A 115343-nucleotide genomic window follows, 5' to 3' on the forward strand; every position below is an offset into this window, starting at 1 on the left:
TTTTTTACGTCCGGAGACGCTGATATCAATCCTGCGAGTGCCCACACAGATTGTCTGATAAATTGTTAAAGAGCAGTGCGAACAGTGCGTTAGCGTCCTGTCGCGAGGTGGCGTATATTACGCTTTCCTCCTGCAGAGTCAACCTCTATTTCAGAAGTTTTTCTCCGGCGGCGCAGCCTCCTGTGCCTCTCAACCCGCTTTCCGTTGCCGGTGTTCCGTGTCGATGGAGGCGCATTATAGGGAACGGCTCAGATAGCGCAAGTGCAAATTGAGACTTTTTTTCTGACCGTTCACTTTGCACTCAAAGGGAGTAATAAATAAGCAAAAACCCCTCAAAAGGGCAAAAAAAACGGGCCAGAGGCCCGTTTTTGATTCAACACCCTTACTGATGTGCAGTGATGATGTTGTTCTCCACATCCATTTCGATGGTTTTGCCTGGCACCAGCGAACCGGCAAGGATCTGCTGAGCCAGCGGGTTCTCGATCTGCTGCTGTATCGCACGTTTCAGCGGACGAGCACCGTAGACCGGATCATACCCGTTCTCCGCCAGCAGTTTGATCGCATCATCAGAGATGTGCAGCTGATAACCCCGTTCATCCAGACGTTTGTACAGCCGCTGCAGCTGAACCTGCGCAATGGACGCAATATGTTTCTCAGCCAGCGGATGGAACACCACCACCTCATCAATACGGTTGACGAACTCAGGACGGAAATGCTGTCCGACCACACCCATTACGATATCTTTCATTTCCGGGTAACTGAGATTGCCGAACCGCTCCTGGATTAAATCTGATCCCAGGTTAGAGGTCATAATCACCACGCTGTTACGGAAATCGACCGTCCGGCCCTGCCCATCCGTCAGACGCCCATCATCCAGCACCTGCAGCAGAATGTTGAAGACATCAGGATGCGCTTTCTCTACTTCATCCAGCAGGATGACCGAATAAGGCCGACGGCGCACAGCTTCGGTCAGATAACCGCCCTCTTCATAGCCGACATAACCCGGAGGTGCACCCACCAGCCGTGATACTGAGTGTTTTTCCATAAATTCAGACATGTCGATACGAACCATCGCATCGTCACTGTCGAACAGGAAGTTAGCCAGCGCTTTACACAACTCCGTCTTACCGACCCCGGTTGGCCCCAGGAACAGGAAGGAACCGATAGGCCGGTTTGGATCAGAGAGGCCTGCGCGACTACGGCGAATAGCATTTGATACCGCCTCAACCGCTTCATCCTGTCCGATGACCCGGCCATGTAAGTCCTGCTCCATGCGCAGTAACTTATCGCGTTCACCTTCCATCATTCGTGCGACCGGGATACCGGTCCAGCGTGCCAGCACATCGGCAATCTCCACATCGGTTACCCGGTTACGCAGTAACTTCATGGTCTTGCCTTCCGCCTGAGTCGCTGCGGCTAACTGTTTTTCCAGTGCCGGAATTTTACCGTACTGCAGCTCTGACATCTGAGCAAGGTCACCCTGGCGACGGGCCTGCTCTAAATTCAGTCGCGCCTGCTCAAGTTCAGCTTTAATATTCTGAGTACCGGAGAGAGAGGCTTTTTCTGTCTTCCACTCATCTTCCAGCTCGGCATATTCGCGCTCTTTCTGATTCAGCTCGGTTTCCAGCATCTCCAGACGCTTAATACTGGCATCGTCCGCCTCTTTCTTCAGCGCCTGCTGCTCCAGCTTCAGCTGAATGATACGGCGCTCCAGGCGATCCAGTGACTCCGGCTTTGAGTCCATCTGCATACGAATGCTGGAAGCTGCCTCATCGATCAGGTCAATCGCTTTATCCGGCAGCTGCCGGTCAGCAATATAACGATGAGACAGGGTTGCCGCCGCGACAATCGCCGGGTCAGTGATCTGCACATGGTGATGCAGTTCATAACGCTCTTTCAGACCACGCAGAATGGCGATGGTATCTTCCACACTTGGCTCAGCCACAAAGACTTTCTGGAAACGACGCTCCAGCGCGGCATCTTTTTCAATGTACTGACGATACTCATCAAGCGTAGTGGCACCCACACAGTGCAGTTCACCCCGCGCCAGCGCAGGCTTAAGCATATTGCCGGCGTCCATCGCACCGTCCGCTTTACCGGCGCCCACCATAGTGTGCAGTTCGTCGATAAACAGAATAACGTTGCCTTCCTGTTTCGACAGGTCACTCAGCACCCCTTTCAGGCGCTCTTCGAATTCACCGCGATATTTCGCCCCGGCCACCAGCGCGCCCATATCCAGCGCCAGCACCCGACGACCTTTCAGCCCCTCAGGCACTTCACCGTTGATGATGCGCTGCGCCAGCCCTTCAGCAATCGCAGTTTTACCCACACCTGGCTCACCAATCAGCACCGGGTTGTTTTTAGTACGGCGCTGCAGAACCTGGATGGTGCGGCGAATCTCTTCGTCACGACCGATAACCGGATCGAGTTTGCCCTTCTCAGCCCGCTCGGTCAGATCGATAGTGTATTTTTTTAAAGCCTGGCGCTGATCTTCAGCCCCCTGATCGTTCACGTTGTCTCCTCCCCGCATCTGTTCAATCGCACTGGTGATTTTTTCACGCGTTGCGCCCGCTGCCTTGAGCAGATCGGCCAGTGAACCGCGAGATTCCAGCGCGGCCAGAACAAATAATTCGGATGAAATAAAGTTATCGTTGCGCTTCTGCGCCAGCTTGTCACACAGGTTTAATACCCGCACAAGGTCAGATGAGGGTTGTACATCCCCTTCACTGCCCTCAATTTGTGGCAGGCGATCAATGGCCTGCTCAACCTGAGTGCGAAATGGCGTAACGTCGACACCGGCTGAAGTCAGTAAAGGTGAAACCGATCCGCCTTCCTGTTTGAGCAAAGCGCTCATCAGGTGCAGAGGTTCAATGAATTGGTTGTCGTGTCCCAGAGCCAGGGACTGCGCGTCGGCGAGAGCCAGCTGAAATTTGTTAGTAAGACGATCCAGACGCATAATTCCTCCCATTACAGGTCAAAATGCTACTGGAGATTAAATGAGGTCATCCCTCAAAATTTCAAGGTTAATGACCTGAGATTTGAGTAAAAAATACGCTAACTGGACCGTCTTATGGCGTAAGGTTATAACAGCCAGATCAAAGTTGCCATACGCCCGGTGATCCCATCGCGGCGGAAGGAGAAGAAATCGTCGCGCTGCGTAAAGGTACAACGGCTGCTGGCGCTGACTGAATTTACGCCCGCTGCCTGCAGTCGCATCCGCGCCAGCAGCCAGATGTCGGCGTAAAAGCGGTCGCCTGATGGACGGAAAGCCTGCACAGCGCGGGCATCCTGAGCCATAAAGGCCTGACGCACTTCGGCACCGACCTCAAACGCATCAGGTCCGATTGCCGGTCCAAGCCAGACATGAATCTGATCAGGCGGCGAACGAAACTGCGCCAGCGTATTTTCCAGTACACCCGCACAAAGTCCGCGCCAGCCTGCATGTGCCGCCGCCACTTCCGTGCCATCCTGCGAACAGAAAAGGACCGGAAGACAGTCAGCGGTCATGATGGCGCAGACGACGCCGGGCTGATCGGTAATAGAGGCATCAGCACGTAATGGCGTACTTCCCCCTGCAGCCAGACGCACAACCTCAGTGCCATGAACCTGATCCAGCCACTGCGGCATGGCAGGCAAACCTGCCTCTTCCAGCAGCAACTGCCGGTTACGCGCCACCGCATCCGGATTATCCCCCACATGCCCGCCAAGATTCAGTGCATCCCAGGGCGATGTGCTGATGCCGCCCTGTCGCTGCGTCGAGCAGGCCCGAACGCGTGACGGAGCGGGCCATTGAGGAGTAATCAGATTCATCACCAATTCAACTGGTCTTTAAATTCTTCAGTGTCTGCTTTTAACGCCGCGATTAGATCAACCATGTCCTGCGGAAGCGCAGCATGGAATTCCATTTCAATCCCGCTGATGGGGTGATAGAGGCGCAACATCGTGGCGTGCAGTGCCTGACGATCGAAACCGCGCAGCGTAGTAATAAATGCCTCTGACGCGCCTTTTGGCGGACGCGGACGGCCACCGTAAAGCGGATCGCCCACCAGCGGATGGCTGATGTGAGACATATGTACACGGATCTGGTGAGTACGGCCGGTTTCCAGACGCAGGCGCAGACGGGTATGGGCCCGGAAGTGCTCCATGATGCGGTAATGAGTAACCGCCGGTTTACCCATTGGGTGTACCGCCATGTGGGTGCGTTTAGTTGAGTGACGGCTGATAGGCTGCTCAACGGTGCCGCCCGCAGTCATATTGCCAATCGCAACCGCTTCATATTCACGGGTGATTTCGCGACGCTGCAGCGAGTCCACCAGATGCGTCTGAGCCGGAACGGTTTTCGCGACCACCATTAAACCGGTGGTGTCTTTATCCAGGCGGTGTACGATGCCCGCGCGCGGCACATCCATAATCGCCGGATAGTGATGGAGTAAGGCGTTTAACACCGTGCCATCCGGATTACCGGCGCCAGGGTGAACCACGAAGTCGCGTGGTTTGTTGATGACAATAATGTCTTCATCTTCATAAACGATGTCGAGTGGCAGATTCTGCGGTTCCCAGCGCTGCGCCTCCTCGATCTCAGCGTCAATCGCGACCAGCTCGCCGCCCAGCACTTTTTCTTTAGGTGTATCGACCATGACGCCGTTTACAGTAACGCGACGATCGAGGATCCACTCTTTTATGCGAGAACGTGAATAATCAGGGAACAATTCCGCCAAAGTCTGATCTAAGCGTTGTCCGAGTTGTGATTCGGATACCGTTGCGGTGAGTTGAACTTGTTGTGCCATATACAGCTTCTTCGTTAACGTTGGGTTTTCACGGCGATGCCGTTTAATATAATGTGCTATCGTACCTGGTCATTACCGGGAGCTATACGGACAGCTTCCGCCATAACATTTGAGGATAATCACTTCGTCATGACGCGTATGAAACATCTGGTGGCTGCTGCCACACTGAGCCTGGCACTTGTTGGTTGTTCCGGCTCAAATGACGCGGTACCGGACAGCCCGCCTTCTGAAATCTATGCTACAGCGCAGCAAAAGCTGCAGGACGGTAACTTTAAAGCTGCGATTAAGCAACTGGAAGCGCTGGATAATCGTTATCCGTTCGGTCCTTATTCGCAGCAGGTGCAGCTGGATTTAATCTACGCGTACTATAAAAATGCCGATCTGCCCCTGGCGCAGGCTGCCATTGCTCGCTTTATGCGTCTGAACCCCACGCATCCGAACATTGACTATGTCATCTATATGAAAGGTCTGACGGACATGGCGCTGGATGACTCCGCGCTGCAGGGCTTCTTTGGTATTGATCGTTCTGACCGCGATCCGACGCACGCTCGTGATGCTTTCCGCGACTTCTCTCAGCTGCTGCGGAGTTACCCGAACAGCCAGTATGCGGCTGATGCTCAGAAACGCCTGGTCTATCTGAAAGACCGTCTGGCTAAATATGAGCTGTCAGTGGCGCAATTCTATACTAAGCGTGAGGCTTATGTCGCGGTTGTTAACCGTGTCGAAGGTATGATGCGCGATTATCCGGATACGCAGGCAACACACGATGCCCTGCCGCTGATGGAAAATGCTTACCGCAATCTGCAGCTGAACGCTGAAGCCGATAAAGTGGCGAAAATCATTGCAGCTAACAAAAGCTGATAGCCAGACAGATTTTCAGCCATAAAAAAAGCAGCCTCTCAGGGCTGCTTTTTTTTGTTCACAGAACAGTCAGATTTGGATCTGATCTCAGCGAGCTAACTCATCAAGCATGCCGTGTTAATCGTTTCGCTTCAAGCCATTTCGGCCAGTTTCTCTGCCTTTCTCACAGAATGTTGTGGCTGACAAAAAGTGACATTTTTTCGTGATCGAAATCCCACATTGAACGCTTTTTCGCGCTATGCTGAGAAGACCAAGACGGAAATGACAGAGAGGTAAGAACGATGATTCTGAACATTACCAGTAAACAAATGGACATCACTCCGGCAATCCGAAGCCATGTCGAAGACCGTCTCGCCAAGCTCGAAAAATGGCAAACCGACCTGATTAATCCGCATATTGTCCTTTCCAAAGAGCCCAAAGAATTCGTGGCTGACGCCACTATTAACACACCTAACGGGACTCTGGTGGCCAGCGCCAAGCACGATGATATGTATACCGCTATCAACGATTTGATTGCCAAGCTCGAGCGTCAGCTGAATAAAGTTCAGCACAAGTCTGAAGCACGCCGCGCCAGTGCCAGCGTGAAAGACATCATTCCCGCCGACGAAGAGTCCTGATTTTCTTAACGCTGTTTCTTAACGCGCCTCCGGGCGCGTTTTTTATTGACAGCTTTTAAGCAGTACGGTTACTCTCAGGTCACTCTCTTTTCGGACATGACAATGAAACCTGATCTGTTTTTCTTCGCTTTCTTTTTTACCTTCCCCTGAACGGGAGGCCATTCGTCGTGTGAAAATGAAAGCGAAGACGAACACCGAAGCCTCCCAACCGGGAGGCTTTTTTTTTGGATAGCATACAGGTGAGCCCTATGAATCCCGATAATCCATTGCTGGCGCTACGCGATAAAATCAGCGCCGTGGATAAAAAACTTCTTACGCTGCTGGCCGAGCGTCGTTTGCTGGCAGTGGAAGTTGCACAAGCGAAACTGGCGACGCATCGCCCGATTCGGGATGTGGAGCGCGAACGCGCGCTACTGGAGAATCTCATCGTGCTGGGTAAGGCACACAACCTGGATGCGCACTACATCACCCGTCTGTTCCAGCTGGTAATTGAAGATTCCGTGCTGACTCAGCAAGCGCTGCTGCAAAAAAACCTCAACCATCCCCATGCGCATGCCGCCCGTATCGCCTTCCTGGGCCCGAAAGGCTCTTACTCACATCTTGCAGCACGTAACTACGCGTCGCGCCATTTCGATAGCATGGTGGAGTGTGGCTGCCTGAAGTTTCACGACATCATCAAACAGGTCGAAAATGGCGTGGCTGATTACGCCGTGATGCCGATTGAGAATACCAGTTCAGGCTCGATCAACGATGTCTACGATCTGCTGCAACAGACCAGCCTCTCAATCGTGGGCGAGCTGACATTGCCTATCGACCACTGCGTGCTGGTGAATGGTTCCACCGATCTTCAGCAGATTGAGACGGTTTACAGCCACCCTCAACCGTTCCAGCAGTGCAGCCAGTTCATTAATCGTTTCCCGCACTGGAAAATCGAATATACCGAGAGTACCGCGGCAGCGATGGAGAAAGTGGCTGCGCTCAACTCACCCAAGGTGGCGGCGCTGGGCAGTGAAGCCGGTGGCGAACTCTATCAGCTGCAGGTGCTGGAACGTAATCTGGCGAATCAGCAGCAGAATCACACCCGCTTTATTGTGCTGGCCCGCAAAGCAATCGAGGTTTCTGACCAGGTACCAGCGAAAACCACGCTGATTATGGCAACCGGCCAGCAGGCGGGTGCGCTGGTCGACGCGCTGCTGGTGCTGCGTCAGCACAACCTGATTATGAGCAAGCTGGAGTCCCGCCCGATTAATGGCAATCCGTGGGAAGAGATGTTTTACATTGATGTGCAGGGCAACCTGCAATCGGAGCGGATGCAGCAGGCGCTGCAGGAATTACAGACCATGACCCGCTCTCTGAAGGTCCTGGGCTGTTACCCCAGTGAAAATGTGGTGCCCGCTGAACCTGGCGAATAAAAAGAAGAAAAAAGGCATCCACAAGGATGCCTTTTTCATTGATGAATGGCTGTTATTTATGGGCGGCTGTCATTGGCCGATCGCAGCAGGCTTCGGCTTTCGATCAGGAAGCGTTTTGCGTGATCGCCAAACCACTGTTCAACCCGGTTAAAGCTGGCGATAAACGCCTGCTTGTCGCCCTGCTCCAGCAGCGCAATCGCTTCACCAAACCGCTGATAATAGCGTTTGATCAGCGCCAGATTACTCTCTGAAGACATGATGATATCCGCATAGAGCTGCGGATCCTGAGCGAACAACCGCCCCACCATCGCCAGTTCCAGCCGGTAAATTGGTGACGAGAGCGCCAGCAGCTGATCCAGATTGACGTTCTCTTCGGCTAAATGCAGACCATAAGCGAAGGTAGCAAAGTGACGCAGCGCCTGAATGAATGCCATGTTCTGGTCATGCTCAACAGCGCTGATACGATGCAGACGCGCACCCCAGACCTGAATCTGCTCCAGGAACCACTGATACGCTTCCGGTTGTCTTCCATCACACCAGACCACCACCTGTTTTGCCAGGCTGCCGCTGTCCGGGCCAAACATCGGATGCAGACCCAGCACAGGCCCGTTATGGGCAGCCAGCATAGCCTGCAGAGGCCGGTTTTTGACCGACGCCAGATCGACCAGAATACAATCTTCCGGCAGTGGTGGCAGTTGGGCAATCACCTGCTCGGTCAGGTGAATCGGCACGCTAATGATCACCATTCCGGCATCGCTGAGCAGAGTCTCCGCCTGAGGCCAGTCCTCTTTATCCAGCGTTTTAACCGTATAGCCTGATAGCCCGAGCATTTTTTCAAACAGCCGGCCCATCTGGCCTTTGCCCCCGACAATCACCACCGGGCGCAGTTCAGGGCAGAGGGTTTTAAAGCCTTTGTCATTCTCGCTGGTATAGGATTCGCGCATCACGCGACGCAGCACATCCTCAATCAGATCCGGTGGTACGCCGAGCGCTTCAGCCTCTTTGCGACGGGAAGCCAGCATCGACGCTTCACGCTCAGGCACATAGATAGGCAGGCCGTAACGGCTCTTAACCTCACCTACCTCGGCCACCAGTTCCAGTCGTTTAGCCAGCAGGTCAAGCAGCGCTTTATCAACACAGTCAATTTGATCGCGTAACGCGGTCAGTTCAGCCACCATTGCTCTTACACCTCTTGTGACAGACGCGCCGACAGCACTCCCTGCAGATCCTGATGCATTTCACGCAGCAACGTTTCGGTCACTTCCCAGTTGATGCATGCATCGGTTACGGAAACGCCATACTTCATTTCGCTGCGTGGCTGCTCAGAAGACTGATTACCTTCATTGATATGGCTTTCCAGCATCAAACCAATGATTGAACGGTTCCCGTCTTTGATCTGCGCAATAGCGGATTCCGCTACGCCAGGCTGACGGCTGTAGTCTTTGTTCGAATTACCATGGCTGCAATCTATCATTAAGGCTGGACGCAGTCCCGCCTTGAGCATCTCTTTTTCACACTGCGCGACATCTTCAGGGCCGTAGTTCGGCGCTTTGCCGCCACGCAGGATCACGTGACCATCCGGATTGCCCTGAGTCTGCAGCAGACAGACCTGACCGGCCTGATTGATCCCGACAAAGCGGTGTGGCATTGCGGCAGCACGCATCGCATTGATTGCCGTTCCCAGACTGCCATCGGTGCCATTTTTAAAACCTACCGGCATCGACAGGCCTGAGGCCATTTCACGGTGCGTCTGAGACTCGGTGGTACGTGCACCAATGGCAGACCAGCTGAACAAGTCACCCAGATATTGCGGGCTATTAGGATCCAGCGCTTCAGTCGCCAGAGGCAAACCCATTTCAACGAGGTTTACCAGCAGCTGGCGCGCAATGTGCAGACCTGCTTCCATATCAAACGAGTTATCCATGAAAGGATCGTTGATCAGCCCTTTCCAGCCGACGGTAGTACGAGGTTTTTCAAAATAGACGCGCATCACGATAAAGAGCTGATCTTTCAGCTGTTCGGAAAGGGTTTGCAGACGACGAGCATATTCCAGTGCCACTTCGGTGTCGTGAATTGAGCAGGGTCCGCACACTACCAACAGACGCGGATCGCGGCCCGCAATAATGTCTGAGATAGTCTGGCGTGATGCCGCGACCTGATCCTGCTGTTCAGTGGTCAGTGGAAACTTCGCTTTCAGCTCTTCAGGCGTGATTAGTACCTGTTCACCGGCGATATGCACATTGTTCAGCGCGTCTTTTTGCATGATGGCGATCCTTTGGCTCGTATTGGCAGTCATGGACTCCTCACTGAGGAATGCAAATACTGTATCACAGGCAATACATAGCGCAATATTTTATGTACACTTTTATTACCACGAATCAAAGTACGCGCGAAATTTAATTAAAATACATATTAAATCATGCAGTTATAAATAATACTCAACCACAAAAACCAGACTAAATCGTACAATTAAGTTTACAGTTAGGCTTGTTGCGTTTCTGCTATCCACAGGCAAAATGAAAGAATCATTCTGTTCGCGCTGAGAGAGTTATGCACCCATCACCACAAAATATTTATCTGCGACCTTTTGAGCTCAGCGACGTACCCGCGTTTACCATTGCGGTTAATGCCTCACTGGATAGCCTCATCCCGTGGATGGTCTGGGCTCATCACGATTATCAGCCTCATGAAGCGGAAAGCTGGATCCGCTTTACTCACTGGCAACGGATGAGGGAGGAAGCGGAAGAATTTGCGATCGTTGATCAGCATGACCAGTTGCTGGGAGGCGCAGGAATACGTTTTGCCCGTCATCCGGGTGACACCAGCGCAATTGGCTACTGGGTTCGCAGTGATGCACAGCGTCAGGGGATCGCCACCCGAGCCGTAACCGCATTACTGACGCTGGGGTTTTCACGCCCGGAGCCCCGGATGATTGAGATTCTGGCGGCAGAGGATAACCTGGCCAGTCGGGGCGTGGCTGAGAAGTGCGGTGGTCAGTTCATTGGCTGTCGCTATGGCCTGATCGTATTAGAGGAGGGGCCGGTTAATACCGCGATTTATCATTTTCAGCGGCCAGATGCCGGTTAACTGTAGGCAGCAGGCAGGCAGTAACATAAAAAAAGGGGCTGGCATCACGCCAACCCCTTGTTTGCTATTAACTTTTAGATGTCGCGTTAGCGATACCTTAGTTAAGACGCTCTTTAATACGAGCAGACTTACCAGTACGCTCACGCAGGTAGTACAGTTTGGCTTTACGCACAGCGCCACGACGTTTAACAGCGATGCTGTCAATTACAGGTGAATGAGTCTGGAATACACGCTCAACGCCTTCGCCGTTAGAAATTTTGCGAACAGTGAATGCAGAGTGCAGACCGCGGTTACGGATAGCGATAACCACGCCCTCGAATGCCTGCAGACGTTTTTTAGAACCTTCAACGACCCATACTTTCACTTCCACGGAATCACCCGGGCGGAAGGAAGGTACGTCCTGTTTCATCTGCTCTTGTTCAATTTGCTTGATAATGTTGCTCATAATTAAATCTCATATCCTGGGTAAACTGATAGTCGGGGAAGAACTTACTCTTCCACATCATCGTTTTGTTGCTGCTGAGATTCCCGCTGGAACTCATTCAGCAACCTTGCTTGCTCTTCAGTCAGAGCCAGGTTTTCCAGAAGTTCAGGTCTTCTCAGCCAGGTACGGCCTAGCGACTGCTTCAGACGCCAGCGGCGAATATCAGCATGGTTGCCTGACAGTAACACTGTCGGGACCTCCACGCCGTCTAACACTTCAGGTCGGGTATAATGCGGACAATCCAGCAACCCTTCAGAGAACGAATCCTCATCGGCTGACGCCTGCTTGCCGAGAACGCCAGGAATAAACCGGGCGACTGCGTCAATCATCGTCATCGCTGGCAGTTCCCCGCCGCTGAGAACGTAATCACCGATTGACCATTCTTCATCAATTTCGGTCTGGATTACGCGCTCATCAATCCCTTCATAACGGCCACAGACCAGAATTAGCTTGTCCCGTGCCGCCAGTTCGCAAACGCCCTGTTGGTCCAGTTTACGACCCTGAGGTGAAAGATATATCACCCTGGCCCCATCACCTGCCGCTGCTTTCGCTGCGGAGATGGCATCCCGTAAGGGTTGTACCATCATCAGCATTCCCGGTCCGCCGCCGTAAGGACGATCATCCACGGTACGGTGCCGGTCGTGCGTGAAGTCACGAGGACTCCAGCTCTGAATGCTGAGCAGACCGTTTTTTACAGCCCGGCCAGTTACCCCGTAATCGGTAATAGCGCGAAACATTTCTGGAAACAGGCTAATAACACCAATCCACATTGTATTCGCCGTTACGTTACCGTTCGATTCGGAGATCAAAAACCAGGATCCCAATCTACCTCAATGACGCCAGTAGAGAGATCGACTTTCCTGATAACCTGTTCATCAAGAAACGGAATTAACCGCTCCTGAGCACCGAATGCATCCTTCAGGTTTGCCTTAACGACGAGAACGTCGTTCGAGCCGGTTTCCATCATATCGATGACTTTACCCATCTCGTAGCCTTCGAGGTTGATTACCTGGCAGCCCATAAGGTCTTTCCAGTAGTAGTCGCCCTCTTCCAGCGATGGCAACTGCGTCGAGTCAACCTGAATTTCGCAATTGGTTAACTGAGCCGCCGCATCCCGATCTTCAATGCCTTTGACTTTGATGATCAGGTCCTGATTGTGGTGCTTCCAACCGTCCAGTTCGACCTGCTGCCATTTACCGGCGCGCTGGATGAACCAGGGTTGGTAGTTGAAGATGCTTTCAGCGTCTTCAGTGGAGGAAAACACTTTGAGCCAGCCGCGAATACCGTAGGCGGCTCCCATCTTACCCAATACAATCGGGTTAACAGGAGGCTGTGCGGCAAGTTGTCTGCTCATGCTCACCACCGTGACAGATTAAGCTGCTTTCTTAGCTTCTTTGACCAGCGCGTTAACGCGATCAGAAAGCGTTGCGCCCTGGCCAACCCAGTGCTCGATACGATCCAGATCAAGACGCAGACCTTCAGCCTGACCAGATGCGATCGGGTTGAAGAAACCAACGCGCTCGATAAAACGACCGTTGCGTGCATTGCGGCTGTCAGTGACGACGACCTGATAGAACGGACGCTTTTTAGCGCCGTGACGTGCCAAACGAATTGTTACCATAACATCCTCTTCAGTTAATAAAACACCCGGCCCCCATCGAGGAACGGGGTCCGGGTGCTGTATAAAAAGCCCGAAAATTTTACTCATTTTGGCGAAAAAAGCAACCTAAACCGTGCCATTTCGGGCTTTTTTGTGGAACGCTTTAGCGGCCAGGAAAACCTGGCGGCATCATACCCTTCATGCCGCGCATCATTTTCGCCATACCGCCCTTCTTCATTTTCTTCATCATACGCTGCATGTCGTCAAACTGCTTCAATAAGCGGTTAACGTCCTGCACCTGCATACCGGAGCCGGTCGCAATGCGGCGCTTGCGTGAGCCTTTGATGATTTCTGGCTTCTCACGCTCTTTGCGTGTCATCGAGTTGATTATCGCTTCCATGCGCACCAGCACTTTATCGTCCATCTGCGACTTCACGTTGTCAGGCAGCTGTCCCATACCGGGCAGTTTGCCCATCAGACTGGCCATGCCGCCCATGTTGCGCATCTGCTTCAACTGCTCAAGGAAGTCGTTGAGATCAAAACCGTCGCCGGTTTTGAGCTTTTTAGCCAGTTTCTCCGCCTGATCGCGGTCAACCTTGCTTTCAATATCTTCGATCAGGGACAGTACGTCACCCATGCCGAGGATACGCGAAGCAATACGCTCCGGATAGAACGGCTCAAGGGCTTCAGTTTTTTCACCGACACCCATGAATTTAATCGGCTTACCGGTGATATGACGAATCGACAGCGCCGCACCACCGCGTGCATCACCGTCAACCTTGGTCAGAATAACACCCGTCAGCGGCAGCGCTTCATTAAACGCTTTAGCCGTATTTGCCGCATCCTGACCGGTCATGGCATCGACCACAAACAACGTTTCTACCGGCTTGATTGCGGCATGAACCTGTTTGATTTCGTCCATCATCGCTTCGTCAACGTGCAGTCGACCTGCGGTATCCACCAGCAGCACATCGTAGAACTTCAGACGTGCTTCACGCAGCGCATTATTGACGATATCAACCGGTTTCTGGCTGAGATCGGAGGGACAGAAATCCACACCCACCTGCTGTGCCAGCGTTTCCAGCTGTTTGATTGCCGCCGGACGATAGACGTCGGCAGAAACCACTAAGACTTTCTTTTTGTGCTTCTCGCGCAGGAATTTACCCAGCTTAGCGACGCTGGTCGTTTTACCGGCACCCTGCAGGCCCGCCATCAGGACTACGGCTGGCGGCTGCGCTGCCAGATCGAGTGCATTGTTCTCAGCACCCATCGCCGTAACCAGTTCGTTACGAACGATTTTGATAAATTCCTGACCCGGTGTCAGGCTTTTATTCACATCATGACCGACCGCGCTCTCTTTCACACGGTTGATGAAGTCACGCACCACGGGCAGCGCAACGTCAGCTTCAAGCAGTGCCATGCGCACTTCACGCAGGGTCTCTTTGATGTTCTCTTCAGTCAGCCTTCCGCGGCCGCTGATATTTCGCAGGGTTTGCGACAAACGATCGGTTAAATTATCAAACATGGTCTCTCACTAAAAAAAAGATCGCGAGGCGCCTGATCGGCAGAATGCGGCGGATTATAACACGAAGCCTCAGCGATCTCTGCAATTGCCCCTCAGATCGTTTGGAGCCTGCTTCGGCTGGCGCTATACTGCCTTTTTCCTTATCTGACTGAACCTGAAAGGATCTATGTTCGTTTTCGCGATAGTGGCGCTATTCGCCTACTCCTTAAGTCTTGCCCTGATCATTCCCAGCCTGTTGAAACGTAACGGTGGCTGGCGGCGAATGGCGATGCTCTCTGCCTGTGTGGCGCTGGTGACACACGCGGTGGCCTTGCAGCAACGCATATTTGCTGTTGATAGCGGACAGAATTTAAGCCTGCTCAACATAGGCTCGCTGGTCAGCCTGTTGATTTGCGCCATCATGACTATTGTAGCGTCACGCAACCGTGGCTGGCTGCTGCTGCCGATTGTCTACAGCTTCGCGCTGATCAATCTGGCCTTCGCCACCTTTGTGCCTAATGCCTTCATCACCCATCTGGAAACCACGCCAGGCATGATGATCCACATCGGCCTGTCGCTGTTCGCCTATGCGACGCTGATTATTGCCGCACTCTATGCACTGCAACTGGCGTGGATCGATTATCAGTTAAAAAACAAGCGTCTGGCATTCACACAGGATATGCCGCCGCTGCTGACCATCGAACGCAAGATGTTTCACATCACCCAGGTCGGCGTTGTGCTGCTAACGCTGGTGCTCTGCACCGGGCTGTTTTATATGCAGGATCTCTTCAGCGAAGAAAACGTCGATAAGGCCGTGCTTTCTATCATCGCGTGGTTTGTTTATATCGTTTTGCTGTGGGGGCACTATCATGAAGGCTGGCGTGGTCGCCGCGTCGTCTGGTTTAACTGCAGCGGTGCGGTGCTGTTAACCATGGCTTACTTTGGCAGTCGCATCCTGCAGCATCTGCTTGTCCCCACCTCTCGTTAAAAAGGAAGTTCTGCGTTGGAGAATGTTTCAACCACCACGCTGATTATTACGCTGATCATTATGGTGCTGGTTTCGGCTTATTTTTCTGGCTCCGAAACCGGCATGATGACCCTCAATCGCTACAAACTGCGCCATCAGGCTAAAAATGGCCATCGCGCTGCCCGTCGCGTCGAAAAATTGCTGCGTCGCCCAGACCGGTTGATCAGTCTGGTGCTGATCGGCAATAATCTGGTCAACATTCTTGCCTCTGCCCTCAGCACCATCGTCGGGATGCGCCTCTACGGCGATGCCGGCGTCGCGATAGCCACAGGCGTACTGACCTTCGTAGTGCTGGTGTTTGCCGAAGTATTACCGAAAACCATAGCAGCGCTCTATCCGGAAAAGGTCGCCTATCCCAGTAGTTTTCTGCTGGGTCCGTTGCAGTACGTCATGCTGCCGCTGGTCTGGTTGCTGAACACCATTACCCGGCTGCTGATGCGGCTTGTAGGCATTCGCACAGATGGCTCGGTTAACTCCGCGCTAAGTAAAGAAGAGCTGCGCACCATCGTTTATGAATCGCGTAATCTGATATCACGACGTAATCAGGACATGCTTTTATCGGTGCTCGATCTGGAGAAGGTCAGTGTCGACGACATCATGGTTCCGCGTAATGAGATCGTCGGTATTAATATCAACGATGACTGGAAGTCGATAGTGCGCCAGCTGAGCCACTCACCACACGGCCGCATTGTACTGTTCCGGGACTCACTCGATGACTGCGTCGGCATGCTGCGGGTACGCGAAGCCTGGCGCATGATGACAGAGAAAAAAGAGTTCACCAAAGAGACGCTGCTGCGCGCCGCCGATGAGATCTACTACATTCCTGAAGGAACGCCGCTGAACACCCAACTGGTGAAGTTTCAGCGCAACAAAGAGAAAGCGGGCGTGGTGGTAGATGAATATGGCGACATCAAAGGGCTGGTAACGATTGAGGACATTCTGGAGGAGATTGTCGGTGACTTCACCACCTCCATGTCACCGTCGCTGGCAGAAGAAGTGATGCCGCAGAATGATGGATCTGTACTGATTGAAGGCAGCGCCAGTGTGCGTGAAATTAATAAGGCGTTTAACTGGCATCTGCCAGAGCAGGAAGCCCGGACCATCAACGGCATGTTGCTGGAAGCGCTGGAAGAGATCCCTGTCATCGCCACCCGTGTTCAGATTGGCCACTACAACATTGATATTCTGGATGTGCAGGACAACATGATTAAACAGGTACGCATTACGCCAAAGACGCCACTGAAAAAATCGGTAGGTTCCTGAAGCGATAAAAAAACGCCGCAATCAACATGATGCGGCGTTTTTTTTAGCAGCGAAGCGCTGACTAGATGTGCAGTTCTTTCAGCTTTTCAGCAGGCAGTTTCAGATCATCGTTACGGTTAACGCCGATCTCATGCGCCAGCACATTGCGTGCAATCTGCTGCGCTTCATCCAGTGAGTGCAGTTTGTAGCTGCCACACTGGTATTCATTCAGCTCAGGAATCTGGTTCTGATCTTTCACTTTCAGAACGTCTTCCATCGCCCCTTTCCACGCTTTGGCAACGCGCTGCTCGTCTGGTGTACCAATCAGACTCATGTAGAAGCCGGTGCGGCAACCCATTGGCGAGATATCGACGATTTCCACACCGTCACCATTCAGGTGGTCACGCATGAATCCGGCAAAGAGATGCTCCAGCGTATGAATGCCACGTTCAGTGAGGATATCAATGTTCGGGCGGCAAAAACGCAGGTCAAAAACGGTAATCGTATCGCCATGCGGAGTCTTCATGGTTTTCGCAACGCGTACTGCCGGTGCGCCCATGATGGTGTGATCAACGGTAAAACTGTCCAGTAGTGGCATACGTCACCTCCTGTTCTGAGAATTTTTTTTAAAACGATGAAACTTTTATGTTCGCCCAACGTCTGAATATATGAAAGACGCGCATTTGTTATCATCATCCCTGACAACAGAGATGTTAATTTGGCCACATTGATGTGGCCTTTTTCTTTTCTACCCTTCCCGGCTCGCCAGATACGCTTCAAAATCCAGCTTATCACTTGCTTCCAGCTGCTGTTGCGCAGCAACAGATTCCTGCGCCTGACGCGTGAAATCTTCTTCTGTCAGCACTTCCAGCGGCTCTTCACAGAGCAGATGTCGATACTGTTCAGCCAGCGCCACGCCGGTTCCGGTTACACCATTGTCCTTCATTGCCTGAAGGATGCGCGCCGAGTAGGTTAGCTCAGGATCGTCGAACGATGCTACCAGTTGATCACAAACCTGCTGATATTCGGTGCTGTCCTGATTATGACTGTCTAACACTTCAGCAACCCGACGCAGATCGGCAAACAGGGTTTTGCCCACTTCAACCAGCGAATGTTCCGCTTCTCCACAGCCCACAGCAATTTTCTGATCCGGTTTACGCCCTTCCAGCACCACCCGATTCCAGTTTTTGCGGGTGCATTGCAATTCATCGGCACTCATTTCCGGCGCATCAGCCAGGGTACACCAGATCAGGAACAGATCGAGGAAGCGAACCTGATTCTCATCCACGCCGATGGCAGAAAACGGGTTGATATCCAGCGAACGCACTTCAATGTATTCAATGCCACCACGCAGCAACGCGTCAGAGGGTGCTTCACCCGAGCGCGTCACACGCTTAGGCCGGATTGGCGCATAGAGCTCGTTTTCAATCTGCAGTACGTTGGTGTTGAGCTGCAGCCAGTTACCGTCGGCATCTTTAGTGCCCATCGCGGCATACTCTTCTGACGGCGTCTTGATCGCTTTCTTCAGCGCAGTGACATAGCCTTCCAGCGAGTTAAACGTGATGCCCAGAGAGCTCTGCGATTTATTGGTGTAGCCTAAATCGCTCAGACGCAGCGAGGTAGCGTACGGCAGCCACATCGTGTCTTTGTCGTTGGTTTCGAACGGCAGCGCGCTCTCACGGCCCTGCAGGAAGCTGGAGCTTATAGCCGGCGATGCGCCAAACAGATAAGGGATTACCCAGCCGAAGCGATAATAGTTGCGGATCAATCGCAGATAGCCCGCCGAAATCGTCTCTTTTCCGCTTTCCTTATCTTTCACGTCAGCCCACTCCTGCCAGAATGAGAGTGGCAGCGAGAAGTTATAGTGAATTCCGGAGATGGTCTGCATCAACGCGCCGTAGCGGTTTTTCAGCCCTTCGCGGTAGAGCGTCTTCATCTTACCGATATTGGATGTGCCATATTGCGCCAGCTCAATATTGTCCGCATCGTCAATTACGCACGGCATACTAAAGGGCCACATGCGCTCATCACCCAGTTCACGGGCAACGTGACGATGAATATCGCGCAGGAATGCCAGCATATGATCAATGCTGTGATCCACTGGCGTAATAAATTCCAGCAACGTTTCGGCAAAGTCAGTGGTGATCCAGTCATGTTTCAGCGCCGATCCCAGAGATTCCGGGTGACCGCTTTTTGCCAGCTCGCCATTTGCCTGTACACGCAGCGTTTCACGCTCGATGCCACGGCCAATACCTTTAAGGGCATTGGGATGCGCTTCCAGCCAGGAGAGCGCTTTAGATACGTCCGGGATCACATTACCCCCCCGCTGTGATAATAATTTATTTTTGTTCAGCATAATGTTAACCGTAGCCTCGAATCTGTGCGAATCAATGCCACCATTGCATACCCTGTAATGTGGCAGTCGCGATAACGACATAACGCAGTGTTTTGCCGACAGCGAGAAACAGCATCGCGGGTAGCCAGGCGAAACGTAACCAGCCTGCCAGAACGCAGAGCAGATCACCTATCACCGGCAGCCAGCTGAATATCAGTGCTGCAGGTCCCAGTCGGTGCAACCACGTCATTGCTGTGTCATGCCATCGCCCCTGACGTTTTAACGGCAGCAAGCGACCAATAAGAATGTTGGTTAAGCCGCCCAAGGTGTTTCCCAGTGATGCGGCCAAAAGCAACCCGTAAACTGATGTCTTTTTTGCTATCAATAGTGCTATCAGCAGTGCTTCAGAACTTCCCGGCAGGAGCGTTGCACTTAAAAAGCTGCTGCCGAACATCGAGGCATAGGTAAGAACGTCACTCACAGTAAGCGGACATCCACCACAGCCATACCTGCCGCCTTCGCGGCCTGAATACCAAAGTCCGCATCCTCAAACACCACACAACGTGCCGGCGTCACACCCATCAGCTCAGCGCAGCGTAAGAAGGTTTCAGGCTCAGGTTTATGACGCTGTACGTCGTCAGCACCGACGACGGCCGAAAAGAGCTCACGTACGCCCAGCTGGGTCAGTAACGCCTCTGCCATGCTGTGTTCGCTTCCGGTACCGACCGCCATCGGACGACGCCCGTGGTACGCTTTCACCACCTCCATTAAAGGCAGTGGCTTCACGTTTTCCAGCAGCATCGCTTTCACGGCAGCGGTTTTTTCTGCGGCAAGAAGATGAGGGTCGAGTGACGACTGATTGGATTCGATGATGAACTGCGACAGTCGCCAGGTAGGTGCACCATTGAAGTCGATAATACGTGCTTCATCCAGCGTTAATCCATAACGTGCCAGTACCTGGCGCCACGCTTTTCGATGTGTCGGCTCAGTTTCAAGAATCGTGCCGTCCATATCGAAAATCAGGGCGTCATATTGATCGTACATTGTCACTCCGGACATTCACTAAATGAGACATTACTTTAGCCTAATGTGGACAGGTTGTCGCCAGGGGGGATGAACAGCAAATGCTTTGAAAGCATTAACAATTTTTGTTTTCAGATAAAGGTGATCGCATGCAACCAGCGATAAACGTACGAAATTTCAGCGTTTTTTAACATTCTTCTGGCGTATAAGTGCCAGCGGACGGGCATCGTCAGCACCGGAGTGCGTGTTAACGCGGGAAACAGGCATTTCGGATCGCATAAGTCAGGATGATGAATCAATGGGACAGATTAAACAGGAAAAGTGTGCGTGTGAAGCCAGAGGGAAGCTACAGAAGGTTTTTCAGGATACTCACTCAGCGTTTGCTGTACGGGCGGTTACGGAAGTAACGCTATCGTGTTTAGTGAGGTCTTAGCGATCATCGCGCCATGATACTTTGAGGGATTTTGAGACTGGATTTGAAACTAAAGAAGAAGATGGTGCATCCAGGAGGGATGACTCAGCTTGCGCTTCGCACTGCGGGCCGTTGCTGATGCAACGTTATCCCCCCTTCATGCGGCCAGAACGCTTATTGCGTCATGTCACACTGAGGAACTGCCAACATTCGAGAAGATGGTGCATCCAGGAGGATTCGAACCTCCGACCGCTCGGTTCGTAGCCGAGTACTCTATCCAGCTGAGCTATGGATGCATTGGGGTCTATCTTTTGAGGTCTATCTTTTGAGGTACAACTTTTTATGGACTTACAGAAACCAACCTGAGGATGTTACGAAGAATGGTGCATCCAGGAGGATTACTCAGCTTGCGCTTCGCCCTGCGGGCCGTTGCTGATGCAACGTTATCCTCCTTAGTGCGGCCTGAACGATAATTACGTCATGACACACTGAGGCACTGTCCATATTCGGGAAGAATATGGTGCATCCAGGAGGATTCGAACCTCCGACCGCTCGGTTCGTAGCCGAGTACTCTATCCAGCTGAGCTATGGATGCATAAATCTAATTCTTGTACAACGCAGGGTGCTAACTACTCACCATGAAAGGAGTTGCTAATTCGCTTTGTTTCTTTTTTTCGATGGTGCATCCAGGAGGATTACTCAGCTTGCGCTTCGCCCTGCGGGCCGTTGCTAATGCAACGTTATCCTCCTTAGTGCGGCCTGAACGCTAATGCGTCATGTCACACCGAGGCACTTCTCCATATTCGAAAATATGGTGCATCCAGGAGGATTCGAACCTCCGACCGCTCGGTTCGTAGCCGAGTACTCTATCCAGCTGAGCTATGGATGCATCGAAAATGGCGGTGAGGGAGGGATTCGAACCCTCGATACAGCTTTTGACCGTATACTCCCTTAGCAGGGGAGCGCCTTCAGCCTCTCGGCCACCTCACCTTACGCTTTCTTTCGAACTGTGCGTCTGAACGTTGTTTCTGCTCATCGGCACTGCGTGGCGCACATATTACTTTCCCGGACTTTTAAGTCAAACAATTTTTCCGAAACTTTGTTTGATTGAGCAAATCACACACAATTGGGACAAAATGACGACAAAAAGAGTGAATTATCAACAATGAAAGCTGATGGCGTTAACAAAACAGGAGAGGAACAGGTAGAAAGAAAAGGCAGGGTTTTTGCAGAAAGCGGTAGCGCCTCGCACGGGTGCGAGACGCTGAATCCGTTAAACGCTGGTTTGTTGCGTTTTTTCAGCCTGGATGCGTTGATAGATCTCTTCGCGATGCACAGACACTTCTTTCGGCGCGTTAACACCGATACGAACCTGGTTACCCTTAACACCCAGCACCGTTACAGTTACCTCATCACCGATCATGAGGGTTTCACCAACTCGACGAGTTAGAATAAGCATTCTTTGCTCCTTGAAAGATTAAAAGAGTCGGGCTTGTACAGGCTCCCGGCATTATCCATCATTTAACGCTGCACAATGTGTATGAGAAATACACCAATGCACATCGATGCGCCAATACATTCTGCTGATAGTTAGTTTAGCCGAAATACACTACATCAACCTGACTTTGTCATTTGCTGCTTTAGCATCGTATTAAAAAGCGCCGGAACAACCGTTCTGACGCTTTTTACGATACCTGGTTTTAATTCACTTACAGACGGCTGCTGACCCAGTCCTCAACCCCTGCTAATGCGCCTTTCAGGGCACCCGCATCTGTACCGCCCGCCTGCGCCATATCAGGACGGCCACCGCCCTTCCCGCCAACCTGCTGAGCCAGACCAGCAATCAACTCACCCGCTTTAACACGGTCAGTCAGATCTTTGGTCACTCCCGCAATCAGCGACACCTTACCTTCAGCAACCGTCGCCAGCACAATAATCGCCGACCCCAGTTGATTCTTAAGATCATCAACCATGGTACGCAACATTTTAGGTTCAACATTGTTGAGCTCACTGACCAGTAGCTTCACTCCCTTAATGTCGATAGCATTACTGCTCAGTGAAGCGCTCTCCTGCGCCGCTTGCTGATCGCGCAGTTGCTGCAACTCTTTCTCCAGAGCTCGTACATGATCGACCAGACCACGCACTTTCTCATTCAGGTTGCTGCTGTTCGCTTTTACCAGCTGCGCAAGATCCTGCAGCTGGCTGCTCTGCGCATTCACCTGCGCCAGCGCGCCTTCACCCGTAATCGCTTCGATACGACGAATACCGGCTGCGGTACCTGACTCCGCCTGAATACGGAACAGTCCGATGTCACCCGTGCGCGCAGCGTGGGTACCACCGCACAGCTCAACTGAGAAATCACCCATGGTCAGCACGCGCACGCGCTGATCGTACTTCTCGCCAAACAGTGCCATTGCACCTTTAGACTTCGCCGCCTCAAGATCCATCACTTCGGTTTCTACCGGCAGGTTACGACGAATCTGTGCATTGACAATATCTTCGACCTGACGAATCTCCTGAGGTTTCATCGCTTCGAAATGCGAGAAATCGAAACGCAGGTACTTGTCGTTAACCAGCGAGCCTTTCTGCGCCACATGCTCACCTAAAACCTGACGCAAGGCGGCATGCAGTAAGTGGGTAGCAGAGTGGTTAAGACGGATGCGCGCACGGCGTGCCGCATCAACCTGCGCCTCAAGGCGATCACCGACACGCAACTGCCCTGCGGTCAGCTTACCGACATGACCGATTGCCTGACCATATTTTTGTGTATCCTGGACGCTAAATTCAGCATTCTTCCCTTTCAGCAGACCGGTATCGCCTACCTGGCCACCCGATTCGCCATAGAATGGCGTTTCATCCAGCACGACCACGGCATCCTGACCCGCGGTCACTTCATCAACCGCCTCGCCTGCAACATAGAGCGCTTTCACCGTGGCAGCTAAATCGAGCTGGTCGTAGCCTTTGAAGGATGAGGCGGCATCAATACGAATAACGTTGCTGTAGTCAGCGCCGAAACCGCTGGCTTCACGAGCACGTTGACGCTGCTGCTCCATCGCCTGCTCAAAGCCCGCTTCGTCGATTTTCAGATTGCGTTCACGACAGACGTCAGCCGTTAAATCAGCCGGGAAACCAAAGGTATCGTAGAGACGGAAGACGATTTCGCCATCCAGCGTGTCGCCCTGCAGTTTTTCCAGCTCTTCGTCCAGCAGCGCCAGTCCGCGCTCCAGTGTTCTGGCAAACTGATCTTCTTCGCTTTTCAGCACCTGCTCAACCTGAGCCTGCTGGCGCTGTAACTCTTCGCCTGCGGCACCCATGACCTCAATCAGTGGCGCAACCAGCTTATAGAAGAAGGCCTCTTTGGCACCCAGCATGTTGCCATGACGCACGGCACGACGAATGATACGACGCAGCACGTAGCCACGGTTCTCATTAGACGGGATGACGCCATCGGCAATCAGGAATGCACAGGAGCGAATGTGGTCGGCAATGACACGCAGCGATTTGTTACTGAGGTCAGTAGCACCGGTAACCTGTGCCACGGCCTCAATCAGTTTCTGGAACAGGTCGATTTCATAGTTGGAGTTGACGTGTTGCAGAACGGCAGAAATACGCTCAAGGCCCATTCCGGTATCAACCGACGGTTTTGGCAACGGCAGCATGGTGCCATCAGCCTGACGGTTGAACTGCATAAAGACGATGTTCCAGATCTCAATGTAACGGTCACCATCTTCCTCCGGGCTGCCCGGCGGGCCCCCCCAGATGTGATCGCCGTGATCGTAGAAAATCTCGCTGCACGGACCACAAGGACCGGTATCGCCCATCTGCCAGAAGTTATCTGACGCATACGCGCTACCCTTGTTGTCGCCGATGCGAATAATGCGTTCACGTGGCACACCGATTTCATTCGCCCAGATATCAAAGGCCTCATCGTCGGTTTCATAGATCGTCACCCACAGACGCTCTTTTGGCAGGCTGAACCACTGCTCGCTCGTCAGCAGTTCCCATGCAAAACCAATCGCCTCTCTCTTGAAGTAGTCACCAAAGCTGAAGTTACCCAGCATTTCAAAGAAGGTGTGGTGACGCGCGGTGTAACCGACGTTTTCAAGATCGTTGTGTTTGCCGCCAGCGCGTACGCAGCGCTGTGATGTGGTCGCTCGTGTGTAATCACGTTTGTCCTGACCGAGGAACACATCTTTAAACTGGTTCATCCCGGCGTTAGTAAACAACAACGTTGGATCGTTATTCGGTACGAGGGAGCTGCTGGTTACAACCTCATGTCCCTTGCTATGAAAAAAGTCGAGAAACGCTTGACGGATCTCAGCAGTGCTCTTGCTCATATATATCCTGGAATCACGCTAACGAACGTTCCCTCTGATCGGCGCGACCACATTCTGGTGGTGCCTGATTAGCGGAACAAAAAGTGGGAATAAGATAAATTTTCTTCAGTGGGAAGTAAAATTACATCGGCTTTTAGTCATCAAAATTTCTGAAAATGGACTGGATATCTTCGCTCATAAAACCCTTTGACTGCAGATAGCGTAGTACTTTCGCTTTCTCTTTCCACTCTGTGGGCAGCGGGTGTCCGAATTTTCGTTCAGCCAGCTGAGCCGCGCACGCCGCCCAGTCTACCTCTGTCTCTTCCATTGCAAGATCAATGGCTTCACGGTCAATGCCTTTCTGGCCCAGTTCAAGGCGCACGCGCTGCGATCCAAAGCCCTTACGACTCCGGCTCTGAATAAATCGTTCGGTGAAACGCTCGTCGTTTAACCAGCCGCTTTCCTGACACCAGTTAAGAACCTGTTCCAGCAACGCTTCGGTAACAATTTCGGGCTCTTTTTTTTGCGCCCACGCAGCACGCTGCGCTGATTGTTGCAGTTTACGTGCTAACTCTGCACGGCTGTGGTCGCGCTGACCCAGAATACGCATCGCACGGTCAAGCAGACGAGAGTAAGAGACGACATTAGGTTGGGGCTGAGAAGGTTCAGTCATACTGCGCACCTTATACAAACAGAGGGAGATTATGGCGACAGAACAGGACAGAGGGAAGGCAAGAAAGGCACTAGAGGGGGATAAAAAACTACGGGAGAGGCTTTCGCCCCTCCCGCATCAGAGATTAGAAGTCTTCGTTCGCTTCGGCCGCGTTTTCGTTCTCAGCAGCTTTGTCGGCTGCTGCGAGTTTTTCATCCGCGCCGTTGAGCAACATCTCACGTAACTTCAGATCAATCTCGTTTGCCACAGCAGCATTCTCTTTCAGGAAGTTGCCGGCATTCGATTTACCCTGACCAATCTTGTCGCCATTGTAGCTGTACCATGCACCCGCTTTTTCAATCAGCTTGTGCTTCACGCCCAGGTCGACCAGTTCACCAAAGGTATTGATACCTTCGCCGTACATGATCTGGAACTCAGCCTGTTTGAATGGCGCGGCGATTTTGTTTTTCACCACTTTAACGCGGGTCTCACTACCGACCACGTTATCGCCCTCTTTGATGGCACCGATACGGCGGATATCAAGACGGACAGAGGCGTAGAACTTCAGCGCGTTACCACCGGTGGTGGTTTCCGGGTTACCAAACATCACACCAATTTTCATACGGATCTGGTTGATGAAAATCAGCAGGGTATTGGACTGCTTCAGGTTACCAGCCAGTTTACGCATTGCCTGGCTCATCATACGTGCCGCGAGGCCCATGTGTGAGTCACCGATTTCACCTTCGATTTCCGCTTTAGGCGTCAGCGCCGCGACGGAGTCGACAATGATCACGTCAACAGCACCAGAGCGCGCCAGCGCATCACAGATTTCCAGCGCCTGCTCACCGGTATCGGGCTGAGAGCAGAGCAGGTTATCAATGTCTACGCCCAGTTTCTTGGCGTAAACCGGATCAAGCGCATGCTCGGCATCGATAAAGGCACAGGTTTTACCTTTACGCTGTGCAGATGCGATAACCTGCAGAGTCAGCGTGGTTTTACCTGAAGACTCAGGTCCGTAGATCTCAACGATACGGCCCATTGGCAGACCGCCTGCGCCTAATGCGATATCCAGCGACAGCGAACCGGTAGAGATGGTTTCCACATCCATTGAGCGGTCTTCACCCAAGCGCATGATGGAGCCTTTACCAAATTGTTTCTCAATCTGGCCAAGCGCGGCAGCTAAAGCCTTCTGTTTGTTTTCATCAATCGCCATTTCAACTCCTAATCAAGCCGGGTAAACACGCACTCAGGGTGCCTGTACTCTTTCTGTTGCCGACAATTATACTGTATAGTCATACAGTATCAAGTTTAATTTGTCAGAAATTCGCCATACAGTTTCTGCAGGGCCCATGCCACCGACTGGCGGCGTACGGCATCACGATCGCCGCTAAAATGCTGCTGAAAAGTCAATACGTTATCCTGCGGCCCGGCAAAGCCAAACCATACCGTGCCCACCGGTTTTTCTTCACTGCCGCCATCCGGACCGGCAATACCACTGACCGATATCGCGTAGTCAGCATGTGCCGCCCTGCGGGCACCCAGCGCCATCTCACGCACCACGGCGTCACTTACCGCGCCATACTGCAACAATGAGGCAGCCTGAACATTGACCATCTGCTGTTTGGCCTGGTTACTGTAGGTCACAAAACCCCGCTCGAACCAGGCGGAACTGCCACTGATATCGGTAAAGACTTTGGCAATCCATCCCCCCGTGCACGATTCCGCACAGGTAATGGTGGCATTGCGCTGCTTAAGCTTCTCACCTATCTGCGCACTGAGCGCCTGCAATTGCTGATCATCCATTGCAATTCTCCCTTTGGCTGTAGATTGAAGGTGGTGCAGAAAAACGGCTTTTTCAAGGTTTATCCCCTCTGTTGCGCTGTTTTTACGGCCTGCTTTCCACTGCGCTTACCTTTTTTTCACCGCAACCATAAAAAGACGCGGGAAGGCGAGCAACACCTGGCCATAGGCCTGAGCCGGATAAGCCGCGAGTAAACGCTGATGATAATCACTCAGAAACGCCGTCTGTTCGGTTTCATCCAGTGTTGCCAGGAAAGGCCGTAAACCGGTCGCCTGCAGCCAGCTGATAATCGCCTGTGCATCGGCCATCACGTGATAATAGGTGGTACGCCAGATATCCACCTCACAGCCTGCCTGCGTCAGCAGATCGTAATACTCGCCCGTGGAAAGCAGCTGTGTACGTTCAGCAGCATCGGCATTTATGCGTGAACGCCAGCGCTCCGTAGCCGCTACCTCACGCATCAGCCGGTGCGACGGCTCATTAAGGTTATCAGGCATCTGGATCGCCAGCGCGCCACCGGATGCCAGCTGGCTGACCAGGTGGGGAAACAGCGTAGCGTGGTTATTCAGCCATTGCAGAGACGCGTTAGCGTAGACCACCTGCTGCGGCGCATCCGCCTGCCAGTTGCGGATGTCCGCCTGGACAAAACGGCAATGCGGCAGGCGCTCAGCGGCCTGAGTTAACATCGTCGCTGAACTGTCCAGCCCGGTGATCTGCGCCAGTGGCCAGGCATCGGCGAGCAGCTCGGTGCTGTTGCCTGGCCCGCATCCCAGATCGGTTACCTGCTCCACCTGTTCCAGGCTAAGACGCGCCAGAAGTTCGCGGGCTGGACGGGTTCGCTCCGCTTCAAACTTACGGTACAGCACGGGATCCCACTCTTTCATCATGACCTCTCGCTCATTTAGCAGATGCATTTGCTTACTGAGACGGATGAAACAGGAAAAAGTGCGACCCGTTGCTCATTTTTGAATCATGCGCTGGCAGAGACCGGCTGGAATAATTAAGTTAAAACACTGTTTCATTTTTTAACACCCGTTTCAGGAGTCATTCATGAGTGAAAAATCGCCCTTTGCCGGTGTCTGGTGCCCTTCAGTCACCCCGTTCAATGCGCAGGGTGCGGTCGATATTGATGCGCTTGGGCGACATTTCTCCCGCCTCAATGACTCCGGTATTGATACCTTACTGGTGATGGGCAGCATTGGTGAGTTCGCCTCACTGACCCAGCAGGAACGTTTACAACTGATTCAGGAAGCCAGACCCTTGTCACCGCTGAAGATGGTGGCGAACGTCTCAGCGACCTGCATCCCTGACATGCTGAAGCTGGCTGAAGCCGCCTGGAAAAATGACTTTGACGCGGTGATGGTGCTGCCGCCCTACTATTACGGCCAGACGCAAAACCAGCTGATGGACTACTTCGAAGCACTCGACGCCCAACTGGGTGGTAAATGGTTTGCCTACAACTTTCCGGCACGCACCGGCTGTGATCTGACGCCCGCGCTGATTGCCGCCCTGGCGGCAAAGCTACCCAACTTCGCCGGCATTAAAGATACGGTCGACTGCCTGTCGCATAACCGGGCGATGATTGAAGAGACCCGCAAGGTGCGCAGCGATTTCGCCGTCCTGTCGGGGTATGACGAGTACCTGCTCCCGAACCTGCTGGCGGGCGGTGCCGGTGTCATTTCAGGACTGAATAATATTGTACCGGAGTACTTTGCGCAGATGATGACGGCATGGCGAAGTAGCAATCTGCCGGAGCTGACGCGCCTGCAGCAGCAGATCGGTCGTCTGATGGCGATTTACAGTATTGGCGATGATTTCGTAACGACGATTAAAACGGCCGTGGCACGGCGCTATGACTCGATGAGCAGCGGTTCACGAAACTACGGTGGCACGCTGAATGCGGAACAGTGTGCCGCAATTGATAAGCTGTTCAGCTAAGCAGGAAAGCGGGCGCATCTCTGCGCCCCCGATCTCAGTTCTTTTTCACAAACTCAGATTTTAATTTCATCGGGCCAAAACCGTCGATTTTACAATCGATGTTGTGGTCCCCTTCAACCAGACGAATGCTTTTCACTTTAGTGCCGATCTTCAGCGATGAAGAACTGCCCTTCACCTTGAGATCTTTGATCACCGTGACGCTGTCGCCATCTGCCAGCAGATTGCCGTTGGCATCACGCACTTCCAGTGTTGCGTTGCTGCTGTCACCTTCTCCCTCGGTCCAGATGTGACCGCAGGAGGGGCAGTTGAGGTTATCGCCATCTTGCCAGGTGTAATCGGCGTGACAAGCCGGGCAGGCAGGTAAAGACATAATGACTCCAGAGATATCAGTGGCTGTGTGGCCTGAAAAAGGGCGTCATCATATAACCTTACAGTTAACAAGGATAGCCTTTATAACAGGCCGCCCTGACGTGCCTTGCTCACCGCCTCACCCAGCTGCCACACCGCCATCGCATAATGGGTACTGTGGTTGTAGCGGGTAATGACATAGAAATTGGGTAAGCCGTACCAGTACTGGTAGCTGGTGCCCAGATCCAGGCGTAGCAGACTGACCTGATCGTTACCGTTCAGCGAGCCCTGTGGTGACAATCCTGACGCCGCCAGCATACTCACGCTGTAACGGGTTTTGAAGCCATCTTCCAGCATCGGTGCCTGACCGCTGGCCGGTACAGCCACATTTTCGCCGCTGCGCCAGCCATGCTTCTGAAAATAGTGCGCCACGCTGCCGATAGCATCCACCGGATCCCACAGGTTTGCATGACCGTCGCCGTTGAAATCAACCGCATAATCATTGTAAGAGGAGGGCATAAACTGACCATAGCCCATCGCCCCGGCAAAGGAGCCTTTCAGCGCCAGCGGGTCATCCTGCTCTTTGCGCGACATCAACAGAAAAGTTTCCAGCTCGCTGCTGAAATACTCTGCGCGGCGCGGATAGTTAAAGGATAAAGTCGCAAGCGCATCCAGAATCCGCGTTTTCCCCATCACGCGGCCCCAGCGGGTTTCCACGCCAATAATGCCAACAATAATTTCCGGCGGCACGCCATAGACCTGCTGCGCGCGTTGCAGGGCATCCTGATACTGGTTCCAGAACGCCACCCCATTTTGCACGTTATCAGGCGTAATGAATTTGTTGCGATAGCGGATCCAGGCGCCATTAGGTCCTGGCGCTGGCGTATAGCTTGGTGCCTGACGATCCATCAGCCGCAGCACGTAATCCAGTCGTTTGGCCTGACCGATGATGTTGTGTAGTTGCTGACGATCAAAGTCATGCTTCTCGACCATCTTATCGATAAATTGCTCTGCTGCCGGGTTACCGGCAAAGTCACCAAACATCGCCTGTCCGCTGTGCGACGGCTGCAGTAAAAAACCGCCCTGTGGCGCAGCCAGCATCTTCTGCTGGGACGGGACTTCAGGTTTGCTGCTGCAGGAGGCCAGAAGCGGGATGAACGCAAGGAAGGCTAGCTTGAGACGCATCGGTTATCCATAAACGAGGGGGTAAATTCAGATGCGGTAATAGTAGACGTTCAGCGCAATGACATACAGGTCAAAATCTTAAAAAAACGTCAAGGCCGTGGTTAGTTAAAATGGCTGCAGGGCTTTATCTGCCCCACAGCCGTCATGTGTTTAACGGCGGTTTCTCACCAGCTGATAACGACGGGTCAGATACTCAACCGGCGCGCTCCAGATATGCACCAGGCGGCAGAACGGGAACAGCAGGAACAGCGTCATTCCCAGCACCATATGCACGCGGTAGATAAACGCCACGCCGTCGAGATGCTGCGAAGCGCCACCGTGGAAGGTCACCACCGCCTGCGCCCAGCCCACCAGCTTCATCATTTCACTGCCGTCCATATGCTGGGCGGAGAAGGGAATAGTCAGCAGGCCCAGCGTCGCCTGAGCCACCAGCAGAGTCATGATCAGAATATCACCGACGCTACTGGTCGCCCGCACCCGTGGATTAGTCAGACGACGCTTCAACAGCAGTCCACCGCCCACCAGTGTCATCGCCCCGAACAGGCCACCAGCGATCATCGCCAGTTTCTGCTTCACGTCGATCGGCAGGAAGGATTCATACATCCAGTGCGGCGTCAGCATCCCGACGATGTGACCGAAGAAAATACCGATGATGCCGATGTGGAACAGGTTGGAAGCGAGACGCATTCCTTTTTTGTCCAGCATCTGGCTGGAACCGGCACGCCAGCTGTACTGCCCGTAGTCATAACGCAGCCAGCTTCCCACCAGAAAGACCGTTCCGGCGAGATAAGGGTAAATATCGAAGAAGAAAGTGTTAATAAAATTCATGCTGATTCTCCTGTGGTACGCGCCGTCGCCGCGGCGATGTCCAGATACTGCGGCGCGACCGCATCGGCGAAGCGACGCTGATGCATCGCCTGCTGCGCCGAGGCGCAGCCCTGTTCGCCGAGAAATTTAATCTGCTCCTCTTCCCAGACAGCATCCAGTGCCGCTGGCGTATCGTCGCGCGCTTCCTGCGCCACCTGTGGCTTGAGAGCAGCTGGATCAACCGCGCTACCGGACAGCGTCAGTAACACTGTGAAGAGATCGGCGTAGGGGCTCTGACGCTCTTCAAGCCGTGCGGCCAGCAAGGCCAGGATCGGCACGATGTCGTCCAGCCCCTGACGCGCGGCCTCATCGCTTTTACAGGCGAGATACTCCAGGTAGAGCGGCAGGTAATCGGGCAGCTCTTTGCTGTCCAGCTCCAGACCATCGGCACGATACTGTTCCAGCAGATCAACCATCGCCTGACCGCGATCGCGTGACTCACCGTGCACGTGTTCAAACAGCAGCAGCGAGGTGGCGCGGCCACGATCAAACAGTTCGCAGTAATCAGCCTGCACGTCCAGCAGTGGCCGGGCACAGAGCTGATTGATAAAGCGCACCAGCCGTGCGCTCTGCTGCAGGTTGAGTTCACTGGCGTCATCCAGCGCCGCGATCAGGTCGGAAGAGTGGGTAAACAGCGCTTCGTCCGGGTAGTCCAGCAGCCGCGAAAGAATCCGTAACGTCATCATGAGGCGTCCTCCGGGCGGATGGTTTTCTTACTGACGTCGATGGCATCAATACGGCGGCTGTTGAACAGGTTGAATTTGCTGTCGCTGCCGTGACAGCCATCACCAAAGCTAAAGCCGCAGCCTTTGCTTTCCGGGAAGGCTTCACGGGCCAGTTCGCGATGGCTGGAGGGCACCACAAAGCGATCTTCATAGTTCGCTATCGCCAGATAGCGGTACATCTCCTGCGCCTGCGCTTCGGTCAGGCCGACCTGCTCCAGCGCCCGGATATCATGCTCACCGTCCACGCTTTCTGCGCGTTTGTAATGACGCATCGCCAGCATCCGCTTCAGTGCCAGCAGCACCGGTGCGGTGTCACCTGCGGTCAGCAGGTTCGCCAGATACTTAACCGGAATGCGCAGGCTTTCCACATCCGGCAGCACGCCAGTGTGCGCCAGCGCCCCGCCATCCACCGCCGACTGAATCGGTGACAGTGGTGGCACATACCAGACCATTGGCAGCGTGCGATATTCAGGGTGAAGTGGCAGCGCCAGCTTCCACTCCATCGCCATTTTATAGACCGGTGAACGCTGTGCTGCGTCGATCACGCTCTGCGCAACGCCATCTTTCAGCGCCTGCGCAATCACCGCCGGATCGTTGGGATCGAGGAAGATGTCCAGCTGGCTCTGATAGAGATCTTTCTCGTTTTCCGCTGCGGCCGCCTGTTCAATGCGGTCAGCGTCATAGAGCAACACGCCGAGATAGCGGATACGGCCGACACAGGTTTCTGAACAGACGGTGGGCTGGCCCGCTTCAATGCGCGGATAACAGAAAATACATTTTTCTGATTTGCCGCTTTTCCAGTTGAAGTAGATCTTCTTGTACGGACAGCCGGTGAGGCACATCCGCCAGCCGCGACATTTATCCTGGTCGATCAGCACGATGCCATCTTCGCCGCGCTTGTAGATCGCGCCGCTTGGGCAGGTCGCCACGCACGCCGGGTTGAGGCAGTGCTCACACAGGCGCGGCAGGTACATCATGAAGGTGTGCTCAAACTGACCGTAAATCTCCTTCTGGATATTATCGAAGTTCTTATCCTGCGAACGTTTGGCAAACTCGCCGCCGAGAATCTCTTCCCAGTTCGGGCCGTTTTCGATCTTTTTCATCCGCTGACCGGTGATCAGCGAGCGCGGACGCGCAATCGGCTGATGCTTACCGGCGGGCGCATTGTGCAGATGCTGATAATCAAAATCGAACGGTTCGTAGTAATCATCCAGCGCGGGCACATCCGGGTTGGCGAAGATCTTCGACAGCAAGCCGACACGGCTGCCCATGCGCGGCTCCAGCTTACCGTTGATCTTACGGATCCAGCCGCCCTTCCACTTCTGCTGATCTTCCCAGGCGTGCGGATAGCCGACACCAGGCTTGCTTTCGACGTTGTTAAACCAGGCGTACTCCATGCCCTCGCGGCTGGTCCAGACGTTTTTGCAGGTTACCGAGCAGGTGTGGCAGCCGATACATTTGTCGAGGTTCAGCACCATGCCGACCTGTGAACGAATTTTCATGGTTTTACCTCCTGCTGGCTGCCCTGGCAGGCATCGTTGCCTTCCCCATCTAACCAGTTAACGTTGTTCATTTTTCTTACTACCACGAACTCATCGCGGTTAGAGCCGACGGTGCCGTAGTAGTTAAAGCCCCAGGAGAGCTGGGCATAACCGCCGATCATATGGGTCGGTTTCGGGCAGGTCCGCGTCACCGAGTTATGGATGCCGCCGCGCTGGCTGGTGATCTCCGAGCCAGGGATATTCACGATACGTTCCTGCGCGTGGTACATCATGGTCATACCCGCCGGGATGCGCTGGCTCACTACTGCACGTGCGGTCAGCGCGCCGTTGGCGTTGAACGCCTCGATCCAGTCGTTATCCACGATACCCAGCTCACGGGCGTCATCTTCACTCATCCAGACAATCGGTCCGCCGCGCGACAGGGTCAGCATCAGCAGGTTGTCGCTGTAGGTAGAGTGAATGCCCCACTTCTGGTGTGGCGTCAGGAAGTTCAGCGCCTTCTCCGGGTTACCATTGGGTTTGCTGTTCAGCAACGGTTTCGCTGCACGAGTATCGATTGGCGGACGATAGACCATCAGGCTCTCGCCAAAGGCGCGCATCCACTCATGATCCTGATAGAGCTGCTGACGGCCGCTCAGCGTACGCCACGGGATCAGCTCATGAACGTTGGTGTAGCAGGCGTTGTAAGAGACATGTTCATCTTCCAGACCTGACCAGGTCGGGCTGGAGATAATTTTGCGCGGCTGTGCCTGGATATCGCGGAAACGGATCTTTTCATCTTCCTTATTGAGCGCCAGATGAGTGTGGTCACGCCCGGTAATTACGCCCAGCGCCTGCCAGGCTTTCACCGCCACCTGACCATTGGTCTCCGGTGCCAGCGCCAGGATCACTTCTGCTGCATCGATCGCCGTGTCGATATTCGGCCGTCCCGCTGCCGGGCCATCCGCTTTGACGTAGTTCAGCTGCTTGAGGAAATCGACCTCTTTGCTGGTGTTCCAGCTAATGCCTTTGCCGCCGTTACCCTGGGTATCCAGTAACGGTCCCAGCGAGGTAAAACGCTCCCAGGTCGCCGGATAGTCGCGCTCCACCACCATAATGTGTGGCGCGGTTTTACCCGGAATCAGGTCGCATTCGCCTTTTTTCCAGTCTTTCGCCTCAAAAGGCTGCGCCAGTTCCGCGGGCGAGTCATGCAACACCGGCAGGGTAACGACGTCCGTTTCAACGCCTAAATGACCCGGGCAGAGATCGGAGAAGGCTTTGGCGATGCCTTTGTAGATTTCCCAGTCACTTTTTGAGTCCCAGGCAGGATCGACGGCCGCCGAAAGCGGATGAATAAACGGATGCATATCCGAGGTATTCATATCGTCTTTTTCATACCAGGTCGCCGTTGGCAGCACGACATCGGAGTAGAGACAGGTGCTCGACATGCGGAAGTCGAGTGTGACCACCAGATCCAGTTTGCCTTCGGCGCCCTGATCCAGCCACTCCACCTCTTCCGGTTTCACGCGGCCCTGCTGGCCTAAATCTTTACCCTGAATGCCGTTTTCCGTGCCCAGCAGATACTTCAGCATGTACTCATGCCCTTTACCGGATGAGCCGAGCAGGTTGGAGCGCCAGACAAACAGGTTACGCGGGAAGTTCTGCGGATCGTCCGGCTGTTCAGCGGCAAACCGCATGGTGCCCTGCTTCAGGCTTTCCACGGTGTAATCCAGCGGTGACTGACCGGCGGCTTTCGCCTGCGCCGCGATGTGCAGTGGGTTGACGTTAAGCTGAGGCGCTGAAGGCAGCCAGCCCATACGTTCGGAACGGACGTTAAGGTCGATCAGGCTGCCGCTGTAACGGCTTTTATCCGCCAGCGGGGAGAGCAATTCGCTGGTGGCCAGGGTTTCATAGCGCCACTGACTGGAGTGGTTGTAGAAGAAGGAGGTGCTGTTCATCTGACGTGGCGGACGCTGCCAGTCCAGGCCAAAGGCCAGCGGGGTCCAGCCGGTCTGCGGACGGAGTTTCTCCTGGCCGACATAGTGCGCCCAGCCGCCGCCGCTCTGACCGACGCAGCCGCAGAAAATCAGCATGTTCATCAGGCCACGATAGTTCATGTCCATGTGATACCAGTGGTTCATACCGGCACCAACGATGATCATCGAACGACCGCGGGTCTTCTCGGCGTTTTCGGCAAATTCACGGGCAATGCGAATGATGTTCTGACGGGAGACACCCGTAATCTGCTCCGCCCAGGCCGGGCTGTACGCTTTGATGTCGTCGTAGGTTTGCGCGCAGTTGGCATCATCCAGACCGCGATCCAGACCATAATTCGCCAGCGTCAGATCGTAGACGCTGGTGACCAGCGCTTCACTGCCATCCGCCAGTTGCAGGCGTTTCACCGGCAGCTTATGCAGCAGGATTTCGTCCAGCGCAACGCTGTTGAAATGCTCGCTGGTAATGCCACCGAAGTAAGGGAAACCAACCTCGACCACCTCATCGTGGCTGCCAAGCAGGCTGAGCTGCAGTTCAACTTCCTGATGTGACGCCCCATCACGCTGCTCAAGGTTCCATTTGCCTTTTTCGCCCCAGCGGAAGCCGATAGATCCCTGCGGCGCGGTCAGTTCCCCGGTCGCCTCGTTAATCGCGACGGTTTTCCACTCAGGGTTATTCTCCTGACCCAGCCCATCCACCAGATCGCTGGCGCGCAGCTGACGGCCAGCGGCGTAAAAACCGCCTTCACCGGGTTCCAGCAGCACCAGCATCGGCATATCGGTGTAACGGCGCACGTAGTCGCGGAAATAGCCGACTTCGCGATCAAGATGAAACTCTTTCAGCATCACGTGGCCCATCGCCAGCGCCATCGCGCTGTCGGTGCCCTGCTTCGGACTCAGCCACTGGTCGCACAGCTTCGCAACTTCAGCATAGTCCGGCGTGATCGCCACGGTTTTCGTCCCTTTGTAGCGGACTTCCGTAAAGAAGTGCGCATCCGGGGTACGGGTCTGCGGCACGTTAGAGCCCCAGGCAATAATGTAGGAGGAGTTATACCAGTCAGCCGATTCCGGCACGTCGGTCTGCTCGCCCCAGGTCATCGGTGAGGCAGGCGGCAGATCGCAGTACCAGTCGTAGAAGCTCAGACAGGTTCCGCCAATCAGTGAAAGGTAACGTGCGCCCGCAGCGTAAGAGACCATCGACATCGCCGGAATCGGTGAGAATCCCATAATGCGGTCAGGGCCGTAAGTCTTCGCGGTGCAGATATTCGCGGCGGCGATCATCTCATTCACTTCCTGCCAGCTTGAACGCACGAAACCACCACGTCCACGCGCCTGCTTATAGCTTTTAGCCTTTTCAGGATTGCTGATGATGGATGCCCAGGCGTCCACCGGGTCGCTGTGCTGCGCTTTCGCGTCGCGCCAGAGCTGAATCAGCTTCTTGCGCATTAACGGGTATTTCAGGCGGTTAGCGCTGTAGAGATACCACGAGTAGCTGGCACCGCGTGGACAGCCACGCGGCTCATGGTTTGGCAGATCGGGGCGGGTACGCGGATAGTCGGTCTGCTGGGTCTCCCAGGTGACCAGTCCATTTTTGACGTAGATTTTCCAGCTGCATGAGCCGGTACAGTTAACACCGTGAGTGGAGCGCACGATTTTATCGTGCTGCCAGCGACTGCGATAGCCATCTTCCCAGTCGCGGTTGCTGTTTAACGTCTGGCCATGCTGGCCGGAAAAGGGCTCGGCCAGCTGTTTAAAATAGCGAAACCGATCAAGAAACTTGCTCATCCGGAATACTCCTGAAGGCTTAGTGTGACATTGCCGACTCTGCATCTGTCCCGACACAGAAAGTGAAATGGTGCCGGTGCGCCACACCGGCTTTGTCGTTATCAGGCGCGTGCTTTTCGGCCGTAAACCAGCCAGGTCACCGCGATGCAGCAGAGATAAAAGACCAGGAAGATTTTCATCGCACCGGCGGGTGAACCAGTCATGGCGAGCGACAGGCCAAAAGTCTGCGGAATAAAGAAACCGCCCAGCGCACCAATGGCGGAGATAAAGCCGAGCGCAGCCGAGGTTTCTGTTGCCGCTTCACGCTGTGCCAGCGCATCGTCGCCGCCTTCCGCTTTGATACGTTCCAGCGTTAGCTTACGGAAGAGCACTGCAATCATCTGATAGGTGGAGCCGCTGCCCAGACCGGACGTCAGGAACAGGCCCATAAACACGGCGAAGAAGGCCACGAACGAGCCATCATGTCCCGCACCCGGCAAGGTGAGGAACAGCAGCGCAGCAAACAGCGCCATCAGCACGTAATTGATCAGGGTGACGCGGGTACCGCCGAAGCGGTCAGAAATGATGCCGCCTGCTGAACGGGCCAGCGCACCAATCAGCGGACCGAAAAAGGCGTAATGCATGATCACGACATCAGGAAATTGCGTTTTCGTCAGCATGGCGAAACCGGCAGAGAAACCGATAAAGGAACCAAAGGTGGCCAGGTAGAGCAGCGCCATGACCCACAGGTGTGGACGTTTCAGCACCGGCAACTGCTCACGCAGCGAAGATTTCGCCGCCGCCAGGTCGTTCATGCCGAACCAGGCTGCCAGCGTGCCGATCGCCAGGAATGGCACCCAGATCCAGGCGGCATTTTCCAGCCAGATGCTGTCGCCGGTGACGGTGGTCTGACCCACATCGGCAAAACCAAAAATGGCACAGGAGATCGCCAGCGGGGCGACAAACTGCATTACGCTGACGCCAAGGTTTCCGAGGCCGCCGTTGATGCCCAGCGCGCCGCCCTGACGGGCTTTGGGAAAGAAGAAGCTGATATTGCCCATGCTCGACGCGAAGTTAGCGCCACCAAAACCGCACAGCAGGGAAATCACCATAAAAGTCGTGAATGAGGTCTGGCTATCCTGTACGGCAAAGCCGAGCCACAGGCAGGGAATGATCAGGATGCCGGTGCTGAAGGCGGTCCAGCGACGTCCCCCAAAGATGGGAATAACAAAAGAGTAAGGCACACGCAGCAACGCGCCAGAAACCGATGGCAGTGCGGTCAGTAAAAAGAGCTGCTCAGTGCTGAAGGTAAAGCCAACTTTATTCAGGTTAACCGCAACGGTGCTGAACAACATCCAGACGCAAAAGCCCAGCAGCAGGCAGAAGACAGAAATCCACAGGTTACGGCTGGCGATACGTTTACCACGTGCCTGCCAGAACGCGTCGTTTTCTGGTTGCCAGTCCTGAATCAACGCGCCGCGCGTCGGGGTTTGCAAAGAGGTGGATTGGGTCATAAATCTCTCATCAGCAGAATAATAATTGTGCATATCCTGCGCATCCGGCGTGGTGGCGAGCTTGATACAAATCAACGGCGATGCAGGTTACTGAGGCGCAGCACCCTATCTCCATCCCGGTTAAGTAGTTGACTGAATTCATATAACCCTTATAAATCATAGGGTTTAAACGCAGCTGCCAGTGCCTTCTGTAAAAGGGTGCCCGGCTGGAAATAAAGGAGTAGTCCATTGGGGGTATATAGCGACCTCGCTTCACCGGTAAGATAGGCCCTGCGCCTGCTCGGGGCTGACGTATGTAACAGGAACAGGAGCCATTGTGACGGCAGAGAAATTTACGCTTTTATTGATCGACGACCATCCCATGCTGCGCAATGGCCTGAAGCAGCTGATTGGGCTGGATGAAAGATTGCAGGTGGTTGCCGAAGCGGGTAATGGTATTGATGGCCTGGCGCTGGCACAGCAGCATGATCCCGACCTGATCCTGCTTGATCTTAATATGCCGGGTCTGAACGGACTGGATACACTGACCCAGCTGCGTGAGATAGCCCTTTCTGGCCGGGTGGTGGTGTTCAGCGTTTCAGATAATGAAGAGGATGTGGTCAGCGCACTGAAGCGCGGCGCTGATGGTTATCTGCTGAAAGATATGGAACCGGAAGCTTTACTGAAAGCGCTGCATCAGGCTGCTGCCGGTCAGATCGTGCTGAGCGAGGCGTTAACCCCGATTCTGGTCGCCCGGTTGCGTGAAGCACAGCCTGCGCAGACGCGCGACATCAATCAGCTGACCCGGCGCGAACGCGATATTCTGCAACTGATCAGCGACGGGATGACCAATAAAGCGATTGCCCGCAAGCTGGCCATCAGTGAAAGCACGGTTAAGGTTCACGTTAAATATCTGCTGAAGAAGATGAACCTTAAATCCCGACTTGAAGCCGCCGTCTGGGCGCTGCAGAACGGGCTGCACTGACCCTTTCCCCCTTCCCGATGCAGCGCAGTGCCCTCCTGCCGGCCGTAAACTGCCGCAAAAATCGCGTGCCGCCTCGCAGCCCCGCATCAGCGTCATGAGAACAGGCACTTTTTTGTCGCCAGCCGCCGCCACATTTGCCAGGATGCCTGTCAGGTTATACCCGGTCAGGATCGCGGCTATGCATCACGCTGGCATATGCCCTGCCCTATTCGTTATCATCTGATTATCCTGCGCGCCTGGAATCCCTTTCGGTTTCATGGGCGTTGACCGCCAGAAATTCACCGCATTAAAGATGAGCTAAAACCTTATGCAAGAGCCAACCGAAAAGGACTTTCCTTCCCATACGCCGATGATGCAGCAGTACCTGCGCCTCAAGGCGGAGCATCCTGACATTCTGCTGTTTTATCGTATGGGTGACTTCTACGAGCTGTTTTATGACGACGCAAAACGTGCCTCGCAGCTGCTGGAGATTTCTCTCACCAAGCGCGGTGCGTCAGCGGGCGAACCGATTCCGATGGCGGGTGTGCCCTATCATGCGGTTGAAGGCTATCTGGCGAAACTGGTACAGCTTGGCGAATCCGTTGCCATCTGCGAGCAGATAGGCGATCCGGCGCTGAGCAAAGGCCCGGTCGAACGCAAAGTGGTGCGCATCGTTACTCCAGGTACCATCAGTGATGAGGCGCTGTTGCAGGAGCGACACGACAATCTGCTGGCGGCGATTGTGCAAAGCCCGCGCGGTTTTGGCTACGCCACGCTGGATATCAGCTCAGGCCGTTTTCGCCTCAGCGAACCTGCCGATGCTGAAACCATGGCGGCAGAGCTGCAGCGCACCAATCCGGCGGAGCTGCTCTACCCCGAAGATTTTCAGGCGATGTCGCTGATCGATCAGCGACGCGGCCTGCGACGCCGTCCGCTGTGGGAGTTTGAGATCGACACCGCACGCCAGCAGCTGAACCTGCAGTTCGGCACCCGCGATCTTAATGGCTTCGGCGTGGAGAACGCGCATCTCGGACTGAGCGCGGCGGGCTGCCTGCTGCAGTATGTTAAAGATACCCAGCGCACCACGCTGCCCCACATCCGCTCGCTGAGCATGGAGCGGCAGCAGGACAGCATCATCATGGATGCGGCCACCCGCCGTAATCTCGAGATCACCCAGAACCTGGCAGGCGGCACTGACAACACCTTAGCGGCGGTGCTGGATAAAACGGTCACCCCGATGGGTAGCCGGATGCTGAAACGCTGGCTGCATATGCCGCTGCGCGATGCGCGCATCATTAACCAGCGTCAGGAGTCGATTGCTGAGCTGCAAAATCTCAGCGACGTGCTGCAACCGGTGTTGCGTCAGGTCGGGGATCTGGAGCGAATCCTGGCTCGCCTGGCCCTGCGCACCGCGCGTCCACGCGATCTCGCCCGCATGCGTCATGCGTTTCAGCAACTGCCGGAACTTAACCAGCTGCTGGCCGATGTTGAGGCGCCACAGTTGCAGAAACTGCGCACGCAGATGGGCGAGTTCACCGCGTTACGTGAGCTGCTGGAACAGGCGGTGATTGAGTCACCGCCGGTGCTGATTCGCGATGGCGGAGTGATTGCACCCGGTTACAACGCGGAGCTGGATGAGTGGCGGGCGCTGGCAGATGGCGCAACGGACTATCTCGACCGGCTGGAGATCCGCGAACGCGAGAAGCTGGGACTGGATACCCTGAAGGTTGGCTTTAACGGTGTGCATGGCTATTACATCCAGGTGAGCCGCGGACAGAGCCATCAGGTACCGATGCACTATGTCCGTCGTCAGACCCTGAAAAATGCTGAACGCTATATCATTCCGGAGCTGAAAGAGTACGAAGACAAAGTACTCACCTCCAAAGGTAAAGCGCTGTCGCTGGAAAAAAGCCTGTATGAGGCGCTGTTCGATCAGTTGCTGCCGCATCTTGAAGCGCTGCAGCTGAGTGCCGCCGCGCTGGCCGAGCTGGATGTGTTAAGCAACCTGGCAGAACGCGCCTGGTCTCTGAACTATTGCCGCCCGGTATTGCAGGATAAAGCCGGGATTAAAATCAGCGGTGGACGCCATCCGGTGGTTGAACAGGTCCTGAAAGAGCCATTTATTGCCAACCCACTGTCACTGGCACCCCAGCGCAGAATGCTGATAATTACCGGCCCCAACATGGGCGGTAAAAGTACCTACATGCGTCAGGCGGCACTGATTGCGCTGATGGCATGGATTGGCAGTTTTGTTCCGGCCGATGAGACGCTGATTGGCCCGCTGGATCGCATCTTTACCCGTGTCGGTGCCGCTGACGATCTCGCCTCCGGGCGCTCGACCTTTATGGTTGAGATGACCGAAACCGCCAACATTCTGCACAACGCTACTGAAAACAGCCTGGTGCTGATGGATGAGATTGGACGCGGAACATCTACCTACGACGGTTTATCACTGGCCTGGGCCTGCGCCGAAAACCTGGCGAACCGTATCAAGGCGATGACGCTGTTTGCCACCCATTACTTCGAGCTGACAACACTGCCGGAAAAAATGGAAGGCGTGGTCAACGTCCATCTGGATGCCGTTGAGCATGGCGACACGATCGCCTTTATGCACAGCGTCCAGGAGGGTGCGGCAAGTAAGAGCTATGGTCTGGCGGTGGCGGCGCTGGCCGGGGTGCCCAAAGAGGTGATTAAGCGGGCACGCAATAAGCTGAAGGAGCTTGAGACCGTTTCAAACCACTCCGCGTCATCGACGGTTGATGGCTCTCAGCTGCCGCTGCTGGTTGAAGAGACTTCGCCTGCCGTGGAGGCGCTTGAGGCACTGGATCCCGATACGCTGACACCGCGTCAGGCGCTCGACTGGATTTATCGCCTCAAATCCCTGGTCTGACAGTACGCCGCACCGCGTTAATGCGCGGTGCGATGCTCGCCCGCCCGTCAATCACTTTTCTGCAGACATAAAAAAAGCGATGGTTTTCACCATCGCTTTTCGCATTCAAACTCAGATTTACTGTTTACGAACGATTATTCACGAAACAGTGCTTCAATGCTGAGGCCCTGCGCCTGCAGGATTTCACGCAGACGGCGTAAACCTTCAACCTGAATCTGGCGTACACGCTCGCGGGTTAAGCCGATTTCACGACCCACATCCTCAAGTGTTGCCGCTTCATAGCCCAACAGGCCGAAACGACGTGCCAGCACTTCACGCTGCTTGGCGTTCAGTTCGAACAGCCATTTAACGATGCTTTGTTTCATATCATCGTCCTGCGTGGTGTCTTCCGGGCCGTTGTCTTTCTCATCGGCCAGAATATCCAGCAGCGCTTTTTCAGAATCACCGCCTAATGGCGTATCAACTGAGGTAATGCGTTCGTTGAGACGTAACATGCGGCTTACGTCATCAACCGGTTTATCAAGCTGCTCAGCGATCTCTTCCGCACTTGGCTCATGGTCAAGCTTATGGGAAAGTTCACGCGCGGTACGCAGATAAACATTCAGTTCTTTCACAATGTGAATCGGCAGACGAATGGTACGGGTTTGATTCATGATCGCCCGTTCAATAGTCTGACGAATCCACCAGGTGGCGTACGTTGAGAAACGGAACCCGCGCTCCGGGTCAAATTTCTCTACGGCGCGAATCAGGCCGAGGTTACCTTCTTCAATCAGGTCCAGCAGGGCTAAACCACGATTGCTGTAACGACGAGCGATTTTCACCACCAGGCGTAAGTTACTTTCGATCATACGGCGACGGGAAGGGATATCACCCCGCAATGCACGGCGAGCGAAGAAGACTTCTTCCTCTGCCGTTAACAACGGAGAATAGCCAATCTCCCCGAGATAGAGCTGCGTCGCATCTAACACACGTTGCGTCGCACCCTGTGATAGCAACTCTTCTTCCGCTACGTCGCTATCACTGGCTTCATTTTCAACGAGTGCCTTCTCGTCAAAAATTTCAGCTCCGTTCTCATCGAATTCCGCGTTCTCATGTAACTCGTTTACTTTCAGCGTATTCTGGCTCATAAGCGGCTCCTACCCGTGATTCCAGGGCAGAACATAAAAATGTTTTGTTCTGCCGGATTATCGCTGCGGCAAATAACGCAACGGGTTTACGGATTTCCCCTTGTAACGAATTTCAAAGTGTAATCTTACTGAACTGGTTCCGGTGCTACCCATGGTAGCGATTTTTTGCCCCGCCTTAACTTCCTGTTGTTCCCGAACCAGCATTGTATCGTTGTGGGCGTAGGCACTCAGGTAATCATCGTTGTGTTTAATGATGATTAAATTACCGTAACCCCGGAGTGCGTTACCTGCGTAAACCACTCGTCCTGAAGCAGTGGCGACCACAGATTGTCCGCGCGTCCCGGCGATATCGATACCTTTATTGCCACCTTCGGCGGCAGAGAAGTTATCGATGATCTTCCCGTCAGTCGGCCAGCGCCAGCTTCCGACTGGCGTTGAACTGTTGGTTGTACTGCTAACCGTTGGGGGTGCGGTAACGACTGGAGCTGTTGTCGTTGCAACATTTGCTCCTTTCGAAGGCAACATTTTGCTGCCACCCGAATTACCTGAATCATCAGAATACGTAATAACAGGTTGCTGTGCAACAGCAGGCGCTTTAATTTGTGGTGCCGCCGGAACGCCGCCCTGCGTTGCATCAGCAACGGTAATGGGATTGCCGCCGGTAATCGGCTGACCCGACCCATTGCCAATCTGTAGAGTCTGGCCGACATTCAGGCCATATGGCGCAGGAACATTGTTGCGCTGGGCTAAATCACGGAAATCGTTGCCGGTAATCCAGGCAATGTAAAACAATGTGTCGCCACGCTTAACGGTATAAGTTTCACCGGAGTAGCTACCCTTAGGAATGTTCTGATAACTGCGATTGTAGACAATCCGGCCATTTTGCGTCTCAACATTGCTGTTGGTACTAACCATTCCACCATTAGCGGGGGCAGATGCTGAATTTTTGCTTAACATTTGTCCCTGGGCTGGCGTGGCAGGAACGCCGCCTGAACCCGTGTCTGCTCCAGACTGGTTAGTATTCATGCCGCCATTATCGCCAACGCGACTGATGGGTGCCTGTGAGTTGTCGCTGGAGCTGCAGCCTGCCAGCCAAAAACCTACCAGTGAAAGCGCCGCCAGACGGCGTAACTGAAAAAGTGTGCTTCCCGTGCTCATTAATCCCCCGTGATGGCAACTCTGATCTATCTGTTTCACTGTATCTGCCAGCAGGATACTCTGCGCGGCGCGATAAAATCTGCATTTTCGTTGAATAAACTGGATAGTAACAACATCAGGTACGTGGTGCCATGAAACAGTTGTGAAGAAATACAAAGAGGGTCAGGCCAGATCGCCCTGCACCAGCGGGACAAAACGCACTGGTTCGATGGTCTCTTCCATCACCTCTTCGCCCTGACGACGCAGGCGCTTCAGTACCTGCTGATCTTCGCCAACCGGCAGCACCATGATGCCGCCTTCTGCCAGTTGTGCTATCAGCGCAATCGGAATTTCAGGCGGGGCTGCCGTGACGATGATGGCATCGAAGGGACCCCGTGAAGGCCAGCCCTGCCAGCCATCACCATGACGGGTTGAGACATTATGCAGATCCAGCTGTTTCAGGCGGCGTTTGGCCTGCCACTGCAGCCCTTTGATGCGTTCCACTGAATAAACATGATCCACCAGATGGGCAAGAATTGCCGTCTGATAACCCGACCCCGTACCTATCTCCAGCACACGCGAATGCGGATTAAGCCCGAGCAGCGCGGTCATCCGTGCGACCATGTAGGGCTGTGATATCGTCTGACCGGAGCCGATGGGCAAGGCAACATTGTCCCAGGCTTTATGCTCGAACGCTTCGTCGATAAAACGTTCGCGCGGCACTTCGCTGATGGCTTTCAGCAGGTTTTCATCATCAATGCCCTGCTGACGCAGTTGTGACAGCAACGTCTCAATACGGCGATTCACCATGCCAGGTTCACCTCAGCTTTAGCCAGCCAGTCACTGAGCACGTTCTGCGCACTGTGCGCCGTTAAATCGACATGCAGCGCCGTGACAGAGACGTAGCCCTGATCCACGGCGGCGAAGTCCGTATCCGGGCCCGCATCCAGTTTTTCGCCTGGCGGACCAATCCAGTAGAGTGTATTACCACGCGGATCCTGCTGTGCAATCACCTGATCCGCCGGATGGCGGCTGCCACAGCGCGTCACGCGGATACCTTTGATTTCTGCCAGCGGCAGATCCGGGACGTTGATGTTGAGAATGCGGCCGGTGCGCAGCGGTTCATGCGTCAGCGCCCTGAGAATAGCGCAGGTTACGGCCGCCGCGCTGTCATAGTGCTGGTGCCCATTGAGCGAAACTGCTATCGCCGGTAAACCAAGATGTCGCCCTTCCATCGCCGCCGCCACCGTGCCGGAGTAGATGACATCATCGCCCAGGTTGGGGCCGGCATTAATGCCTGACACCACAATGTCGGGACGCGGCTGCATCAGCGCATTCACCCCCAGATAGACGCAATCGGTCGGCGTTCCCATCTGAACCGCGATATCGCCGTTTTCATGAGTGAAGGTGCGCAGAGGCGTTTCCAGCGTTAATGAATTCGAGGCACCGCTTCGGTTACGATCGGGGGCAACAACCTGCACGTCAGCAATCTGCCGCAGGGCTTTCGCCAGAGTCTGAATACCTGGCGCATGAATGCCGTCATCGTTGCTGAGCAATATCCGCATTTCGTTCTGACCTTTTTTTATTCGACTGGTCGCCGTGACGGAACCTGTTTTAACGGCATGGCAACAGGTGAGGAATGGACGGCGATTTTTGCATTCTAGCGAGGCGCGCAAGGAAGTGGTAGGCGTAAATCACACGACGGTGGGGGTTTGCCGCAACATTACCCACACTGCGGGTCAGGTTGCGGCGAAGATTACTCATCAATCTGATCGGGCGAGTCCGCGTGGGTCAGCAGCTCCCGGACCACGCTGGTGGCAAAGCTGCCTGCGGGCAGCCAGAATGCCAGTTCCAGCGTGACATCATCCCACCAGCTCCACTGCATATCGCGCGGCACCACCAGCATGGCGCGGCGTGCAGCATCGACCTTCTCACGTTCAATCAGTCCCGGCAGCAGCGTGTCATTAGCCAGCGCCTGCTGTTCAAAGGCCAGCGCGTCAGCCTGCGGGCCAGGCTCGCCCCGTCCCGGCAGCGGCGCGGTGATGCGCAGCTCATGCTGATCAACCCGGCGCTGTGACTCTGCCAGTTCATCAGGCTGGGCGACAAACCAGCTGCCTCGTCCGGTCAGCTGCAACGCATCGCCGTTGAGCACCTGAGTCAGCCCACCCTGCTGTTGCAGACGCGCACTGGTCACCTGATTAAACAGCGCACTGCGCGCGGCAGAGAGCATCAGGCTGCGCTTGTTGCGGTCGCGAATAATGATCTCATTGCGCGCCCACTTTTCTGCCATCACCAGGTTATTGCCGCCGCGGCCAAAGCGCTGTTCACCAAAATAGTTCGGCACGCCCGCATCGCGAATCTGCGCCAGACGCGTTTCAGCCGCATCACGGTCACTGATCTGGCGGATGATCAGCCGGAACGCATTCCCCGCCAGTGCGCCGATGCGCAGCTTACGTTTATGGCGCACCACCTGCAGAATCTCGACCCCTTCCAGCGCAAAACCGCGCAGATCGGGCATCGCATTACCCGGCAGGCGAAAACAGAGTGTCTGTTCCGTCACCGCATGGCGATCTTTCATTCCGGCATAACTCATGTCGCGCTGATGAATACCGAGATACTTCGCCAGTGCCTCCGCCACAAAGCGGGTATTGGCCCCCACTTTACGGATGCGCACCAGCAGGTGCTCACCTTCACCATCCGCGTCATAACCGAGATCTTCAACCACCACGAAATCTTCCGGATTGGCTTTGATCACGCCGGAGGCCACGGGTGTACCGTGCAGGTAATTCAGCATCATTGGCTGTCAGCTTTCAGGACTAACGCCACCGCTTCACAGGCGATGCCTTCGCCGCGCCCGGTAAAGCCCAGCTTCTCGGTGGTGGTCGCTTTGACGTTGACCGCATCCATATGGCAGCCCAGATCTTCTGCAATATTGATCCGCATCTGTGGCACGTGCGGCAGCATTTTCGGTGCCTGAGCAATAATCGTGACGTCGACATTACCGATGCGATAGCCTTTGGCTTCGATACGGCGCCAGGCCTCACGCAGCAGGCCCCGGCTGTCCGCCCCTTTAAAAGCCGGATCGGTGTCAGGAAACAGTTTGCCGATATCGCCCATCGCTACTGCGCCCAGCAGCGCGTCAGTCAGCGCATGCAGCGCCACATCGCCATCCGAATGGGCGATAAAACCCTGCTCAAACGGGATCCGCACACCGCCAATCACTAACGGACCCTCTCCGCCAAAGGCGTGAACGTCAAAACCGTGACCGATACGCATCATGCGCTCTCCTTTAATTGAATCTGACTCAGATAAAAAGCCGCCAGCGCCAGATCTTCTGGCCGGGTGACTTTGATGTTATCACTGCGTCCGCTGACTAACAGCGGGTGGTAGCCGCAATACTCCAGCGCCGAGGCTTCATCGGTGATGGTTGCGCCTTCTGCCAGCGCCCGCGTCAGGCAGGCGGTGAGCAGCGCATGAGGGAAAAATTGCGGCGTTAAGGCGTGCCAGAGATCGTCGCGCTCTACGGTATGGGCCACCGCGGCTTTGCCCGGCTCGCCCCGTTTCATGGTGTCACGCACTGGCGCGGCCAGAATGCCGCCAACGTGGCTCTGTTCACGCACGTTAAGCAGTTGCTGGAGATCGTCGGGATGCAGACAGGGACGCGCGGCGTCATGGACCAGCACCCAGGCGGAACCCTGTGCGGCCTGCAATCCGGCCAGCACCGATTCGGCGCGGGTCTCTCCGCCTGTCACCCTGAGCACGCGCGGATCGCGTGCCAGCGGCAGTGAAGCGAAGTGCTGGTCATCAGGGCTGAGGGCGACAATCACCTGTTTGATAGCGGGATGGGAAAACAGACGAGCAATGCTGTGTTCCAGAAGGGTGTGCTGACCAATCGTCAGATACTGCTTAGGACAGGTTGCCTGCATGCGGCTGCCGATCCCGGCAGCGGGCACCACGGCAATCACATCCGCAAGGGAGGCCAGAGTATTCATGTTTTATCGTTGTTGGTTTTGCGCTGCTTGTTGCGCGTTGCGTTTGTTCTGGTCAGGCACCAGGCGATAGAAAGTCTCACCGGGCTTAATCATGCCCAGTTCATTGCGTGCACGCTCCTCGATCGCTTCCGAGCCGCCATTGAGATCGTCAATTTCGGCAAACAGCTGATCGTTTCGCGATTTCAGTTTGGCATTGTTTGCCTGTTGCACCGCGACATCATCATTGACGCGCGTATAGTCATGGATGCCATTTTTCCCCAGCCACAATGAATATTGCAGCCAGCCAAGCAGCACCAATAACAGTAACGTCAGTTTTCCCATCCTGCCCCCTAAAAACGGCCCAATCATCCCATAACTTTGCACAGGACTCCACACCAGCGGAGAAAATGGCGCGCTTTGCTGCGCGTCTGCGCAAAATATGAATCAGTACCGATTCAGACGGGAAAAGATTTGTAACCTGCCGATGCGTTTGCACATCAGCGCGGGCGCACTGACGGCTTACCAGCCGGAGAGAAAAGAGAACATTAACCAGAAGAGCGTGACCACCATAATCACTGTGGCGAGTGCGGCCCACAGCCACTGTCCATTCAGCAGCGTATTCAGCGCGATACCCGTGACTACGGCAACCGGCAGCAGCGCCAGAAAGAATGGCCAGGTATAAAGAAAGAAGAACAGCGTGTTAGAGCCATACAGCAGGAAAGGGATCGCCAGCGCGCACCAGTAAGCGAGAAAGCCGATAACGCCGCCCGGTAGCAATGAGCGCGGCTCATCCGGGGAGGAGTCATCTTTACGAGCGAGCATTGGGGTAATGTTCTGCATAGGCATCCTGTTGGCGCGAGGGCGGCAAATCAGAAACGATTTGCCGCTATCTCTTCAGGACCTGATGATATCGCGGTCACGCAGCAGGTCTAACAATTGGGCGGCCAGTTTTGTAACCAATTGTTCGCCATCCAGCTGGATTTCCGGGCGATCGGGCGCCTCATAGACGCTGTCGATGCCGGTGAAATTACGCAATTCACCGGCGCGCGCTTTGCGATACAACCCTTTCGGGTCGCGCGCTTCACACACGGCTAACGGCGTATCGACAAATACCTCGATAAACTGTCCCGGCTCCAGCAGATCGCGCACCATCTGACGCTCGGCGCGATGCGGCGAAATAAAAGCCGTGAGCACCACGAGCCCGGCATCCACCATCAGTTTCGCCACTTCACCAACGCGACGGATATTCTCTTTACGGTCATCATCGCTGAAACCGAGGTCACGACAGAGACCGTGACGCACATTGTCACCATCCAGCAAATAGGTGATGACACCGATGCGGTGCAGCGCCTGCTCCAGCGCACCCGCAACCGTGGATTTCCCCGAGCCAGAAAGCCCGGTGAACCACAGCACCACGCCCTGATGGCCATGCTGCTGTTCGCGAGAGGCGCGTGTCACCGGATGATCATGCCACACCACGTTATCGTCGTGCTGAGCCATTACTGACCACCCAGCAGGTCGCGCGCATTCCAGTGTGGGAAGTGACGGCGCACCAGCGCATTCAGTTCCAGCTCAAACGCGCTGAACTCACCGGTATTAACCGGGGCATCGTGGTTTGGCTGATGGATCATACCGGCACCCACGGTGACGTTGCTCAGGCGATCGATAAAGATCATGCCGCCGGTCACCGGGTTCTGCTGATAGCTGTCGAGCACCATCGGTTCGTCAAAGGTGATCTCAATGCGACCGATACCGTTCAGCGGCAACGTATCGACCTGACGCGTCTCCAGCGAGTTGATCTCGACCTGATGCAGCACCTTCTCTACCCGGCCACGGGTTTTCTTACCGGCGATTTTCAGGTCGTAACTCTGACCGGCCTGCAGCGGCTGTTCTGCCATCCAGACCACGTCAACGCTGGCAGACTGAACCGCTGCCAGATCTTCACTGGCATCCACCAGCAGATCGCCACGGCTGATATCAATCTCATCCTGCAGCACCAGGGTAATCGCTTCGCCTGCACCCGCTTCCTGCAGATCGCCATCAAAGGTCACAATGCGGGCAATAGTCGACTCCACGCCCGAGGGCAGCACTTTAACGCGCTGGCCTACCTGCACGCTGCCCGACGCGAGGGTGCCGGCATAGCCACGAAAATCGAGGTTCGGACGGTTGACATACTGCACCGGGAAACGCATCGGCTGATGATCGACGACACGCTTCAGCTCCACGGTCTCCAGCACATCCAGCAGTGTCGGGCCGCTATACCACGGCATGGTCTGACTGGCAGAGGCGACGTTATCCCCTTCCAGCGCCGACATCGGCACAAAGCGGATATCGAGGTCTTCCGGCAACTGGGCAGCAAAGTCGAGGTAATCCTGTTTGATCTGCTCGAAGCGCTCCTGGTTGTACTCCACCAGATCCATTTTATTGATCGCCACTACCAGGTGTTTGATCCCCAGCAGCGTCGAGATAAAGCTGTGGCGGCGGGTCTGATCCAGTACGCCTTTACGCGCATCGATCAGCAGGATCGCCAGATCGCAGGTTGACGCGCCGGTCGCCATGTTACGGGTGTACTGCTCATGTCCCGGCGTGTCGGCGATAATAAATTTACGCTTTTCGGTCGAGAAGTAGCGGTAGGCCACATCAATGGTAATGCCCTGTTCACGCTCAGCCTGCAGACCATCCACCAGCAGCGCCAGATCGAGCTTCTCGCCCTGGGTGCCGTGACGCTTGCTGTCGTTGTGCAGCGATGAGAGCTGATCTTCATAGATCTGACGGGTGTCATGCAGCAGACGTCCAATCAGGGTACTTTTTCCGTCGTCAACGCTGCCGCAGGTCAGAAAACGCAGCAGGCTCTTGTGTTGTTGCGTGGTCAGCCAGGCTTCAACGCCGCCCTGGTCGGCAATCTGTTGTGCAATTACGGTATTCATCTGGCGTCTCCTTAGAAATAACCCTGACGTTTTTTCAGTTCCATCGAACCGGACTGATCGCGATCGATCATGCGGCCCTGACGCTCGCTGGTGGTGGAAACCAGCATCTCTTCGATGATCTCCGGCAGTGTCTGTGCCCCGGACTCTACCGCGCCGGTCAGCGGCCAGCAGCCGAGCGTACGGAAACGGACCATTCGTTCGGTGATCTCTTCACCCGGCTGCAGGTTGATGCGATCGTCATCGATCATCATCAGCATGCCATCACGCTCCAGCACCGGACGCGGTGCGGCGAGATAGAGCGGCACGATCTCGATATTTTCCAGGAAGATGTACTGCCAGATATCCAGTTCAGTCCAGTTCGACAGCGGGAAGACGCGGATGCTTTCACCCTTGTTGATCTGACCGTTGTAGTTGTGCCATAGCTCAGGACGCTGGTTTTTCGGATCCCAGCGATGGAAGCGGTCACGGAATGAGTAGATACGCTCTTTGGCGCGTGACTTCTCTTCATCACGACGTGCGCCGCCAAAGGCCGCATCAAAACCATATTTGTTGAGCGCCTGCTTCAGCCCTTCGGTTTTCATGATGTCAGTGTGTTTGGCACTACCGTGAACAAAGGGGTTGATCCCCATCGCCACGCCTTCCGGATTGCGGTGAACCAGCAACTCTGCGCCCATCGCTTTCACCGTGCGGTCGCGAAACTCGTACATTTCACGGAATTTCCAGCCGGTATCCACATGCAGCAACGGGAAGGGCAGCGTGCCTGGGTAGAAGGCTTTACGCGCCAGATGTAGCATGACCGAGGAGTCTTTGCCGATGGAATACATCATCACCGGATTGCTGAACTCTGCCGCCACTTCGCGAATGATGTGGATACTCTCCGCCTCCAGCTGACGCAGATGAGTGAGTCGTTTTTGGTCCATGATTTTCCCTCAAGCCAGATTGACAACGGCGGACTCGCGAGCCCCCTGCTGTGCTGAATGTTTAAACCAGGCGAGTTGCCTGTGCAGATTAACCACCTCTCCGATCACCAGCAGCGCCGGAGTGGGTGCCGAGGCGGCCAGCGCCTCAAGTTGTTCTAAGGTGCCGGTCAGCACCTGTTGATCCTGACGGGTGCCGCGACTGATCACCGCCACCGGCGTTGATGGTGCGCGACCGTGCTGAATCAGCGCCGCGCTGATGGCAGCGGCTTTAACGGTTCCCATGTAGATCGCCAGCGTCTGACGCGCACGCGCCAGCGATGGCCAGTCAATGTCATCCCCATCGGGACGGCAGTGACCGGTAATAAACATCACGCTCTGCGCGTAGTCGCGGTGGGTCAGCGGAATACCGGCATAGGCCGTTGCACCGGCAGCCGCGGTGACACCGGGCACCACCTGGAACGGCACACCCGCCTGCTGAGCCGCCTGCAGCTCTTCGCCGCCGCGGCCAAAGATAAAGGGATCGCCGCCCTTGAGGCGCACGACGCGTTTGCCTTTCAGCGCCAGTGAAACCAGCATCTGATTGATCTCTTCCTGCGGCAAGGTATGCGCGCTGGCCCGTTTGCCGACGCAGATGCGATCGGCATCGCGACGCACCAGGTCCAGCACCTCTTCGCTGACCAGATGGTCGTAGAGCACCACATCGGCTAACTGCATCACCTGCAGACCACGCAACGTCAGCAGGCCGCTGTCGCCCGGCCCGGCACCCACCAGAAAGATCTCACCCTGACGGGTCGGCTCTTCCTGCAGCTCACGGTCCAGCGTGCGCTTCGCCTCTTCGACGTTACCGGCAGACATCTCACTGGCGAACCGGCCGTCGAAAGCACGTTCCCAGAAGCGCCGACGGTCAGACATGCGGCTGAAGCGCTGTTTGACTTTATCGCGCCAGAGTCCGGCCACTTCAGCCATCTGACCCAGACTGGCAGGCAGCAGCGTTTCGATTTTTTCGCGCAGCATGCGTGCCAGCACTGGTGCGGTGCCGCTGGAGGAGATCGCCACCACCAGCGGTGAGCGGTCAACAATCGAGGGGAAGATAAAGGTGCATTTTGGCTGGTCATCCACCACGTTAACCAGCTTATGCCGCGCGTTGGCGGCTTCAAACACCAGGGTGTTGAGTTGGTTGTCGTCGGTGGCGGCAATCACCAGGAAAACGCCATCCAGCTGGGCCGGGTCAAATTCGGTCGCCAGCCACTCCAGCTCCTGCTTATCCAGCAGTGCCTGCAGTTCAGGGCAGAGTTCACGAGAGGCGATGAGAACGCGTGCGCGCGCACGGCGCAGCAGTTCAATTTTTCGCGCCGCGATATCTCCCCCGCCAACAACCAGAACCGGGCGGCCAGAAAGATCGGCAAAAAGAGGCAAATAGTCCACGTTAACCCTGATGTTTTAACTTTGTATTAACGCGACTATACGTCGCTGGGTTTATCCAGATGAAATTACGAATTGGAATGAGTAGTTACTGAATGGAATAAAGACGCCGCAAAGCACAGAACAATTTGGTCTTAGCAGATGAAATTTAATGGCTTTTTCGTGAACAGGTTCACATATCGAAGGCCGCACCTGCGGCAGCAAAAGCAGATAAGTGCCAGCGAAAATGGCCCGTCACTTATTTCGGTAGTGACAGCGCCCGATTCCACTAACAAAGTGACGGGACAAAAAGGATATAATGCGCGCGGCATGGCTGGCCCTGACCCCATGCGGAACGGCTCCCGAATAATGAAAAAGGATGCACTATGTTTTATTCCCTCCGTTTGAGGGCAGCGACAATTTTATTTGGCGCACTCATTTCCCCGCTGGCTCTGGCCACTCCGCCCGGTCAGTTTGCCGAACAGCAGGTCCGGCATATCGCCACCTTGTTTCCTGGCCGGATGAGCGGTAGCCCGGCTGAGCTGATGGCAGCCGACTACCTGCAACAGCAATTTACTGCGCTGGGTTATAAGACCAATACCCGCCAGTTCAGGACCGGCTATAAGTGGCAGGAAGAGAATGGTACGCAGCGCTGGCATAAGCTCACGGCAACCTCGGTGATTGCCGCGCGTGCAGGCAGCGTGCCGCAGGAGATTTTGATCGTGGCACATCTGGATACCTGGACGCCGCAAAATAGCAGCCAGGCCCAGCACAATCTGGGCGGCTTACGCCTGCAGGGCGTCGATGATAATGCATCGGGTCTTGGCGTGATGCTGGAGCTGGCGCAGCAGCTGAGCCGCAAACCGCTGCACTACGGCATACGCTTTGTGGCGCTGAGCGCCGGAGAGGCCTACCTACATGGCATGGATGATTATGTTGAGCGGATGAGCACGCGTGAGAAGAAGAATACCCTGCTGGTCATCGATCTGAACAGCCTGATCACCGGCGATCATCTCTATTTTAACAGTGGCATGAATACACCCCGGGCTGTGCGCAAGCAGACCAGCGAACGTGCCCTGTTACTGGCACGCCAGCAGGGCATTCCCGCCGCCACTCATCAGCTGAATAGCAAGGACTTCAATGGTCTGAATGCCTTCGACAAGGCGGGCTTTCCGCTACTGGATGTGACCGCCAGCAACTGGACGTTGGGTAACAAAGATGGCGCGCTGCAGCGTCATCGCAGTCACCACTTTCCTGATGGCGTTACCCACCATCAGACTGACCTGGATAACCTGAGCTATCTTGATCGCTGGCTGCCGGGTCAGATAACCCTGCGAACCCGCGACAGCGTCCGCGTGCTGCTGCCGCTGATCAGTGAACTGACCAATCCCAAAGTGTAAGGATCTGACATGTACGTGGTCTTTCTGAATTATGTTCGTCCGATAGAAGAGGTTGAAGCGCTGCTGGCAGGCCATATCGAATGGCTCGATCGTTATTTTGACGCGGGCAGTTTTATTGCTGCAGGACGAAAAGATCCGCGCACGGGCGGCATGTTGCTGGTCAGGGAGATGGAACGAGAAGAGCTGGATGCGATTTTAGCGGAAGATCCGTTTGTGACGGTGGCAGAGTATGAGGTGGCGAAAGTGAATGTGACTCGTGCAGCAGAGGCGTTTGCCGGATTAAAAGGCGCTTAGCTTCCCGCCTGACTGCAGCCAAAAACTTCTCTCCCCTGTGTTCGGGGAGAGAAGTCCTGCGTCAGCCTTCGTGCAGACCACACTCGCGCTTGAGACCGAAGAAGCGCGTCTCTTCTTCTGCCATACCCGGTTCCCACTTGCGGGTGGTATGGGTATCGCCCACCGAAAGATAGCCTTCATCCCACAGTGGATGGTACTTCAGCTTATGCTGTTTCAGGTACTGATGAATCTGGCGGTTATCCCAGTCGATAATCGGCAGCAGCTTAAAGACGCCACGCTGGACGCCCAGCACCGGCAGATTCGCCCGACTGCCCGACTGGTCGCGGCGCAATCCGGCAAACCAGGTCTGCGCCCCCAGGGTTTCAATGGCGCGATTCATCGGCTCAACTTTGTTGATCTCGTTATATTTCTCAATCCCCTCGACGCCCTGTTCCCACAGTTTGCCGTAGCGCGCTTCCTGCCAGGCCGGTGAGGTTTCGGCGCGGAACACTTTAAGGTTGAGATTGAGCTGGTCCGCCAGCTCATCAATAAAACGATAGGTCTCCGGGAACAGATAGCCGGTGTCGGTCAGGATCACCGGAATATCGGGCTGCTGACGCGTCACCAGATGCAGCGACACCGCAGCCTGAATACCGAAGCTGGAGGAGAGCACATAGGCACCCGGCAGATTCTCCAGCGCCCAGCTGACCCGCTCTTCCGCTGATGACTTTTCCAGCTGCGCATTGGTCGCGGCCAGCGCCATAGCACGCTGAACTTTGGACATCTCATTCAGTGCTGCGAGGTCGGGGTGACTCATTTTGCTTCCTCCCAAAAATCGCGTGCCGGGTCCAGCACCGGCGCAACAATGCCCGCGCGGATGGTGAAATCACCAAAGCCTTCCGCGGCCTGGCGCTCAGTGGCCCAGCGTCCCACCAGCTCATCAATGGTGGCGAGAATTTCGCTTTCGTTAATGTTTTCACGGTACATGCGGGGAATACGCGTTCCGCTGCGGTTTCCGCCCAGATGCAGGTTGTAGCGACCTGGCGCTTTACCCACCAGACCCAGCTCAGCCAGCATGGCACGGCCACAGCCGTTGGGACAACCGGTAACGCGTAACACGATGTGCTCATCGCCAACACCATGCGCATGCATGATCCCTTCCACTTTGGTCACGAAGGCAGGCAGGAAGCGCTCGGCTTCTGCCATCGCCAGCGGACAGGTCGGGAACGCCACGCAGGCCATCGAGTTTTCGCGCTGTGCCGTAACGTGATCCATCAGACCATGTTCGCGCGCGATCGCTTCAATCTGCGCTTTTTCACTTTCCGGCACGCCCGCCACAATCAGGTTCTGGTTAGCAGTCAGGCGGAAATCGCCCTGATGGATTTTCGCAATTTCAGCGATGCCGCTTTTCAGCGGTCGGCCCGGATAGTCGAGCAGACGACCGTTTTCAATAAACAGCGTCAGGTGCCATTTGTTATCGATGCCTTTGATCCAGCCAATACGATCGCCACGGGTGGTGAACTCATACGGACGGATCGGCTCAAACGTCACGCCTGCCCGCTTTTCAACTTCGGCCTTAAAGGTCTCGACGCCAACGCGTTCCAGCGTGTACTTGGTTTTGGCGTTTTTACGGTCGGTACGGTTGCCCCAGTCGCGCTGCGTCGTGACCACCGCCTCGGCGACGTCGAGGATCTTCTCTACCGGGAAGTAACCAAACTCGCTGGCGGTGCGCGCATAAGTCGCTTTGTTGCCGTGCTCAATCGACAGCCCGCCACCCACCAGCAGGTTAAAGCCCACCAGCCTGCCGTGCTCGGCGACAGCGACAAAGTTCAGATCGTTGGCGTGCAGATCCACGTCGTTATGCGGCGGGATCACCACGGTAGTTTTGAATTTACGCGGCAGATACGTTTCACCGAGGATCGGCTCTTCGTCGGTGGTGGCGACTTTTTCTTTATCCCACCAGATCTCCGCATAGGCACGGGTGCGTGGCAGCAGATGCTCAGAGAGTTTCTTCGCCCACTCATACGCCTCCTGATGCAGCTCCGACTCAACCGGGTTCGACGTACAGAGCACGTTACGGTTGACATCGTTGGCGGTCGCCAGCGCATCCAGCCCCACTTCATGCAGCATCTGATGCGTCGGCTTGACGTTCTTCTTCAGAATGCCGTGAAACTGGAAGGTCTGGCGGTTAGTCAGACGAATGCTGCCATAAATGGTTTTATCGGTGGCAAATTTGTCGATGGCCAGCCACTGGGTCGGCGTAATGATGCCGCCCGGCAAACGGCAACGCAGCATCATCGCATGACGCGGCTCCAGCTTCTGTTCGGCACGTTCGGCACGAATATCGCGATCGTCCTGCTGGTACATGCCGTGAAAACGGATCAGCAGGAAGTTGTCGCCAGTAAAACCGCCCGTCAGACCCTCTTCCAGATCTTCTTTAATGGTGCCGCGCAGATAGTTACTCTGCTTCTTCAGACGCTCAGCGTCTGCTAATTTGCCTTCTACAACCAGCGGTCCAGGGTGTTTATCGCTCATTAGTAAACGTCTCGCTGATAACGGCGCTCAATGCGCAGCTCACTTAAAAATTCGTCGGCCGCTTCACGATCCATTCCGCCGTGTTCGACCACCACATCCAGCAAGGCCTGCTCGACGTCTTTTGCCATTCGATTCGCGTCGCCACAGACATAAAGATGCGCGCCCTCTTCAATCCAGCGCCACACTTCGGCACCTTTCGCGCGGATCTTATCCTGTACGTAAATCTTCTCTGCCTGATCGCGTGACCAGGCGAGGTCAATATGGGTCAGCAGACCATCCTTCACATATTTCTGCCACTCCACCTGATAGAGGAAATCGTCGGTGAAGTGCGGATTACCAAAGAATAGCCAGTTTTTGCCGCTGGCACCGTCGTTGTCGCGCTGCTGCATAAAGGCGCGGAACGGCGCGATGCCGGTGCCCGGGCCGATCATGATCACTGGCGCGTCCGGATTTGCCGGCAGGCGGAAATTGTCGTTGTGTTCGATGAAGACGCGGACTTCGCCCTCTTCTTCAATGCGATCGGCCAGCCAGGTGGATGCGCCGCCGCCGCGCTGGCGACCTTCAATATCGAAGCGCACAGCACCGACGGTGATATGCACTTCGGTATCGGTTTCGGCCTGCGAAGAGGCGATAGAGTAGAGTCGCGGCGTCAGCGGTCGCAGCAGCCCGGCCAGCTGTTCAGCGCTGAGTTCAGCCGGCGCCAGACGCACCATATCCACAATCGGATAGTGCTGCGCATACTGCTGCAGCCTGGCTTTATCATCCACCAGTGAAAGCAACTCTGCGTTGCGTGACAGCTGGGCATACTGCGCCACGATCTGCGCCGTATTCACCGTCAGCTCGAAATGCGTCTGCAGCGCCTCCGCCAGCGGCAGGGTTTTCCCCTGAATCTCTACCGGCTCATCGCCTTTCAGCCAGACCAGCTCCAGCAGTTCGCTGACCAGCGCCGCGTCGTTTTCATACCAGATGCCCAGCGCATCACCAGGCTGGTAGCGCAGACCGGAGTCGCCCAGATCGATTTCGATATGGCGCACATCTTTGTCTGAGTCCCGGCCGGTGATTTTCTGATTCACCGCCAGACTGGCGCTGAGCGGCGACTCTTTAGTATAGGGGCTGGTGGTCACTTCGTTGACGCTGCCGGCCGCTGTCGCCGCAGCCTGCGCCGGGGATTCAGTGGGAACGCGCTGTTTGAGGATCTCAGTCAGCGCACTGCGCCAGGCGGTGGCCTGCTCTGCATACTCAACATCCGCATCAACCCGATCCAGCAGACGCTCGCCGCCCAGCTCCGCCAGTCGGCTGTCAAAATCTTTACCCGCCTGACTGAAGAATTCATAGGAGGTGTCACCCAGGCCAAATACGGCGAAGGCAGAACCCTCCATTTTCGGTGCCTTTTTCGACATCAGGAATTTATGCAGCGCCACCGCCTCTTCCGGCGGTTCGCCTTCGCCCTGCGTGGAGGTTACAACCACCAGCATTTTTTCCTGGCCAATCTGTTTGAACTTGTAATCACCGGCATTCACCAGGTTTACGTTCAGCTTTGCGGCCAGCAGGTCATCACGCAACTGCTCAGCCAGACGACGTGCGTTGCCAGTCTGGGAGGCGGAAAGCAGCGTAATGGCGGGCGCTTCGGCCGGCACCGGAGCAGATGCAGTGCTGGCGACGGCGCTACCCGGGGTCTGTTCCACCCTGCCCCAGAAATAGCCTGACAGCCACGCCAGTTGAGTCGGGGAATAATCTGTCGTCGCCGCCTGTAAGCGAGCGAGTTGTTCCGGAGAGAGCGGAAGCATTGAACCAGGTGCCTGAGTCGTCATCGCGTTAAAAATTCCAGTATCAGAAGTCCGGACCGTAAAATGGCGGAAGAGTGCCTAGGTTACCGGTCCGTATATTAACGATTAAATACACCTTCGACATATCAAATAACCAAAATGACTAAATGGTTTTCCAGGTAGAAATAATCGTTAAAAGTGATAAGCAAAGCAGTGATATATCAGTTAATTAGCTGGACGCCAGGGCATATTCCGTTATGAACAGGATCGCTTTGTGCGGTGCGGGTGCGAAAAAAGCGGTAATCAGGTAGAATTCAGCGGTTTTTTAATGTCTGAGAACCACTATGTCTACCACCTTGTTTAAAGAGTTCCAGTTCGAAGCCGCGCATCATTTACCGAATGTGCCGGCCGGACACAAATGTGGCCGTCTGCACGGTCATTCGTTCCTGGTTCGTCTGGAGATTACCGGCGAAGTGGATGCGCATACCGGCTGGGTTATGGATTTTGCTGAACTGAAGGCGGCGTTTAAGCCGGTCTACAATCGGCTGGACCACTACTACCTGAATGATATTCCTGGTCTGGAAAATCCCACCAGCGAAGTGCTGGCGAAATGGATCTGGGATCAGATGAAGCCGCAACTGCCACTGCTCAGCGCGGTGATGATCAAAGAAACCTGCACCGCGGGCTGCGTTTACCGCGGCTAAGCCAGTCGGATCGAACCCTTCGATCCGACGCGGCGCTTCTCTCCGTGCGGACTCTGACGCTCAACGCCTGCCGGCTCAATGCGTGCCGCGTCATCAGGATCAGGCGATATTGAGATATTTATGAGTCTGCATCGACAGACGCCAGTTACGGGCAATGCAGGTCTCAATACAGAGCCGGGTTGCATCATCTTTGCGGCTGATCGGCTGCAGGGCGATGATACGCGCTTTGGTGTCATCAATGCCTGCCAGCAGCAGATCCAGCGCTTCCACATCACGTTCGCGCGCCACCGGATGCTTGATTTCATCGGCCCGGCTCAGCGCCTGGGGCAGAACATCGTAGCCACCGCGCATGTTGACCTTCGGCGAGACGGTCACCCAGGTCCGTTCGGAACAGTGAATCTCGTGGGTTCCGCTGGTCTCAATCTGGCACTGGAAACCGTGCTGCTCCAGCGCAGTGGTTAACGGACGCAGATCGTAAATCGCCGGTTCACCACCGGTGATGACCACATGACGCGCCGTCCAGCCCTGCTGCGCAATGGCACTGACCAGGGTCGCCGCGTCGGCATCGCCCCAGGCATCGCTTTCCACCGTCTTGATCAAAATATCGCCCAGCGACGTTTCCCGATCGGTCCGCTTTTCCCAGGTGTGTTTGGTATCGCACCAGCTACAGCCCACCGGGCATCCCTGCAAACGAATGAAAATGGCAGGCACGCCGGTGTAATAACCTTCGCCCTGCAGTGTCTGGAACATTTCGTTAATCGGGTATTGCATTACGGACTCGCTTGAAAAAAACAGGGCGCTGATTATGGCAGATTTGCCGCGCAGCTCAACCACGCGTTGTGCCTTTTCTCCGCGCCGGACAAAACACAAAAGAGGGGCTTCCGACGGCTAACAGGCTCAACACGTGGATGGCCAGGACCGAAGAGCACAGCGTCCCGCGCTCAGGACAAAAACGCCGGGAGCGTTTTTGAACAACGCAAAGCGTTGGCCCGGTAATGGTCGCACCTCAGGGATGAGGTACGTAATCGCGCGGACCGGGCCGGCAGAGATGCCGCTTATGCGATCGGGCCTTGCCATCTGCGTCTGAACACCGCCACCAACAAAAAGCCCCGCACAAGGCGGGGCTTCAGGGGCCGATGATGTCACTTAGCGCGACATCAACGCACAGTCATTACTGACCTTTAACTTCTTTCAGACCGTTGAATGGCGCTTTAGAACCCAGCGCTTCTTCGATACGGATCAGCTGGTTGTACTTAGCCACACGGTCAGAACGGCTCATTGAACCGGTTTTGATCTGGCCCGCTGCAGTACCTACCGCCAGGTCAGCGATGGTCGCATCTTCGGTTTCGCCTGAACGGTGAGAGATCACGGCAGTGTAGCCCGCGTCTTTCGCCATTTTGATCGCAGCCAGAGTTTCAGTCAGAGAACCGATCTGGTTGAATTTGATCAGAATGGAGTTAGCGATACCTTTATCGATACCTTCTTTCAGGATTTTGGTGTTGGTAACGAACAGGTCATCACCCACCAGCTGGATTTTGTCGCCCAGTACTTTGGTCTGGTAGGCGAAGCCGTCCCAGTCAGATTCGTCCAGGCCATCTTCGATAGACACGATCGGATACTGTTTAGTCAGATCTTCCAGGAAGTGGGTGAACTCTTCAGAGGTAAACGATTTACCGCCTTCACCGGCCAGAACGTATTTGCCATCCTTGTAGAACTCAGATGCCGCACAGTCCATCGCCAGGGTGATATCTTTGCCCAGCTCGTAGCCTGCTGCTTTTACCGCTTCAGCGATAACGGCCAGCGCTTCGGCGTTGGAACCCAGGTTAGGCGCGTAGCCACCTTCGTCACCCACTGCAGTGCTCATGCCTTTGCTTTTCAGCACTTTTGCCAGGCTGTGGAACACTTCAGAACCCATACGGATGGCTTCTTTCAGGTTCGGAGCACCAACCGGCTGGATCATGAATTCCTGGATGTCGACGTTGTTATCGGCATGTTCGCCGCCGTTGATGATGTTCATCATTGGCAGTGGCATAGAGTATTTGCCTGGGGTGCCGTTCAGTTCAGCGATGTGCTCATACAGCGGCTGACCTTTAGAGGCTGCAGCAGCTTTAGCGGCTGCCAGTGAAACAGCCAGAATGGCGTTAGCACCGAAGTTAGATTTGTTCTCAGTACCGTCCAGGTCGATCATGATCTTGTCGATGTTCGCCTGATCTTTCGCGTCTTTGCCTTTTACCGCTTCAGCAATCGGACCGTTTACTGCAGCAACGGCTTTGGTTACGCCTTTGCCCAGGTAACGTGATTTGTCACCGTCACGCAGTTCCAGCGCTTCGCGTGAACCAGTAGAGGCGCCTGATGGCGCAGCTGCCAGGCCTACGAAACCGCCTTCCAGATGCACTTCAGCTTCAACAGTCGGGTTACCACGTGAGTCGATGATTTCGCGACCGATGACTTTTACGATTTTGGACATTACGATTTTCCTCAGTACAAGTTAGTCAATCCTAAGACAAGCAACGCGCGAAAAGTTCGCGCGCTGCCTGTGAAACTTACTTCGCTAAACGCTTCTGATGCTCATGCGCGGCTTTAACAAAGCCGGCAAACAACGGATGGCCGTCGCGTGGGGTCGAGGTAAACTCAGGGTGGAACTGGCAGGCCACAAACCACGGATGGTTCGGGATCTCGATAATCTCAACCAGTTGATCATCACCAGAGCGACCTGCTACGCGCAGACCGGCTGCTTCAATCTGCTTTAACAGCATATTGTTCACTTCATAGCGGTGGCGATGGCGCTCAACGATAGTGTCAGAGCCGTAGAGCTGGCGAACCTGGCTGCCCGGCGTTAACTGACACTGCTGGCTACCCAGACGCATGGTGCCGCCCAGATCGCTCTGCTCGCTGCGGACTTCGACGTTACCATCTTCGTCACGCCATTCGGTGATTAATGCCACCACCGGGTATTTACAGTCTGGCACAAATTCCGTGGAGTTGGCGTCCGGCATCCCGGCGACGTTGCGGGCAAACTCCATCAGCGCGACCTGCATGCCAAGGCAGATGCCAAGATATGGCACGTTGTTTTCACGTGCGTACTGCGCGGTCATCAGCTTGCCTTCCACGCCACGGTAACCGAAGCCACCCGGGATCAGAATCGCATCCAGATCTTTCAGTAATTCGACACCGCGTGATTCAACATCCTGCGAATCGATCAATTTGATGTTCACGGTGACGCGATTTTTCAGGCCGCCATGTTTAAGCGCTTCGATTACTGACTTGTAGGCATCCGGCAATTCAACATACTTGCCCACCATACCGATGGTGACTTCACCACCCGGATTGGCTTCTTCGTAGATCACCTGCTCCCATTCGGCCAGGTTGGCTTCCGGTGCATTCAGGTTGAAGCGCTTGCAGATATAGTCATCCAGGCCCTGCGATTTCAGCATGCCAGGGATCTTGTAAATGGAATCAACGTCTTTCAGCGAGATAACCGCTTTTTCAGGGACGTTACAGAACAGGGCGATTTTAGCGCGCTCGTTGGCCGGTACGGCACGGTCAGAACGGCAAATCAGCACGTCTGGCTGAATACCAATTGACAGCAGCTCTTTCACTGAGTGCTGGGTCGGTTTGGTTTTCACTTCACCGGCTGCCGCCATATACGGCACCAGCGTCAGGTGCATATACATGGTGTGTTCGCGGCCTACATCCACGGCCATCTGGCGAATCGCTTCCAGGAACGGCAGTGATTCGATATCCCCGACCGTGCCGCCGATTTCGACCAGCACCACATCATGACCTTCACCGCCTTCAATAATGCGTTCTTTGATGGCATTGGTGATGTGCGGAATAACCTGAATGGTAGCGCCCAGATAGTCGCCACGGCGCTCTTTGCGCAGGACTTCTGAGTAGATACGGCCAGTGGTGAAGTTGTTACGACGCGACATTTTGGTACGGATGAAGCGCTCGTAGTGACCCAAATCCAGATCGGTTTCAGCGCCGTCATCAGTGACGAAAACTTCACCGTGCTGCGTCGGGCTCATGGTGCCTGGATCCACGTTGATATACGGGTCCAGCTTCATGATGGTCACGTTCAGACCACGGGCTTCGAGAATGGCTGCGAGGGAGGCTGCGGCAATGCCTTTACCCAGAGAGGAAACGACCCCGCCGGTCACAAAAATATAATTCGTTGTCATGCTGAACCTGAGAGTTTAGGTTTAAAGACGGTGGAATAACCAGGACGGGAAAACAGTATACTGGAAACCGCTATCAGCCACAATTGATGAATCACCGCCATCCTCCAACGCATTGCTGCGGCTAACATAGCCGATAGCCGCGAAAGAAATGTTGACGTGCGTCACAAAGTTGCCGTCAGGCTGAATCGAGTAAGCGAAAGCGGTGACTTTATGCACAGTGCTGGAATAATCAGCGCTTCTCGCCCCATTTCACCTGCTGCCAGGCGGCTTCCATCTGCTCCAGCGTAGCACCCGGCATCGTTAACCCCTGTGCCGCGATGATCGCTTCGACTTCGCGGAACCGGCGCTCAAACTTGTCATTGGCCTTTTGCAGTGCAGTTTCCGCTTTGCTGCCCAGATGGCGCGACAGGTTAACCGTGGCGAACAGCAGGTCGCCAATCTCCTCTTCCAGCTTCTCGCTATCCACCACACTCTGCTGCGCCTCGTGCATCACTTCATCAATCTCTTCATGCACTTTAGCCACCACCGGCCCCAGCGTGGTCCAGTCGAATCCGACATTGTGACAACGCTTCTGAATCTTGTGGGCGCGCATCAGTGCGGGCAGAGCCTTAGGAATATCATCCAGCGCCGAATGCTGGGCTTTGTCAGCCCGTTCGGCGGTTTTTATCGCTTCCCAGTTTTTCAGCACGTCGCTGCTGGTTTCTGCTGTGGCATCGCCAAAAATGTGCGGATGCCGGCGCTCCAGTTTGTCGCTGATGGCGTGGCAGATATCCTCAAAATTAAAGCGATCCTGTTCGCTGGCCATCTGCGCATAGAACACCACCTGAAACAGCAAATCGCCCAGCTCACCGCGCAGATCGTCAAAATCTTCGCGCTGGATGGCGTCCAGCACTTCGTAGGTCTCTTCCAGCGTATAGGGCGCGATGGTGGCAAAAGTCTGTTCACGATCCCACGGACAACCCTGTTGTGGATCGCGCAGGGTTTTCATTATGCCAAGCAGGCGCTCAATAGCGTTCATTCAGGAGGGTCCTTGATTAGTGAGATAACAGGCAACGGGCGAAGAGGCAAAGCGTACAACACGGCTGGACGCGGTAAACAGCGTCCGGCCGTGTCTGGTGGTGCAGAAAACGCCTGCGCAACCTCCTGCTGCCGGTTGCCTCAGTGCCTGCCTGAATATCAGTGCAGGCGACGGGCGTCAATGATATCTGAAACCTGGTTCAGACGCGCCAGGACGCGTCCCAGTACCTGATGGTTATAGATCTCAATATCCATGTCGATGGTCGCCAGCTGTTTTTTGGTGTCGCTACGGCTTGAGACGCCCAGTACATTCACTTTCTCGTTGGCGAGAATGGTAGTGATGTCGCGCAGTAAGCCGCTGCGATCGTTGGCGGTCACGCGCACCACCAGCGAATAGCCGCTGGAGTAGCTTTCGCCCCATACCGCATCGACGATACGTTCCGGCGCATGCGAAGTGAGCTCAGCCAGCTGGTCGCAATCGGCGCGGTGAATGGAGATGCCGCGCCCCTGGGTGATGAAGCCGACAATATCATCCCCCGGAATCGGCTGGCAGCAGCGGGCAATGTGATGCATCAGGTTGCCCACGCCTTCCACGACGACGCGTCCGCTCTCTTTGCGTGCAGAGGGCGTGTACGATTTCTGGGTCAGCTGACGCAGCGCTTCGCGATCTTCCTCTTCGGCGCTCGGCTTATTCAGCTTCGCCTGCAGGAAGTTAACCATCTGGTTAAGACGAATATCGCCACCGCCAATCGCCGCGAGCAGCTCTTCAAGCGAGGTCACGTTATAGCGCGGCAGCAGCAGTTTTTCCGCTTCACGCAGGCTGATATCCAGCTGATTCAGTTCGTTGTCCAGAATCTGCCGTCCGGCAATAATATTCTTATCGCGATCCTGCTTGCGGAACCAGTTGTGGATCTTCGAGCGTCCACGGTTGGTGGTGATGTAGCCCAGATTCGGATTAAGCCAGTCGCGGCTCGGGTTTGGCTGCTTCTGGGTGATCACCTCAACCTGATCGCCCATCTGCAGCTGGTAGGTGAACGGCACGATGCGGCCACCGATTTTCGCGCCGATGCAGCGGTGACCGATGTCGCTGTGAATATGATAGGCAAAGTCGAGCGGCGTCGATCCAGCGGGCAGATCCACCACGTCGCCTTTCGGGGTAAAGACGTAAACCCGGTCATCGAACACCTGGCTGCGGACCTCTTCCAGCAGCTCGCCGGAGTCCGCCATCTCTTCCTGCCAGCTGATGAGCTTGCGCAGCCAGGCGATCCGCTCTTCATGACCGGCTGCGCCACGCGCGCTGCTCGAAGTTGGCCCCTCTTTATATTTCCAGTGCGCCGCCACGCCCAGCTCGGCATCTTCATGCATCTGGCGGGTACGAATCTGGATTTCCACCGTTTTGCCCTGCGGCCCTAACACCACCGTATGAATCGACTGGTAGCCGTTGGGTTTAGGGTTAGCGACGTAGTCATCAAACTCACTGGGCAGATGGCGATAGAGCGTATGTACCGTTCCCAGCGCGCCGTAGCAATCCTGCAGGCGATCGGCGACGATGCGCACTGCCCGCACGTCAAACAGCTCATCAAAGGCCAGCGACTTTTTCTGCATCTTGCGCCAGATGCTGTAGATATGTTTCGGACGGCCATAGACTTCAGCGCGCACGCCCTCTTTGACCATCTCTTTGCGCAGATTACTGACGAAGTTTTCGATGTACTGCTCACGGTCAATACGCCGCTCATGCAGTAATTTGGCGATGCGCTTATATTCGTCGGGATGCAGGTAGCGGAAGCAGTAATCTTCCAGCTCCCATTTGAGCTGACCAATACCGAGACGGTTGGCCAGTGGCGCATAGATATTGGTGCTCTCTTTGGCGGCCAGTACCCGCTCATCTTCCGGCGCATCTTTCATTTCGCGCAGGTTCATGATGCGTTCGGCCAGCTTCAGCACCACGCAGCGGAAATCTTCCACCATCGCCAGCAGCATGCGGCGGACGTTATCCACCTGTTCAGAGGCCATGGAGTCGTTGTGGATCGCTTTCAGCTGGCGGATGGCGTCCATATCGCGCACGCCGTGTACCAGCGAGACGATGCCTTTGCCGACGGCGGTTTCCAGCTCCTCTTCACTCACCACTTCATCGTTAGCCAGCGGGAAAATCAGTGCTGCACACAGGCTTTCAATATCCATGCTAAGCATTGAGAGGATTTCAACCATCTCAATACCGCGCCACAGCAGCAGCGACTGGTCGGGATGGCCCTGCGTCTGCGCTTCACAGTAGCGCCACGTCTCGGCAACACGTTGACATGATTGCGGGTTGGCAATACCGAGACTGGCGATCCACTGGTCGAGGGCGAAATCCCCCTCAGTATTTAAATGCGCACTTCTGACCGCAACCATAACCTCTCCTGCACAACGACATACATCGCTTATGTTTTTCTGAACAGCACCATGGATTCGAGATGACGGGTATGTGGGAACATATCCAGCATCGCGACCCTTTCCAATTGGTAGCCTGCCGACAGCAATGTCTGGCTGTCGCGGGCGAGTGTGGTGGGATTACACGAAACATAGACCACGCGTTCTGGTGCAAGTTTAACCACATGCGCCATTACGCCCGCAGCCCCGGCACGTGCCGGATCGAGTAATACCTTGTTAAATCCCTGTGCCGCCCACGGCTGGCGCGACACATCTTCTTCCAGATTATGCTGAAAGAAACTGACATTTTTAAGATTATTCAAATCAGCATTATACGCTGCCTGCCGCACTAATGCTGCAACCCCCTCCACACCAACCACATTTTGTACGAAGATTCCTATAGGAAGTGTGAAGTTTCCCATGCCGCAAAACAGATCCAGCACCCGATCTTCCGGCTGCAGATCGAGCCAGGCAATCGCCTTCGCGACCATCTGCTGATTAAGCGCATCGTTAACCTGAATAAAATCCTGTGGGCTAAAGGTTAGCTTAAGCTGGTGAGATTGATAAAACGGCGTCGACTCACTTAACGCACTCAATTCTTCCTCACCCGCATCCAGGAACAGCATCAGCTGATGCTTATGCGAAAACTGTTCCAGTTTTTCACGGTCATCCGCATGCAGCGCATCAAGATGGCGCAGAATCATCAGCGGACCGTTGTCCGCCAGCACCAGCTCCACATGCCCGAGACGCCTGACGGCGCGCAGGTCGCTGAGACACTGGTGCAGCGGAATCAGTAACGCCTCAAGTTCGGGCACTAAAATGGGACATTGCTGAATATCGACCAGATCGTTGCTGGCTTCCTGACGGAATCCCATCTGCAACCGCTGCGCCTTATTTTGCCATTGCAGCCCCAGACGGGCGCGACGGCGATAGCCCCAGGGCTGACCGGCAATCACCTCATCCACCGCCACATTTTGTGCGGTGGCCTGGCTCAGCATCCGGCTCAGCGCCTGGGCTTTGCTCTGCTGTTGCAGCGCCACATCGGCATGCTGCTGCTGGCAGCCGCCGCAGCGATCATAGTGTGGGCAGCGCGGTGTGACGCGGGCCGGACTGCGGCTAATCAGGCGTGTCACTTTCGCCCGGGCAAATTGACGTTTATCCTCTGTCAGCACGATCTCCGCCTGTTCACCCGGCAGAGCACCGGCGACAAAAACCGTTTTGCCCTTGTGGCGCGCCACCCCCTGTCCGAACGGGTCGAGCTCTTCGATGGTGACGGTGATCCGTTGTTGCGTCGTCACGCGCTGTTTTGCAACGTAAAATTGCGCCATAGTGTTATTCATTCTCTTTATCGAAAACGACCTGCATAGTTTTTGTCGACAGTATGCACAGGGACGTTAATGCCGGAGTAGCCAGGCGACTATTATGACCAAATACAGCCTGCGGGCGCGAATGATGATTTTAATTCTGGCACCCACGCTGATGGTTGGCCTGCTGCTCAGCTCATTTTTTGTGGTGCACCGCTACAATGAACTGCAGCGCCAGGTGATCGATGCCGGGGCCAATATCATCGAGCCGCTGGCCATCTCCAGCGAATACAGCATGACCTGGCACAACCGTGACGCCATGCGTGAACTGGTCAGTTTGCTGCACCGCCGCCATTCCGGCATTGTCCGGGCGATCTCGGTATTTGATAACCACAACCAACTCTACGTCACCTCCAATCACAAGCAGAACCTCAGCCTGTTGCAACAGGATGATATCCGCTCCCTGCCCGACGATGTCTCCATGGAGCGTCACGGCAACGTATTGATTCTGCGCACACCGATTACCACCGAGCGTTACGATGTGGATGAATTGCCAGACGAAGATGCCAAGCCGTCGGGCAATCCGCTGGGCTACGTGGCGATAGAACTGGATCTGCAATCGGTGCGCCTGCAGCAATACAAAGAGGTGTTTGTCGCCACGCTGATGCTGCTCTTCTGCCTCTGCCTCGCCATGCTGTTTGCCTATCGGCTGATGCGCGATGTCACCGGCCCGATCCGGAATATGGTCACCACCGTTGACCGCATCCGTCGCGGTCAGCTCGACAGCCGCGTTGAGGGATACATGCTGGGTGAACTCAGCATGCTGAAAAACGGGATTAATGCGATGGCGATGTCGCTGACCGCCTATCACGAAGAGATGCAGCACAATATCGATCAGGCGACCTACGATCTGCGCGAGACGCTGGAACAGCTGGAGATTCAGAACGTTGAGCTGGATCTGGCGAAAAAACGCGCCCAGGAAGCGGCGCGCATCAAATCTGAGTTTCTGGCCAATATGTCGCATGAACTGCGGACGCCGCTTAATGGCGTGCTGGGCTTTACCCGGCAGATGCTGAAAACCCAACTGCGCACCACCCAGCGCGACTATATGCAGACCATTGAACGCTCAGCCAATAACCTGCTCAGTATTATCAATGACGTGCTCGATTTCTCGAAGCTGGAAGCGGGCAAGCTGATGCTGGAGGCGATCCCCTTCCCGCTGCGTGCCACACTGGATGAAACGCTGGTGCTGCTGGCGCCGTCGGCGCATGACAAAGGGCTGGAGCTGACGGTGGTGTGTGACAGCAGCGTGCCGGACAACGTGATTGGCGACGCGCTGCGCCTGCAACAGATTCTGATTAACCTGATCGGAAACGCCATCAAGTTTACCGAGAAAGGCTACATCGGCCTGCGCGTCGGCCAGCGGGTGATTACGCAGTCGCGCGTCGAGCTGGAGATTCAGGTTGAAGATAGCGGCATCGGCATCTCTGAGCAGCAACAGACGCAGTTGTTCCAGGCGTTCCGTCAGGCTGACGCCAGCATTTCGCGCCGTCATGGCGGCACCGGGCTGGGGCTGGTGATCACCCAAAAACTGGTGCGGGAGATGGGCGGCGAAATCACTTTCAGTAGCCAGCCGGACGAGGGTTCTGTCTTTGTGATTCGCGTGCAGCTGGATCTCAATCCCAACGCGCCCGGCATGCCACGCGTGCTGGATGCGCTGTCACAGGCGCGTATTGCCTATGTGGAAGCGGATGCTAACGTTGCCAGCGCGGCGCTGGAGATGCTAAGCGCCACCCCATTGCAGATCGATTACAGCGCAACGCTGGAGGGATTAAAAGCGTCTCACTATCCGCTACTGCTGATGGCGATGCCGGTCGGCATCAGCCAGCCCGAGCTGCTCAATGAGCGCATGATTAATGGGCTGCTGGATCGGGCAGACAACGTGCTGATGGCGCTTCCCAGCCCGATGATGTTACTGGCGGATGAGCTCAAGGTACGCGGCATTGACGGCTGTATCGCTAAACCGATCTCCCTGACCCGACTCCTGCCGATGTTACTGGATCTGCATACCCGTCAGATCAGCGAACTGCCGCTTTCACCCCGGCTGCCGCTGACGGTGATGGCGGTGGATGATAATCCTGCCAATCTCAAGCTGATTGGCGCGCTGCTGGAGGAGCAGGTGCAGAACATCCTGTTGTGCAGCAGCGCCGAACACGCTATCCGTGAAGCACGTCAGCAGTCGCTGGATGTGATTCTTATGGATATTCAGATGCCGGACATCGATGGCATTCGCGCCAGCGAGATTATCCGCAGCATGCCGCATCATGCCAGTACCCCGATTGTGGCGGTCACCGCCCATGCGATTGATGGTGAGCGTGAACAATTGATCAAGGCGGGCATGAATGACTATCTTGCCAAACCGATTGATGAGAGCAAGTTAAGGCAGCTGCTGGCGCGCTATACGCCGCCGCCGGTGGTTTCCGTGCCGGAACTGCTGCCAATATTACCTACCCTGGACTGGCAACTGGCGCTGCGACAGGCGGCGAACAAAGCCGATCTGGCACGCGATCTGCTACGGATGCTGCTGGAATTTTTACCGGAAGTGCATGCGAAGATGGCGCAGTTTATGTCGACCAATGAGGTCAACGCCCTGCGTGAGATTATTCACAAGCTGCACGGCAGTGCCAGCTACAGCGGCGTGCCGCGCATGAAGCAACTCTGCCATCAGCTGGAAAGAGAGCTGCTTGAGGCCAGTGATATCGCTGCGCTGGAGCCGGAACTGCTGGAGCTGCAGGATGAAATGGAGAATGTCGCCCGAGAAGCGCGGCGGCTGCTGGGGATTGGGTAAGGCTTCTGTCGCTACCGCAGAAGCCTTACCCGGCCGCATATCCGCGCTAACCGATCGCGGTCTGCCGCGGTAAAGAACGTGCGGCAAAAGCGGTGAGCCTGCGTGTTCCTGCCATGGTTAAAACCGGCCCACGTTACGTGGCCGGTTAAGGCTGGCGGTCAGTGAAAGCCGGCGAGTTTTAAGGTAGCGGCCACATTACGCGCCGTCATCTCAACATTCTTTCCGGCGCTGGCGAGTGCCTCATCCAGCGTACAGATACTGTAGAGCACGCTGAATACCGCATCGATCCCGTGCTGATGCACCACGCCAACATCCGCCGTCAGGCTTCCGGCGATACCAATCACCGGCTTATTAAAGCGCTTCGCCACGCTGGCAACCCCGATCGGCACCTTGCCATTAATACTCTGGCTGTCGATCCGCCCTTCACCGGTAATCACCAGGTCAGCATCTTTTACCTGTTCAGCCAGTCCCAGCGCCTCAGTGACAATCTCAATGCCGCGCCGCAGCTCTGCCTGACAAAAGGCGTGCAGTGCCGCACCCATCCCGCCCGCTGCACCGCCGCCCGGAATATGCAGCACATCGATATCGAGATCGCGGTGAATAATCGCGGCGTAATGAGCCAGCGCCTGATCGAGCTGCTCCACCAGCGCCGGTGTCGCCCCTTTCTGCGGGCCAAAAATAGCCGATGCACCCTCTTTGCCCGTCAGCGGATTCGTGACGTCACAGGCCACTTCAATGCGGCACTGATGAATGCGGGCGTCCAGCACGTCAATATCAATGCTGGCAAGATCGGTGAGCGCCCCGCCACCGTGACCGATCTCGCAGCCCTGGTCGTCCAGCAGCCGGGCACCCAGCGCCTGCATCATACCGGCTCCGCCATCATTCGTGGCGCTGCCGCCGATACCAATGATGATGTGACCGACCCCCTTATCGAGTGCATGCCTGATCAACTCGCCGGTGCCAAATGAGGTCGTTATCAACGGGTCACGCTGAGACGCAGGCACCCGCTCCAGTCCGCTGGCCGCAGCCATTTCGATATAGGCGGTGGACTCATCGCCGGACAGGCCATAAAAGGCGTCGACCTGCGAACCCAGTGGCCCCGTCACCTTCAGCCTGACGATTTTTCCTTTCGTCGCCGCCACCATCGCTTCTACCGTTCCTTCGCCGCCGTCGGCGACCGGTATTTTCACGTAATGCGCATCGGGGAAGATGTCACGGAAACCCGCTTCAATCGCCGACGCCACATCCAGGGCGGATAAACTCTCTTTATATGAATCCGGTGCGATTACGATTTTCATAGGCAATCCGAGCGCAGTTGAGTAATTGAAACGGCTCTGAACCAGTCCGGTTTCCGCAGAGACCGGCACCGGATTTTAGCGGGCTATTTCAACCTTCGCTAACTTCTCATAATAGCAGGCCAGCGCGCTGTGGTCGGCGGTACCCTGCCCGTCGTTACGCAGCGCCTGCATCATCTCCATCACCGCAGCCGTCAGCGGCAGATGCGCGCCGATGCTGTGCGAGGTATCCAGCGCGTTCGCCAGATCTTTGATATGCAGGTCAATGCGGAAGCCGGGCTTGAAGTTGCGATCCATCACCATGGGCGCTTTGGCATCCAGCACCGTACTGCCGGCCAGGCCGCCACGAATCGCCTGATAGACCAGATCCGGATTCACACCCGCTTTGGTCGCCAGTGATAACGCCTCGGACATCGCCGCAATATTCAGCGCCACAATCACCTGGTTGGCCAGCTTAGTCACGTTACCCGCACCGATATCGCCGGTATGCACCACCGATCCCGCCATTGATTTCATGATGTCGTAGCAGGCATCGAATACCGCTTTATCACCGCCGACCATTACAGAGAGCGTGCCTTCGATTGCTTTGGGTTCACCGCCACTGACCGGCGCATCCAGCATTTTGATCCCTTTTTCTGCCAGCGCATCATGGACTTCACGGCTCGCCAGCGGCGCAATCGAACTCATATCGATGACCACCAGGCCTGGCTTCGCCCCTTCGATAATGCCATTTTTACCCAGACAGACTTCGATGACCTGCGGCGAGTTGGGCACCATGGTAATCACCACATCGCACTGCTCAGCCACCTCTTTTGGCGATTTCGCCACGGTCGCGCCCAGTTCAGTCAGTTCCGCTTCGTTGTCAGCGTTATGATCGCGCACCACCAGCGAATAACCGGCTTTCACCAGATTTTTACTCATTGGTTTGCCCATAATACCCAGGCCGATAAATCCAATTTTCATTGCGTTTCCCCTTGTTTGATTAGCGCTTAAATTTGTCGCATAACGCCTGAGAGGCGTTGCGGAACATACCGACATCGCTGCCGACGGCGACAAAAGTGGCACCCCACTCCAGATAACGACGCGCGTCCGCTTCCACCGGTGCCAGAATGCCGCTCGGCTTACCGGCGGCTTTGGCGCGTTCAAAAATGTGTTTAATCACTTTCAGCACTTCAGGATGCGCGGGCTGACCGAGATAGCCCAGCGCAGCAGAGAGATCGCCCGGCCCGACAAAAATACCGTCGACACCGTCAACCGCCGCGATGGCGTCAATGTTGTCGACCGCCTGCTGAGTTTCGATCTGCACCAGCACCGTAATGTTGTCATTGATAGTGCTGTTGTAATCCGGCAGGGTGCCGTACATGTTGCTGCGATGCGAAACCGAGACACCGCGAATGCCAGCTGGTGGATAGCGGGTTGAAGCGACGGCACGCACTGCTTCCTCTTCGGTCTCGACAAAGGGCACCAGGAAGTTATTAAACCCGATATCCAGCAGACGCTTAATGATCACCGGCTCGTTGCAGGGCGGGCGTACCACGGGCGCACTGTGGCTGCCTTTAAGCGCCATCAGCTGCGGCACAAACGTGGTGATATCGTTGGGCGCGTGTTCGCCATCCAGCACCAGCCAGTCAAAACCGGCCAGCCCTAAAATCTCGGTAGAAATCGGGCTGGCAAGCGCACACCAGCTGCCGATCAGGGTTTCACCCGCTAACAAACGACGACGAAATCCATTTGGCCAGGCTGCATTACTCATGGTTAAACTCCTGTGACGATGGCTCCGCAAGGGAGCCGAAAAGGTTAACGTACCAGGCACGGGCGTTTATTGTCGTAGGTCCATCCCGGCACTAAAAATTGCATTGCTTCGGCATCGTCACGCGCGCCCAGTCCCTGCTTCTGATAGAGCGCATTGGCCTGCATCACCTGATCCATATCCAGCTCGACGCCGAGACCCGGTTTCTGCGGTACCTGCACCATGCCGCCTTTGATCTGGAATGGCTCTTTGGTCAGGCGCTGATTGCCCTCCTGCCAGATCCAGTGAGTATCAATGGCGGTGATCGCGCCCGGCGCGGCAGCGGCGACGTGGGTGAACATCGCCAGCGAAATATCGAAGTGGTTATTGGAGTGCGAGCCCCATGTCAGGCCGAAGTCGTGACACATCTGTGCCACCCGCACCGAACCCTGCATGGTCCAGAAGTGCGGATCTGCCAGCGGAATGTCCACCGACTGCAGCGACAGGGTATGCCCCATCTGACGCCAGTCGGTGGCGATCATATTGGTGGCGGTTGGCATGCCGGTGGCGCGACGGAACTCCGCCATCACTTCACGGCCGGAGTAGCCCTGCTCCGCGCCACAGGGATCTTCTGCGTAGGCGAGCACATCTTTGAGCTGTTTGCCGAGCATGATCGCTTCGTTGAGCGACCAGGCCCCGTTGGGATCAAGGGTGATACGGGCTTCAGGAAAACGCTTAGCCAGCGCTGTGACCGCTTCGGCCTCTTCGCCGCCGCGCAGCACGCCGCCTTTGAGTTTGAAATCGTTGAAACCATATTTCTCATACGCCGCTTCCGCCAGCCGCACCACCGCATCCGGGGTGAGCGCTTCTTCGTGGCGCAGGCGATACCAGTCGCACGGATCGCTCTCCTGGCTCTGGTAAGAGAGGGACGTTTTGCGGCGATCGCCGATATAGAACAGGTAGCCGAGCATCTCAACGCGGTCGCGCTGTTGTCCGTCGCCCAGCAGCGAGGCCACATTAACCTCCAGATGCTGACCCAGCAGGTCAAGCAGTGCCGCTTCAATGCCGGTCACCACATGAATAGTGGTGCGCAGATCGAAGGTCTGAGTGCCGCGCCCGCTGGCATCGCGGTCGGCGAAGGTGCTGCGCACCAGGCTGAGAATGTTTTTGTATTCGCCCACGGTTTTGCCAATCACCAGCGACGCCGCGTCTTCCAGCGTCTGGCGGATTTTTTCGCCGCCCGGGATTTCGCCGACGCCGGTGTGTCCGGCGTTATCTTTGATAATCACAATGTTGCGGGTAAAGAATGGCGAGTGAGCGCCGCTGAGGTTCAGCAGCATGCTGTCGTAGCCTGCGACCGGAATAACCTGCATGGCGGTGACTTTCGGTGTTGAACTCATCTCCTGCTCCTTATGCTGTTGCACGGCCAAATGCCGGGCGTTTGCGATCAAATGTCCAGCCGGGGACCAGATATTGCATCGCCGTGGCGTCGTTTCGCGCACCGGCGGGCAGTGACTGATAAAGCTGATTGGCTTTGTTTACCTGCTCCCAGTCGAGCTCAATGCCCAGACCCGGCGCGTCCGGCACGGCAATTTTCCCGTTGCGAATTTGCAGCGGATTTTTCGTCAGGCGCTGATCGCCCTCCTGCCAGATCCAGTGGGTATCAATCGCGGTAGGATTGCCTGGCGCCGCCGCACCCACATGGGTGAACATCGCCAGCGAAATATCGAAGTGGTTGTTGGAGTGACAGCCCCAGGTGAGGCCCCACTCATCGCAGAGTTGCGCGACCCGCACGGCGCCGCTCAGCGTCCAGAAGTGAGGATCCGCCAGCGGAATATCAACGGCATTGAGCATGACTGCGTGATTCATCTCGCGCCAGTTGGTGGCGATCATATTGGTGGCCACCGGTAAGCCGGTTGCGCGCCGGAACTCGGCCATCACTTCACGTCCCGAATAGCCCTGCTCCGCGCCGCACGGATCTTCGGCGTAGCTCAGCACATCCTGCATCCCTTTACACAGCGCTATCGCCTCGTCCAGCAGCCAGGCGCCGTTCGGGTCGACCGTAATGCGGGCGTCGGGAAAGCGCTGCTTCAGCGCCACCGCGGTGGCAATCTCCTGCTCGCCCGGCAACACGCCGCCTTTGAGCTTAAAATCTTTGAAGCCATATTTATCCGCTGCCGCCTCAGCCAGCCGCACCACGGCATCGCTGGTCAGCGCTTCCTGATGACGCAGGTGATACCAGTCGTGGCTGGCCTGCTCACCACTCAGATAGGGCAGATCGGTCTTGCGGCGGTCGCCGAGATAGAACAGATAGCCCAGCACCGTCACTTCATCACGCTGTTTACCTGGCCCCAGCAGTTCAGCCACCGGTACGCCCAGACACTGTCCCAGCAGATCGAGCAGCGCCGCTTCCAGCGCAGCTACCGCGTTGACCCGCAGCTCAAAGGTCCAGGCACCGTTGCCGAAGGTGGTGAAGTCAGCCGACTGATTGCCTTTATGCACCTGCTGCACCAGACGGTTCATTCGCGCAATCTGCTGACCTTTCACCTGCGGAATCGCCTCAACCAGCGTCTGATAGATGGTGTCGCCGCCGGGGGCTTCACCGACGCCGGTGTGACCGGTGCTGTCGGTGAGAACCACAATATTGCGGGTAAAGCAGGCGTTGTGTGCACCACCAATATTGAGCAGCATGCTGTCATAACCGGCGACAGGGATAACCTGCATCTCAGTAATCACCGGGGAGCTTTGCGTATTCATAATGCATCCTTACCGGGCCAGGTTTTTAGTTCGACACGTTTGATATCGCCCGCTATCACCAGGAAGCTGAATGCGGCGACAAAGGCATGAATACCGACATAGATCAGCGCGCCTTCAAAGGAGCCGCTGGTGGCGATGATGTAACCGATGGCGATAGGCGTCACGATGCCAGAGAAGTTACCGAACATGTTGAACAGACCGCCGCTCAGGCCACTGATCTCTTTCGGCGCCGTATCTGCCATCACTGCCCAGCCCAGCGCACCGATGCCTTTACCAAAGAACGCCAATGCCATGAAGAACACCACTACCCATTCGGTATCGGTGTAGTTACACATCACCATCGAAATGGAGAGCAGCATACCGAGCACGATCGGTGTTTTACGGGCGATATTCAGCGAGCCGGTTTTACGCATCAGCCAGTCAGAGATTACCCCACCCAGTACGCCGCCCAGGAAGCCGCACACGGCCGGAATCGAGGCAATAAAGCCCGCTTTGAGAATCGACATGCCGCGCGCCTGCACCAGATAGACCGGGAACCAGGTGATAAAGAAGTAGGTTAAGGCGTTAACGCAGTATTGACCGAGATAGATACCCAGCATCATGCGTGACGTCAGCAGCTGTTTGATCTGGAACCACTTCTCGTTCCAGCTCACTTTGCGGCTATCCTTTTTGACATCCATGTTGATCAGCGCACCGCCCTGCTCCATGTACTCCAGTTCGGCTTTATTGACGCCAGGATGATCGGTGGGATCGTGGATCACTTTCAGCCAGATGAAACTGAGGATGATGCCCAGGCCGCCCATGAACCAGAACACGTGCGCCCAGCCCACGGAAGAGACCAGCCAGCCCATGATGGGCGCGAAGATGACGGTGGCGAAGTATTGTGCCGAGTTGAAGATCGCCACGGCCGTGCCGCGCTCCTGCGCCGGAAACCAGGCCGCGACAATGCGGCTGTTGCCAGGGAAAGAGGGCGCTTCGGCCAGTCCTACCAGGAAACGCAGAATAAACAGCGACATGATGATGCCGAAGCCGCTGAACAGATCGACAAACCCTTGCAGGAAGGTAAACAGCGACCAGGTAAAGATGCTCCAGAAATAGACGCGTTTTGAGCCGAAGCGGTCAAGCAACCAGCCGCCCGGAATCTGACCAATAACATACGCCCATGAGAAGGCAGAGAAGATATAGCCGAGTCCGACCGAATCGAGGCCAATATCTTTTGACATCGCCGAACCGGCAATCGAAATGGTTGCGCGGTCACCGTAGTTGAATGAGGTGACGATAAATAACATCACCACAATCCAGTAACGGGCATTGGTGCGTTTCTGCACCGTTTCCGCGGTCTGGCTGAAACTATTCATGATGCACTCCTGAAATATAGCGTGAGCTACATTCGCTCTGACTGCATACACATCGCGTTGGGTATCAGAGAGAAGTTGGGTTAAACACGGCGATCTTTTTGTTTTGGCAAACTTTATTTATCCATCCGGCGTCTGGCAGCCGCGGCCAGTACTATGTCCAGGCAACCTCTTTCGGATGAATAATACGTCGTGACAGATAACCTGACTTTGGCTAACGGAACTCAGTATAAGAACAGCCTGTGAGGATCACATTGGCGTATCGCCCTGGAATAATCGCACTATTGAAGTGATTGTCTGGCGGATGCACAAAACCCTGCGGTATAGCTCACGAAAGTGGCAAATACCCGTGCAAAATCAGCCCCGGGTAACGCTTTCCCCCGCTGTTTGTGAGGGTCTTCGCTTGCTTTTGGATAATCGACCCAAAACAGCGAGACGAATTACCTTAATGGTGGTCATTTGCACAATGCGCGACCCGCCCCACCTCCCTATACTGAAGCTGGCAAACAAGGGCGTGACAGGTCAGATCATTACAGCGTGCCGCACAAGTACGGTACGACAGACAGGAAGGTGAGCGATGAACCCAAAAACAGATGAACAACCGCTCTATATCAAAGTCCATGAGCACGACAATGTGGCGATTGTGGTTAACAGCCTGGGTCTGCCAGCCGGCACGCAGTTTGCGGATGGCCTGACCCTCACTGAGCATGTGCCCCAGGGCCACAAAGTGGCGCTGAGCGCAATTAATCAGGGTGCTGAGATCGTGCGTTATGGCGAAGTCATCGGCTATGCATTGCGGGATATTGCCCAGGGCAGCTGGATTGATGAGTCACTGGTCGCGCTGCCGGAAGCCCCTCCGCTGGAGAGTCTGCCGTTAGCCACTCAGGTTCCACCTGAATTGCCGCCGCTGGAGGGCTATACCTTTGAAGGTTACCGCAATGCGGATGGCAGCGTAGGCACGCGTAACCTGCTCGGCATCACCACCAGCGTCCACTGCGTGGCCGGTGTGGTGGATCATGTCGTACAGATCATTGAACGGGAGTTACTGCCGCGCTATCCGAACGTGGATGGTGTGGTTGCCCTGAACCACCTATATGGCTGTGGTGTGGCGATCAACGCACCCGCGGCGGTCGTGCCGATTCGCACCATTCATAATCTGGCGCTGAATGCGAATTTCGGCGGCGAAGTGATGATCGTCAGCCTCGGCTGTGAAAAGTTACAGCCGGAGCGTCTGCTGACTGGCACCCCTGACGTGCAGGCGATTTCGCTGGACGATCATGACATCGTGCGTCTGCAGGATGAAAAGCTGGTGGGCTTTGGCGCGATGGTCAATGAGATTCTGCAGGTGGCGGAGCGTCATCTCCAGCGGCTGAATCAGCGCCAGCGCGAAACCTGCTCCGCAGCAGAGCTGATTGTCGGCATGCAGTGTGGTGGCAGCGATGCGTTTTCGGGCGTGACGGCAAATCCGGCAGTGGGCTTCGCCTCTGATCTGCTGGTGCGTTGCGGTGCCACCGTGATGTTCTCGGAAGTCACTGAAGTGCGTGATGCGATTCACCTGCTGACGCCGCGGGTGATTAATCAGGAAGTCGGTAAGCGCTTACTGGAGGAGATGGCCTGGTATGACAATTACCTCGATCAGGGCCAGACCGATCGTAGCGCTAACCCGTCGCCGGGCAATAAAAAAGGCGGACTGGCGAACGTGGTGGAAAAAGCGCTTGGATCGATCGCAAAATCGGGACGCAGTGCCATCGTTGAAGTGCTCTCTCCCGGCCAGCGGCCCACGCGACGTGGATTGATCTACGCGGCGACGCCCGCCAGCGATTTTGTCTGTGGTACGCAGCAGCTGGCATCCGGTATCACCCTGCAGGTATTTACTACTGGTCGCGGTACGCCTTACGGTCTGGCCGCGATACCGGTGATCAAGATGGCGACACGTAATGCGCTGGCAGAACGCTGGCACGATCTGATGGACATCAATGCCGGGACGATTGCTACCGGTGAAGAGAGTATTGAGCAGGTGGGCTGGCGACTGTTTGAGTTGATTCTGGATATCGCCAGTGGCAGAAAGCAGACCTGGTCCGATCGCTGGGGCATTCGCAATCAGCTGGCGGTGTTTAACCCGGCGCCTGTCACCTGATATTGCACTCAACTGACATCGCCGTGCGCACTACACAGGTTTATCTCTGTTAAGGCAGAGATAAACCTGGCGTGGCAATCAGAGCTGCGCGCCCCAGGCTTCAACCCACGGCGAGGTAATCGCCTCCGGTTCCGGATTTTCAGTGGCATCAACCAGTAACACCTCACCGACCCGCTGAGCGCCCTGCTCCTGCAGCAGCGCGTCAAAGGTTTTACCTGCGCCACAAAAATGGTCATAGCTGCTGTCACCCAGCGCAATCACGCCATAGCGCAGCGCGGGCTGATGACCGAGCTGATTTTTAATCGCATGGAACAGACCTGAGATCGTGTCGGGAAAATCGCCATGCCCGGTAGTAGAAGTGACAATTAACGCCACGTCGCTGGCATAGTTTTGCCAGTCAGCCAGGGTGGGATCGTCAAACACCGTTACGCTGTGCCCCTGCTGCTGCAGAATGGGCTCTGCTTCTTCCGCGACCAGTAGCGCATTGCCATATACCGTACCTACAAAAATGCCAATCTTTGCCATCTGCTTTCTCCCTTATTCTGAAACGTTATCCTGTCCTGGCGCTGCGCCAAACTCAACCCGCGGCACCTCAGGAATGCGATCCTGCCAGCCAAACTGGTTCATCAGGTTCTGCCAGACGCCATCCAGCCCGGCACGAACTAGCAACGGTTCACCCGTAACCGGATGGGTCAATGCCAGGCGGCTGGCGTGCAGCATCAGGCGGTTAGCGCCAAAATGTTCGGCAGCACCCCGGTTCTGACGCAGATCGCCGTGCGCCGAATCGCCAATAATCGGATGACGCAGGTGTGACATATGACGACGCAGCTGATGCTTGCGACCGGTTTTAGGGGCCAGTTCAACCAGGCTATAACGCGAAGTAGGATAACGGCCAATGCCGACCGGCATCTCGACCGTTGCCAGTGACTGATAATCGGTGACTGCGGGCTGTGCGGTGCGCGCTTCCGTGGCGTGTTTATCGGCAATTTTATCCAGCTCTTCCACCAGCGGATAATCGAGCGTCCCGCTGCTCTCCAGCCAGCCGCGAACCACCGCGTGGTAGGTTTTCTGCATCTGGTGCTGTTCAAACTGCAGCGAAAGCAGACGTCCGACCTCACTGGAGAGCCCCATCAGCAGTACCCCTGATGTGGGCTTGTCGAGACGATGCGCCGTAAACACATGCTGTCCAATCTGATCACGAACGGTCTGCATCACAAACACCGTCTCATGGCGATCCAGCCAGCTGCGATGAACCAGCCAGCCGCTGGGCTTGTTGACGGCAACCAGCCACTCATCCTGATAGAGTATCTCCAGCATCAGTGGGCAGCATCCGTGATTAACGCATCAAGTTGACGCAGGGTCAGTAACAGCGGCGCAATACCCGGCTGGTCAGGCACCAGAGCCACCTCATAATAGGGGGCCACGGCAAAATTTTGTGGTAACGGATGCCGGGCCGCAATCAGGGCATGCATCCGCGGAACTAACACCCACTGGAGCCACTGCAGCGGCTCCAGCGTATCCAGGCAAAAGGGTTCACGGCTCTCGAGCGCCCCCTCGGCTGGCGGGGTACTCTGCCAGAGATGGTGCTCACGCATCACCGCTTCCAGTTGTTCCAGCCGTTGCGTAATTAGTTGTTCAGGCGTCATGCGCCACCTCCGCGAGCAGTCAAAAATGGGCGGCAAGCATATCACTTGTTGGCACAGGCACAAAAAAAGGGAGCACTGTATAAACAGTGCTCCCGGTTCGTTTGCAGCCATCCCGCCACGTTAATGCTCCCTGCTCTTCCATGACAACTTGTCCAGTGCGAACTCCTGTCGCGCATCGTCCTGATGTATCCTTAGCATCCTGGCCCACCACCTCTTCTGAGGGGTTCTCATTCTCCATCCTGGAGGTGTCCCTTGCTCAGTCCTGAGCGATCCTGTTTCGTCCTGAAACCGTCCGTGTGCCGTAAGCTCCGTTACGTTCCTGCCTCATGGCTTATCATCATCCTGACGATATCTTTTTCCTGAGCATCCTGCAGTGCGAAACATTTTGACAGAACTCGTTACGCGCACAAGGTACTCACAACGGAACTTTACGAAATGTGCGGCACTTCTTCAGATAAACGCTATTAAGTTGATGATTCACAATATTTTTACATCATGGCCTTCCGGATGTCTCACCTGTTATATGGCGATCTCTCACAGCACATGTAAGAGATGTCTCACAAGATCAGGAGCAAATCACTGCAACTCAGAGGATAACCGGTTGTAATAACTTAAGAAATATCTCAAGCGTTTCCGCTAATACCAGACGCTTTTTACCCCCGGGCTGTTCCAGAATTACTTCGCCGCTGAGATTAGAAAGCGAGATGATCTCCTGTTCTGACTCGGTAGTGGCGATAAACAGCGTAGGCGACTGTTTAAGGCGGCGCTGCATCACCAGATGCCCAATCAGATTCTCCTGTAACCGCAGGAAATCATCCTCACTCCAGACCTGTAAGAGTGTCAGCTGATTCTCACCAAAACTGGCCTGCATATCCCCGGCAAACTGCGTGGTATAGAAATCCGTGATCTGCGGCTGGAGCTGGATGTCGATCGCCCGCTCAACCGCATCCAGCGTCTGTGGCAGAGTAAAAGGCTGCGGCTGCCAGACGACCCGCTGATCGCGATCCTCCAGGGCACAGGGCGAAGGTACGCCAAAGAGATCGCTGCTGGCCGGCGCATGCCCGGCCTGCTGAAGCCAGTGCTGGCAGTATCGGGTGGTAAAGTCGCGCAACGCGGCGGCAGTTTGCTGCATCATTCATATTCTCACTTCTGATGGGTTACACTTAGCCACTTTGATTAATTTTGGTGGTAACCGCAATGACTAGTCACGAACAGGATCAGGCACTCAGCAACCTGACGCTGGGCAAACCCACAGCCTATCACGATCATTATGACAACAGCTTACTGCAGGCGGTGCCGCGCAGCCTGAATCGTGAACCCCTTGGCCTGTTTCCCGACAGTCTGCCCTTTACCGGCAGTGATATCTGGACCCTGTATGAACTGTCGTGGCTCAACAGCAAAGGTCTGCCACAGGTTGCCGTGGGCGAAGTGGTGCTCGATGCGCAGAGCCGCAACCTTATCGAGTCAAAAAGCTTCAAGCTCTACCTTAACAGTTTCAACCAGACCCGATTTGCCGACTGGGGCGAGGTTCGTCAGACGCTGGAGCGGGACCTGAGTGCCTGTGCTGAAGGTGAAGCGCGGGTCGCGCTGTTCCGTCTCAATGAAGTGGAAGGTCAGCCCATCGGCCATTTTGAGGGGTGTTGTATTGATGAGCAGGATATCGCCATAGAGGATTATCGCTTCAATGCTGACTATCTGGCCGATGCTGCAGGCAGCGAAATCGTTGAAGAGACGCTGGTCAGCCACCTGCTCAAGTCAAACTGTCTGATTACCAATCAGCCCGACTGGGGCTCCGTGATGATTCGTTATAAAGGCCCGCGTATCGACCGTGAAGCCCTGCTGCGCTATCTGGTCTCATTCCGCCAGCACAACGAATTTCACGAACAGTGTGTCGAACGCATTTTTAATGATGTGATGCGTTTCTGCCATCCGGAAGCGCTGACGGTCTATGCACGCTACACCCGTCGCGGCGGGCTGGATATCAATCCATGGCGCACCAATGTGCCCTTCTCGCCCGGTTTTTCGCGGCTGGCCCGTCAGTAGTTTGCGAGACTTCTCGCAGGCTGCATGCACTACGCGCAGTTCCGCTTGAGCTGTACGGGCCGACAAGGCTACTCTGGTGATGGCGGCTACCTGCGGGTTGCCGACCAGGGATTTTCGTCACTGCCGTTGCAGTGCCAACACGCACCCAGGCGGGTGTAAAGGAGTTCATTTGATTACCCATATCAGCCCTCTTGGCTCGATGGATCTGCTTTCACAGCTGGAAGTCGATATGCTCAAGCGCACAGCCAGCAGCGACCTCTACCAGCTGTTTCGCAACTGTTCTCTTGCCGTGCTTAACTCCGGCAGCCAGACTGACAGCAGCCAGGAGCTGCTCTCCCGCTTTGAAAATTTCGATATCAATGTGTTGCGCCGTGAGCGCGGCGTCAAACTGGAGCTGATCAATCCACCGGAAGAGGCGTTTGTGGATGGACGCATCATCCGTTCACTGCAGGCTAACCTGTTTGCGGTGCTGCGTGACATCCTGTTTGTCAGCGGTCAGCTCAACATGCCGGGTCGGTTCACTGCGGCTGAAGAAAATGACTCCGCCACTATCACCAACACCGTGTTTTCCATTCTGCGTAACGCGCGGGCGCTGCACATCGGCGAGTATCCCAACACCGTGGTCTGCTGGGGCGGTCACTCGATTAACGCCGTTGAGTACCAGTATTGTCGCAATGTCGGCACGCAGCTTGGACTGCGTGAACTGAACATCTGTACCGGCTGCGGGCCGGGCGTGATGGAAGCGCCAATGAAAGGGGCCGCCGTAGGCCATGCTCAGCAGCGCTATCGTGACAGCCGTTTTATCGGCCTGACCGAACCCTCCATCATTGCGGCTGAACCGCCGAATCCGCTGGTGAATGAGTTGATCATCATGCCGGACATCGAAAAACGTCTGGAAGCGTTTGTGCGCATCGCCCATGGCATCATCATTTTCCCGGGCGGCGTAGGGACCGCAGAAGAGTTGCTCTATCTGCTGGGTATCCTGATGAATCCGCAGAACAGCGATCAGGTATTACCGCTGATCCTGACCGGGCCGGAAGAGAGCGCCGACTACTTCCGCGTGCTGGATGATTTCATCGTTAACACGCTGGGTGAACAGGCGCGTAAGCATTATCAGATCATCATCAACGATGCGGCCGAAGTGGCGCGTCTGATGAAGAAAGCGATGCCGCAGGTGAAAGAGAATCGTCGCGAAACCGGCGATGCTTACAGCTTTAACTGGTCGATTCGCATTGAACCTGATCTGCAGGTGCCGTTCCTGCCAACCCATGAAAACATGGCGAACCTCAATCTCTACACCAATCAGCCACCCGAAAAACTGGCTGCTGACCTGCGCCGCGCCTTCTCAGGCATCGTAGCCGGTAACGTCAAAGAGATGGGCATCCGCGAAATTCGTGAGAAAGGACGCTACAAACTGCATGGCGACCCCGACATCATGCACCGCATGGATGAGCTGCTACAGGGATTCGTTGCTCAGCAACGCATGAAACTGCCCGGCACCGCCTATATTCCCTGCTACGAAATTATCAAATAAACCAGGAGGCAGTCCCCGGGCTGCCCATACTCTCATGGCTCTTCATCTTGTTATTGTTGACGCGTTGAATCTGATTCGCCGTCTGCATGCGGTACAGGGCTCACCCTGTGTCGAAGGTTGCGTGGCCGCGCTGCGTCAGATACTGGGTCACGCCCGTCCAACCCACGCTGTGGCAGTATTTGATGGCGAAGCGCGTCATCAGGGCTGGCGTCATCAGTTGCTACCCGACTACAAAAGCGGTCGCCCGCCGATGCCAGACGATTTACAGGCAGAGATGCCGGCGTTACAGGAGGCCTTTCGCGCCGCAGGCGTAAGCTGCTGGATAGCGGGCGAGGATGAGGCGGACGATTTAGCGGCGACGCTGGCGGTGAAAATGGCTCAGGCCGGACATCAGGCCACCATTGTTTCAACCGACAAAGGCTACTGTCAGTTGCTGGCACCTGAGATCCGCATCCGCGATTACTTCCAGAAACGCTGGCTTGACTTGCCCTTTATCGAGGCAGAATTTGGCGTGGCACCACAGCGGTTACCCGACTATTGGGGCTTGTGTGGCATCAGCAGCAGTAAAATACCGGGCATCACCGGCATCGGCCCGAAAAGCGCGAAACAGCTGCTGACAGAGTTTCACACGCTTGAAGGGATCTATCAGCAACTGGATCAGGTGCCCGCCAGATGGCGGGAGAAGCTCACTGAGGGTCAGCAGATGGCAGAGATCAGCCGTCAGGTCGCGACACTGAAGCGGGATCTGGTGTTACAAGGAAATCTGAATACGCTGCGTTATACCGGCTGAGTGCTTTTGCACTCAGCCCGGCGATTAACGTTCGTCGCGACGGCCACCGGCAGCTGCCCAGATTCGGCGCACATGTACCGTCACCTCTTCGCGATCATGATAAAGCTGGCGGGCGCGAATCTGTACGTTAATGCCATTATCATCAAATCGTTCCTGCATCATGGCCAGATTCTGCGTCACCTCTTCATAGCGCTTTTTCATGGGCAACTTAAGGTTGAAGATCGCTTCACGGCACCAGCCGTTAACCAGCCAGTCGGTCATCAGGTTAGCCACGCGCACCGGCTTCTCCACCATGTCACACACCAGCCAGCTGATGTTGGTGCGTGGCGGACGGAATTTAAAGCCATCTGCTTTCTCGTGCATCACCTGGCCCGTATCCATCAGGCTCGGCGCCATCGGCCCATTGTCCACCGCATACACCATCATGCTGCGCTGAACCAGCTGATAAGTCCAGCCGCCCGGACAGGCACCGAGATCCACCGCGTACATGCCGCTGGCTAAACGCTCATCCCACTCATCCGCAGGGATAAAGACGTGAAACGCCTCCTCCAGCTTAAGGGTGGAACGGCTTGGCGCATCGGAGGGGAACTTAAGGCGTGGAATACCCATGTAAAACGGCGAGCTGTTTTCCCGGATGGAGTAGCCGACGTAGCAGGTGCCTGGCGCGATGAAAAACACATGCACGACCGGACGTTTCGGGCTCTCATAATTCAACAGGATCTTGCTTTCACGCAGTGCCGAGCGCAGCGGCACGGTGAACTTGCGGCAGAACTTAGTCAGCTCTTTAGCTTCGTTGGTGTCAGGCACTTCAACACGCAGTTCGCCGCCCTTTTCCACTACGCCGGTCAGCATGCCGACAATCGGGGTAATGCGATCTTCCTGCGGCAGGTCACGCAGCATTTCACCGACGACCAGCATCTGACGGGCAAAAATCAGCTCGTCAAACGGCAACTCACGCGCCAGCCGCTCAGCATCTTCAAACTGATAGCACTCAAACAGCACGTAGCCGGAGTCATCTTTAACCCGAGGAAAGCCGTAGATTTCACGTTCAGCCGCTTTGGCGCTGATTTCCGCCGCACACTCTTTTTCAAAACCGGGACGGCAATAGAGTAAAACTTTATTCATGGCGTTCTGCCTTTCGTTTAAGACGCAGCGCGCCAATCAACATCAATACCCAACCCGCGAGGAAACAGACCCCGCCCACGGGTGTGATAAAAACCCAAAACTTCAGATGTGACAGCGCCAGACAATAGAGGCTGCCACTAAACAGCACGGTGCCGAGCGCCATCAGCGCACTGCTCCAGTAAAACCAGATATTGGCACGGCGTAACATCGCAGCACCCAGCCCCATCACCGCTAAGGTGTGATAAGCCTGATATTCCAGCCCGGTATGAATCCAGGCCATTTCAGCCGCACCAAGCGACTGACTCAAAACGTGGGCACCAAATGCGCCAAAAGCCACCAGCAGAAATCCGCTGATAGCCGAAAAAACAAACATAGCACGACTGGACATTAACCGATCCTCGGGGTCCTTTTGCATCTGAATGCAAATAAATCAAAACGTTATTGTTGATAGCGAAAGCGGAATTTTTCTTGTTCGGTTGCAGCTTTTTCCAGGATCCACTGTCGGAAGGCGGCTATTTTACCCAGTTCTGCCTGACTGTCATGACAAACCAGATAAAAAGCGTTTTTACTGACTAATACATCATTAAACGGGCAGATTAATCGCCCGGCTTCTATTTCGCTCTGCGCCATGACGTTATTCGCCAGCGCCACGCCCTGACCATGAATCGCCGCCTGCAATACCATGGCACTGTGGCTGAAGATTGGCCCCTGCTGCACATTGATATGCTGCAGACCCAGCTGCCGGATATAAGATTGCCAGTCCCGGCGGGAGGCATCATGCAGCAGGGTAAAACGCGACAGATCCATCGGCGTTTTCAGCGGATTATCCCCGGTCATCAGCGAAGGTGAACAGACCGGCAGCAGATATTCGGCATAGAGTTTTTCAACCCGCAGCCCGGGCCAGTTACCCCGGCCGTAAAAAATCGCCACGTCGACATCGTCGGCCAGTTTCTCTTCATCGCGGTCAACCGCCTGGATACGCACGTCGATTCCCGGATAAGCCATATTAAAGCTGGAGAGGCGGGGAACCAGCCACTGAATAGCAAAACTCGGCAGTAAACTGACGGTCAGCGCCCCCTTGGCACTGCGCGCCTGCAGTTTGCGGGTCGCTTCATTGATCGCCGAGAAAATCTCTTTGATGTCGAGATAGTAGCTTTGTCCTTCTTCAGTCAGTAATAGCGAACGATTCCTCCGGCGAAATAGCTTTAACCCCAGAAAATCTTCCAGAGATTTAATCTGATGGCTTACAGCAGCCTGGGTGACAAACAGCTCTTCTGCGGCTTTGGTAAAGCTTAAATGGCGCGCAGCTGCATCAAAAACACGCAGTGCGTTGAGAGGAGGAAGGCGTTTCGACATGGTTTTCCGTATCCGGATCGGCAAAAAATACGCTGGCTTATACAAAGCGTTTACGTATTAGAATTTTTAATCCGAGGCATTATAATTTGTCCGTTGAGGAACCTCCAGCAAATACCTATAGTTGCCGCACTTCCTGAGCCGGAACGAAAAGTTTTTAGATTTGTGAGTGAGTTCGCAGATTTTCTGAAAGCTTTTGGCTTGTGGTCGTGATGTTGTGTTTGCAATTTTTGATCCGACGATTGCGGATCGAACTCTTAATTCCTGTAGATTTACCCTGTCTGTCCATAGTGATTTTTAAATAGCACCGCAAATTGCGGTGCTTTTTTTTTGCTGCTTAGTTGCCAGACTCTACCATCTCTTTCACATCAGAGCGGTTGATTTGCTGCTCGTTGCCATTCGCATCTTTATAGCTGATCATGCCGGTATCGTTATCGACTTTAGGCTTGCCGGCAGCCACAATGGTGCGACCATCATTGGTATGCATCACGTAATTGCTTGAACAGGCACTCAGGGTAAAAGCCAGGGTACACACGGCCAGTACTGCGGTTAATTTTTTCATCTGCTATCTCCTTGTAGATTGATTGCATCAAACCACCCGCGTTACGCTAACCAGAGGCAGCCGATAAGTGAGATCGACTAGTAAACGTGCGATCGTTATGCGGGTTTGGTTCAAACCTTGCAATATTCAGCATAACGCGCTTTTCCAGCTTTGCCAGACGCAGACCATTCTTTCAGTGTGGTCCTAATTTTTCTTATCATGGACCAGGCATGACCGCATTTAATCCCACCGCATTTCGCCAGCAGTTTCCCGCACTCGCCGATGCAGGCGTTTATCTCGACAGCGCAGCGACCACGCTGAAGCCGCAGGCTGTCATAGACAGCACGCAGCAGTTTTACAGCCTCAGCGCGGGTACAGTTCATCGCAGCCAGTTTGCCGCCGCCCAGGCGTTAACCCATCGCTATGAGCAGGCCCGCAACCAGGTTGCCCGCTGGCTCAATGCCGCTGACGATCGTGAGATTGTCTGGACGCGCGGCACCACCGAAGCGATAAACCTGGTAGCAAACAGCTGGCTGCGCCCGCGCTTACAACCCGGTGATGAAATTGTGGTCAGCGAGGCTGAACACCACGCCAACCTGGTGCCCTGGCTGATGGCTGCACAGGCGTGTGGTGCCCGCGTCGTAAAATGGCCGTTGGGAGCGGATCGCCTGCCGGATATCTGCCTGCTGCCCGCCCTGCTCAACAGCCGTACCCGCCTGCTGGCGGTCGGTCAGATGTCGAACATCACCGGCGGGTGTCCCGCGCTCGCTCAGGCGATCCCGCTGGCTCACGCCGTGGGCGCGAAAGTCATGGTCGATGGCGCACAGGGCGTGGTGCATTGCCCGCCTGACGTACAGGCACTGGATATCGACTTTTACGCCTTTTCCGGACATAAGATTTACGGCCCGATGGGCATTGGCGCGTTATATGGCAAAGCGGAACTGCTGGAGGCAATGGAGCCCTGGCAGGGCGGCGGTAAAATGATATCGGATGTCGATTTCAGCGGATTCACGCCGCAGCCGGTGCCGTGGCGTTTTGAGGCTGGCACCCCGAATGTGGCAGGCGTAGTGGGCTTGAGTGCAGCACTGAGCTGGCTGGCGCAGTACGATCTGCCTGAAGCGGAGCGCTGGAGCCAGCAGCTTGCGACGCTGGCGGAAGAGCAACTGGCGGAATTGCCCGGTTTCCGCAGCTTCCGCTGCTCAAATGCCAGCCTGCTGGCATTTGAATTCGCTGGCCTGCATCACAACGATCTGGTGACGCTGCTGGCTGAGCAGGGAATCGCCCTGCGCGCTGGCCAGCACTGCGCGCAGCCGTTGCTGGCGGCGCTGGGCGTCAGCGGCACGCTGCGGGCCTCTTTTGCACCCTATAATAATCTGCAGGATGTTGATGCGCTGGTGCGCACCATGAAGAGCGCCATCTCGCTGTTATCGGAGTTTTGATTATGCATTCATCGCTGTTAGCGCCACACCCGTTTGGCGAACAGATTACCGTTGCCATCCTGAAAGAGAGCTTTGGCCGCTTTCATCAATGGGAAGATCGTTATCGTCAGCTGATCCAGCTGAGCCGCCAGTTGCCTGCCTTACCCGGTGAACTGAAAACAGCGGAAATTGAACTGAGCGGTTGTGAAAATCGGGTCTGGCTGGGCAGCCAGTTATGCGAGGATGGCACGCTGCATTTCTATGGTGACAGTGAAGGACGTATTGTGCGCGGTCTGCTGGCCGTGCTGCTGACCGCCGTTGAGGGCCAGACGCCGCAACAGCTGCTGGCAATGGATCCCTTAAAACTGTTTGATGAACTGGGTCTGCGCGCCCAGCTCAGTGCCTCCCGCAGCAGCGGCCTGCAGGCGCTGGCCGCTGCAGTGGAGCACGCCGCGCGTCAGGCGCTGACGGCGTCCTGACGCGCAGCACGCGCCAGAAATTTCTTCAGCGCATGCGAGACGGCAACAAAGCCGAAGGTGGCGGTCACCATGGTGGCCGCGCCAAAGCCGGATGTGCAATCCATTCTCTTCGGCCCCTCCGCCGTGCTGCGTGAAGCACAGACGCTGCCATCAGCCTGCGGATAGACCAGCGCTTCGGTAGAAAAAACGCAGTCGATGCCGAGCTTGCCCTTGCTGTTTTTCACCACGCCCAGGCTTTTCAGTCGTTCGCGCAGCTTCGCCGCCAGCGGATCCTGGATGGTTTTCGCCAGATCGGCGATCTGGATCTGAGTGGGATCGATCTGCCCACCCGCGCCACCGGTGGTGATCAGCGGGATCTTATTCCGGCGACCCCAGGCGATCAGCGCCGCTTTCGGTCGCACGCTGTCGATAGCGTCGATCACATAGTCGAAGCCGGCTGCCATCAGTTCGGCGGTGTTTTCTGGCGTAATAAAGTCATCAATGCAGATCACTTCGCAGTCAGGATTAATCGCACGCAGCCGTTCTGCCATCACGTCCGTTTTGGCTTTGCCCACGTTGCCCTGCAGCGCATGAAGCTGTCGGTTGGTATTGGTAATACAGACATCATCCATATCAATCAGGGTGATTTTACCAATCCCGGTGCGCACCAGCGCTTCCGCCGCCCAGGATCCGACACCGCCAATACCGATGACGCAGAAGTGTGCGTCAGCAAAACGTTGCAGCGCATCCTGGCCATAGAGACGCGCTGTGCCGCCAAAGCGCTGATGCCAGGCGTCATTTAACACTTTCATAGTTGAACCTGTTACGTCGTGCGGGCCCGAAGGCCCGCAGAGAAGAAATTAGTTAGCGCCGAGAAGCAGTGAACCATTATTACCGTTTTGCGGGCTGGAGAACAGCGGCTGTCCTGCACCCGGCGCGGCTTTGATTACCCAGACGCGTCCGTAGTGATTATAGAAGCCCGCCAGATGCGCGGCGTCCGGGCCGATACCCTGATAGATATCAAAGTGCTGGCCTTTAATCGCGCCACCCACGTCGAGTGCCACCATCAGGCGCATCTCATATTTGCCGTTGAATTTGCCCTTCTCATTTAACTGTGGCACTTCAGCCAGCAGTACGGTGCCCGCCGGAATAATTGAGCGGTCAGACGCAACAGAGGCTTTCGCCACCAGCGGAACTGCGCTGGCACCGCGCACCGGCGTAAATGGCTCAGCCTTAAAGAAGACAAATGATGGGTTGGTTTCCAGCAGCGCACGGACCTCCTGCGGTGAGTGCTCCTGCGCCCACTGACGAATCGCCTGCATCGACATATCTTCGCGCTTCACTTCACCACGATCGATCAGCTCTTTACCAATGCTGTGATAACCCCAGCCATTTTTACCGGCGTAACCAAAGAAGGTCATCGGGCGGCCATCGCCAAAGTCGACATAACCACTACCCTGCACATCCATCATGAAGTTATCAATCAGGGAGTTGCTGTAGGCGATGATGTAGCGGTCATCGAGTCCGCCACTATAGATAGAGGCGCGGCTCGGTAATTTTCCTCCGCGTTTGCGCGGTGGCATGCGGTAGATGGGATACTGGAATTCACCCTGACGGGTGTAACGCGCTTCCACTACCGGCGTGTAGTAACCGGTGAACTGCACATTACCGTAGTTATCCGTTCCCTCCATCTGCCAGGCGTTGAGCCCATACTGACGAAGCTGTCGGGTATCGGCACCCGCCATCAGCCAGCTCTCAATTGCGCTATAAGTGCCGTTCTGACGACTATACAGGGCGGATGAGGCGGACTGAATCTGACGGACCTGCTCGCCAAAGTCTCTGCCATTAACCGGTGCGCCTTTGGCATTGGGCTGATTCACCAGCGCCAGCGGTTGTTCCAGTTTGCCATCTTTATATTGCTGACCGCGATCGGTCGGTTTGGAGCTACAGGCCGCCAGCAGCGTAATTAACGCGCCAGTGAGTGCGTACTTCACCCAATGTGATTTCATTATCTTCTCTTTTTATAACTGTTCGCCCCGCGACGATAGCAAAGCCCCCGACAGAATGAAATGCATCCGCTCAGACGCCGCGCATATCAGTTTAATAATTAACCAGATGGTTGAATCCTTCAGCAACTGGCTGTTAATTTGGCGTTTATCTGCAAAAAGGGGTTGCATGAATTAGCGCGGAGAGTATAGTGCGCTTCCACGGACGCGGGGTGGAGCAGCCTGGTAGCTCGTCGGGCTCATAACCCGAAGGTCGTCGGTTCAAATCCGGCCCCCGCAACCAATACTTCTGCAGCAGTTTTACAGAAGTCACAATGTGAGAAGTAAAAGTAACAGAAGCAATACGGACGCGGGGTGGAGCAGCCTGGTAGCTCGTCGGGCTCATAACCCGAAGGTCGTCGGTTCAAATCCGGCCCCCGCAACCAATACTTCTGCAGTTGTTTTACAGAAGTCACAATGTGAAAAAGTATGATACGGACGCGGGGTGGAGCAGCCTGGTAGCTCGTCGGGCTCATAACCCGAAGGTCGTCGGTTCAAATCCGGCCCCCGCAACCAATCATTTAAACACCTGAAAGGGTGTTTTTTTGTTTCTGACGTTCCCAAAAGCCGCTTCAGCCTCTCTCTGCCCTGAAAAGCGCGCGGATAGCCCGGCTACCCGCTCTCCTTTACCGATGGGCCAGCGCCGCCCCACTCTCCACATACGCTTTGATGCCGTTCAGAATCGCCTCTGCCACCTGATGCTGGTAACGGGTTGTTCGCAACTTGCGCTCCTCCTCCACATTACTGATAAACGCCGTCTCGACCAGAATTGACGGGATATCAGGGGCTTTAAGCACCGCAAATCCGGCCTGATCCACAGTGCGTTTGTGCAGATGGTTGATGCGTCCCATGCGATGCAACACCTCTTTGCCGAATTTAAGGCTGTCATGAATCGTCTGGCGCTGCACCATATCGAACATGGTGTGATCAAGATAGCGGTCACCGCTTTTGCTGACGCCGCCAATCAGGTCTGATTCATTCTGAGTCTGAGCCAGGAAACGAGCCGCCGCCGAAGTGGCACCGCTGGTTGATAAGGCAAACACTGAAGAGCCGCGTGCCGCGCGACTGGTAAAGGCATCCGCATGGATCGACACAAAGAGGTCGGCACGCTGTTTACGGGCTTTGGCAACCCTGACGCGCAGCGGAATAAAGACATCTTCATTACGCGTCATATAGGCTTTCATATTGGACTCTTTATCGATCAGCGCTTTGAGTCGCCGTCCAATCTTCAGCACAATATCTTTTTCGCGGGTCTTATATTTGCCGTGCGCGCCCGGATCTTCCCCGCCGTGACCGGGATCGATCATGATAATGATGGGGCGATCGCGCCCCGCTTTGCCGGGTAAGGGTGCCTGCACCCCTTCATCTTTCTCCAGATCGCCCTGGTTATAATCTTTCAGCAAGGCCAGCAGCGGATCGTCCTCAACCTGGTTCTGGCTCGGATAGAGATCGACCACCAGCCGGTGATTGATCCCGGCAACCGGCGAGAGATTAAAGATCTTCGGCGCGACGTTGCGCTTTAATTCGAGTACCACGCGTACCGTGTTGCTGTCGAACTGACCGACACGGGCAGTTTTAATAAAGGGATCGTCGACCCGAACCTGCTTATCTACCCCTTTCAGCACCGGATTGAGATGCAGGCCCTGAATATCAATCACCAGGCGTTCGGGATTGCTCAGCGCAAACTGCTTGTACTTCAGCGCGACATTGGACTCCAGCGTCATCCGCGAATAGGTCGATGAGGGCCAGATACGCACCGCCACAATGTGGTTCTTCGCCGCCAACCCTGTCCGGCTGACGCTTAACAGCAGTAAGGCGCCCGTCCCCTGTAAAAATCGTCTGCGTGAAAAATGGGAATTAACGTCTGACATGCCGCTCCAGCTGCTGTGTAATGTCTAAAAAAGCGCCAGTTACTAAAATGGCGGCCAAAACTTTATCCAATCCGCAGCATGATGTCACCCCGGAAACCCTAAATAATGCAGGCTGTTAGCGGCTTTGACACCCAGAAAAACGTAAATTTTCGTCAGGATTAAGACTTGCAAAACCGGACGTAAAAGCATAAAAATACAAAAAATACGAATAAACATTCACTGAGGGTTGGCCGTGAAGGAACGTAGTACCGAACTGGTTCAGGGTTTTCGCCATACCGTTCCCTATATCAATGCCCACCGGGGTAAAACCTTTGTCATCATGCTGGGTGGCGAAGCGATTGAGCATGAGAACTTCTCTGGCATCGTTAATGATATCGGCCTGCTGCACAGCCTGGGCATTCGCCTGGTCGTGGTGTATGGCGCACGCCCACAGATTGATGCCAGCCTGGCCCAGCAGCAGCTGGAGCCGGTTTATCATAAGTTTACCCGGGTAACCGACGCGCAATCGCTGGAGTTAGTGAAGCAGGCAGCCGGCCGGCTGCAGTTAGATATCACGGCCCGCCTCTCAATGAGTCTCAACAATACGCCGCTGCAGGGCGCGCATATCAACGTGGTCAGCGGCAACTTCATCATTTCACAGCCGCTGGGCGTGGATGATGGCGTGGATTACTGTCACAGCGGTCGTATCCGTCGTATTGATGAAGAGGCCATTCATCGTCAGCTGGATAACGATGCGATTGTGCTGATGGGCCCGGTTGCGGTTTCTGTTACCGGCGAGAGCTTTAACCTGACCTCGGAAGAAGTGGCTACCCAGCTGGCGATTAAACTCAAAGCGGAAAAAATGATCGGCTTCTGCTCTGAGCAGGGCGTGCTGAACAGTGAGGGGGAAATCATCTCCGAGCTCTTCCCGAATGATGCGCAGGCCCGTATCGACGAGATTGAAAAGGAAGGCGATTATCTTTCCGGGACTGTCCGCTTCCTGCGTGGTGCGGTGAAAGCCTGCCGCAGTGGTGTACGCCGCAGCCATTTAATCAGTTATCAGGAAGATGGCGCGCTGTTGCAGGAGCTCTTCTCACGCGACGGTATCGGTACCCAGATCGTTATGGAGTCGGCAGAGCAGATCCGTCGCGCCAATATCAACGATATCGGCGGCATCCTCGAACTGATCCGTCCGCTGGAGCAGCAGGGTATTCTGGTGCGTCGCTCGCGCGAGCAGCTGGAAATGGAAATTGATAAGTTCACCATCATTCAGCGCGATAATCTGACCATCGCCTGTGCAGCACTCTATCCGTTTATGGATGAGAAGATTGGTGAAATGGCCTGCGTGGCGGTTCATCCTGACTATCGCAGCTCCTCACGCGGTGAGATGTTGCTGCAGCGTGTGGCGCTTCAGGCACGCCAGATGGGGCTGGAAAAGCTATTTGTGTTAACCACCCGCAGCATCCACTGGTTCCAGGAACGTGGCTTTACGCCGGTAGATATTGAGTCGCTGCCCGAGAGTAAAAAAGAGATGTATAACTATCAGCGCCGTTCAAAAGTGTTGATGGCTGATCTCACCTGATTCAATCCGTAAGGGACAGACACCCGCCACGTGCTCTGTCCCCCGCTCTTCTCAGCCAGCTTCCCCCAGTCGCTCCACCAGACCGCTGCGTCGCTGTGTTTGCAGCTGCACGGCACGCTGAAATACGCCGGGTTCGCTGTAGATGGTCAGTTGCCGCCGTGCACGTGTAATCGCGGTATAGACCAGTTCACGGGTCAGCACCGGCAGAAACTGCGTGGGCATCACCAGCGCAGTATGATCAAACTCCGATCCCTGTGATTTGTGCACCGTCATCGCCCAGGCCGTTTCATGCGAGGGTAACCGGCTCGGCTGAATCGCCTTTATCGATCCATCCGGCAGCGGGAAAAAGACCTTCAGGTTGCCCTCTTCATCCCGCATCGTCATGCCGATATCGCCATTAAACAGGCCGAGCGCGCTGTCATTTCGGGTGATCATCACGGGACGTCCTTCATACCAGCGGCTGCCCATGCCAGGACGACGGATGCGCTGCAGCTGCATCAGTCGCTGCTCAATACGCTGGTTCAGACCCTGCACGCCAAATGGCCCGTCACGTAATGCACACAGCAGCTGATAACGACCAAAAGCGGCAATTACCTCTGCGGGCGGCGCCTGCTGTTTGATCAACTGCAGGAAGGGCTGATACCCCTGGGCGACCTCATCCAGCATCGCCTGATAAGCGTCAGCGCTGTTCAGCGGCTGGTAACTGACATCTTTATGGGCCGCAGCAAACACCGCCCTGACCTGCTCTGCATCGCCTTGATTGATCGCTTTTGCCAGCTGGCCGATGCCTGATGACTCATTAAAACGATAACTTTTCTGCAGCAGACAGATGCTGTCGCGCACTGCGGGTGCCTGCGCATCGTCACTGCCCTGCAGGGCGCAGCCAGTCAGCAGGGCGAGCTGTTCTGCCCGCGCCAGGCTGTAGCCGCTTTCCGTGCAGCGGCAGATATCGCCCAGCACTGCACCGGCTTCAACAGAGGCCAGCTGATCGCGATCGCCCAGAAACACGACGCGGGCATGGGCAGGCAGCGCGGCAATCAGGTTTGCCATCATCGAGAGATCGACCATTGACGCTTCATCCACTACCAGCACATCAAGATGCAATAGGTTACCGGCATGGTAGCGCAGCCGCTGGGTATCGGGCTGGGCGCCCAGCAGGCGATGCAGCGTGGTGGCTTCGGCAGGGAAACGCCGGCGCTCTTCGTCGCTGACCGCCAGCTCCTGCAGTGCGCTGCCCAGTGACTCGGTCAGCCGTGCGGCGGCTTTGCCGGTCGGTGCCGCCAGCTGAATCCGTAGTGCACCGGGATTAAGACGAATCAGGGCAGCGAGGAGTTTCGCTACGGTGGTGGTTTTGCCGGTACCCGGCCCGCCGGAAATGACCGCAGTCTTGCGGGTCAGCGCAACGGCCGCCGCAATTTTCTGCCAGTTCTCCGGATGGTCACCAAACAGGCTGTTAAGTACGTCGCCTGCAGCAGGCATATCAAACGCAGTTTTCACCTCCTGCGCAGCGAAGAAGCCGGCGACCCGGCCTTCGCTTTGCCACAGCCGATGCAGATATAAACGCTGGTTGCTCAGCACCAGCGGCGTAACCCGGCTGCCATCACTGACAGCCGGCCAGTCAGCAAAGCATGCTATCCAGTCTTTCGGCGCACCAGCGGCCTGCCAGATCGCCTGAGCCAGCGCAGGCTGGCGACCAGCGAACAGATTCGCTTCGCAGAGGTTGCTCAGCGGTAAACAAACGTGCCCCTCACCCGCGTCAGCGCTGACGCAGGCCGCAGCGAGCAGCAGCCCAGGCTGTGATTCCGGGGCCACCAGCTGGGCAAACTGTATATCCAGCGGTCGCAGGAGACGCTTTTCTACCGCCTGCAGCAGCAGACTCAGCATGTCACTCATAACATCTCCCCGGTTGCACCAAACAGTGCATCAATTTCTTCCACAAAAGCTTCGGCAGGTCGGGTGGCGAAAATGCCGTTGTCCGGTGAGCTGCCATCCATCCCGCGCAAAAACAGATAAAACACTCCACCAAAATGACGCTGATAGTCGTAGTCCGGCAAACGATGCTGCAGATAGCGATGCAGCGCCAGTGTATAGAGCTGATATTGCAAATCGTAGCGGTGGCCGATCATCGCCTGCGCCATCGCCGCTGGCGTGTAAGCGGCGTGGCTATCCCCCAGCCAGTTCGATTTGTAGTCGAGCAGATAATATTTTCCCTGCCAGCGGAAGACCAGATCGATAAAGCCCTTCAGCATACCCCTCACCTGACGAAAATCCAGGGGGGCGGCCTGCTGAGAGAGGCTGTCGTGCCGGCGCAGCAGAGCGTCAAGCTCAGCCGCAGTCAGCAGATTGTTGATCGGCAAATAGAACTCCATCTCGATCAGGCGTTCGCTGCTTTTTATCGCCGACAGCGTCAGCCCCTCAGCATTGAGCGGCGTATGTAAGACACGGTCAATCCACTGTTCCAGAACCGGCAGCCAGCTCAGCGGATAGCCATTATGCTGCAGCTGATCTTCCAGCCAGACGCTGTCCGGCGGTTCGGTAAAGTCGATCGATTCAAACAGACCGTGCAAAAACGTACCGGGTGCCGCTCCGCGCGGAAAGTGGTGGGGTGTCAATGCAGCCTCTTCGCCCTTCTCTTCTTCGCCCGCTGCATCAATATCAAAGTTGGGCAGCGCATCCAGCAGCGGCGAGCTGTGATGCTGTTGCAGGCCTGAATAACTGGTTACCCGCCAGACGTCAGCCAGCGCGCGCGTAATGTCGCGACTGCTTAAAATCTCATCACCCTGCTGCGCATCCTGCCACATTTCTCCCGGCAGCAGTCCCTCTTCAACCAGCGCCATCCCTTCATCGGTTAACGCATTCAGTCGCTGTCTGAGTTGCTGCGCATCCGCCGCCTCGCCCTGCTGCACCAGGTAGCCCAGCGCGCTCTTGTGCAGATCGCTTTCGCCCTCTTTTTTACGGGTGCCTTTGATCAGTGGTGCAATGCCGACGCTGCAGTGATAGACCGAACGGGTCAGCGCCACGTAGAGCAGACGCAGATCCTCCGCCAGACGCTCCTCTTCCGCCAGCGCCAGACTTTGTGCATCACCCTGCACATCCAGCAGTGCCGTAAACGTGTCGCGATCGTGATAAAGCGCGCTGGCCGCCTCGCGGAATCCGGCAGCAAATGGCAGCCAGACCAGCGGATATTGCAGTCCTTTCGATTTATGGATGGTGATGATCTGCACCAGATGGCGGTCGCTTTCCAGACGCAGCTGCTGGCTGGAGGCCTGGCTGTTTGGCCGGGCAATCTGCTGCGCCAGGAAGCGCACCAGGGCGTGCGGACTCTCCAGCTGCACCGAAGCTTCCTGCAGCAGTTCACCCAGATGCATCAGATCGGTCAGGCGACGTTCACCGTTCTCCGAGGCGAGCATATTCTCTGCCAGCTGCCGCTTGATCATCACATCACGCAGCATCGGTAACACGCCGCGCTGATGCCAGAGCTGCTGCCAGACGGCAAACTGCTCCACCAGCGCATCCCACTCGCGTTCATTTTGTGTCAGCGCGTCGAGCGTTGCTGCATCAATGGCAAAAATAGAGGTCGCCAGCGCGCTGCGCAGCAGACGTTCCTGCTCAGGTGCCTGTATCGCCTGCAGTAACCAGAGCAGTTCGCGCGCTTCCGGCGTGGTGTAGACACTGTCCCGGCTGGAGAGATAGACCGAAGGGATCGACAGCGCATTCAGCGCGTCGCGGATTAAACCGGCCTCATTGCGACTGCGCACCAGCACGGTGATATCGGAAGCCCGCACCGGCTGCAGCGCCTCGCCTTTGCCTAAGCGGGCGCGCCCCTGCTGTCCGGCTACCAGCCAGCGACTGATATCAGCCGCACATTGCTGCGCCATAAACTGCTGGTAATCACTGTTACCGACGCCCTCGCCAGGCTGTAGCCAGAACCGTAACGCCGGTTGCTGCTGCTCGTCAAAAATCAGCTTCAGCGACTGATTGGGTGCAGCGGGCTTAACCGGCTGAAAGGGGATCGCCGAGAACAGAAAAGGCGAATCGAGCTGAGAAAAGAGGCGGTTGACGCTCCCGACCATCTCAGGTGATGAACGCCAGTTGGTATCCAGCGTGTAGTGAGCACTGACTTCGTTTCTGGCCCGCAGATAGGTAAATATATCCGCACCGCGAAACGCATAGATCGCCTGTTTGGGATCGCCGATCAGAAACAGTGCCTGCTCAGGCTGATTAATATAGAGCGTGCGGAAGATGCGGTACTGCTGCGGATCGGTATCCTGGAATTCATCAATCAGGGCTACCGGGAAACGCGCCCGGATGGTTTCAGCCAGCAACACACCGCCTGGCTGCTGCAACGCCTCATCCAGCTTACTGAGCAGATCGTCGAAGCCTAACAGCGCGCGTAACCGTTTCTCACGCTGCACCGTGGCACGCACATCGGTCAGCGCCTGCGCAATGATGACATCCCGCAGCGACAGCGGTTCTGCCAGAAACTGATCGATCGCCTCAAACAGCGAATGACGCGGCGCTTCGCCCTTTTTCGTTTTCTCATCCAGCACCTGCTGCCCAAAGCGCTCAAGCTCTTTGGGCAACTGATAATCCAGCGTGTCGCTGCTGGCCCACTGCGTGACGCGGGCGACCCAGTTGGGCAGATGTTTACTGCTGTAGCTGCGCTTATCAACGCCTGATGCGCTGATGATGCCCTCAACATCGGCGCTGAGCGCCTGCCACTGCTGCTTGATGGCCTCGATGCGCGCCAGATTGCGGGCATGGCGTGACGCCAGCGTCTCATCGGCTGCAGGCGGACGTTTCAGCCCCGGGGACTCCCCCTGTAGCCAGGGGCGCAGCGTCGCCAGCAGACTGTCCGGCCCGCTCCACTCTGCGGCGATGATCCGCGCCACATCCAGACTCAGTGGATAGCACTGACGACGCCAGAAATCGGCTGCAGATTGCTTCAGCAGCGCCTGCTCATCTTCAATCAACTCCTGCTCGAACAGCATGCCCGACTCAAAGGCATTCAGATTCAGCATCCGCTGACAGAAGCCGTGAATGGTGAAAATAGCGGCTTCATCCATCTGCCGCTCGGCAGCCAGCAGTTGCGCGGCGGCCTGACTCAGATCCGGCATCTGCTCCAGCAGTAACTGGTGCATCGGATTGCTGCTTTTGCCGCGGATACAGGCCAGACGTAGCTGATGAATATTTTCGCGGATGCGTCCACGCAATTCGGCGGTCGCAGCCTCGGTAAAGGTCACGACTAAAATTTCTTCGACAGAGAGCGGCCGGCTGTAAGCATTTTCACCGCCCAGCCCCAGCAGCAGGCGCAGATAGAGCAGACCAATGGTAAAGGTTTTTCCGGTGCCCGCTGACGCCTCAATCAGCCGCTCGCCTCTGAGCGGGAGCGTTAAAGGATTCAGCGATACGGGAGGTAACTGCGTCATTGGGTCTCACTCTTTACCGGCAGCGACTGCTGCAGTTGCGCCACTTCACTCCAGGTCTTCCAGCCAGGCTGGCGGGCAAATTCAATTTTGCCATTGCCGGTGCCTGCAATCTGCGAGGTCATCACCATGCCCTTATGTTCTATCACGGCCTGTCGGAAAAAGTTTGCCAGGCTGGCCGGGGTTAACCGCTGAACCTGCTCTGCCATTTTTTGCCGGGTGTTAAATTGATCATTCTGCCGGTCGAAGTCACGGCTAAAGCGATCCGCTTCCTCAAAGAGCGTCTGAGGACGCTGCTGCAAATCATTGATCATCGCCTGCTGATACTGGGCAAAGTCTGCCTGGCTCATACTGCGCAGACGTTTTTCCGCCTGCGGGTAGAAGGCCTGGTAGCGCTGCAACAGCCAGCCCGGTTGCTTGCTGTTACTTTGCAGCAGGAAGCCGATACCCCACTGGCGACCCACCGGCATCTGGAAGGCAAACACCGCGTAGCCGAGCTGCTCTTTGGTCCGCAGCTGATTGTAGAACCACGGCTGCACAATCTGGCTCAGCATGGAGCTGTGCGCCATGCTCTGATATTCACTGTATCCCAGTGGAACATAGAGCGCGGCAAGGGCGGAGTCGGTGCTGCTGCCTTTTTGTTGCAGGTTGGCTTTCAGCGGTTTTTTAATCGAGACATACTGGCTGTGCCAGTCGCGGGTCGCATGACTCTGCATCTGCTGTTTGAGCTCATGCCCCAGCTGCGTCACGCTGTCAGCACTGAGGTTGCCCACTACCAGCATCTCCGGCGTCGCGTCGCGGAACAGCGTATCGCGATAGTCAGTGACATCCTTAAGTGAGAGTGTGCTTACCAGCTTGCGGCGAGCCTCGCGCTGGGTATATGGCAGCTGCGACAGCAGTTGCATCGGCTGAATCGCCTGTTCAAACGCTTTACCCTTTTCCGCCGCGTCCAGCCGCTCCAGATACCAGGATTTAGCCTGCTCCAGCTGCTGTTCTGTCGGCTGGAAAGTGGCATAACCCTCCACCAGTTTCTTCAGCAGCGTCGGCAGACGCTGAGTGAAGCCGCTGGCGCTGAACACCAGCCCTTCATCTTCACCCGTTGAGAAGCTGATGCCGCCCACTGAAGCCTGTGAATTTAGCTCGTCCAGCGCCAGGCTGGAAAGGTAGTCATTCAGGCCAAACAGCACCTGCTGACGGGCATCACTGATGGTGTGCTTATTGCGTAACGCCAGGGTGATCGCCGCTTTTGGCTCGCTGGCGTAATAACGGCTCGGCATCCAGTAAATGCGCATATCGTCCTGGTTATCCAGCCTCACCGGATGCTGATACGTTTTGCCGTCTGACGGCAGCAGTGTGAAGTCGTCCGGGATGTAGGGGTTCAGTACAGGCATCGCCAGCGTAATCTGGCTGGCGCGCTGCTGCCAGTCTGCAAAGGTTTGCGGGGAGATCGTCTCAACCTGATAAGGCGCATCCACAAAATAGGCTTTTTTGTTGTGCGGCTCCTGCGGGCTGATGTACCAGATACGCGCATGCTGCGGGGTCATCTCTTCCAGCCGGGTATTAATGGCGGCGGCAGCGTACTGATCCGCCAGATAAGGTGCATCCAGCGTATGTTCAACCGGTACACGCAGCATGGTGTCGGCCAGCCATTCAATGTAATCCATATCGCGGGTAATTGAGGGATAGCGGAAGTCGAGCGCCAGCACATGCGACACTTCATCGAAATAGCGCTTATCATCGCCTTGCTGACGCAGCAGATTGATGTAGCTGAATATCGCCGCCACGACCTGGTCGCGCTGCGCCAGCCCTTTATCAGTCAGTGACGCGGTAATCGCAAACACGCCGCTGCTACGCTCGGTCATCGGGTCAGCCCCCGCATTCACCCCGTCGGCCAGTCCCTGTTTCTGCAGCCAGTCAGTCAGCGTGTTTTTGCTGCGGTTACTGATTAAATAGCTGATCAGCGTGTCGGTTTTACTGCGGAACCGATCGCTGTTGTTGGCAATGCGAAATTCAATTTTGAGCTGCTTGCGCGGCTGGGCCGGAACGTAATGAATGATGATGCCCTGCTGCGCATCGGTCACCACCGGCTCCGTAATCTCCGGCACACTGGCATCATGATTTAGCACCCGGCCAAAGGTTTTAGCCGCAATCGACGCCATCTCGGGCAGCGGTTTGTTGCTGTAGATCACCGCTTTCATCAGATTGGCGGAGTAATGCGTATGATAAAAGTCCTGCAGCGCCTGGTGTAGTTTGCTGCCTGGCTTATCTTTCAGGGTCTCAAGATTGCCGCCCGAGAAACGCGACGCCGGATGCGCCGGGTTCAGGGTTTCTGCGCCGACCTGGGCCATACGCAGGCCATCGCGCGAGCGCGCCATGGTCAGCTCGGCATTCACGGCGTGGCGCTCGCGGTCAGCGTTAACCGGATCCAGCAGCGGCTCAGCCACCGCATCCGCCAGGCGATCAACCGCGGGTTCCAGCGCGTCATTTTCCACTTCCAGATAAAAGGCGGTGCGGTAGGAGGCCGTGCTGGCGTTGTGGCTGCCGCCATGCTTTTTCAGGAATTCGGCCAGGTTGTCGGGCTGCGGGTAGTGCTTTGAGCCCATCAGCACCATATGTTCAAGATAGTGTGCCAGTCCAGCCTGCTGATCGGGATCGTCCAGCGATCCTATCGGCAGCGTCAGCGCCGCCAGCGATTTTGGAGCCACAGGATCGGAAACCAGTAACACCGTCATCCCGTTATCAAGCCGGATAGCCTGATAGTGGCGGGGATCCTGTTCACTTTTTCGAATAGTGTCGTTAACCGGTTGCCAGCCTGAAGATGTCTGCGCCTGTGCTGTGCAAGCCACCAGGCTTAACATTAGCGCCGCTATCCAGCGTGCGTGTACCCGCATGTAAACCCCTCTCGTTTCCCGATAAACCGCCAATGTCGGACGCGACGGCTCAAAGCAGAGCAAAATTTCTGTGTAATGAGTCAGTCAGCAAAAACGCTTTCTGACCTGCTATTCATCATCCTGATGTGCAGCCAGCACCGGTAAATACCAGCGCTGTGCCGCCTCAGTTATCTGCTGTAGTTGTGGCTCATCCAGCACCCGGCAAAGACGTTGCAGATAGGGATCGCTGCCTTCACCCTCAATCTGATAGTTGCCTGACCATGCCGTCAGCAGGCGATTACGCGCCTTAAGCTGGGTTGCCTCATCAGTCAGTAACTGCTGACTTTTTTTGTCGTAGCTGGCGGTCAGCCATGCGCCGCCACTTTTATTAAGCAGCATCAGCGGCTGACGCATACCCACAAGATACCCCGTGACATACTCATTCAGCGCAGCAATCGCCTCTGCCTGCGGCACGGCAAGGAAGCACCAGCGGCTCTGCTGCCGGCCAAACATCCGGCTGCTGCCGGTGCCACCCAGCGCGCAGTAGACCAGATGTTCCAGCCAGAGTAGCAGTCCGTCGTTCATGTTGAGTACGCCAGGCCGCCAGCGCAGCAATCCATCACTCTGTACCTGTGTCAGCCACCCGGTTAAGCTGACCTGCGCCAGTTGCAGATTCACTTCCCAGCTCTCGCCGTCGCTGCGCTGGGTGACCACTTCTGCCGCTACTTCCTGCATCTCATCGCGCTGTGCCTGCCAGAACAGCTCACCAAACGCGCCATAAGGCAGATTACCGGCCGCACGATGGTGCGCATAGAGCCGCTGAGTATCCTCGCCTTCGACCAGGGCATTCAGCAACTGCGCGTTGATCTGATAACGCTCAAGGTTGTCGAGCGCAAACGGCTCGCTGTCGGGCAGTTCGTTCTCCTCCAGCCAGAAACTCACGCCAAGCCGCTGGTGGAACCAGGCCCGGACCGGATGTCGCCAGAAGCGCAGGAACGCCTCCAGCGTGAGCGCATCAATTAACGGCGCCTCCAGCGGCTGCACAAAATCGGGCTGGGGCTGCCCCGCGCCCCGCGCGGCAGGCAACCACTCACGGGCGAAACTTTGCAGTCTGGCCGCTGGCTGGAAGTTCTCGGCGGCAAACGGCATCCGGCTGTGCAGGTGCTGCAGGTGCATCCGCACCCGTTCGGCACTTTCATCCAGTTCAAGATGACCCTCACCGTCCAGATAAAAACTCTGTCCAATGTAATCCAGCAGTTCTGTGACCAGCACCGAGGGGTAGCGTTCCGTATTATCCTGAATCGCCCGGCCGATATAACTGATATAGAGCTGCTGCTGCGCCGAGATCATCGCCTCCAGGAAGAGATAACGATCATCATCGCGGCGGCTGCGGTCGCCTTTACGGGACTGCTGCTGCATCAGATCAAAGCCTAACGGCGCTAACGTGCGTGGATAGACGCCGTCGTTCATGCCCAGCAAACAGACCAGCTGAAAAGGAATGGAGCGCATTGGCATCAGAGTACAGAAGTTAATCTGCCCCGCCAGGAAACGCTGGCTGATGCGCTGTTGATCAAGCCGGCTTCGCAGATCATCGCGCAACAGCGCCACCGGAATCGCCTCTTCAAACCGCGCATCCATGCCATATTCAATCAATTGCTGCCACTGCTCTTCCACCAGCAGCAAGGCAGCCTCGGTTTCTGCATCGGGGCTGAAAAAGGCATTGAGCAGTTCCCGGCACAGAGGTAGCCAGGCCGCCAGTGGCCGGGGTTCGGCAAGCAGTTGCCGCCAGTGATTAAGCCGGGAGAGCAGTTCTGCCAGATGTCCCGCCAGCTCCCCCACCAGACCACCCGACTCGTCATAAGGCAGAATTCCTTCCCAGTCACCGTTGTGGCTCTCCATCGCATAACCCAGCAGCATACGCTGCAGGCCAAAGCGCCAGGTGTGCTGGCCGGTAACCGGAAGTGACAGGGCTTCTACGCTGGCATCATCCAGCCCCCAGCGTACCCCCGATTCGCTGACCCAGCGCCGCAGTAAACGCAGGCCACTTTCATCAATGGCGAAGTGGGAAGCGAGCGCCGGGACATCGAGCAGTGCCAGCACATCCTCCGAGACAAAACGGCTGTCCGGCAGTGCCAGCAGATGAAGAAATGCCACAATGGCCGGATGAGCCTGACTGGCACGGCGATCCGAAATCGCAAACGGCAGATAGCGATCGGCAGGTGCATTGGCGAAGACGGCCTGAATAAATGGGGCGTAGGCGTCGATATCCGCCACCATAACGATGATGTCACGCGCTTTCAGCGTCGGATCGGCCTCCATCATCGCCAGCAGATGATCCTGCAACACTTCAACTTCGCGCTGGGCACTGTGGCAGACCTGCACCGCTATTGATCGATCCTCCGGATCCAGGCAGCGCTTCTGATCGCTGTGTGCCAGTTCCGCCGCATTCAGTCCGATAATGGCGTTATCCTGCAGATTGAGAAGATCGTGCTGCATACAGTGCAGCAGGTTGTCCGGCTCCACATCGACAAAAGCATCGATGTCGTCGTTTGACTCCATCTGACTCAGCAGAAACAGGTTGTCACGCCCCAGCTTGCCCCAGGAGGCGAGCAAAGGGTTGGTCAGTTGCTGTTCACCGGCATCGTTAAACAGCGCCGGTGCCTGCTCAGCATCCCGGAAGAGTCCGCGTGATTCATCAGCACCATGGCGTCGGCGCTGACGGCTTTGCAGTTTCGCCAGAAACGCATAATCCTGAATATCACCCCAGTAATCGCGGCAGGGATTGGTGAACAGCAGATGGATATCGATGTGACGTCCCAGCGCCTGCAATGCCTGCAGATAGACCGGCGGCAGCGCAGAGATGCCACAGATAAAAACCCGTTTGGGCAGATTTTCCGGCGTGCTTTTCGCCTGCTCCAGCGTCTGGATAAATCGCGCATAGAGGTTGGCGCGGTGCCATTCAGGCTGGCGCAGCGCCTGGGTATAACTGACCAGATCGCGCCACAGTGCGGCCTGCCAGCGCTGCGCTTCACCCAGCCCCTCAATGATTTCGCCCCGTTCCCAGCTGTTGAGCCAGTCAGCACGATAGACCAGATACTGGTCGAACAGATCGGCTACGCGGGAGCTGAGCTGAAACAGTTTCCGCTTGTCGCCATCGTCATGGAGATAGTGGCGCAGAGAAGCAAACTCTTCGTGCTTCAGCATCTCCGGCAGCCGGTGCATCAGCTTCCAGCCCATGCTGGCTTTACTGAAAGCACTTTCTACCGGGATATCGGGCAGTACGCGGACGAACATCTCCCAGATAAAACTGGCGGGCAGCGGGAATTCAATATTGGCAGCGATACCAAAGGTTTGCGCCAGCTCCATTTGCAGCCACTGCGCCATACCCGGACTCTGCACCAGCACCATTTCTGAGGCGAAGGGATCATCAAGAGGGTCATGTTTAATCACCGCAGCCGCCAGAATCTTCAGCACATCAAGCTGATTTGAGTGATAAACGTGAAACATGAAAACTCCTGTGATAACTCAGAACATGACAGCGGTATTGCGGCTCTGTCACTTTACCGCGTATCGCGGTTGAAGCCCATTAAAAGGGCGCCCGGGGAGAGTTCACATCGCAGCCGCGTCAGGGTGGCACTGCGCTGCCGGGGGCCTGTTACGTCAGCCCGATCCAGGGTGCAACCTGAAGGGCCGCTCTGCTGTTGCAGTATTGAGGTCCAGCCGGGACTCTCATGTCCCATCAGTCGCTGCTCAGCCACCCGCCATGCCTCACGCTGATACCACTGCTGGCTGAATCCCAGTGCCAGTGCGCGATGATAGTGCAACAGCGTGCTGCTGCTTAATGCCATTAACAGCAGAGCAAATAACACTTCCGGCAGGCTGAATCCACCGCGCTTACTGGCAGGCGGCCGGGGGCGTGAGCGGGCAGTAGTCGATCCAGCCGTGCGACAACGCGGTAACCTGATTACCCCGTAACCGCACCCACTGCCAGACCGCCATACCACTGCCGCTGGCCTCCCCTTTAAGCAGACCTTCATCCTTTTCACCTCGTTGTAAACAGCTGCGCCAGCCCTGGCGATCATCCTGCTGACAGCTGGCCGCCTCACTGGCTGACCAGCTCAGGGAGAAGCCCCAATGCAGCGCAGACTGCGCCCGCCAGAAATCCTGAATAAACTGCTGCTCATCTGCCAGCAGTCGCATTCCCTGCTCAGACATCTTACGGCTGGCATGCAACGTAAAGCTGCCGATGACCATAATCATCAACACCATGCCCAGAGCGCTGCTGCCTCGCTGCTTCACAGATTTTCTGCCTCAACCCAGCTTTCCACCGTTTCAAGCCAGCGTCCGGCCCGTCCCTGCAGCACTAGCCTGACCTGCGCGCCCTGCTGACTGACGCTGAACTGCTCCAGCGTCATAAACGCGGGATCGGACAGCCGCTCCCAGCCCGCTGACTGACACTGGTCAACACCTCGCTGCATCTCAAGCTGCTGTTGTCGAAGGCGATAACCGTAATAGTCACTCTCTGCCTGGCTCACCCCTTCCCATTTACCGTTGCTGTTCTCATCCCAGCGCAGCAGCAGGCAGTTCTCTCTGATTTGCAGCGCCCCACTGCCACACTCACCGTGACAATAACCGGCACGCCGCACCGCTTTTTCCAGCGTCGCCATCATCTGCTGTAACTCCTGACGCAGCTGCGCCCGTTGCAGCACGCCGGCGTTCTCTGCCAGCAGTAGCGGCAGAAAACGGCCAGCACTTAACATCACGACGGCGCTGATTGCCAGGGCGATCAGCATTTCCAGCAGGCTGAATCCGGCGATCTTCAACGACATGTCTCCTCATCCGTCATGCAGAGGCGAATACGGGCTCTGGCCGAGATAATCAGGCGCATTCGCCCGGCGCTATTACCCAGCTCAATGCTGCCCGCCCGGGCCACATTACGTCGGCCAAAGAAGCCCGGTTCACCCCGGATGCCATAGAGCGCAACGCCAGCGTGTGGCGCCACGAATTGCAGCCGTTTTCGGCTATCACAGCCTGCTACGGGGCGGCTTCCGGCACCGATGCACCAGGGATCGCCAGGCCATGACCATAAAATCAGGTCGCTATTTTGCCGGTTGGCCTGGGCACGCAGCCGAAGCAGGAATCCCTGCAGTTGCTGGGCACTGTCGCGCAGTTGCTGCCGCTGTTGCCAGCGTTGCCAGCCATGCAGCGCGGCAACACTCAGCATGCCGGCAATCACCATCACCAGCAGCAGTTCCGGCAGGGTAAAACCGCGTAAGTGTGCTGTTTTCATGGTGTCAGAGTGCGGGTGACGAACAGATGAAACAAGGCGCGGTTTGGCAGGCTGGAAAGCAGGTCGCAGAGAATCTTTCCCAACAGCATGAATTAGCAGAAGCGTGCGAGCCTTGCCGCAGATTTACCGGTTTGCGGGCAAAAAAAAGCCCCGGCGGAAGAGCCAGGGCGTTATCTTTTATCGCGAATCAGATGGCGACAGGGGCTTTGATCGCAGGATGCGGATCGTAGCCTTCAATCTCAAAATCGTCGAACTGATAGTCAAACAGTGACGCCGGTTTACGTTTGATCACCAGCGTCGGCAGCGGACGCGGTTCGCGGGTCAGCTGCAGGCGCGCCTGCTCCAGATGGTTACTGTAGAGGTGGGTATCACCGCCAGTCCAGACGAAGTCGCCCACCTGCAGATCGCACTGCTGCGCCACCATATGTACCAGCAGCGCATAGCTGGCGATGTTAAACGGCAGGCCCAGGAAGATGTCGCACGAGCGCTGATAAAGCTGGCAGGAGAGCTTGCCGTCCGCCACGTAGAACTGGAAGAACGCGTGGCAAGGAGCCAGCGCCATCTCGCTCAGCTCGCCGACGTTCCAGGCAGAAACGATAATCCGGCGTGAGTCGGGATCGCGCTTCAGCTGCTCCATCACCTGGCTTAACTGGTCAATCTCCTGGCCGCTGGCCGTTCCCCAGCTGCGCCACTGTTTGCCATACACCGGGCCGAGATCGCCATTCTCATCCGCCCACTCATCCCAGATAGAGACGTTGTTTTCTTTGAGATAACCGATGTTGGTATCGCCTTTCAGAAACCACAGCAGCTCATGAATAATCGAGCGGATATGACATTTCTTGGTGGTGACCAGCGGAAAACCATCCTGCAGATTGAAACGCATCTGATGACCAAAAATTGAAAGCGTACCGGTGCCGGTACGGTCAGCTTTTGGTGTGCCTTCGTGCAGCACATGTTGCATTAAATCCAGATACTGTTTCATTTTTCCTCGCGAAATTGTGGCTGCGGGCGACGACGATACGCCCAGATCATCATAATAATTCCGGCAACAATCATCGGCACAGAGAGGATCTGTCCCATACTGATTCCGCCTTCAAACAGGCCAAGCTGGGCATCCGGCTGGCGGAAGAACTCAACGATAATACGGAATGCGCCATAGCCAATCAGGAACAGGCCAGAGACGCTGCCCATCGGGCGTGGCTTACGAATAAACAGATTCAGGATGATAAACAGCACTATTCCTTCCAGCACCAGTTCATAGAGCTGCGAAGCATGACGCGGCAGCACGCCATAGGTATTGAGCAGCGCCTGGTATTGCGGATTAGTGGCGGCCAGCGCGACATCTTCGCTGCGTGAGCCAGGGAACAGCATGGCATAGCGGAAGCCCGGATCGACACGGCCCCAGAGCTCACCGTTAATGAAGTTGCCGAGACGACCAGCCCCCAGACCGAACGGGATCAGCGGCGCGATGAAATCAGCCACCTGGAAGAAATTACGTCGGGTGCGGCGGGCAAAGACCAGCATGACGACAATGACCCCGATGAGGCCACCGTGGAACGACATACCGCCATCCCAGACTTTGAACAGATAGAGTGGATTTTCCAGGAACAGCGGTAAGTTGTAGAACAACACATAGCCGATGCGTCCACCCAGGAAGACCCCCAGGAAACCGGCATAAAGCAGGTTCTCCACTTCCTCTTTTTTCCAGCCGCTGCCCGGCTGATTGGCGCGGCGGACAGCCAGCCACATGGCGAAAACAAAGCCCACCAGATACATCAGACCGTACCAGTGAAGCGAAACCGGTCCAATCGAGAAGATCACCGGATCGAACTGCGGAAATGCAATATAGCCGTTATTCATCATTCACCGTCTATTTTTCAACCCTGAAAAGGGGCGTTGTCAGGCACATAAATTAAGGCTGCGCATCATAGCACAGCCGGTTTTGTGAATTGTCCCGCAAATGTAAACGCGGATAACGCCCAGAGTCTGGCTCGTCAGGCGTACATTGTTGCAGCCAGACTGGTCACGAACAGCGCGCAACAACCGGAGCGTACACGTAGTACGTGAGGATTGTGAGCACTGCCCGGGGCCAGAATGGCAAATAAAATAGCCTGACCCGTCAGGCGTACATTGTTGCAGCCAGACTGGTCATGTACAGCGCGCAACAACCGGAGCGTACACGTAGTACGTGAGGATGGTGAGCACTGCCCGGGGCCAGAATGGCAAATAAAATAGCCTGGCGTGGCGCTTAGCGACCGCCGCGGATTAAACCGCCCAGCCCGCGACGCTCCATAAAGGTCGAGACCAGATGGCGAACCTCAGTGGCGGTATGAGCATTCATCCCCTGCTCGCTGAGCTGCTGCGCCTCTTCGTGATCCAGATGGCGCAGCAGGTATTTCACCCGCGGTACGTTTTTACCGTTCATGCTGAGATGGTGATATCCCAGTCCGACCAGCAGCGCCACGCACATTGGATCGCCGGCCATTTCACCACACAGACACAATTCCAGATTGGCCAGACGGGCTTCCTGCGCAATCGTATTCAGTGCGCGCAGCATCGCCGGATGCAGCGAATCGTAGAGATTGGCCACGCGGGTATTGTTGCGATCCACCGCCAGCAGATACTGGGTCAGATCGTTGGTGCCAACCGAGACAAAATCGACCCGTGACGCCAGATGCGGGATCATAAACAGCATCGACGGCACTTCAATCATGATGCCGATGCGCGGCGCGGGAATCGTATAGCCCAGCATCTCTTCGACTTCGCGCCCTGCGCGATCAATCAGCCGTTTTGCATCGTCGATCTCGTCGATATGACTGATCATCGGCAGCAGAATACTGAGATTGCCGGATGCAGCGTTAGCACGCAGCATCGCGCGCACCTGCACCAGGAAAATTTCCGGTTGATCAAGCGTCAGGCGAATGCCGCGCCAGCCCAGACAGGGATTCTCTTCACTGATCGGCATGTAGGGTAGCTGTTTATCTGCCCCCACATCCAGGGTGCGCAGCGTCACGGGCTTGTTGTGAAAGAGCTGTAACATGCCCTGATATTGTGCCACCTGCTCCTCTTCCGACGGAAAGCCGTTCTGCAGCATAAACGGGATTTCGGTGCGGTAGAGGCCGATGCCATCAACCCAGCTGCCCAGCGCCTGCTCATGTTCCGGACTTAATCCGGCATTCAGCATCACCTGCACGCGTTCGCCACTTTTCAGCTCACCGGGCTGATCGACCACGCCCTCCGCCATTTTGCTCAGCGCATTCTCTTCGCTGATCAGCCGCTGATACTCCTGCACCAGCACCGGCTCGGGATCGATCAGCAGCTCACCGCGATAACCGTCGACGATCAGCAGGCGTTTGTTGAGCTGATGAGG

98 protein-coding genes, 7 tRNA genes and 1 other annotated feature (1 of these 106 running past the window's edge) are annotated in these 115343 nt (G+C 55.7%); of the genes, 24 read left to right on the top strand and 81 right to left on the bottom strand.

Going from position 1 to position 115343, the window contains the following annotated elements; genetic code table 11:
• Positions 1 to 382: 382 nt before the first annotated feature.
• The 3 genes from clpB to rluD all read right to left on the bottom strand — a co-directional run bounded on the left by clpB (position 383) and on the right by rluD (position 4787).
• Positions 383 to 2968 (bottom strand): ATP-dependent chaperone ClpB, encoded by a 2586-nt coding sequence (gene clpB / locus AC0T7J_RS12555; RefSeq protein ID WP_473794612.1) that lies wholly within the window; start codon positions 2966 to 2968, stop codon positions 383 to 385.
• Positions 2969 to 3081: 113 nt separating this feature from the next.
• The gene (gene yfiH / locus AC0T7J_RS12560) at positions 3082 to 3810 is read right to left on the bottom strand and encodes a purine nucleoside phosphorylase YfiH (protein WP_473794614.1); all 729 of its coding nucleotides are present in this window, start codon (positions 3808 to 3810) and stop codon (positions 3082 to 3084) included.
• The gene (rluD, locus tag AC0T7J_RS12565; protein ID WP_010248442.1) at positions 3810 to 4787 is read right to left on the bottom strand and encodes a 23S rRNA pseudouridine(1911/1915/1917) synthase RluD; all 978 of its coding nucleotides are present in this window, start codon (positions 4785 to 4787) and stop codon (positions 3810 to 3812) included. The genes yfiH and rluD overlap by 1 nt, the downstream gene beginning before the upstream one ends.
• 129 nt (positions 4788 to 4916) lie before the next feature.
• Between rluD and bamD the strand changes: the two genes are divergently transcribed.
• The 4 genes from bamD (at position 4917) to pheA (ending at position 7677) form a co-directional block, all read left to right on the top strand.
• On the top strand, positions 4917 to 5648 hold the full coding sequence (gene bamD / locus AC0T7J_RS12570; protein WP_010248444.1) for an outer membrane protein assembly factor BamD: 732 nt from the start codon (positions 4917 to 4919) through the stop codon (positions 5646 to 5648).
• Between the two features lie 281 nt (positions 5649 to 5929).
• Entirely contained in the window at positions 5930 to 6265 is a 336-nt protein-coding gene (gene raiA, locus AC0T7J_RS12575) for a ribosome-associated translation inhibitor RaiA (protein ID WP_003849030.1), read from the top strand.
• Positions 6266 to 6366: 101 nt separating this feature from the next.
• Positions 6367 to 6491: a sequence feature (Phe leader region), on the top strand.
• Positions 6368 to 6415, top strand: a complete 48-nt coding sequence (gene pheL / locus AC0T7J_RS12580) for a pheA operon leader peptide PheL (protein ID WP_193555295.1) — start codon at positions 6368 to 6370, stop codon at positions 6413 to 6415. It overlaps the preceding feature by 48 nt.
• Before the next feature lie 22 nt (positions 6492 to 6513).
• Complete coding sequence (gene pheA, locus AC0T7J_RS12585) at positions 6514 to 7677, top strand: bifunctional chorismate mutase/prephenate dehydratase (RefSeq protein WP_473794616.1); 1164 nt, start codon at positions 6514 to 6516, stop codon at positions 7675 to 7677.
• Positions 7678 to 7733: 56 nt separating this feature from the next.
• Here pheA and tyrA read toward each other — a convergent pair whose 3' ends face one another.
• Together tyrA and AC0T7J_RS12595 are read right to left on the bottom strand one after the other, a co-directional pair.
• Entirely contained in the window at positions 7734 to 8855 is a 1122-nt protein-coding gene (gene tyrA / locus AC0T7J_RS12590; RefSeq protein ID WP_473794618.1) for a bifunctional chorismate mutase/prephenate dehydrogenase, read from the bottom strand.
• 5 nt (positions 8856 to 8860) lie between these two features.
• Positions 8861 to 9940: a 3-deoxy-7-phosphoheptulonate synthase gene (locus AC0T7J_RS12595; protein WP_031594468.1), complete on the bottom strand. Its 1080-nt coding sequence runs from the start codon at positions 9938 to 9940 to the stop codon at positions 8861 to 8863.
• 287 nt (positions 9941 to 10227) lie between these two features.
• Here AC0T7J_RS12595 and AC0T7J_RS12600 point away from each other — a divergent pair, with 287 nt between their 5' ends.
• Positions 10228 to 10764, top strand: coding sequence for a GNAT family N-acetyltransferase (locus AC0T7J_RS12600; RefSeq protein WP_473794620.1), 537 nt, complete (start codon positions 10228 to 10230; stop codon positions 10762 to 10764).
• 97 nt (positions 10765 to 10861) lie between these two features.
• On the opposite strand, the gene rplS is transcribed toward AC0T7J_RS12600, so the two are convergent.
• From rplS to ffh, 5 genes are all read right to left on the bottom strand, one after another.
• Positions 10862 to 11209 (bottom strand): 50S ribosomal protein L19, encoded by a 348-nt coding sequence (gene rplS, locus AC0T7J_RS12605; RefSeq protein ID WP_003849035.1) that lies wholly within the window; start codon positions 11207 to 11209, stop codon positions 10862 to 10864.
• 44 nt (positions 11210 to 11253) lie between these two features.
• Entirely contained in the window at positions 11254 to 12018 is a 765-nt protein-coding gene (trmD, locus tag AC0T7J_RS12610) for a tRNA (guanosine(37)-N1)-methyltransferase TrmD (protein WP_473794622.1), read from the bottom strand.
• A 35-nt stretch (positions 12019 to 12053) separates the two neighbouring features.
• A complete protein-coding gene (gene rimM / locus AC0T7J_RS12615; protein WP_473794624.1) occupies positions 12054 to 12602 on the bottom strand; it encodes a ribosome maturation factor RimM in 549 nt (182 codons plus the stop codon).
• Positions 12603 to 12620: 18 nt separating this feature from the next.
• Positions 12621 to 12869, bottom strand: a complete 249-nt coding sequence (gene rpsP / locus AC0T7J_RS12620) for a 30S ribosomal protein S16 (RefSeq protein WP_003849041.1) — start codon at positions 12867 to 12869, stop codon at positions 12621 to 12623.
• Positions 12870 to 13011: 142 nt separating this feature from the next.
• Positions 13012 to 14373 carry a signal recognition particle protein gene (gene ffh, locus AC0T7J_RS12625; RefSeq protein WP_473794626.1) on the bottom strand — a complete coding sequence of 454 codons (1362 nt, stop codon included), beginning with the start codon at positions 14371 to 14373 and terminating at the stop codon, positions 13012 to 13014.
• Between the two features lie 166 nt (positions 14374 to 14539).
• Between ffh and AC0T7J_RS12630 the strand changes: the two genes are divergently transcribed.
• Both AC0T7J_RS12630 and AC0T7J_RS12635 read left to right on the top strand, forming a co-directional pair.
• Positions 14540 to 15340 (top strand): cytochrome C assembly family protein, encoded by an 801-nt coding sequence (locus tag AC0T7J_RS12630; RefSeq protein ID WP_031594172.1) that lies wholly within the window; start codon positions 14540 to 14542, stop codon positions 15338 to 15340.
• A gap of 15 nt (positions 15341 to 15355) precedes the next feature.
• Positions 15356 to 16642: an HlyC/CorC family transporter gene (locus AC0T7J_RS12635; RefSeq protein ID WP_473794628.1), complete on the top strand. Its 1287-nt coding sequence runs from the start codon at positions 15356 to 15358 to the stop codon at positions 16640 to 16642.
• A 61-nt stretch (positions 16643 to 16703) separates the two neighbouring features.
• Here the strand turns inward: AC0T7J_RS12635 and luxS are convergent, their stop codons facing one another.
• The 14 genes from luxS to tam form a co-directional block, all read right to left on the bottom strand.
• On the bottom strand, positions 16704 to 17219 hold the full coding sequence (gene luxS, locus AC0T7J_RS12640; protein WP_003849049.1) for an S-ribosylhomocysteine lyase: 516 nt from the start codon (positions 17217 to 17219) through the stop codon (positions 16704 to 16706).
• A 150-nt stretch (positions 17220 to 17369) separates the two neighbouring features.
• Positions 17370 to 18977 (bottom strand): glutamate--cysteine ligase, encoded by a 1608-nt coding sequence (gshA, locus tag AC0T7J_RS12645; protein ID WP_473794629.1) that lies wholly within the window; start codon positions 18975 to 18977, stop codon positions 17370 to 17372.
• Positions 18978 to 19008: 31 nt separating this feature from the next.
• On the bottom strand, positions 19009 to 19437 hold the full coding sequence (locus AC0T7J_RS12650; protein ID WP_473794631.1) for a YqaA family protein: 429 nt from the start codon (positions 19435 to 19437) through the stop codon (positions 19009 to 19011).
• Positions 19434 to 20000: a fructose-1-phosphate/6-phosphogluconate phosphatase gene (gene yqaB / locus AC0T7J_RS12655; protein WP_473794633.1), complete on the bottom strand. Its 567-nt coding sequence runs from the start codon at positions 19998 to 20000 to the stop codon at positions 19434 to 19436. The genes AC0T7J_RS12650 and yqaB overlap by 4 nt, the downstream gene beginning before the upstream one ends.
• Before the next feature lie 610 nt (positions 20001 to 20610).
• A tRNA-Arg gene (locus AC0T7J_RS12660) sits at positions 20611 to 20687 on the bottom strand.
• Between the two features lie 222 nt (positions 20688 to 20909).
• Positions 20910 to 20986 (bottom strand) — tRNA-Arg (locus AC0T7J_RS12665).
• A gap of 217 nt (positions 20987 to 21203) precedes the next feature.
• Positions 21204 to 21280 (bottom strand) — tRNA-Arg (locus tag AC0T7J_RS12670).
• Between the two features lie 8 nt (positions 21281 to 21288).
• Positions 21289 to 21381, bottom strand: a tRNA-Ser gene (locus AC0T7J_RS12675).
• Between the two features lie 283 nt (positions 21382 to 21664).
• On the bottom strand, positions 21665 to 21850 hold the full coding sequence (csrA, locus tag AC0T7J_RS12680; protein WP_008927091.1) for a carbon storage regulator CsrA: 186 nt from the start codon (positions 21848 to 21850) through the stop codon (positions 21665 to 21667).
• 250 nt (positions 21851 to 22100) lie between these two features.
• A complete protein-coding gene (alaS, locus tag AC0T7J_RS12685) occupies positions 22101 to 24728 on the bottom strand; it encodes an alanine--tRNA ligase (protein WP_473794635.1) in 2628 nt (875 codons plus the stop codon).
• A 133-nt stretch (positions 24729 to 24861) separates the two neighbouring features.
• Positions 24862 to 25380 (bottom strand): regulatory protein RecX, encoded by a 519-nt coding sequence (locus tag AC0T7J_RS12690; protein ID WP_010248508.1) that lies wholly within the window; start codon positions 25378 to 25380, stop codon positions 24862 to 24864.
• Between the two features lie 124 nt (positions 25381 to 25504).
• Positions 25505 to 26572: a recombinase RecA gene (recA, locus tag AC0T7J_RS12695; protein ID WP_086906314.1), complete on the bottom strand. Its 1068-nt coding sequence runs from the start codon at positions 26570 to 26572 to the stop codon at positions 25505 to 25507.
• 95 nt (positions 26573 to 26667) lie between these two features.
• The gene (pncC, locus tag AC0T7J_RS12700; protein WP_473794638.1) at positions 26668 to 27162 is read right to left on the bottom strand and encodes a nicotinamide-nucleotide amidase; all 495 of its coding nucleotides are present in this window, start codon (positions 27160 to 27162) and stop codon (positions 26668 to 26670) included.
• A 105-nt stretch (positions 27163 to 27267) separates the two neighbouring features.
• Positions 27268 to 28044, bottom strand: a complete 777-nt coding sequence (gene tam, locus AC0T7J_RS12705; protein ID WP_473794993.1) for a trans-aconitate 2-methyltransferase — start codon at positions 28042 to 28044, stop codon at positions 27268 to 27270.
• Between the two features lie 166 nt (positions 28045 to 28210).
• Between tam and AC0T7J_RS12710 the strand changes: the two genes are divergently transcribed.
• Positions 28211 to 29098 (top strand): dihydrodipicolinate synthase family protein, encoded by an 888-nt coding sequence (locus AC0T7J_RS12710; protein ID WP_473794640.1) that lies wholly within the window; start codon positions 28211 to 28213, stop codon positions 29096 to 29098.
• Positions 29099 to 29132: 34 nt separating this feature from the next.
• Here the strand turns inward: AC0T7J_RS12710 and AC0T7J_RS12715 are convergent, their stop codons facing one another.
• From AC0T7J_RS12715 to AC0T7J_RS12745, 7 genes are all read right to left on the bottom strand, one after another.
• Entirely contained in the window at positions 29133 to 29468 is a 336-nt protein-coding gene (locus tag AC0T7J_RS12715) for a zinc ribbon domain-containing protein YjdM (protein WP_010248517.1), read from the bottom strand.
• An 80-nt stretch (positions 29469 to 29548) separates the two neighbouring features.
• The gene (mltB, locus tag AC0T7J_RS12720; protein ID WP_010248519.1) at positions 29549 to 30631 is read right to left on the bottom strand and encodes a lytic murein transglycosylase B; all 1083 of its coding nucleotides are present in this window, start codon (positions 30629 to 30631) and stop codon (positions 29549 to 29551) included.
• Between the two features lie 150 nt (positions 30632 to 30781).
• Positions 30782 to 31459, bottom strand: a complete 678-nt coding sequence (narI, locus tag AC0T7J_RS12725; RefSeq protein WP_022623789.1) for a respiratory nitrate reductase subunit gamma — start codon at positions 31457 to 31459, stop codon at positions 30782 to 30784.
• A complete protein-coding gene (narJ, locus tag AC0T7J_RS12730) occupies positions 31456 to 32184 on the bottom strand; it encodes a nitrate reductase molybdenum cofactor assembly chaperone (protein ID WP_086906318.1) in 729 nt (242 codons plus the stop codon). Before narJ ends, narI begins: the two co-directional genes overlap by 4 nt.
• Entirely contained in the window at positions 32181 to 33725 is a 1545-nt protein-coding gene (gene narH / locus AC0T7J_RS12735) for a nitrate reductase subunit beta (protein WP_473794642.1), read from the bottom strand. The genes narJ and narH overlap by 4 nt, the downstream gene beginning before the upstream one ends.
• Positions 33722 to 37483, bottom strand: coding sequence for a nitrate reductase subunit alpha (locus AC0T7J_RS12740; protein WP_473794644.1), 3762 nt, complete (start codon positions 37481 to 37483; stop codon positions 33722 to 33724). The genes narH and AC0T7J_RS12740 overlap by 4 nt, the downstream gene beginning before the upstream one ends.
• A 101-nt stretch (positions 37484 to 37584) precedes the next feature.
• On the bottom strand, positions 37585 to 38976 hold the full coding sequence (locus tag AC0T7J_RS12745) for a NarK family nitrate/nitrite MFS transporter (RefSeq protein WP_473794646.1): 1392 nt from the start codon (positions 38974 to 38976) through the stop codon (positions 37585 to 37587).
• Between the two features lie 316 nt (positions 38977 to 39292).
• Here AC0T7J_RS12745 and narL point away from each other — a divergent pair, with 316 nt between their 5' ends.
• Positions 39293 to 39940, top strand: coding sequence for a two-component system response regulator NarL (gene narL, locus AC0T7J_RS12750; RefSeq protein ID WP_473794648.1), 648 nt, complete (start codon positions 39293 to 39295; stop codon positions 39938 to 39940).
• A gap of 307 nt (positions 39941 to 40247) precedes the next feature.
• Complete coding sequence (gene mutS, locus AC0T7J_RS12755; protein ID WP_163637630.1) at positions 40248 to 42809, top strand: DNA mismatch repair protein MutS; 2562 nt, start codon at positions 40248 to 40250, stop codon at positions 42807 to 42809.
• Between the two features lie 134 nt (positions 42810 to 42943).
• Here mutS and rpoS read toward each other — a convergent pair whose 3' ends face one another.
• The 13 genes from rpoS to cysG form a co-directional block, all read right to left on the bottom strand.
• Positions 42944 to 43936, bottom strand: coding sequence for an RNA polymerase sigma factor RpoS (gene rpoS / locus AC0T7J_RS12760; RefSeq protein ID WP_003849090.1), 993 nt, complete (start codon positions 43934 to 43936; stop codon positions 42944 to 42946).
• A 57-nt stretch (positions 43937 to 43993) separates the two neighbouring features.
• Positions 43994 to 45094, bottom strand: coding sequence for a murein hydrolase activator NlpD (gene nlpD, locus AC0T7J_RS12765; protein WP_473794650.1), 1101 nt, complete (start codon positions 45092 to 45094; stop codon positions 43994 to 43996).
• A 162-nt stretch (positions 45095 to 45256) separates the two neighbouring features.
• Positions 45257 to 45883 (bottom strand): protein-L-isoaspartate(D-aspartate) O-methyltransferase, encoded by a 627-nt coding sequence (locus AC0T7J_RS12770; protein WP_010248537.1) that lies wholly within the window; start codon positions 45881 to 45883, stop codon positions 45257 to 45259.
• A complete protein-coding gene (gene surE / locus AC0T7J_RS12775) occupies positions 45877 to 46638 on the bottom strand; it encodes a 5'/3'-nucleotidase SurE (RefSeq protein WP_473794652.1) in 762 nt (253 codons plus the stop codon). The genes AC0T7J_RS12770 and surE overlap by 7 nt, the downstream gene beginning before the upstream one ends.
• A 191-nt stretch (positions 46639 to 46829) precedes the next feature.
• Positions 46830 to 47870, bottom strand: coding sequence for a tRNA pseudouridine(13) synthase TruD (gene truD, locus AC0T7J_RS12780; protein WP_473794654.1), 1041 nt, complete (start codon positions 47868 to 47870; stop codon positions 46830 to 46832).
• Complete coding sequence (ispF, locus tag AC0T7J_RS12785; protein WP_010248541.1) at positions 47867 to 48349, bottom strand: 2-C-methyl-D-erythritol 2,4-cyclodiphosphate synthase; 483 nt, start codon at positions 48347 to 48349, stop codon at positions 47867 to 47869. The genes truD and ispF overlap by 4 nt, the downstream gene beginning before the upstream one ends.
• Positions 48349 to 49065, bottom strand: coding sequence for a 2-C-methyl-D-erythritol 4-phosphate cytidylyltransferase (ispD, locus tag AC0T7J_RS12790; protein WP_010248543.1), 717 nt, complete (start codon positions 49063 to 49065; stop codon positions 48349 to 48351). The genes ispF and ispD overlap by 1 nt, the downstream gene beginning before the upstream one ends.
• A gap of 3 nt (positions 49066 to 49068) precedes the next feature.
• A complete protein-coding gene (gene ftsB, locus AC0T7J_RS12795; protein WP_013358867.1) occupies positions 49069 to 49386 on the bottom strand; it encodes a cell division protein FtsB in 318 nt (105 codons plus the stop codon).
• Between the two features lie 177 nt (positions 49387 to 49563).
• Positions 49564 to 49884 carry a DUF3561 family protein gene (locus AC0T7J_RS12800; protein WP_473794656.1) on the bottom strand — a complete coding sequence of 107 codons (321 nt, stop codon included), beginning with the start codon at positions 49882 to 49884 and terminating at the stop codon, positions 49564 to 49566.
• A gap of 54 nt (positions 49885 to 49938) precedes the next feature.
• The gene (gene cysC, locus AC0T7J_RS12805; RefSeq protein WP_473794658.1) at positions 49939 to 50544 is read right to left on the bottom strand and encodes an adenylyl-sulfate kinase; all 606 of its coding nucleotides are present in this window, start codon (positions 50542 to 50544) and stop codon (positions 49939 to 49941) included.
• Entirely contained in the window at positions 50544 to 51971 is a 1428-nt protein-coding gene (gene cysN, locus AC0T7J_RS12810) for a sulfate adenylyltransferase subunit CysN (protein WP_163637626.1), read from the bottom strand. The genes cysC and cysN overlap by 1 nt, the downstream gene beginning before the upstream one ends.
• An 11-nt stretch (positions 51972 to 51982) precedes the next feature.
• Complete coding sequence (gene cysD, locus AC0T7J_RS12815; RefSeq protein WP_473794660.1) at positions 51983 to 52891, bottom strand: sulfate adenylyltransferase subunit CysD; 909 nt, start codon at positions 52889 to 52891, stop codon at positions 51983 to 51985.
• A 9-nt stretch (positions 52892 to 52900) separates the two neighbouring features.
• Positions 52901 to 54316 carry a siroheme synthase CysG gene (cysG, locus tag AC0T7J_RS12820; RefSeq protein WP_473794662.1) on the bottom strand — a complete coding sequence of 472 codons (1416 nt, stop codon included), beginning with the start codon at positions 54314 to 54316 and terminating at the stop codon, positions 52901 to 52903.
• A gap of 362 nt (positions 54317 to 54678) precedes the next feature.
• Between cysG and AC0T7J_RS12825 the strand changes: the two genes are divergently transcribed.
• Together AC0T7J_RS12825 and AC0T7J_RS12830 are read left to right on the top strand one after the other, a co-directional pair.
• Positions 54679 to 55692 (top strand): aminopeptidase, encoded by a 1014-nt coding sequence (locus AC0T7J_RS12825; protein ID WP_473794664.1) that lies wholly within the window; start codon positions 54679 to 54681, stop codon positions 55690 to 55692.
• A gap of 9 nt (positions 55693 to 55701) precedes the next feature.
• Positions 55702 to 55986 (top strand): YciI family protein, encoded by a 285-nt coding sequence (locus AC0T7J_RS12830; RefSeq protein ID WP_473794666.1) that lies wholly within the window; start codon positions 55702 to 55704, stop codon positions 55984 to 55986.
• A gap of 61 nt (positions 55987 to 56047) precedes the next feature.
• Here AC0T7J_RS12830 and AC0T7J_RS12835 read toward each other — a convergent pair whose 3' ends face one another.
• Genes AC0T7J_RS12835 through cysJ form a run of 3 tightly spaced genes read right to left on the bottom strand, consistent with a single transcriptional unit; the run spans position 56048 to position 60311 of the window.
• Complete coding sequence (locus AC0T7J_RS12835; RefSeq protein WP_473794668.1) at positions 56048 to 56782, bottom strand: phosphoadenylyl-sulfate reductase; 735 nt, start codon at positions 56780 to 56782, stop codon at positions 56048 to 56050.
• Positions 56779 to 58500, bottom strand: coding sequence for an assimilatory sulfite reductase (NADPH) hemoprotein subunit (gene cysI, locus AC0T7J_RS12840; protein WP_473794670.1), 1722 nt, complete (start codon positions 58498 to 58500; stop codon positions 56779 to 56781). Before cysI ends, AC0T7J_RS12835 begins: the two co-directional genes overlap by 4 nt.
• Positions 58500 to 60311 carry an NADPH-dependent assimilatory sulfite reductase flavoprotein subunit gene (gene cysJ / locus AC0T7J_RS12845; protein ID WP_473794672.1) on the bottom strand — a complete coding sequence of 604 codons (1812 nt, stop codon included), beginning with the start codon at positions 60309 to 60311 and terminating at the stop codon, positions 58500 to 58502. Before cysJ ends, cysI begins: the two co-directional genes overlap by 1 nt.
• 299 nt (positions 60312 to 60610) lie before the next feature.
• Here cysJ and queD point away from each other — a divergent pair, with 299 nt between their 5' ends.
• Entirely contained in the window at positions 60611 to 60970 is a 360-nt protein-coding gene (gene queD / locus AC0T7J_RS12850; protein ID WP_010248568.1) for a 6-carboxytetrahydropterin synthase QueD, read from the top strand.
• Between the two features lie 99 nt (positions 60971 to 61069).
• On the opposite strand, the gene queE is transcribed toward queD, so the two are convergent.
• From queE to rlmD, 6 genes are all read right to left on the bottom strand, one after another.
• Complete coding sequence (gene queE / locus AC0T7J_RS12855; RefSeq protein WP_033758767.1) at positions 61070 to 61741, bottom strand: 7-carboxy-7-deazaguanine synthase QueE; 672 nt, start codon at positions 61739 to 61741, stop codon at positions 61070 to 61072.
• Between the two features lie 400 nt (positions 61742 to 62141).
• Entirely contained in the window at positions 62142 to 63437 is a 1296-nt protein-coding gene (eno, locus tag AC0T7J_RS12860) for a phosphopyruvate hydratase (RefSeq protein WP_010248571.1), read from the bottom strand.
• A 76-nt stretch (positions 63438 to 63513) separates the two neighbouring features.
• Positions 63514 to 65151 carry a glutamine hydrolyzing CTP synthase gene (gene pyrG / locus AC0T7J_RS12865; protein WP_473794675.1) on the bottom strand — a complete coding sequence of 546 codons (1638 nt, stop codon included), beginning with the start codon at positions 65149 to 65151 and terminating at the stop codon, positions 63514 to 63516.
• Between the two features lie 229 nt (positions 65152 to 65380).
• Positions 65381 to 66169 carry a nucleoside triphosphate pyrophosphohydrolase gene (gene mazG / locus AC0T7J_RS12870; RefSeq protein WP_473794677.1) on the bottom strand — a complete coding sequence of 263 codons (789 nt, stop codon included), beginning with the start codon at positions 66167 to 66169 and terminating at the stop codon, positions 65381 to 65383.
• Positions 66170 to 66327: 158 nt separating this feature from the next.
• Entirely contained in the window at positions 66328 to 68559 is a 2232-nt protein-coding gene (gene relA / locus AC0T7J_RS12875; protein ID WP_473794679.1) for a GTP diphosphokinase, read from the bottom strand.
• Between the two features lie 29 nt (positions 68560 to 68588).
• Positions 68589 to 69905: a 23S rRNA (uracil(1939)-C(5))-methyltransferase RlmD gene (rlmD, locus tag AC0T7J_RS12880; RefSeq protein ID WP_473794682.1), complete on the bottom strand. Its 1317-nt coding sequence runs from the start codon at positions 69903 to 69905 to the stop codon at positions 68589 to 68591.
• Positions 69906 to 69999: 94 nt separating this feature from the next.
• On the opposite strand from rlmD, the gene barA reads away from it, so the two are divergent.
• The gene (gene barA, locus AC0T7J_RS12885; RefSeq protein WP_473794684.1) at positions 70000 to 72729 is read left to right on the top strand and encodes a two-component sensor histidine kinase BarA; all 2730 of its coding nucleotides are present in this window, start codon (positions 70000 to 70002) and stop codon (positions 72727 to 72729) included.
• A 158-nt stretch (positions 72730 to 72887) separates the two neighbouring features.
• Here the strand turns inward: barA and AC0T7J_RS12890 are convergent, their stop codons facing one another.
• From AC0T7J_RS12890 to AC0T7J_RS12915, 6 genes are all read right to left on the bottom strand, one after another.
• Positions 72888 to 74027 carry a glycerate kinase gene (locus tag AC0T7J_RS12890; protein ID WP_473794686.1) on the bottom strand — a complete coding sequence of 380 codons (1140 nt, stop codon included), beginning with the start codon at positions 74025 to 74027 and terminating at the stop codon, positions 72888 to 72890.
• A gap of 75 nt (positions 74028 to 74102) precedes the next feature.
• Positions 74103 to 74987, bottom strand: a complete 885-nt coding sequence (gene garR, locus AC0T7J_RS12895; RefSeq protein ID WP_473794688.1) for a 2-hydroxy-3-oxopropionate reductase — start codon at positions 74985 to 74987, stop codon at positions 74103 to 74105.
• A 19-nt stretch (positions 74988 to 75006) separates the two neighbouring features.
• Positions 75007 to 75777 carry a 2-dehydro-3-deoxyglucarate aldolase gene (gene garL, locus AC0T7J_RS12900; protein WP_010248585.1) on the bottom strand — a complete coding sequence of 257 codons (771 nt, stop codon included), beginning with the start codon at positions 75775 to 75777 and terminating at the stop codon, positions 75007 to 75009.
• A 44-nt stretch (positions 75778 to 75821) separates the two neighbouring features.
• Positions 75822 to 77153 (bottom strand): glucarate dehydratase, encoded by a 1332-nt coding sequence (gene gudD / locus AC0T7J_RS12905; RefSeq protein ID WP_473794689.1) that lies wholly within the window; start codon positions 77151 to 77153, stop codon positions 75822 to 75824.
• A 10-nt stretch (positions 77154 to 77163) separates the two neighbouring features.
• Positions 77164 to 78510 carry an enolase C-terminal domain-like protein gene (locus AC0T7J_RS12910; RefSeq protein WP_473794691.1) on the bottom strand — a complete coding sequence of 449 codons (1347 nt, stop codon included), beginning with the start codon at positions 78508 to 78510 and terminating at the stop codon, positions 77164 to 77166.
• Complete coding sequence (locus tag AC0T7J_RS12915; protein ID WP_031594089.1) at positions 78507 to 79868, bottom strand: MFS transporter; 1362 nt, start codon at positions 79866 to 79868, stop codon at positions 78507 to 78509. Before AC0T7J_RS12915 ends, AC0T7J_RS12910 begins: the two co-directional genes overlap by 4 nt.
• 574 nt (positions 79869 to 80442) lie before the next feature.
• Here AC0T7J_RS12915 and garD point away from each other — a divergent pair.
• Positions 80443 to 82002, top strand: coding sequence for a galactarate dehydratase (garD, locus tag AC0T7J_RS12920; RefSeq protein ID WP_473794693.1), 1560 nt, complete (start codon positions 80443 to 80445; stop codon positions 82000 to 82002).
• 78 nt (positions 82003 to 82080) lie between these two features.
• Here the strand turns inward: garD and AC0T7J_RS12925 are convergent, their stop codons facing one another.
• The 4 genes from AC0T7J_RS12925 to syd form a co-directional block, all read right to left on the bottom strand.
• The gene (locus tag AC0T7J_RS12925) at positions 82081 to 82527 is read right to left on the bottom strand and encodes a flavodoxin (protein ID WP_473794695.1); all 447 of its coding nucleotides are present in this window, start codon (positions 82525 to 82527) and stop codon (positions 82081 to 82083) included.
• Positions 82528 to 82539: 12 nt separating this feature from the next.
• Positions 82540 to 83319, bottom strand: a complete 780-nt coding sequence (gene truC / locus AC0T7J_RS12930) for a tRNA pseudouridine(65) synthase TruC (protein ID WP_473794696.1) — start codon at positions 83317 to 83319, stop codon at positions 82540 to 82542.
• Positions 83319 to 83648, bottom strand: a complete 330-nt coding sequence (locus AC0T7J_RS12935) for a YqcC family protein (protein ID WP_022623807.1) — start codon at positions 83646 to 83648, stop codon at positions 83319 to 83321. The genes truC and AC0T7J_RS12935 overlap by 1 nt, the downstream gene beginning before the upstream one ends.
• A gap of 586 nt (positions 83649 to 84234) precedes the next feature.
• Positions 84235 to 84783, bottom strand: coding sequence for a SecY-interacting protein (syd, locus tag AC0T7J_RS12940; RefSeq protein ID WP_473794699.1), 549 nt, complete (start codon positions 84781 to 84783; stop codon positions 84235 to 84237).
• 62 nt (positions 84784 to 84845) lie between these two features.
• Here syd and queF point away from each other — a divergent pair, with 62 nt between their 5' ends.
• The 3 genes from queF (at position 84846) to xni (ending at position 88015) form a co-directional block, all read left to right on the top strand.
• Positions 84846 to 85691 (top strand): NADPH-dependent 7-cyano-7-deazaguanine reductase QueF, encoded by an 846-nt coding sequence (gene queF, locus AC0T7J_RS12945; protein WP_473794701.1) that lies wholly within the window; start codon positions 84846 to 84848, stop codon positions 85689 to 85691.
• Positions 85692 to 85860: 169 nt separating this feature from the next.
• Complete coding sequence (ppnN, locus tag AC0T7J_RS12950; protein WP_010672144.1) at positions 85861 to 87225, top strand: nucleotide 5'-monophosphate nucleosidase PpnN; 1365 nt, start codon at positions 85861 to 85863, stop codon at positions 87223 to 87225.
• 34 nt (positions 87226 to 87259) lie between these two features.
• Entirely contained in the window at positions 87260 to 88015 is a 756-nt protein-coding gene (gene xni, locus AC0T7J_RS12955) for a flap endonuclease Xni (RefSeq protein ID WP_473794703.1), read from the top strand.
• Positions 88016 to 88039: 24 nt separating this feature from the next.
• Here the strand turns inward: xni and rlmM are convergent, their stop codons facing one another.
• The 4 genes from rlmM to AC0T7J_RS12975 form a co-directional block, all read right to left on the bottom strand.
• Positions 88040 to 89140, bottom strand: coding sequence for a 23S rRNA (cytidine(2498)-2'-O)-methyltransferase RlmM (gene rlmM / locus AC0T7J_RS12960; RefSeq protein WP_010248609.1), 1101 nt, complete (start codon positions 89138 to 89140; stop codon positions 88040 to 88042).
• Positions 89133 to 89528 carry a DUF423 domain-containing protein gene (locus AC0T7J_RS12965; RefSeq protein ID WP_010248611.1) on the bottom strand — a complete coding sequence of 132 codons (396 nt, stop codon included), beginning with the start codon at positions 89526 to 89528 and terminating at the stop codon, positions 89133 to 89135. The genes rlmM and AC0T7J_RS12965 overlap by 8 nt, the downstream gene beginning before the upstream one ends.
• A 50-nt stretch (positions 89529 to 89578) precedes the next feature.
• A complete protein-coding gene (locus tag AC0T7J_RS12970; RefSeq protein WP_003854641.1) occupies positions 89579 to 90496 on the bottom strand; it encodes a transcriptional regulator GcvA in 918 nt (305 codons plus the stop codon).
• A gap of 334 nt (positions 90497 to 90830) precedes the next feature.
• Positions 90831 to 91055, bottom strand: a complete 225-nt coding sequence (locus tag AC0T7J_RS12975) for a YgdI/YgdR family lipoprotein (RefSeq protein WP_010248613.1) — start codon at positions 91053 to 91055, stop codon at positions 90831 to 90833.
• A 209-nt stretch (positions 91056 to 91264) separates the two neighbouring features.
• Here AC0T7J_RS12975 and csdA point away from each other — a divergent pair, with 209 nt between their 5' ends.
• Both csdA and csdE read left to right on the top strand, forming a co-directional pair.
• A complete protein-coding gene (csdA, locus tag AC0T7J_RS12980) occupies positions 91265 to 92473 on the top strand; it encodes a cysteine desulfurase CsdA (protein ID WP_473794707.1) in 1209 nt (402 codons plus the stop codon).
• A 2-nt stretch (positions 92474 to 92475) separates the two neighbouring features.
• On the top strand, positions 92476 to 92931 hold the full coding sequence (gene csdE, locus AC0T7J_RS12985) for a cysteine desulfurase sulfur acceptor subunit CsdE (RefSeq protein ID WP_473794709.1): 456 nt from the start codon (positions 92476 to 92478) through the stop codon (positions 92929 to 92931).
• Here the strand turns inward: csdE and tcdA are convergent.
• Together tcdA and mltA are read right to left on the bottom strand one after the other, a co-directional pair.
• Positions 92910 to 93722: a tRNA cyclic N6-threonylcarbamoyladenosine(37) synthase TcdA gene (gene tcdA, locus AC0T7J_RS12990; protein ID WP_473794710.1), complete on the bottom strand. Its 813-nt coding sequence runs from the start codon at positions 93720 to 93722 to the stop codon at positions 92910 to 92912. The two genes, csdE and tcdA, sit on opposite strands and share 22 nt — an antisense overlap.
• A 48-nt stretch (positions 93723 to 93770) precedes the next feature.
• The gene (gene mltA, locus AC0T7J_RS12995; protein WP_473794711.1) at positions 93771 to 94919 is read right to left on the bottom strand and encodes a murein transglycosylase A; all 1149 of its coding nucleotides are present in this window, start codon (positions 94917 to 94919) and stop codon (positions 93771 to 93773) included.
• A gap of 203 nt (positions 94920 to 95122) precedes the next feature.
• Here mltA and AC0T7J_RS13000 point away from each other — a divergent pair.
• The 3 genes from AC0T7J_RS13000 (at position 95123) to AC0T7J_RS13010 (ending at position 95471) form a co-directional block, all read left to right on the top strand.
• Positions 95123 to 95199: transfer RNA gene (locus AC0T7J_RS13000), tRNA-Met, on the top strand.
• 65 nt (positions 95200 to 95264) lie between these two features.
• Positions 95265 to 95341: transfer RNA gene (locus tag AC0T7J_RS13005), tRNA-Met, on the top strand.
• 53 nt (positions 95342 to 95394) lie between these two features.
• Positions 95395 to 95471: transfer RNA gene (locus AC0T7J_RS13010), tRNA-Met, on the top strand.
• A gap of 110 nt (positions 95472 to 95581) precedes the next feature.
• Here AC0T7J_RS13010 and amiC read toward each other — a convergent pair.
• A complete protein-coding gene (amiC, locus tag AC0T7J_RS13015; RefSeq protein ID WP_473794713.1) occupies positions 95582 to 96826 on the bottom strand; it encodes an N-acetylmuramoyl-L-alanine amidase AmiC in 1245 nt (414 codons plus the stop codon).
• A gap of 232 nt (positions 96827 to 97058) precedes the next feature.
• Here amiC and argA point away from each other — a divergent pair, with 232 nt between their 5' ends.
• Positions 97059 to 98387, top strand: coding sequence for an amino-acid N-acetyltransferase (gene argA, locus AC0T7J_RS13020; protein WP_010248624.1), 1329 nt, complete (start codon positions 97059 to 97061; stop codon positions 98385 to 98387).
• A gap of 51 nt (positions 98388 to 98438) precedes the next feature.
• Here the strand turns inward: argA and recD are convergent, their stop codons facing one another.
• From recD to ptsP, 11 genes are all read right to left on the bottom strand, one after another.
• The gene (recD, locus tag AC0T7J_RS13025) at positions 98439 to 100280 is read right to left on the bottom strand and encodes an exodeoxyribonuclease V subunit alpha (RefSeq protein ID WP_473794715.1); all 1842 of its coding nucleotides are present in this window, start codon (positions 100278 to 100280) and stop codon (positions 98439 to 98441) included.
• Positions 100277 to 103816, bottom strand: coding sequence for an exodeoxyribonuclease V subunit beta (gene recB, locus AC0T7J_RS13030; RefSeq protein ID WP_473794717.1), 3540 nt, complete (start codon positions 103814 to 103816; stop codon positions 100277 to 100279). The genes recD and recB overlap by 4 nt, the downstream gene beginning before the upstream one ends.
• Positions 103813 to 106704, bottom strand: a complete 2892-nt coding sequence (gene ptrA / locus AC0T7J_RS13035; protein WP_473794720.1) for a pitrilysin — start codon at positions 106702 to 106704, stop codon at positions 103813 to 103815. The genes recB and ptrA overlap by 4 nt, the downstream gene beginning before the upstream one ends.
• A gap of 108 nt (positions 106705 to 106812) precedes the next feature.
• On the bottom strand, positions 106813 to 110190 hold the full coding sequence (gene recC / locus AC0T7J_RS13040; protein WP_473794721.1) for an exodeoxyribonuclease V subunit gamma: 3378 nt from the start codon (positions 110188 to 110190) through the stop codon (positions 106813 to 106815).
• 53 nt (positions 110191 to 110243) lie between these two features.
• A complete protein-coding gene (locus AC0T7J_RS13045; RefSeq protein WP_473794723.1) occupies positions 110244 to 110552 on the bottom strand; it encodes a prepilin-type N-terminal cleavage/methylation domain-containing protein in 309 nt (102 codons plus the stop codon).
• A 25-nt stretch (positions 110553 to 110577) separates the two neighbouring features.
• Positions 110578 to 110982 carry a DUF2509 family protein gene (locus AC0T7J_RS13050; RefSeq protein ID WP_473794725.1) on the bottom strand — a complete coding sequence of 135 codons (405 nt, stop codon included), beginning with the start codon at positions 110980 to 110982 and terminating at the stop codon, positions 110578 to 110580.
• Positions 110979 to 111506 carry a prepilin peptidase-dependent protein gene (locus AC0T7J_RS13055; RefSeq protein ID WP_473794995.1) on the bottom strand — a complete coding sequence of 176 codons (528 nt, stop codon included), beginning with the start codon at positions 111504 to 111506 and terminating at the stop codon, positions 110979 to 110981. Before AC0T7J_RS13055 ends, AC0T7J_RS13050 begins: the two co-directional genes overlap by 4 nt.
• Positions 111503 to 111973 (bottom strand): prepilin-type N-terminal cleavage/methylation domain-containing protein, encoded by a 471-nt coding sequence (locus tag AC0T7J_RS13060; RefSeq protein WP_473794727.1) that lies wholly within the window; start codon positions 111971 to 111973, stop codon positions 111503 to 111505. Before AC0T7J_RS13060 ends, AC0T7J_RS13055 begins: the two co-directional genes overlap by 4 nt.
• 187 nt (positions 111974 to 112160) lie before the next feature.
• Complete coding sequence (gene thyA / locus AC0T7J_RS13065; protein ID WP_473794729.1) at positions 112161 to 112955, bottom strand: thymidylate synthase; 795 nt, start codon at positions 112953 to 112955, stop codon at positions 112161 to 112163.
• Complete coding sequence (gene lgt / locus AC0T7J_RS13070) at positions 112952 to 113833, bottom strand: prolipoprotein diacylglyceryl transferase (protein ID WP_473794997.1); 882 nt, start codon at positions 113831 to 113833, stop codon at positions 112952 to 112954. The genes thyA and lgt overlap by 4 nt, the downstream gene beginning before the upstream one ends.
• Positions 113834 to 114221: 388 nt before the next feature.
• Positions 114222 to 115343: the final stretch of a phosphoenolpyruvate--protein phosphotransferase gene (gene ptsP / locus AC0T7J_RS13075; RefSeq protein WP_473794731.1), read on the bottom strand. Its footprint extends 1125 nt past the window's final position; 1122 of the gene's 2247 nt are visible here — the last part of the coding sequence; the start codon falls outside the window, past its right edge — the gene reads right to left on this strand; its stop codon occupies positions 114222 to 114224.

Source organism: Pantoea sp. E956-1 (assembly GCF_982223955.1).

What these genes read in the sequence shown, in the direction of transcription:
- tam (WP_473794993.1), bottom strand. Translation starts at nt 28,044, where the DNA reads ATGAAAGAGTGGGATCCCGTGCTGTACCGTAAGTTTGAAGCGGAGCGA.
- ffh (WP_473794626.1), bottom strand. Translation starts at nt 14,373, where the DNA reads ATGTTTGATAATTTAACCGATCGTTTGTCGCAAACCCTGCGAAATATC.
- cysN (WP_163637626.1), bottom strand. Translation starts at nt 51,971, where the DNA reads ATGAATACCGTAATTGCACAACAGATTGCCGACCAGGGCGGCGTTGAA.
- truC (WP_473794696.1), bottom strand. Translation starts at nt 83,319, where the DNA reads ATGCTGGAGATACTCTATCAGGATGAGTGGCTGGTTGCCGTCAACAAG.
- AC0T7J_RS12740 (WP_473794644.1), bottom strand. Translation starts at nt 37,483, where the DNA reads ATGAGCAAGTTTCTTGATCGGTTTCGCTATTTTAAACAGCTGGCCGAG.
- AC0T7J_RS12925 (WP_473794695.1), bottom strand. Translation starts at nt 82,527, where the DNA reads ATGGCAAAGATTGGCATTTTTGTAGGTACGGTATATGGCAATGCGCTA.
- queF (WP_473794701.1), top strand. Translation starts at nt 84,846, where the DNA reads ATGACTAGTCACGAACAGGATCAGGCACTCAGCAACCTGACGCTGGGC.
- gshA (WP_473794629.1), bottom strand. Translation starts at nt 18,977, where the DNA reads ATGCTGAACAAAAATAAATTATTATCACAGCGGGGGGGTAATGTGATC.
- AC0T7J_RS12595 (WP_031594468.1), bottom strand. Translation starts at nt 9,940, where the DNA reads ATGCAAAAAGACGCGCTGAACAATGTGCATATCGCCGGTGAACAGGTA.
- cysC (WP_473794658.1), bottom strand. Translation starts at nt 50,544, where the DNA reads ATGGCTCAGCACGACGATAACGTGGTGTGGCATGATCATCCGGTGACA.
- cysI (WP_473794670.1), bottom strand. Translation starts at nt 58,500, where the DNA reads ATGAGCGATAAACACCCTGGACCGCTGGTTGTAGAAGGCAAATTAGCA.
- rimM (WP_473794624.1), bottom strand. Translation starts at nt 12,602, where the DNA reads ATGAGCAGACAACTTGCCGCACAGCCTCCTGTTAACCCGATTGTATTG.
- ptrA (WP_473794720.1), bottom strand. Translation starts at nt 106,704, where the DNA reads ATGCGGGTACACGCACGCTGGATAGCGGCGCTAATGTTAAGCCTGGTG.
- tyrA (WP_473794618.1), bottom strand. Translation starts at nt 8,855, where the DNA reads ATGGTGGCTGAACTGACCGCGTTACGCGATCAAATTGACTGTGTTGAT.
- ftsB (WP_013358867.1), bottom strand. Translation starts at nt 49,386, where the DNA reads ATGGGAAAACTGACGTTACTGTTATTGGTGCTGCTTGGCTGGCTGCAA.
- AC0T7J_RS12600 (WP_473794620.1), top strand. Translation starts at nt 10,228, where the DNA reads ATGCACCCATCACCACAAAATATTTATCTGCGACCTTTTGAGCTCAGC.
- luxS (WP_003849049.1), bottom strand. Translation starts at nt 17,219, where the DNA reads ATGCCACTACTGGACAGTTTTACCGTTGATCACACCATCATGGGCGCA.
- ispF (WP_010248541.1), bottom strand. Translation starts at nt 48,349, where the DNA reads ATGCGTATCGGTCACGGTTTTGACGTTCACGCCTTTGGCGGAGAGGGT.
- rluD (WP_010248442.1), bottom strand. Translation starts at nt 4,787, where the DNA reads ATGGCACAACAAGTTCAACTCACCGCAACGGTATCCGAATCACAACTC.
- amiC (WP_473794713.1), bottom strand. Translation starts at nt 96,826, where the DNA reads ATGTCAGACGTTAATTCCCATTTTTCACGCAGACGATTTTTACAGGGG.
- AC0T7J_RS12835 (WP_473794668.1), bottom strand. Translation starts at nt 56,782, where the DNA reads ATGAGTCACCCCGACCTCGCAGCACTGAATGAGATGTCCAAAGTTCAG.
- AC0T7J_RS12825 (WP_473794664.1), top strand. Translation starts at nt 54,679, where the DNA reads ATGTTTTATTCCCTCCGTTTGAGGGCAGCGACAATTTTATTTGGCGCA.
- garR (WP_473794688.1), bottom strand. Translation starts at nt 74,987, where the DNA reads ATGAAAATTGGATTTATCGGCCTGGGTATTATGGGCAAACCAATGAGT.
- lgt (WP_473794997.1), bottom strand. Translation starts at nt 113,833, where the DNA reads ATGAATAACGGCTATATTGCATTTCCGCAGTTCGATCCGGTGATCTTC.
- rlmM (WP_010248609.1), bottom strand. Translation starts at nt 89,140, where the DNA reads ATGAATAAAGTTTTACTCTATTGCCGTCCCGGTTTTGAAAAAGAGTGT.
- recC (WP_473794721.1), bottom strand. Translation starts at nt 110,190, where the DNA reads ATGTTTCACGTTTATCACTCAAATCAGCTTGATGTGCTGAAGATTCTG.
- mutS (WP_163637630.1), top strand. Translation starts at nt 40,248, where the DNA reads ATGCAAGAGCCAACCGAAAAGGACTTTCCTTCCCATACGCCGATGATG.
- truD (WP_473794654.1), bottom strand. Translation starts at nt 47,870, where the DNA reads ATGATGCTGAATTACCTGCACGGTACACCCGTGGCCTCCGGCGTGATC.
- xni (WP_473794703.1), top strand. Translation starts at nt 87,260, where the DNA reads ATGGCTCTTCATCTTGTTATTGTTGACGCGTTGAATCTGATTCGCCGT.
- cysJ (WP_473794672.1), bottom strand. Translation starts at nt 60,311, where the DNA reads ATGACGACTCAGGCACCTGGTTCAATGCTTCCGCTCTCTCCGGAACAA.
- mazG (WP_473794677.1), bottom strand. Translation starts at nt 66,169, where the DNA reads ATGAACGCTATTGAGCGCCTGCTTGGCATAATGAAAACCCTGCGCGAT.
- AC0T7J_RS12970 (WP_003854641.1), bottom strand. Translation starts at nt 90,496, where the DNA reads ATGTCGAAACGCCTTCCTCCTCTCAACGCACTGCGTGTTTTTGATGCA.
- rpsP (WP_003849041.1), bottom strand. Translation starts at nt 12,869, where the DNA reads ATGGTAACAATTCGTTTGGCACGTCACGGCGCTAAAAAGCGTCCGTTC.
- AC0T7J_RS12690 (WP_010248508.1), bottom strand. Translation starts at nt 25,380, where the DNA reads ATGACTGAACCTTCTCAGCCCCAACCTAATGTCGTCTCTTACTCTCGT.
- AC0T7J_RS12935 (WP_022623807.1), bottom strand. Translation starts at nt 83,648, where the DNA reads ATGACGCCTGAACAACTAATTACGCAACGGCTGGAACAACTGGAAGCG.
- AC0T7J_RS12800 (WP_473794656.1), bottom strand. Translation starts at nt 49,884, where the DNA reads ATGCAGAACATTACCCCAATGCTCGCTCGTAAAGATGACTCCTCCCCG.
- recD (WP_473794715.1), bottom strand. Translation starts at nt 100,280, where the DNA reads ATGAGTGACATGCTGAGTCTGCTGCTGCAGGCGGTAGAAAAGCGTCTC.
- AC0T7J_RS12630 (WP_031594172.1), top strand. Translation starts at nt 14,540, where the DNA reads ATGTTCGTTTTCGCGATAGTGGCGCTATTCGCCTACTCCTTAAGTCTT.
- ispD (WP_010248543.1), bottom strand. Translation starts at nt 49,065, where the DNA reads ATGAATACTCTGGCCTCCCTTGCGGATGTGATTGCCGTGGTGCCCGCT.
- surE (WP_473794652.1), bottom strand. Translation starts at nt 46,638, where the DNA reads ATGCGGATATTGCTCAGCAACGATGACGGCATTCATGCGCCAGGTATT.
- AC0T7J_RS12770 (WP_010248537.1), bottom strand. Translation starts at nt 45,883, where the DNA reads ATGGTGAATCGCCGTATTGAGACGTTGCTGTCACAACTGCGTCAGCAG.
- raiA (WP_003849030.1), top strand. Translation starts at nt 5,930, where the DNA reads ATGATTCTGAACATTACCAGTAAACAAATGGACATCACTCCGGCAATC.
- garL (WP_010248585.1), bottom strand. Translation starts at nt 75,777, where the DNA reads ATGAGTAATGCAGCCTGGCCAAATGGATTTCGTCGTCGTTTGTTAGCG.
- clpB (WP_473794612.1), bottom strand. Translation starts at nt 2,968, where the DNA reads ATGGGAGGAATTATGCGTCTGGATCGTCTTACTAACAAATTTCAGCTG.
- trmD (WP_473794622.1), bottom strand. Translation starts at nt 12,018, where the DNA reads ATGTGGATTGGTGTTATTAGCCTGTTTCCAGAAATGTTTCGCGCTATT.
- thyA (WP_473794729.1), bottom strand. Translation starts at nt 112,955, where the DNA reads ATGAAACAGTATCTGGATTTAATGCAACATGTGCTGCACGAAGGCACA.
- queD (WP_010248568.1), top strand. Translation starts at nt 60,611, where the DNA reads ATGTCTACCACCTTGTTTAAAGAGTTCCAGTTCGAAGCCGCGCATCAT.
- garD (WP_473794693.1), top strand. Translation starts at nt 80,443, where the DNA reads ATGAACCCAAAAACAGATGAACAACCGCTCTATATCAAAGTCCATGAG.
- rpoS (WP_003849090.1), bottom strand. Translation starts at nt 43,936, where the DNA reads ATGAGCCAGAATACGCTGAAAGTAAACGAGTTACATGAGAACGCGGAA.
- mltA (WP_473794711.1), bottom strand. Translation starts at nt 94,919, where the DNA reads ATGAAATCACATTGGGTGAAGTACGCACTCACTGGCGCGTTAATTACG.
- cysD (WP_473794660.1), bottom strand. Translation starts at nt 52,891, where the DNA reads ATGGACCAAAAACGACTCACTCATCTGCGTCAGCTGGAGGCGGAGAGT.
- AC0T7J_RS12715 (WP_010248517.1), bottom strand. Translation starts at nt 29,468, where the DNA reads ATGTCTTTACCTGCCTGCCCGGCTTGTCACGCCGATTACACCTGGCAA.
- relA (WP_473794679.1), bottom strand. Translation starts at nt 68,559, where the DNA reads ATGGTTGCGGTCAGAAGTGCGCATTTAAATACTGAGGGGGATTTCGCC.
- AC0T7J_RS12975 (WP_010248613.1), bottom strand. Translation starts at nt 91,055, where the DNA reads ATGAAAAAATTAACCGCAGTACTGGCCGTGTGTACCCTGGCTTTTACC.
- recA (WP_086906314.1), bottom strand. Translation starts at nt 26,572, where the DNA reads ATGGCGATTGATGAAAACAAACAGAAGGCTTTAGCTGCCGCGCTTGGC.
- mltB (WP_010248519.1), bottom strand. Translation starts at nt 30,631, where the DNA reads ATGCGTCTCAAGCTAGCCTTCCTTGCGTTCATCCCGCTTCTGGCCTCC.
- bamD (WP_010248444.1), top strand. Translation starts at nt 4,917, where the DNA reads ATGACGCGTATGAAACATCTGGTGGCTGCTGCCACACTGAGCCTGGCA.
- AC0T7J_RS13060 (WP_473794727.1), bottom strand. Translation starts at nt 111,973, where the DNA reads ATGAAAACAGCACACTTACGCGGTTTTACCCTGCCGGAACTGCTGCTG.
- AC0T7J_RS12890 (WP_473794686.1), bottom strand. Translation starts at nt 74,027, where the DNA reads ATGAAAATCGTAATCGCACCGGATTCATATAAAGAGAGTTTATCCGCC.
- recB (WP_473794717.1), bottom strand. Translation starts at nt 103,816, where the DNA reads ATGACGCAGTTACCTCCCGTATCGCTGAATCCTTTAACGCTCCCGCTC.
- alaS (WP_473794635.1), bottom strand. Translation starts at nt 24,728, where the DNA reads ATGAGCAAGAGCACTGCTGAGATCCGTCAAGCGTTTCTCGACTTTTTT.
- AC0T7J_RS12830 (WP_473794666.1), top strand. Translation starts at nt 55,702, where the DNA reads ATGTACGTGGTCTTTCTGAATTATGTTCGTCCGATAGAAGAGGTTGAA.
- rplS (WP_003849035.1), bottom strand. Translation starts at nt 11,209, where the DNA reads ATGAGCAACATTATCAAGCAAATTGAACAAGAGCAGATGAAACAGGAC.
- AC0T7J_RS12915 (WP_031594089.1), bottom strand. Translation starts at nt 79,868, where the DNA reads ATGAATAGTTTCAGCCAGACCGCGGAAACGGTGCAGAAACGCACCAAT.
- AC0T7J_RS12745 (WP_473794646.1), bottom strand. Translation starts at nt 38,976, where the DNA reads ATGACCCAATCCACCTCTTTGCAAACCCCGACGCGCGGCGCGTTGATT.
- narJ (WP_086906318.1), bottom strand. Translation starts at nt 32,184, where the DNA reads ATGATGACGTTACGGATTCTTTCGCGGCTGCTGGACTACCCGGACGAA.
- barA (WP_473794684.1), top strand. Translation starts at nt 70,000, where the DNA reads ATGACCAAATACAGCCTGCGGGCGCGAATGATGATTTTAATTCTGGCA.
- queE (WP_033758767.1), bottom strand. Translation starts at nt 61,741, where the DNA reads ATGCAATACCCGATTAACGAAATGTTCCAGACACTGCAGGGCGAAGGT.
- AC0T7J_RS12910 (WP_473794691.1), bottom strand. Translation starts at nt 78,510, where the DNA reads ATGAATACGCAAAGCTCCCCGGTGATTACTGAGATGCAGGTTATCCCT.
- nlpD (WP_473794650.1), bottom strand. Translation starts at nt 45,094, where the DNA reads ATGAGCACGGGAAGCACACTTTTTCAGTTACGCCGTCTGGCGGCGCTT.
- narI (WP_022623789.1), bottom strand. Translation starts at nt 31,459, where the DNA reads ATGAATTTTATTAACACTTTCTTCTTCGATATTTACCCTTATCTCGCC.
- tcdA (WP_473794710.1), bottom strand. Translation starts at nt 93,722, where the DNA reads ATGAAAGTGTTAAATGACGCCTGGCATCAGCGCTTTGGCGGCACAGCG.
- AC0T7J_RS12965 (WP_010248611.1), bottom strand. Translation starts at nt 89,528, where the DNA reads ATGTCCAGTCGTGCTATGTTTGTTTTTTCGGCTATCAGCGGATTTCTG.
- AC0T7J_RS12710 (WP_473794640.1), top strand. Translation starts at nt 28,211, where the DNA reads ATGAGTGAAAAATCGCCCTTTGCCGGTGTCTGGTGCCCTTCAGTCACC.
- pyrG (WP_473794675.1), bottom strand. Translation starts at nt 65,151, where the DNA reads ATGACAACGAATTATATTTTTGTGACCGGCGGGGTCGTTTCCTCTCTG.
- pncC (WP_473794638.1), bottom strand. Translation starts at nt 27,162, where the DNA reads ATGGATGATCAGCAATTGCAGGCGCTCAGTGCGCAGATAGGTGAGAAG.
- csdE (WP_473794709.1), top strand. Translation starts at nt 92,476, where the DNA reads ATGCATTCATCGCTGTTAGCGCCACACCCGTTTGGCGAACAGATTACC.
- eno (WP_010248571.1), bottom strand. Translation starts at nt 63,437, where the DNA reads ATGTCCAAAATCGTAAAAGTCATCGGTCGCGAAATCATCGACTCACGT.
- narH (WP_473794642.1), bottom strand. Translation starts at nt 33,725, where the DNA reads ATGAAAATTCGTTCACAGGTCGGCATGGTGCTGAACCTCGACAAATGT.
- yfiH (WP_473794614.1), bottom strand. Translation starts at nt 3,810, where the DNA reads ATGAATCTGATTACTCCTCAATGGCCCGCTCCGTCACGCGTTCGGGCC.
- yqaB (WP_473794633.1), bottom strand. Translation starts at nt 20,000, where the DNA reads ATGTACGATCAATATGACGCCCTGATTTTCGATATGGACGGCACGATT.
- gudD (WP_473794689.1), bottom strand. Translation starts at nt 77,153, where the DNA reads ATGAGTTCAACACCGAAAGTCACCGCCATGCAGGTTATTCCGGTCGCA.
- csdA (WP_473794707.1), top strand. Translation starts at nt 91,265, where the DNA reads ATGACCGCATTTAATCCCACCGCATTTCGCCAGCAGTTTCCCGCACTC.
- pheA (WP_473794616.1), top strand. Translation starts at nt 6,514, where the DNA reads ATGAATCCCGATAATCCATTGCTGGCGCTACGCGATAAAATCAGCGCC.
- rlmD (WP_473794682.1), bottom strand. Translation starts at nt 69,905, where the DNA reads ATGGCGCAATTTTACGTTGCAAAACAGCGCGTGACGACGCAACAACGG.
- csrA (WP_008927091.1), bottom strand. Translation starts at nt 21,850, where the DNA reads ATGCTTATTCTAACTCGTCGAGTTGGTGAAACCCTCATGATCGGTGAT.
- syd (WP_473794699.1), bottom strand. Translation starts at nt 84,783, where the DNA reads ATGATGCAGCAAACTGCCGCCGCGTTGCGCGACTTTACCACCCGATAC.